The organism is Micromonospora sp. NBC_00898 (assembly GCF_045207895.1).
In the GTDB taxonomy this organism is placed as follows: Bacteria; Actinomycetota; Actinomycetes; order Mycobacteriales; family Micromonosporaceae; genus Micromonospora.
The window spans coordinates 3638392-3751721 of record NZ_CP108775.1 but is presented as its reverse complement, the minus strand read 5'-3'; the positions used below and the strand labels follow the sequence as shown (position 1 = coordinate 3751721).

104 protein-coding genes and 13 pseudogenes (2 of these 117 only partly in view) are annotated in these 113330 nt (G+C 69.0%); 58 read left to right on the top strand and 59 right to left on the bottom strand.

The window, feature by feature from the left end; genetic code table 11:
* Both OG799_RS18300 and OG799_RS18295 read left to right on the top strand, forming a co-directional pair.
* Window positions 1-154 carry the end of a serine protease gene (locus OG799_RS18300; protein ID WP_406036405.1) on the top strand. Its footprint begins 632 nt before the window's first position, so only the last 154 of its 786 coding nucleotides appear in the window; its start codon lies beyond the left edge, outside the window; its stop codon occupies window positions 152-154.
* Between the two features lie 145 nt (window positions 155-299).
* Window positions 300-1421, top strand: a complete 1122-nt coding sequence (locus OG799_RS18295) for an ISAs1 family transposase (RefSeq protein WP_406036404.1) — start codon at window positions 300-302, stop codon at window positions 1419-1421.
* An 878-nt stretch (window positions 1422-2299) separates the two neighbouring features.
* Here OG799_RS18295 and OG799_RS18290 read toward each other — a convergent pair.
* From OG799_RS18290 to OG799_RS18280, 3 genes and pseudogenes are all read right to left on the bottom strand, one after another.
* Window positions 2300-2455 carry a hypothetical protein gene (locus OG799_RS18290; RefSeq protein ID WP_406036403.1) on the bottom strand — a complete coding sequence of 52 codons (156 nt, stop codon included), beginning with the start codon at window positions 2453-2455 and terminating at the stop codon, window positions 2300-2302.
* A gap of 360 nt (window positions 2456-2815) precedes the next feature.
* Window positions 2816-3397, bottom strand: coding sequence for a DUF4396 domain-containing protein (locus OG799_RS18285; protein ID WP_406046321.1), 582 nt, complete (start codon window positions 3395-3397; stop codon window positions 2816-2818).
* A 1076-nt stretch (window positions 3398-4473) separates the two neighbouring features.
* A pseudogene (locus OG799_RS18280) lies at window positions 4474-4668 on the bottom strand (glycoside hydrolase family 15 protein); the annotation flags it as partial.
* 851 nt (window positions 4669-5519) lie between these two features.
* Between OG799_RS18280 and OG799_RS18275 the strand changes: the two are divergent.
* Window positions 5520-6767, top strand: coding sequence for an epoxide hydrolase family protein (locus tag OG799_RS18275; RefSeq protein WP_406036402.1), 1248 nt, complete (start codon window positions 5520-5522; stop codon window positions 6765-6767).
* Between the two features lie 682 nt (window positions 6768-7449).
* A complete protein-coding gene (locus OG799_RS18270; RefSeq protein ID WP_406036401.1) occupies window positions 7450-7707 on the top strand; it encodes a hypothetical protein in 258 nt (85 codons plus the stop codon).
* Between the two features lie 100 nt (window positions 7708-7807).
* On the opposite strand, the gene OG799_RS18265 is transcribed toward OG799_RS18270, so the two are convergent.
* The 3 genes from OG799_RS18265 to OG799_RS18255 all read right to left on the bottom strand — a co-directional run bounded on the left by OG799_RS18265 (window position 7808) and on the right by OG799_RS18255 (window position 10943).
* A complete protein-coding gene (locus OG799_RS18265; RefSeq protein ID WP_406036400.1) occupies window positions 7808-9187 on the bottom strand; it encodes an MFS transporter in 1380 nt (459 codons plus the stop codon).
* Between the two features lie 47 nt (window positions 9188-9234).
* Window positions 9235-10422, bottom strand: a complete 1188-nt coding sequence (locus OG799_RS18260) for an MFS transporter (protein ID WP_406036399.1) — start codon at window positions 10420-10422, stop codon at window positions 9235-9237.
* Window positions 10423-10502: 80 nt separating this feature from the next.
* Entirely contained in the window at window positions 10503-10943 is a 441-nt protein-coding gene (locus tag OG799_RS18255) for an Rrf2 family transcriptional regulator (RefSeq protein WP_406036398.1), read from the bottom strand.
* 380 nt (window positions 10944-11323) lie between these two features.
* Here OG799_RS18255 and OG799_RS18250 point away from each other — a divergent pair, with 380 nt between their 5' ends.
* A complete protein-coding gene (locus OG799_RS18250) occupies window positions 11324-11719 on the top strand; it encodes a VOC family protein (protein WP_406036397.1) in 396 nt (131 codons plus the stop codon).
* A 203-nt stretch (window positions 11720-11922) separates the two neighbouring features.
* Entirely contained in the window at window positions 11923-12372 is a 450-nt protein-coding gene (locus OG799_RS18245; RefSeq protein ID WP_406036396.1) for a hypothetical protein, read from the top strand.
* A gap of 488 nt (window positions 12373-12860) precedes the next feature.
* On the opposite strand, the gene OG799_RS18240 is transcribed toward OG799_RS18245, so the two are convergent.
* From OG799_RS18240 to OG799_RS18225, 4 genes are all read right to left on the bottom strand, one after another.
* On the bottom strand, window positions 12861-15176 hold the full coding sequence (locus OG799_RS18240) for an MMPL family transporter (RefSeq protein WP_406036395.1): 2316 nt from the start codon (window positions 15174-15176) through the stop codon (window positions 12861-12863).
* A 118-nt stretch (window positions 15177-15294) separates the two neighbouring features.
* On the bottom strand, window positions 15295-15564 hold the full coding sequence (locus OG799_RS18235; protein WP_406036394.1) for a hypothetical protein: 270 nt from the start codon (window positions 15562-15564) through the stop codon (window positions 15295-15297).
* On the bottom strand, window positions 15561-15914 hold the full coding sequence (locus OG799_RS18230) for an ArsR/SmtB family transcription factor (RefSeq protein WP_406036393.1): 354 nt from the start codon (window positions 15912-15914) through the stop codon (window positions 15561-15563). The genes OG799_RS18235 and OG799_RS18230 overlap by 4 nt, the downstream gene beginning before the upstream one ends.
* A gap of 538 nt (window positions 15915-16452) precedes the next feature.
* Window positions 16453-17736, bottom strand: a complete 1284-nt coding sequence (locus OG799_RS18225) for an MFS transporter (protein WP_406046320.1) — start codon at window positions 17734-17736, stop codon at window positions 16453-16455.
* A 346-nt stretch (window positions 17737-18082) separates the two neighbouring features.
* Here OG799_RS18225 and OG799_RS18220 point away from each other — a divergent pair, with 346 nt between their 5' ends.
* Entirely contained in the window at window positions 18083-18814 is a 732-nt protein-coding gene (locus tag OG799_RS18220; RefSeq protein WP_406036392.1) for a phosphotransferase, read from the top strand.
* Between the two features lie 173 nt (window positions 18815-18987).
* Window positions 18988-19539, top strand: coding sequence for a YciI family protein (locus tag OG799_RS18215; RefSeq protein ID WP_406046319.1), 552 nt, complete (start codon window positions 18988-18990; stop codon window positions 19537-19539).
* Between the two features lie 221 nt (window positions 19540-19760).
* Here OG799_RS18215 and OG799_RS18210 read toward each other — a convergent pair whose 3' ends face one another.
* Entirely contained in the window at window positions 19761-20330 is a 570-nt protein-coding gene (locus OG799_RS18210) for a hypothetical protein (protein WP_406036391.1), read from the bottom strand.
* 151 nt (window positions 20331-20481) lie between these two features.
* Window positions 20482-21300, bottom strand: coding sequence for a transglutaminase domain-containing protein (locus OG799_RS18205; protein WP_406036390.1), 819 nt, complete (start codon window positions 21298-21300; stop codon window positions 20482-20484).
* A 207-nt stretch (window positions 21301-21507) separates the two neighbouring features.
* On the opposite strand from OG799_RS18205, the gene OG799_RS18200 reads away from it, so the two are divergent.
* The gene (locus OG799_RS18200; RefSeq protein ID WP_406036389.1) at window positions 21508-21768 is read left to right on the top strand and encodes a hypothetical protein; all 261 of its coding nucleotides are present in this window, start codon (window positions 21508-21510) and stop codon (window positions 21766-21768) included.
* An 89-nt stretch (window positions 21769-21857) separates the two neighbouring features.
* Here the strand turns inward: OG799_RS18200 and OG799_RS18195 are convergent, their stop codons facing one another.
* From OG799_RS18195 to OG799_RS18185, 3 genes are all read right to left on the bottom strand, one after another.
* Window positions 21858-22370, bottom strand: coding sequence for a polyketide cyclase (locus tag OG799_RS18195; protein ID WP_406036388.1), 513 nt, complete (start codon window positions 22368-22370; stop codon window positions 21858-21860).
* Between the two features lie 251 nt (window positions 22371-22621).
* Complete coding sequence (locus tag OG799_RS18190) at window positions 22622-22996, bottom strand: pyridoxamine 5'-phosphate oxidase (protein WP_406036387.1); 375 nt, start codon at window positions 22994-22996, stop codon at window positions 22622-22624.
* A gap of 33 nt (window positions 22997-23029) precedes the next feature.
* Window positions 23030-24217 carry an MFS transporter gene (locus OG799_RS18185; RefSeq protein WP_406036386.1) on the bottom strand — a complete coding sequence of 396 codons (1188 nt, stop codon included), beginning with the start codon at window positions 24215-24217 and terminating at the stop codon, window positions 23030-23032.
* 104 nt (window positions 24218-24321) lie between these two features.
* Here OG799_RS18185 and OG799_RS18180 point away from each other — a divergent pair, with 104 nt between their 5' ends.
* Window positions 24322-24813, top strand: a complete 492-nt coding sequence (locus tag OG799_RS18180; RefSeq protein WP_406036385.1) for an Lrp/AsnC family transcriptional regulator — start codon at window positions 24322-24324, stop codon at window positions 24811-24813.
* 260 nt (window positions 24814-25073) lie between these two features.
* On the opposite strand, the gene OG799_RS18175 is transcribed toward OG799_RS18180, so the two are convergent.
* Window positions 25074-25520, bottom strand: a complete 447-nt coding sequence (locus OG799_RS18175; protein WP_406036384.1) for a GNAT family N-acetyltransferase — start codon at window positions 25518-25520, stop codon at window positions 25074-25076.
* A 206-nt stretch (window positions 25521-25726) separates the two neighbouring features.
* Between OG799_RS18175 and OG799_RS18170 the strand changes: the two genes are divergently transcribed.
* The gene (locus OG799_RS18170; RefSeq protein WP_406036383.1) at window positions 25727-26260 is read left to right on the top strand and encodes an HAD domain-containing protein; all 534 of its coding nucleotides are present in this window, start codon (window positions 25727-25729) and stop codon (window positions 26258-26260) included.
* Between the two features lie 123 nt (window positions 26261-26383).
* Here the strand turns inward: OG799_RS18170 and OG799_RS18165 are convergent, their stop codons facing one another.
* Window positions 26384-27508 carry an FAD-dependent oxidoreductase gene (locus OG799_RS18165; protein WP_406036382.1) on the bottom strand — a complete coding sequence of 375 codons (1125 nt, stop codon included), beginning with the start codon at window positions 27506-27508 and terminating at the stop codon, window positions 26384-26386.
* 30 nt (window positions 27509-27538) lie between these two features.
* On the opposite strand from OG799_RS18165, the gene OG799_RS18160 reads away from it, so the two are divergent.
* Together OG799_RS18160 and OG799_RS18155 are read left to right on the top strand one after the other, a co-directional pair.
* Window positions 27539-28264, top strand: a complete 726-nt coding sequence (locus OG799_RS18160) for a TetR/AcrR family transcriptional regulator (RefSeq protein ID WP_406036381.1) — start codon at window positions 27539-27541, stop codon at window positions 28262-28264.
* Between the two features lie 259 nt (window positions 28265-28523).
* Entirely contained in the window at window positions 28524-29105 is a 582-nt protein-coding gene (locus OG799_RS18155; RefSeq protein WP_406036380.1) for a GNAT family N-acetyltransferase, read from the top strand.
* Here the strand turns inward: OG799_RS18155 and OG799_RS18150 are convergent.
* Entirely contained in the window at window positions 29059-30024 is a 966-nt protein-coding gene (locus OG799_RS18150) for a DUF5134 domain-containing protein (RefSeq protein WP_406036379.1), read from the bottom strand. The two genes, OG799_RS18155 and OG799_RS18150, sit on opposite strands and share 47 nt — an antisense overlap.
* A gap of 12 nt (window positions 30025-30036) precedes the next feature.
* On the bottom strand, window positions 30037-30471 hold the full coding sequence (locus OG799_RS18145; protein ID WP_406036378.1) for a DUF899 family protein: 435 nt from the start codon (window positions 30469-30471) through the stop codon (window positions 30037-30039).
* Between the two features lie 118 nt (window positions 30472-30589).
* On the opposite strand from OG799_RS18145, the gene OG799_RS18140 reads away from it, so the two are divergent.
* Complete coding sequence (locus OG799_RS18140) at window positions 30590-31048, top strand: VOC family protein (protein WP_406036377.1); 459 nt, start codon at window positions 30590-30592, stop codon at window positions 31046-31048.
* 471 nt (window positions 31049-31519) lie between these two features.
* Here the strand turns inward: OG799_RS18140 and OG799_RS18135 are convergent, their stop codons facing one another.
* Complete coding sequence (locus tag OG799_RS18135) at window positions 31520-33310, bottom strand: reverse transcriptase domain-containing protein (protein ID WP_406036376.1); 1791 nt, start codon at window positions 33308-33310, stop codon at window positions 31520-31522.
* A gap of 259 nt (window positions 33311-33569) precedes the next feature.
* Between OG799_RS18135 and OG799_RS18130 the strand changes: the two genes are divergently transcribed.
* Window positions 33570-34691, top strand: a complete 1122-nt coding sequence (locus OG799_RS18130; RefSeq protein ID WP_406036375.1) for an ISAs1 family transposase — start codon at window positions 33570-33572, stop codon at window positions 34689-34691.
* 581 nt (window positions 34692-35272) lie between these two features.
* Here the strand turns inward: OG799_RS18130 and OG799_RS18125 are convergent.
* From OG799_RS18125 to OG799_RS18105, 5 genes and pseudogenes are all read right to left on the bottom strand, one after another.
* Window positions 35273-35455, bottom strand: coding sequence for a hypothetical protein (locus OG799_RS18125; RefSeq protein WP_406036374.1), 183 nt, complete (start codon window positions 35453-35455; stop codon window positions 35273-35275).
* A gap of 213 nt (window positions 35456-35668) precedes the next feature.
* Entirely contained in the window at window positions 35669-35977 is a 309-nt protein-coding gene (locus tag OG799_RS18120; protein ID WP_406036373.1) for a transposase, read from the bottom strand.
* A 385-nt stretch (window positions 35978-36362) separates the two neighbouring features.
* Window positions 36363-36746: pseudogene (locus OG799_RS18115) on the bottom strand (transposase); the annotation flags it as partial.
* Between the two features lie 306 nt (window positions 36747-37052).
* A pseudogene (locus OG799_RS18110) lies at window positions 37053-38051 on the bottom strand (transposase); the annotation flags it as partial.
* Window positions 38052-38113: 62 nt separating this feature from the next.
* Window positions 38114-39295, bottom strand: coding sequence for a low temperature requirement protein A (locus OG799_RS18105; protein ID WP_406036372.1), 1182 nt, complete (start codon window positions 39293-39295; stop codon window positions 38114-38116).
* Between the two features lie 398 nt (window positions 39296-39693).
* Between OG799_RS18105 and OG799_RS18100 the strand changes: the two genes are divergently transcribed.
* Window positions 39694-41130: an NF041680 family putative transposase gene (locus tag OG799_RS18100; RefSeq protein ID WP_406036371.1), complete on the top strand. Its 1437-nt coding sequence runs from the start codon at window positions 39694-39696 to the stop codon at window positions 41128-41130.
* Between the two features lie 330 nt (window positions 41131-41460).
* Here OG799_RS18100 and OG799_RS18095 read toward each other — a convergent pair whose 3' ends face one another.
* Both OG799_RS18095 and msrA read right to left on the bottom strand, forming a co-directional pair.
* On the bottom strand, window positions 41461-41760 hold the full coding sequence (locus OG799_RS18095; RefSeq protein WP_406036370.1) for a hypothetical protein: 300 nt from the start codon (window positions 41758-41760) through the stop codon (window positions 41461-41463).
* Window positions 41761-41875: 115 nt separating this feature from the next.
* A pseudogene (gene msrA / locus OG799_RS18090) lies at window positions 41876-42349 on the bottom strand (peptide-methionine (S)-S-oxide reductase MsrA); the annotation flags it as partial.
* 36 nt (window positions 42350-42385) lie between these two features.
* Here msrA and OG799_RS18085 point away from each other — a divergent pair.
* Both OG799_RS18085 and OG799_RS18080 read left to right on the top strand, forming a co-directional pair.
* A complete protein-coding gene (locus tag OG799_RS18085) occupies window positions 42386-43129 on the top strand; it encodes an SDR family NAD(P)-dependent oxidoreductase (RefSeq protein ID WP_406036369.1) in 744 nt (247 codons plus the stop codon).
* 218 nt (window positions 43130-43347) lie between these two features.
* Window positions 43348-44265, top strand: a complete 918-nt coding sequence (locus OG799_RS18080; protein WP_406036368.1) for an NADP-dependent oxidoreductase — start codon at window positions 43348-43350, stop codon at window positions 44263-44265.
* Between the two features lie 102 nt (window positions 44266-44367).
* Here the strand turns inward: OG799_RS18080 and OG799_RS18075 are convergent, their stop codons facing one another.
* Both OG799_RS18075 and OG799_RS18070 read right to left on the bottom strand, forming a co-directional pair.
* A complete protein-coding gene (locus OG799_RS18075; protein ID WP_406046318.1) occupies window positions 44368-44583 on the bottom strand; it encodes a hypothetical protein in 216 nt (71 codons plus the stop codon).
* A gap of 103 nt (window positions 44584-44686) precedes the next feature.
* Window positions 44687-44872: pseudogene (locus OG799_RS18070) on the bottom strand (class I tRNA ligase family protein); the annotation flags it as partial.
* A gap of 354 nt (window positions 44873-45226) precedes the next feature.
* Here OG799_RS18070 and OG799_RS18065 point away from each other — a divergent pair.
* Window positions 45227-46279: an integrase core domain-containing protein gene (locus OG799_RS18065; RefSeq protein WP_406036367.1), complete on the top strand. Its 1053-nt coding sequence runs from the start codon at window positions 45227-45229 to the stop codon at window positions 46277-46279.
* Between the two features lie 499 nt (window positions 46280-46778).
* Here OG799_RS18065 and OG799_RS18060 read toward each other — a convergent pair whose 3' ends face one another.
* The 3 genes from OG799_RS18060 to OG799_RS18050 all read right to left on the bottom strand — a co-directional run bounded on the left by OG799_RS18060 (window position 46779) and on the right by OG799_RS18050 (window position 50099).
* Entirely contained in the window at window positions 46779-48221 is a 1443-nt protein-coding gene (locus OG799_RS18060; RefSeq protein ID WP_406036366.1) for an aldehyde dehydrogenase family protein, read from the bottom strand.
* Window positions 48222-48371: 150 nt separating this feature from the next.
* Window positions 48372-49178: an alpha/beta fold hydrolase gene (locus tag OG799_RS18055; protein WP_406036365.1), complete on the bottom strand. Its 807-nt coding sequence runs from the start codon at window positions 49176-49178 to the stop codon at window positions 48372-48374.
* A 111-nt stretch (window positions 49179-49289) separates the two neighbouring features.
* On the bottom strand, window positions 49290-50099 hold the full coding sequence (locus OG799_RS18050) for an alpha/beta fold hydrolase (RefSeq protein ID WP_406036364.1): 810 nt from the start codon (window positions 50097-50099) through the stop codon (window positions 49290-49292).
* A gap of 418 nt (window positions 50100-50517) precedes the next feature.
* Here OG799_RS18050 and OG799_RS18045 point away from each other — a divergent pair, with 418 nt between their 5' ends.
* Window positions 50518-53595 carry a BTAD domain-containing putative transcriptional regulator gene (locus tag OG799_RS18045; protein WP_406036363.1) on the top strand — a complete coding sequence of 1026 codons (3078 nt, stop codon included), beginning with the start codon at window positions 50518-50520 and terminating at the stop codon, window positions 53593-53595.
* On the opposite strand, the gene OG799_RS18040 is transcribed toward OG799_RS18045, so the two are convergent.
* Window positions 53568-54701: a zinc-binding dehydrogenase gene (locus OG799_RS18040; protein WP_406036362.1), complete on the bottom strand. Its 1134-nt coding sequence runs from the start codon at window positions 54699-54701 to the stop codon at window positions 53568-53570. The two genes, OG799_RS18045 and OG799_RS18040, sit on opposite strands and share 28 nt — an antisense overlap.
* Window positions 54702-56100: 1399 nt before the next feature.
* Window positions 56101-56364 (bottom strand): hypothetical protein, encoded by a 264-nt coding sequence (locus tag OG799_RS18035; protein ID WP_406036361.1) that lies wholly within the window; start codon window positions 56362-56364, stop codon window positions 56101-56103.
* A 92-nt stretch (window positions 56365-56456) separates the two neighbouring features.
* Here OG799_RS18035 and OG799_RS18030 point away from each other — a divergent pair, with 92 nt between their 5' ends.
* Window positions 56457-57365: a septum formation family protein gene (locus tag OG799_RS18030; protein ID WP_406036360.1), complete on the top strand. Its 909-nt coding sequence runs from the start codon at window positions 56457-56459 to the stop codon at window positions 57363-57365.
* A gap of 189 nt (window positions 57366-57554) precedes the next feature.
* Here OG799_RS18030 and OG799_RS18025 read toward each other — a convergent pair whose 3' ends face one another.
* Window positions 57555-57737, bottom strand: coding sequence for a hypothetical protein (locus OG799_RS18025; RefSeq protein ID WP_406036359.1), 183 nt, complete (start codon window positions 57735-57737; stop codon window positions 57555-57557).
* Between the two features lie 198 nt (window positions 57738-57935).
* Between OG799_RS18025 and OG799_RS18020 the strand changes: the two genes are divergently transcribed.
* Window positions 57936-58508, top strand: a complete 573-nt coding sequence (locus OG799_RS18020) for a DUF4240 domain-containing protein (protein ID WP_406036358.1) — start codon at window positions 57936-57938, stop codon at window positions 58506-58508.
* A gap of 258 nt (window positions 58509-58766) precedes the next feature.
* Window positions 58767-59744 carry a HEAT repeat domain-containing protein gene (locus OG799_RS18015; RefSeq protein WP_406036357.1) on the top strand — a complete coding sequence of 326 codons (978 nt, stop codon included), beginning with the start codon at window positions 58767-58769 and terminating at the stop codon, window positions 59742-59744.
* A 150-nt stretch (window positions 59745-59894) separates the two neighbouring features.
* Here OG799_RS18015 and OG799_RS18010 read toward each other — a convergent pair whose 3' ends face one another.
* Both OG799_RS18010 and OG799_RS18005 read right to left on the bottom strand, forming a co-directional pair.
* A complete protein-coding gene (locus tag OG799_RS18010) occupies window positions 59895-60806 on the bottom strand; it encodes a 2-hydroxyacid dehydrogenase (protein WP_406036356.1) in 912 nt (303 codons plus the stop codon).
* A complete protein-coding gene (locus OG799_RS18005; RefSeq protein ID WP_406036355.1) occupies window positions 60803-60928 on the bottom strand; it encodes a hypothetical protein in 126 nt (41 codons plus the stop codon). Before OG799_RS18005 ends, OG799_RS18010 begins: the two co-directional genes overlap by 4 nt.
* 197 nt (window positions 60929-61125) lie before the next feature.
* On the opposite strand from OG799_RS18005, the gene OG799_RS18000 reads away from it, so the two are divergent.
* Entirely contained in the window at window positions 61126-61557 is a 432-nt protein-coding gene (locus OG799_RS18000; protein WP_307849118.1) for a nuclear transport factor 2 family protein, read from the top strand.
* Between the two features lie 500 nt (window positions 61558-62057).
* Here the strand turns inward: OG799_RS18000 and OG799_RS17995 are convergent, their stop codons facing one another.
* From OG799_RS17995 to OG799_RS17985, 3 genes are all read right to left on the bottom strand, one after another.
* Complete coding sequence (locus OG799_RS17995) at window positions 62058-62561, bottom strand: DinB family protein (RefSeq protein WP_406036354.1); 504 nt, start codon at window positions 62559-62561, stop codon at window positions 62058-62060.
* A 68-nt stretch (window positions 62562-62629) separates the two neighbouring features.
* Window positions 62630-63229 carry a DUF5134 domain-containing protein gene (locus tag OG799_RS17990; RefSeq protein WP_406036353.1) on the bottom strand — a complete coding sequence of 200 codons (600 nt, stop codon included), beginning with the start codon at window positions 63227-63229 and terminating at the stop codon, window positions 62630-62632.
* Window positions 63230-63272: 43 nt separating this feature from the next.
* On the bottom strand, window positions 63273-64031 hold the full coding sequence (locus OG799_RS17985; RefSeq protein WP_406036352.1) for a DUF899 family protein: 759 nt from the start codon (window positions 64029-64031) through the stop codon (window positions 63273-63275).
* Between the two features lie 129 nt (window positions 64032-64160).
* On the opposite strand from OG799_RS17985, the gene OG799_RS17980 reads away from it, so the two are divergent.
* On the top strand, window positions 64161-64904 hold the full coding sequence (locus tag OG799_RS17980; RefSeq protein ID WP_406036351.1) for a winged helix-turn-helix transcriptional regulator: 744 nt from the start codon (window positions 64161-64163) through the stop codon (window positions 64902-64904).
* 463 nt (window positions 64905-65367) lie between these two features.
* Here the strand turns inward: OG799_RS17980 and OG799_RS17975 are convergent, their stop codons facing one another.
* The 3 genes from OG799_RS17975 to OG799_RS17965 form a co-directional block, all read right to left on the bottom strand.
* Window positions 65368-66228, bottom strand: coding sequence for a HoxN/HupN/NixA family nickel/cobalt transporter (locus tag OG799_RS17975; protein WP_406036350.1), 861 nt, complete (start codon window positions 66226-66228; stop codon window positions 65368-65370).
* A gap of 231 nt (window positions 66229-66459) precedes the next feature.
* Window positions 66460-67506 (bottom strand): DUF4331 family protein, encoded by a 1047-nt coding sequence (locus tag OG799_RS17970; protein WP_406036349.1) that lies wholly within the window; start codon window positions 67504-67506, stop codon window positions 66460-66462.
* 149 nt (window positions 67507-67655) lie between these two features.
* Complete coding sequence (locus OG799_RS17965; RefSeq protein ID WP_406036348.1) at window positions 67656-68627, bottom strand: alpha/beta hydrolase; 972 nt, start codon at window positions 68625-68627, stop codon at window positions 67656-67658.
* Between the two features lie 478 nt (window positions 68628-69105).
* Between OG799_RS17965 and OG799_RS17960 the strand changes: the two genes are divergently transcribed.
* A complete protein-coding gene (locus tag OG799_RS17960) occupies window positions 69106-69765 on the top strand; it encodes a response regulator (RefSeq protein WP_406046317.1) in 660 nt (219 codons plus the stop codon).
* On the opposite strand, the gene OG799_RS17955 is transcribed toward OG799_RS17960, so the two are convergent.
* Entirely contained in the window at window positions 69755-69880 is a 126-nt protein-coding gene (locus OG799_RS17955) for a hypothetical protein (RefSeq protein ID WP_406036347.1), read from the bottom strand. The two genes, OG799_RS17960 and OG799_RS17955, sit on opposite strands and share 11 nt — an antisense overlap.
* 21 nt (window positions 69881-69901) lie before the next feature.
* On the opposite strand from OG799_RS17955, the gene OG799_RS17950 reads away from it, so the two are divergent.
* Window positions 69902-70459, top strand: coding sequence for a response regulator (locus OG799_RS17950; RefSeq protein ID WP_406036346.1), 558 nt, complete (start codon window positions 69902-69904; stop codon window positions 70457-70459).
* 85 nt (window positions 70460-70544) lie between these two features.
* Here the strand turns inward: OG799_RS17950 and OG799_RS17945 are convergent, their stop codons facing one another.
* From OG799_RS17945 to OG799_RS17910, 8 genes are all read right to left on the bottom strand, one after another.
* The gene (locus OG799_RS17945) at window positions 70545-70901 is read right to left on the bottom strand and encodes a response regulator (RefSeq protein ID WP_406036345.1); all 357 of its coding nucleotides are present in this window, start codon (window positions 70899-70901) and stop codon (window positions 70545-70547) included.
* Window positions 70902-70962: 61 nt separating this feature from the next.
* Window positions 70963-71646 (bottom strand): sensor histidine kinase, encoded by a 684-nt coding sequence (locus OG799_RS17940; RefSeq protein WP_406036344.1) that lies wholly within the window; start codon window positions 71644-71646, stop codon window positions 70963-70965.
* Between the two features lie 57 nt (window positions 71647-71703).
* Window positions 71704-73146, bottom strand: coding sequence for a CHASE3 domain-containing protein (locus OG799_RS17935; protein ID WP_406036343.1), 1443 nt, complete (start codon window positions 73144-73146; stop codon window positions 71704-71706).
* Window positions 73147-73789: 643 nt separating this feature from the next.
* The gene (locus OG799_RS17930) at window positions 73790-74728 is read right to left on the bottom strand and encodes a LysR substrate-binding domain-containing protein (RefSeq protein ID WP_406036338.1); all 939 of its coding nucleotides are present in this window, start codon (window positions 74726-74728) and stop codon (window positions 73790-73792) included.
* 205 nt (window positions 74729-74933) lie between these two features.
* A complete protein-coding gene (locus OG799_RS17925) occupies window positions 74934-75848 on the bottom strand; it encodes an IS110 family transposase (protein WP_406036342.1) in 915 nt (304 codons plus the stop codon).
* Window positions 75849-76588: 740 nt separating this feature from the next.
* The gene (locus OG799_RS17920) at window positions 76589-76756 is read right to left on the bottom strand and encodes a hypothetical protein (protein ID WP_406036341.1); all 168 of its coding nucleotides are present in this window, start codon (window positions 76754-76756) and stop codon (window positions 76589-76591) included.
* A gap of 299 nt (window positions 76757-77055) precedes the next feature.
* On the bottom strand, window positions 77056-78081 hold the full coding sequence (locus OG799_RS17915) for a DUF4331 family protein (protein WP_406036340.1): 1026 nt from the start codon (window positions 78079-78081) through the stop codon (window positions 77056-77058).
* Window positions 78082-78746: 665 nt separating this feature from the next.
* On the bottom strand, window positions 78747-79286 hold the full coding sequence (locus OG799_RS17910) for a Dps family protein (protein ID WP_406036339.1): 540 nt from the start codon (window positions 79284-79286) through the stop codon (window positions 78747-78749).
* Window positions 79287-79516: 230 nt separating this feature from the next.
* On the opposite strand from OG799_RS17910, the gene OG799_RS17905 reads away from it, so the two are divergent.
* The 7 genes from OG799_RS17905 (at window position 79517) to OG799_RS17875 (ending at window position 84967) form a co-directional block, all read left to right on the top strand.
* A complete protein-coding gene (locus OG799_RS17905) occupies window positions 79517-80455 on the top strand; it encodes a LysR substrate-binding domain-containing protein (RefSeq protein ID WP_406036338.1) in 939 nt (312 codons plus the stop codon).
* Window positions 80456-80661: 206 nt separating this feature from the next.
* Window positions 80662-80904, top strand: coding sequence for a hypothetical protein (locus OG799_RS17900; protein WP_406036337.1), 243 nt, complete (start codon window positions 80662-80664; stop codon window positions 80902-80904).
* 46 nt (window positions 80905-80950) lie between these two features.
* Window positions 80951-81247 carry a transposase gene (locus tag OG799_RS17895; protein ID WP_357115009.1) on the top strand — a complete coding sequence of 99 codons (297 nt, stop codon included), beginning with the start codon at window positions 80951-80953 and terminating at the stop codon, window positions 81245-81247.
* A complete protein-coding gene (locus OG799_RS17890; protein WP_406036336.1) occupies window positions 81244-82134 on the top strand; it encodes an IS3 family transposase in 891 nt (296 codons plus the stop codon). The genes OG799_RS17895 and OG799_RS17890 overlap by 4 nt, the downstream gene beginning before the upstream one ends.
* 231 nt (window positions 82135-82365) lie before the next feature.
* Window positions 82366-83808 carry a CHASE3 domain-containing protein gene (locus OG799_RS17885; protein WP_406036343.1) on the top strand — a complete coding sequence of 481 codons (1443 nt, stop codon included), beginning with the start codon at window positions 82366-82368 and terminating at the stop codon, window positions 83806-83808.
* A gap of 57 nt (window positions 83809-83865) precedes the next feature.
* Entirely contained in the window at window positions 83866-84549 is a 684-nt protein-coding gene (locus OG799_RS17880; RefSeq protein ID WP_406036344.1) for a sensor histidine kinase, read from the top strand.
* Between the two features lie 61 nt (window positions 84550-84610).
* The gene (locus OG799_RS17875) at window positions 84611-84967 is read left to right on the top strand and encodes a response regulator (protein ID WP_406036345.1); all 357 of its coding nucleotides are present in this window, start codon (window positions 84611-84613) and stop codon (window positions 84965-84967) included.
* On the opposite strand, the pseudogene OG799_RS17870 reads toward OG799_RS17875, so the two are convergent.
* Window positions 84957-85603 (bottom strand): annotated as a pseudogene (locus tag OG799_RS17870) (response regulator). The gene OG799_RS17875 and the pseudogene OG799_RS17870 sit on opposite strands and share 11 nt — an antisense overlap.
* 486 nt (window positions 85604-86089) lie before the next feature.
* Here OG799_RS17870 and OG799_RS17865 point away from each other — a divergent pair.
* The 7 genes from OG799_RS17865 (at window position 86090) to OG799_RS17835 (ending at window position 92409) form a co-directional block, all read left to right on the top strand.
* Complete coding sequence (locus tag OG799_RS17865; protein ID WP_406046155.1) at window positions 86090-87061, top strand: alpha/beta hydrolase; 972 nt, start codon at window positions 86090-86092, stop codon at window positions 87059-87061.
* A gap of 142 nt (window positions 87062-87203) precedes the next feature.
* On the top strand, window positions 87204-88250 hold the full coding sequence (locus OG799_RS17860) for a DUF4331 family protein (protein WP_406046154.1): 1047 nt from the start codon (window positions 87204-87206) through the stop codon (window positions 88248-88250).
* Window positions 88251-88381: 131 nt separating this feature from the next.
* Window positions 88382-89515, top strand: a complete 1134-nt coding sequence (locus OG799_RS17855) for a HoxN/HupN/NixA family nickel/cobalt transporter (RefSeq protein ID WP_406046153.1) — start codon at window positions 88382-88384, stop codon at window positions 89513-89515.
* Between the two features lie 1047 nt (window positions 89516-90562).
* Window positions 90563-91303, top strand: a complete 741-nt coding sequence (locus OG799_RS17850; protein WP_406046152.1) for an MBL fold metallo-hydrolase — start codon at window positions 90563-90565, stop codon at window positions 91301-91303.
* A gap of 303 nt (window positions 91304-91606) precedes the next feature.
* Window positions 91607-91798: a hypothetical protein gene (locus OG799_RS17845; protein WP_406046151.1), complete on the top strand. Its 192-nt coding sequence runs from the start codon at window positions 91607-91609 to the stop codon at window positions 91796-91798.
* Entirely contained in the window at window positions 91795-92181 is a 387-nt protein-coding gene (locus tag OG799_RS17840) for a hypothetical protein (protein ID WP_406046150.1), read from the top strand. Before OG799_RS17845 ends, OG799_RS17840 begins: the two co-directional genes overlap by 4 nt.
* 51 nt (window positions 92182-92232) lie before the next feature.
* Window positions 92233-92409, top strand: coding sequence for a hypothetical protein (locus OG799_RS17835; RefSeq protein ID WP_406046149.1), 177 nt, complete (start codon window positions 92233-92235; stop codon window positions 92407-92409).
* Window positions 92410-92743: 334 nt separating this feature from the next.
* On the opposite strand, the gene OG799_RS17830 is transcribed toward OG799_RS17835, so the two are convergent.
* The 4 genes and pseudogenes from OG799_RS17830 to OG799_RS17815 all read right to left on the bottom strand — a co-directional run bounded on the left by OG799_RS17830 (window position 92744) and on the right by OG799_RS17815 (window position 95853).
* A complete protein-coding gene (locus OG799_RS17830) occupies window positions 92744-93193 on the bottom strand; it encodes an iron chaperone (RefSeq protein WP_406046148.1) in 450 nt (149 codons plus the stop codon).
* A 305-nt stretch (window positions 93194-93498) separates the two neighbouring features.
* Window positions 93499-93651, bottom strand: a pseudogene (locus tag OG799_RS17825) (aminoglycoside phosphotransferase); the annotation flags it as partial.
* 847 nt (window positions 93652-94498) lie between these two features.
* Window positions 94499-95623: an SPFH domain-containing protein gene (locus OG799_RS17820; RefSeq protein ID WP_406046147.1), complete on the bottom strand. Its 1125-nt coding sequence runs from the start codon at window positions 95621-95623 to the stop codon at window positions 94499-94501.
* A gap of 32 nt (window positions 95624-95655) precedes the next feature.
* Complete coding sequence (locus OG799_RS17815) at window positions 95656-95853, bottom strand: hypothetical protein (RefSeq protein WP_406046146.1); 198 nt, start codon at window positions 95851-95853, stop codon at window positions 95656-95658.
* Window positions 95854-96244: 391 nt separating this feature from the next.
* Here OG799_RS17815 and OG799_RS17810 point away from each other — a divergent pair.
* Window positions 96245-96616: pseudogene (locus OG799_RS17810) on the top strand (IS6 family transposase); the annotation flags it as partial.
* 29 nt (window positions 96617-96645) lie between these two features.
* On the opposite strand, the gene OG799_RS17805 reads toward OG799_RS17810, so the two are convergent.
* Window positions 96646-98757 (bottom strand): potassium transporter Kup, encoded by a 2112-nt coding sequence (locus OG799_RS17805; RefSeq protein WP_406046145.1) that lies wholly within the window; start codon window positions 98755-98757, stop codon window positions 96646-96648.
* Window positions 98758-99321: 564 nt separating this feature from the next.
* On the opposite strand from OG799_RS17805, the pseudogene OG799_RS17800 reads away from it, so the two are divergent.
* The 5 genes and pseudogenes from OG799_RS17800 to OG799_RS17780 all read left to right on the top strand — a co-directional run.
* Window positions 99322-99627 (top strand): annotated as a pseudogene (locus tag OG799_RS17800) (IS3 family transposase); the annotation flags it as partial.
* A gap of 107 nt (window positions 99628-99734) precedes the next feature.
* A complete protein-coding gene (locus OG799_RS17795; RefSeq protein WP_406046316.1) occupies window positions 99735-100022 on the top strand; it encodes a DDE-type integrase/transposase/recombinase in 288 nt (95 codons plus the stop codon).
* Entirely contained in the window at window positions 99982-100230 is a 249-nt protein-coding gene (locus OG799_RS17790; RefSeq protein ID WP_406046315.1) for an integrase core domain-containing protein, read from the top strand. Before OG799_RS17795 ends, OG799_RS17790 begins: the two co-directional genes overlap by 41 nt.
* Before the next feature lie 46 nt (window positions 100231-100276).
* Window positions 100277-100990, top strand: a pseudogene (locus OG799_RS17785) (XRE family transcriptional regulator); the annotation flags it as partial.
* A 74-nt stretch (window positions 100991-101064) separates the two neighbouring features.
* Window positions 101065-101424: pseudogene (locus OG799_RS17780) on the top strand (hypothetical protein); the annotation flags it as partial.
* Between the two features lie 51 nt (window positions 101425-101475).
* On the opposite strand, the pseudogene OG799_RS17775 reads toward OG799_RS17780, so the two are convergent.
* A pseudogene (locus tag OG799_RS17775) lies at window positions 101476-101967 on the bottom strand (IS6 family transposase); the annotation flags it as partial.
* A gap of 81 nt (window positions 101968-102048) precedes the next feature.
* Here OG799_RS17775 and OG799_RS17770 point away from each other — a divergent pair.
* The 11 genes and pseudogenes from OG799_RS17770 to OG799_RS17720 all read left to right on the top strand — a co-directional run.
* Complete coding sequence (locus tag OG799_RS17770; RefSeq protein ID WP_406046144.1) at window positions 102049-103089, top strand: LacI family DNA-binding transcriptional regulator; 1041 nt, start codon at window positions 102049-102051, stop codon at window positions 103087-103089.
* Window positions 103090-103397: 308 nt separating this feature from the next.
* Window positions 103398-103508, top strand: a pseudogene (locus OG799_RS17765) (LacI family DNA-binding transcriptional regulator); the annotation flags it as partial.
* A gap of 6 nt (window positions 103509-103514) precedes the next feature.
* Window positions 103515-104417 carry a substrate-binding domain-containing protein gene (locus tag OG799_RS17760; RefSeq protein ID WP_406046314.1) on the top strand — a complete coding sequence of 301 codons (903 nt, stop codon included), beginning with the start codon at window positions 103515-103517 and terminating at the stop codon, window positions 104415-104417.
* On the top strand, window positions 104414-105418 hold the full coding sequence (locus OG799_RS17755) for a Gfo/Idh/MocA family protein (protein WP_406046143.1): 1005 nt from the start codon (window positions 104414-104416) through the stop codon (window positions 105416-105418). The genes OG799_RS17760 and OG799_RS17755 overlap by 4 nt, the downstream gene beginning before the upstream one ends.
* A 33-nt stretch (window positions 105419-105451) precedes the next feature.
* Window positions 105452-107101 (top strand): acyl CoA:acetate/3-ketoacid CoA transferase, encoded by a 1650-nt coding sequence (locus tag OG799_RS17750; RefSeq protein ID WP_406046142.1) that lies wholly within the window; start codon window positions 105452-105454, stop codon window positions 107099-107101.
* Window positions 107098-107886, top strand: coding sequence for an enoyl-CoA hydratase/isomerase family protein (locus OG799_RS17745; RefSeq protein WP_406046141.1), 789 nt, complete (start codon window positions 107098-107100; stop codon window positions 107884-107886). The genes OG799_RS17750 and OG799_RS17745 overlap by 4 nt, the downstream gene beginning before the upstream one ends.
* A 9-nt stretch (window positions 107887-107895) precedes the next feature.
* Window positions 107896-109410: an aldehyde dehydrogenase family protein gene (locus tag OG799_RS17740; RefSeq protein WP_406046140.1), complete on the top strand. Its 1515-nt coding sequence runs from the start codon at window positions 107896-107898 to the stop codon at window positions 109408-109410.
* A complete protein-coding gene (locus tag OG799_RS17735; RefSeq protein WP_406046139.1) occupies window positions 109407-110585 on the top strand; it encodes a glycoside hydrolase family 88 protein in 1179 nt (392 codons plus the stop codon). The genes OG799_RS17740 and OG799_RS17735 overlap by 4 nt, the downstream gene beginning before the upstream one ends.
* A 120-nt stretch (window positions 110586-110705) precedes the next feature.
* Window positions 110706-111959: an ABC transporter substrate-binding protein gene (locus OG799_RS17730; RefSeq protein WP_406046138.1), complete on the top strand. Its 1254-nt coding sequence runs from the start codon at window positions 110706-110708 to the stop codon at window positions 111957-111959.
* Between the two features lie 181 nt (window positions 111960-112140).
* On the top strand, window positions 112141-113061 hold the full coding sequence (locus tag OG799_RS17725; protein ID WP_406046137.1) for a carbohydrate ABC transporter permease: 921 nt from the start codon (window positions 112141-112143) through the stop codon (window positions 113059-113061).
* Window positions 113058-113330, top strand: partial view of a carbohydrate ABC transporter permease gene (locus tag OG799_RS17720; protein WP_406046136.1) — the start only. 621 nt of this gene lie beyond the right edge of the window; the window shows 273 of its 894 coding nt (coding positions 1-273); the start codon lies at window positions 113058-113060; its stop codon lies beyond the right edge, outside the window. The genes OG799_RS17725 and OG799_RS17720 overlap by 4 nt, the downstream gene beginning before the upstream one ends.

The following is a 113330-nucleotide window of genomic DNA, read 5'->3' as shown; positions in this document are numbered from 1 at the left end:
GCCCCGGCTGTTCCTTCCGGAAAAGCACACGCCGTTGTGGAAGATGCTGGTCGCGCAGCAGACGGTGGCGGAAAAGCTGCCGTATCGGGCCAGGGGCAAAGCAAAGTCAGGTGATCATGTGGACGTGCTGCTCAGCGGCGGTTTCGCTGTCTGAGGCCGGTTCAAGACGCGGCCTTCCTAAGTGGATGATGAAGGTTCTCTACGCCAGCATCGTCTGCAAAGAAAGGCCGCTCGTGGCAGTCTCCCATGCCTTGACCGCTTGCGTCACTGACAGCGGCGCTGACATCGACGTTTCCGACGTGACCGCGTTGTACGAGGTGTTCTCCCAGGTCAGCGACCCACGCAAGCCTCGGGGAGTGCGTCACGGGCTGCCGGCGGCGTTGACCATGTTGGCGTTGGCGGTGCTCTGCGGAGCCCGTAACTTCCGCCAGGCCGCCGACCGGGTCGCCGAGCTGCCCGCGCTGCTGCTGGCCGCCGCGGGCGCCCGCGTGGACCCCCGCCACGGCCGGCGGATACCGCCCAGTCGGGACACCCTGCGCCGTGTGGCCGAGACGATCGACGCCGCCGCCACCGACCGCCTGCTGTGTCAGTGGATCGCCACCCGCATCCCACCCACCGACGGCGGGCGGCCTGGCCTGGCCTTGGACGGCAAGACCGTACGGGCCTCCCACGACGGCGACCCCGCCAACAACGTGAGACTGTTCTCCGCGATGCGCCACGACACCGCCGTCGTGATCGCTCAACTCCGGGTGCCCGACGACACCACCGAGGTCACCCAGGTCCAAGCGTTGCTGGACCCGGTCGAGATCGCCGGCGCGGTGATCACCGCCGACGCCGCGCACCCCTCGACCGACACCGCCACCTACCTGCACCACCGCGGCGCCGGTTACGTGTTCACCGTCAAGGGCAACAGACCCGCCCTCCTCGCGGCGATCTGGCAGCGCCTACCCGCCGCGACCAGCGACAGCGCCGCCCACACTCACCGCGAACACCGCTCGGGACTCATCATCGAGCGTCGGATCTGGACCGCCGACGCCGCCGGCATCGAGTTCCCCGCCGCCGCGCAGGTCTTCCGGATCCGCCGCGACACCTACGACCTGACCGGCCAACGCCTGCACAAGGACATCGTCCACGGGATCACCAACCTGGACGCCCAGGCCACCACAGCCGCAGAAATCGCCGACTACACCCGCCGACACTGGGGCATCGAAAACAAGATCCACTGGGTCCGGGACGTCCTCTTCGCCGAAGACCACCGCCATGCCTGGCTCGGTGCCGCCGCCCACACCATGGCCCTGTTCCGCAACCTCGCCATCGGACTGATCCGCCTCGCCGGCCACTCCAAGATCAAACAGGTCCTGGAGCGACTCCACGGCAACAAACTGCTGATCCTGCCACTACTCGCCGCATCCCGAACATGATCAACTGACTTTGCTTTACCTCTGCCCTCGGGGGTTTGCCTTGGCGGATCGATGGAAGGACCCGGATCACCTCGGCCAGCAGCGCGCCGATCCAGCCGACCAGCATTGTCGAAAGCAATCCGTGGAGCATGGAACCTCCAAGCGCTGGCGGACCGAGAAGCTGTAGCATACGACTTAGTCGATACGTGGGGGGTCCGCGATGCGGTGGCACTGTCCCTGCAGCTCGGTCGCGGTACTCGCCCGAACGTCGACGGGAGATCGCACTGACGGACGACTCATCGGGCATCTCTGCACGACGCGACTCGAGCCAGAAGCCCGGCCAGGGCGACCGGTGTGCACACGGGTCATCGATGTTTCGGTTTGTAGAAACCCCGTCCGACCGCCGCTGCGCACATCATGACCGCGTCTGCACCTGGTGCGGTGTGGGGGTGGGTGAGGTGCGTCGGCTACGTCGAGTTGCTTCCAAACTGTTCGTCGGGCTGCTCCGGGGTCCTTTCACGGGCGGTTGAGCAGCGAGCTGCTTCCCGGCCGCTGAAACCTACTGATTAAGATTGCCGGAAACACCGTTAGCGGGATAGTCCGCCGAGCGCAGGGCAGCGGTCCCGACCGAACCCGGCCATTCATCTCATCGTTCGAGAGCGGTAGAAGCTTGCTGACGTGTGGTTGTCTGTATGCATGCTTGATTTCGTCGGCAACAACGACGCACTGCAATGGCAGGTCGGTCCGGCACTGCAGTGGGTGGGCCGAGCTGGGAAGCTGCTGGTATTCGTTGCCGGCTTGGTGATTCTGCTCGATCTCCTTGAGTCGAAGATCGCCAACTGGAAGACAAGGGCCGAAGGGCGACGCGCCAAGGCTAATACTCCAGCCGGGGATCGTGATCAGGGCTCGATGAGGGCTTGTCGGGTGTAGTGGCTGGTCTCGGCTCGGGCTTGGTGACGGCGCCGGCGGATGGACCAGAGCAGTAGGTCGCAGCGGCGGCGGGTGGGTTCGATGATCAGGATGTTGAACAGGTGGCGTAGCTCGTTGACGGTCATGTAAAGGACTCCGGTGCTTGATCAGCCCGGTGGTCCTAGGGTTGCATGAGCATCCCGGTTGGTCCGGTGGGTGGCGTCGAGTAACGCTCTGAGGGTTTGGCCTCGTTCCGCTGATTGCCACTGCTGGCCTGGCCACGGATGCCCCGGATGAGGGAAGTGGGCCGGCCCTGTCGAGGTCGGGTCCGGTTGCAGCACATGAGTGGGAGCCGTTGTCAGGACGCTCTGCCTCCTTGGGACCGTGGCGGTGAAGGGCGCCTGCTTGCTCGGGCCGCCGGAGTCGGTGGTGACCGGTGAGCAGGGGGTAGGGGGTAGGGGGTAGGGCATGGTGCATCGACGCCAACGGTGTCGGCGCGTTGCTACTTACTGAGGCGTGCCCCGCGGTTCCACTTTGACGCCGCGATGGATCAGCCACGAGGTTGCCGGCCAAGCGGCAAAGAAGCCGATGATCAACCCGATCTGGACAATGAGCCAAAACACCGGATTGTTAGGCTTCGGGGCCTCCGGGAAACCAAGATGATGCACCAGCGCCAGCCAAATAAGTAGGGCGAACTCGAAGACGGACACGGTCAGCAGGTCGGCTCTCACAAAGGTCCTTATTGCAGTCCACACTCTTCGGTCACCTTTGTGAGCCTCAGCAGAATAGCGGAATACGACGCCTACAAACACTGCGCCTACATAGTCGCCGATGTATTCGTGCCACAACGTGTGGCCACCTGTCTCGATGCCAACGCCGAAGATAGTCACCGTAGCAATAATGGTACCTAGGGTGCAGTGGGTACTACAGTGACAGGTTGCGATTACAACAGCAGCCCGCCGCGACCTCTTGGGCGGGTTGCCGTGCCGCTCCCTCCACCGGGGAGACTGGGGTTTACCCCACTTATTGTAAGCCGCGATGGCTGCTGGGCCGAAATAGAGGGCGGTGACCGGCCAGATTAACTCCATGACCTTAACTGGCTGACGATATCCATGAACCAAGTCGTCAACAACGACAACGACGGCACTGACTAACCCCACAAAGAGTGTGGCCCACGAGAGCATCAATAGCCATGTTGGCTGCATGATCATCTCCTTTCACTCCACGCACCCGATGAAATGCCGGTGGCGGCGGATGTGACAAGCTCGGGCCACCATGTGAGGAAAGCGACCCAAGGTACCCGCCCAAGTGTTTCAGGTACCATCCGATTGTTAGCGAAAAACGGCGTGCCTGCACTCGTGATTGCTAGATGAACGCAACCTGGCATACCGTGGCAGCCCCTCTTCGTTCACGGAAGATCGCGAGCCGCCACAATTTCCAAGATCGAAACGGTGTCAACGTAGCTGTGCTACCCGCTTGCCAACAACGAAGTACAGCAACCGCCGCGACCGAGCCGGACGATGAGCCATCGCTGCACTGCTTCTCGCCTCACACAAGATCGTATGCGGCCGCACTGCCGATGGTCCTGAGGTTGAGGCGAGCCGGGGACCGGCGGCGTGCCAGATCCGGGCCAGGTCGATAGGTGATCTCGGGGGATTGGCGGGGACTGGCGGGGAAAGTGGTGGACTCGCCGCCGGTCAGCGCCGGGCCAGGTCAGGCAAGTTCGAGAGATCCCCTGTCAGTGTGGGGGTCAGGGGTTCGAGTGCCCTCCGCTCTACCAGAAATAGGATCTGGTCGTGGCGTTGGCGATGACCAGGCTGGTCTTGATTGGGCCGCCTGGTGCGGAGACGGCTGACTTAAACCGCGGTTGCCCCGCCAGGGTTTTGCCTACCTCCTATGAGCGAGATGTCGCACCGGCGGCCACCGCTTCGAACCTCTGTAGCTTTCGCGAAGGATTCAGTGCCAGAGCGCCCGTCTCGGCGTCCTGCCCACCGTTCCTCCGCGTGGTTGGGTCCGCTGGCCGCGCCGAAACACTACCGGAGTGTCGATCACGTTCCATGTAGATCCACGAAGCGCTTCCTGGTCTGGGCGCCGCGCCAGCCGGTGAAGCCCTCCGATCCCCGGATGCCGCTCACCTGAACGTCAGAGGCGTAATCCGGAGGGGTCACGTGGTGTTGGTGAGCCGCCAGGCGGCGTCGATCAGGCCGATGTGCGAGAACGCCTGGGGGAAGTTGCCCAGCTGCTCGCCGGTCCGCGGGTCGATTTGCTCGGCGAGGGGTCCCAGGTCACTGGCCCGTCCGGCGAGCTCTTCGAACATCGCGATGGCCCGTTCACGCTCGCCGGCCAAGGCCAGGCACTGACGCCGGAGTCGCGGCGACGGCCGACTCGCTCTTTCAGATCGGCTCGATCACGCTCTATGTCGCCTGGCAGGGGAGTATGCGCAGGTCAAAGCGGTAAGGAGTCACTGGATGGCCCGGCCTTGCATGTGGGTGCAGATTGGGAGCAGCTTGGCGAAGTGGTCACCGCGTCCGAAGTGCTCACCGAGGTCGGGCAGGGGCCAGCGCTTTGACCTGCGGTGATGTGGGCGAGCGCATCGTCGTGACCTCCCAGGGAACACCGAAGTGGTCAGGGTTCGCTGCTCCCCGCCTGGCTGGTGCCGGCTGTCGTCTTGGGGCCCGCTACACCAGTCAAGAGGGTTTTGCCGCATCGACGCATGGCTCTGGGCCCTGCCGTGCTGGCGTCGGTGTGGGTCCCGGGAGTTGAGACTCGAATCCCACCGGCAGTCCTCTGACCAGGGCTTCCTGCTCGGTGACCTCTTCGGCGGACCCGAAGTCGTCATCCTGGCCCGTTCTCTGTCGGTCGGTGGGCCGGCGGCTGGTCTGGGCGCTGCACCCCGGAGCCTTCGGCTGCGTCATCCACCCCGTCTGGGGATTACCGTGCCGCCGTGTCATGGGCTCATGACTCGCGCGGGCCTGGCCCGTCCCGGAAGGCCGTGCGGGATTGCTCGTATGGCTCCGGACACGGGAAAGGCGTCCTACGCTCTGGGCAGATGGGGCCGCGTGCCCCTGCCGACCCGGCACAAGTTCGGGCAGCGCCTTCTCCAAAGTGCCCCTCGGGAGGCAGGCGCCGGGGCATGCCATTTGTCTGCGGTAGGCGGGCGGAGACCACCCGCTCGACCTCAAATGCGTTCAAAGCAGAAGGGAGGCCTGCGTGGCCGTCAAGACGGAAGCGCGAACGGGCGCCGCAGAAGTGCGGCCATTCAAGATCGAGGTCCCCGAGGCGGACCTCGAGGACCTGCGCGCGCGCATCAAAGCCACGCGCTGGCCGAACAAAGAGACCGTCAAGGATGACTCGCAGGGCGTGCAGCTCGCGCTCATGCAGGACCTCGCTCGCTACTGGGCGACCGACTACGACTGGCGCAAGTGCGAGGCGCGGCTGAAGGCCCTCCCCAACTTCGTCACCGAGATCGACGGTCTGGAAATCCACTTCATCCACGTTCGTTCGAAGCACGAGGACGCGCTCCCGATCGTCGTCTGCCACGGCTGGCCCGGGTCGATCATCGAGCAGCTGAAGATCATCGGCCCGCTCACGGATCCGACGGCGCACGGCGCGAGCGCGTCGGATGCCTTCCACGTCGTGATCCCGTCGATGCCCGGATACGGGTTCTCCGGCCAGCCGACCACGACCGGCTGGGATCCCGTGCACATCGGGAAGGCCTACGTCGAGCTCATGAAGCGGCTCGGGTACACACGGTTCGTGGCGCAGGGCGGCGACTGGGGCGCGATCGTCGTCGACGCGATGGCCGGCGGCCGCGCCGACCCGGCGGCCGCCGAGCCGGCGCCACCGGAGCTGATCGGCATCCACACCAACATGCCCGGCGCGGTTCCGCCGGAGCTCTTCCTCGCGTCCTTTGCCGGCAGCCCGGCACCGGACGGTCTCTCCGACGAGGAGCGGGACACGTACCAGCAGCTGCTCAGGTTCTTTGGGACGCACGTGGCGTACGGGCTGATCATGGGGACGCGCCCGCAGACGCTCTACGGCCTGGCGGACTCACCCATCGATCTCGCCGCGTTCATGCTCGACCACGGCGACGGGAGCGGCCAGCCCGGCATCGTTCAGCAGGTCCTCGAGGGCCGTCTGCAGAAGCCGAGCGACCTCACGCGCGACGACATCCTGGACAACATCACGCTCTTCTGGCTGACCAACAGCGGGGTGTCCTCGGCGCGGCTGTACTGGGAGAACAAGCTCCCCTTCTTCGCTGCCAAGGGCGTGACGATCCCGGTCGGCGTGAGCATCTTCGCCGACGAGATCTACCGGGTTCCACGCAGCTGGGCGGAGCGGGCGTACCCCAACCTCGTCCACTACAACCGGCACGACAGGGGCGGGCACTTCGCGTCCTGGGAGCAGCCGCAGCTGCTCTCGGAAGACATCCGCGCGACGTTCCGATCGCTGCGCTAGCTAAGCGCCATCCCGTATGCCGTCGACCGCCCTGCTGGGGAGCGGGCTGCCGCCCGGCCCGCCACGTCAAGCGGACCTTGACACAGGTTCGGACGCTGGCGGGTCGGGCGGTGGTCTGCTCGGCTTGCCCTGGTCGATGGCAGGCGGGATTGCCTACCGCAACCACCACGGACCGTGACCCGCCGACGGAGCCCCGGCCATCCTGGAGCCGGAGCGCCCCCGCCGGAGGCGCATTAACCGCAACCCCGCGACCACCGTCAGCTCGCCGACGCGGCCGGCGTGCGCTCCCCTACGCCACGCGGACTCGTGGCCGCGCGGCCCGGCCGGCTGCCGGCCCACCCTTCACCCGTCAACGGTCCGTCGTTCTGCTGCGGCCCGCCCGGGCCCCCGCTGTCCGCGCCAGCAGCCGGGCGTCATGCGTGACGGCCGCAGAGCGCCAGCGGCAGCGGCCGGCGCGCGCCCAGGCGGCGGCGCGTGCGGCCCGTCAAGGGCCGCCTTGAAGACGTACACAGAAACTTTGCACAACATCGCCGGCAGTCCGCCGGCAGGCCGGCTGTCCTGCGCCGGTTGATGGTTGACACCGCGACCTCGGATGATGCTTTACATGACCGCGACGCCCGCGCGACTCGCGGCAGAAGCGGGCGTCTCATGAGTGCTCGGGTCGTTCGTGGATACTCGATCCGTGGCACGAAGTCGACGACGTACCGGCGACGAAGTGCGTCGAGCTGCTGTCAGCGGTGTGGCGGCATACCTCGCGGACGAGGACGCCGACGTCTACAACATCACGGACGCTGCGGTCCACGAGGACGGCTTGGCTCTTGCGCTGAACCTCACCGCCCTCGCGGCGAGGGCAATCACTGCTCTGGCTGCGGCAACCGGCCGTGCGCCCATAGAGGTGCTGCGGTCGATGGAGCCCGACGGACGGGATCTGCGCAAGTAATTTGTAGTCGACGCGTTCACTGCGGCAGATGAGGGTGCCTCCGCCGCCAATCCCGGCCCTAAATCGAGCTCGCGCTTGACACGATCGCGGATGAGCTTGATCAACCGAAACGTCTGTGGGCACTGGCGCCTGCGGGTACGGGCTGCACCGCCGACCGGGTCAGGAGCACGCCCACTCCCGCGGTCAGTAGGCTCAGCCCGGTGCCCAGGCCCCACGCCAGCCGGAAGTGGTTGACCGAACCGGCATCCACCCGCGTGCCCAGGATCGTCACGAGCAATGACACGCCGACCGTTGAGGAGATCTGCCGCAGCGAATTGACCAGCGCGGAGCCCGTGGTCGCGCGGGTGTCGGGCAGCGACTGCACCCCGGCCGCGACGAGGGTACCCAGGGCCAGGCCTACCCCGCTACCGGTCAGCACGATGCTGGGCAGCAGGTCACGAAGGTAGTCGGGGGTGGCCGAAACCAGGACCGTACGCCAGAGCAGACCGGCCGCGTACAGCACGCCCCCGGCCGCGACCAGTGGACCATGGCCGAAGCGCCGGGCCGCCCGCGCCGTCGCAACGGCCACGATAGGCACCAGCGCCGGGCCGGGTACCAGGGCGAGGCCGGTGCGCAGCGCGCTCCATCGCCATACGTCTTGGCACCAGAGCACGTTGGACAGCAGCACGATGGCGAACGCCGAGCCGAAGATGAACGTTCCGGCGCCGGCCACCCCGAACCGGGGCACCCGCAGCAGATGCAGTTCAAGCAGCGGAGTGTGGTGGCGCGCCGAGCGCCATCCGAACCACACCGCCGTCACGAGGGCCACGGCGAGTAGGGCGAACGTACGCGTGGATGACCATCCCCAGGTCGGTGCCTGCACCAGCGCACCGCACAGCGCCGCGGCGGCGGCCGTGATCAGCACCGCACCCCACGGGTCGGGCAGCCGGCCGGCCTCGCGCGCAACTTGCTTCGGCAGCGCGACAAGGCCGGCGGCCAGGGTGAGCACGCCGATCGGCAGGTTCACCACGAAGACCCAGCGCCAGTCCACCTGTACCAGCAGCCCACCAAGCACCGGGCCGGCCGCCGCGGCAAGCCCACCGACCGCCGCCCAGCCGCGGGTGGCCTGGGTGCGCCGCTCGGCCGGTACCAAGGCCAGCAGCAGTGCCAGCGAAGTCGGCAGCTGGGCAGCGGCGCCGATGGCCTGCATCACCCGGGCCAGCACCAGCACCCACAGCGTCGGAGCCAGCGCGCATCCGATCGAGGCGAGCGTGAACATCACCACGCCGGCCAGGAACACCGGCCGCTTGCCGATCCGGTCGCCGAGCCGGCCGATCACCACCAGCAGGGCGGCGAGCGTGATGGCGTACGCGTTGAGCACCCAGGACAGGTCGCCGAGCGTGGCCGGGTGCCCTGGGCGGGAAAAGCTGGCGCCCATCGCGGGCAGAGCCACGTTCACGATCCAGAGGTCAAGGTTGGTCATGAACACCGCGAGCACCACGACGACGGCCGCGACACGAGAGCGGTTTGATTTTCCAACTGCCGAGGTCATGCCGTACCCGCCTCGGCCGCCGCGCGGTCCCGCTCCGGCCGCGCGCCGCGGGCGGACCTGATCGGCACCGCGGTGGCAAGCAGCGCGGCGGCCAGGAACCCGGCGCCCACCGAGGCGAGCCAGCCGGCGCCCAGCACGCTGATGACCGCCGCGCCGATCAGCCCGGAGGCGGACACCGCGAGGTAGACCGCCGAGGAGTTGAGCCCGATGAGTATCGGTGCCGCGGCCGGTGCGGTGGACACCAACCGGTGCTGCTGGGCGACCAGCAGGCCCCAACCGGATAGGCCCCAGACCACCAGGGCGGCCAGCGCGCCCGGCAGCGTGCCGGAGGTCCAGCGCAGCGTGGCGAAGTCCACCAGCGCCACGACAAGCGCGACCGGGATCACCCGGTGGCTGCCCAACCGGTCTACCAGGTGCCCGGCGCCCAGGTTGCCGGCCGTCGCGGCCAGCCCCCACACGAGCAGCAGGGTGGCCAGGGTGCGGCCGTTGCCGCCGGTGGCGCCGTGGAAGACCAACGCGATGTAGCTGTACACGGTGAACAGGCCGGCGTACCCGAGCAGCGTGGTGGCCAGGGTCGCGGACACCCGCGGGTTGCGGACCGGGGCGAGCCGGGCGCGCAGCCCGACCGCGGGCGGGGTCGGCACCGGTGGCAGCAGGGTGGCCACCCCGGCGGCGGCCAGCAGGCCGAGCGCCGCCACGCCCAGCATGGTGACACGCCAGCTAGTCAGCGCGGCCAAGGCGGTACCCAGCGGCGCGCCGAGCGCTGTGGCGGCGGTCAGCCCGGCCAGCACCACGGCCAGTGCTCGGCCGCGCTGCGCGGCCGGGACTAGGCCGGCGGCCACGCCGCCGGAGACCGGGACGATCATCGCGCCGCCCAGTCCGGCGACCGCGCGGGCGGCGAGGACCGCCGGATACGCCGGCAGCAGCGCGGAGCCGACGGTACCGGCGATGAACACCGCCAGCCCGACCAACAGCACGGTCCGCCGGGGCCAGTGCGCGGTAGCGGCCGCCATCACCGGGGAGAGCAGGGCGTAGGCCAGCGCGTACGCGGTGATCAGCTGCCCGGCCGCCGCGGTGCCCACGTGCAGGGAGGCGGACACGTCGGGCAGCACGCCGGCGATGACGAAGCTGTCGGTACCCACCGCGAAGGCGGCGAGGGAGAGCACGAGCAGGCGGCGGTACATGGCCTTCCTTCATCTTTATCGCAACTGATGTGGTTACGTCTGTGGGCATGGTGCGGGCATGGGTAGCGGGTGGTGCGGGGTCAGGAGGCGGCGTGCTGCCGCAGCGTGTCGGCGAGCAGGTCCTTGATGGTGGTACCGGCCAACTGCCGCGTGAGTGCGTCCTCGGCGGCCCGGTACAGCGGGGCCAGGGCCGGGCGGATGCCGTGGCCGACCGGGCAGTTCGGGTTGGGCTCGCCGTGGTGCATCGGGAACAGCGGCTGGTCGGCCATGGCGTGATACACCTGGGCCAGGGTGATCTCCGCGGCCGGGCGGGCCAGCCGCCAGCCGGCACCGGAACCGCGCTGCGAATTCACCAGCCCCGCCTCACGCAGCGGTCCGAGCACCCGGCGCAGGAACACCGGGTTGGTGTTCACACTGCCCGCGATCTGTTCCGAGGTGACCAGGTCCCGGCCTCGCCGGGCGACCAGCGCCATCCAGGTCAACACGTGCAGTGCGATCGTGTACCGACTGTTGCCAGTCATGCCACCACCTTCCGTCGTAATCAAAATAGTTACGACCAGCCTGCGCGAGAAGCGGCTGTGTCACAGATCATGGCGGGCTGGGCGTCAGCCATCTCCCCTGATGGCGCCAGATGGGCGCCATCCCGGCGTGACTGGTCCGCGGATGCGACTGAGCCCTCGGTCGCCTGGGAGACGCTGAACAGTCACGGGTCCGACGGGGCCACTATTTGCGGGATCAGAGGCACTACTCTCGGCAGTTCCGGATGCCGTAGCCACGCAGACCGCCGGCACGGACGGTGACGAGCCGACCAGCGACCGGCGCGCCTTGACAGCGGCATGAGCGTGCGCTCGCGTCGCGTATAGAGTTCGCCCGTCTGCGTTCGCCTTGCGATGATCCAGTGGTGACCCCCTACGTGTCCCACACCACCGTGGATTGTGCCGATGCCTACGCCTTGTCACGTTGGTGGCAAGCCGTTCTCGACTACAGCGAGGACCCGGACGATCCGAACGAGCCCGGCCACGAGGAATGCATGATCTACTCCCGTGACGGGCGGCACCGCCTGCTCTTCATCGAGGTACCGGAGAAAAAACAGGTCAAGAACAGGATCCATCTCGACTTGCGTCCTGTCGAAGGCACGCGCGACGCGGAACTGGCGCGGCTGACCGAACTCGGTGCGGCTATCGTGGCTGACCGCCGCAACGCCGACGGAACGGGGTGGGTTGTGCTTGCCGATCCGGAAGGCAACGAGTTCTGCATTCTTCGGAGCGACGCCGAGATCGCTGGCGGGCGGCCATGACGGCGTTGGGCTCGCCCACGCAGCCGGTTGCTACGTCCGCCCATCGGCGCCCGGACGGCATCCTGACCAACTCGACGTGACGTTACAGTGCTCCGATCGCGGCAAATCCGTACATCCGATTTCGGGATTCTTGGCCCGTCCGGTTCGGAACGGGTCCTGGCCACTCGGCCCAGCCCGTGCCGGGTACCGGTAGCGTCCACGGAGTGGAGTTGCGCGATGCGCTGCGACGCCGGCCGGTTACGCCCGAGCGGCGAGTCGCGATCGTGGAGGCGATACTGCAGATCGAGGAGCTCGTCGACCGCGGTGAGGACGCCACTACCGCGATCGAGACGCTCAACGAGACGACCGATCACACCTTCGGGCTCGACGACTTCAACTATCACTGCGGAGCGCCCGACCGTGAACAGCTGGTCGAGTGGGCGTGTGGGCCGCCGCCGGTCCGACTGCCCGACGTCACCCGAGACGAGCTGGTCGAGATCGTGCGTCGCATCCTCGCCGGCCCGACCGACGACTGGTACATCGCGGCGTTCGAGCGCAACACCGTGATGCCGCGCGCGAGCGGCCTCATCTTCTACCCGCCGCCCGAGTTGCGGGACGCGACGGCGGAGGAGATCGTTGACGCCGCGCTGGCCTACCGCCCGATCGCCCTGTGACGCAGCCGGCGGACCCGTACTTGGCAGCCAGCGACGCGTCCGAATCCAAGATAGATCGGGTGCGCGCTCATCGGCACGACCGAGCGATCAGCGGCAGTGAGCGGACACGGGAATGGCTTTCAACATGCCGGACGGCACAGCACCCACGCCGCCTACTCCTCGGCACCGGCCGACGTGTCCTCGATCTGACGTTGGTCCACACCAGGAGCATGGCGTCCCAGCTTCTTGGTCTTGAACAGCGAAGCGGCTGCACCCCCGACCGCGCCGGCTGCACCGGTGATCGCTCCGCCCACACCTGGTTTAAGCCGGCGCCCGAACCGAGGTCTGGACCAGTCCGACATGATTCTCTAGGGAGCTGGTTGTGGCTGGCGATGCGATTGACGACGCGTTGGTTTCGGGTGTTTTACGATCAGTACCAGATATAGCCGCTTGGCGTTAGGAAAGCGCGTCCGATAGATCCTGCTGAGCTTCTCGGACGCGCTCTACCCCTACCGCGACAGGTGTGGTCGAGCTGTCGGAACGGGTGCCGCTGGTTGTGCTCCGGGCAGCCAGCGCAGCCAGTCCGGTAGCGCCCACGCACGTGCGCCCAGCAGCGCCATCGCTGCCGGAAGCAGTACGCCCCGTACGACGGTGGCGTCGATGAGGACCCCGACGGCCATCCCGACACCGAGCATCTTGTATTCGATAGCGCTGAGGGTGACGAAGATGCTGAACACCCCGGTCATGATGACGGCGGCGCTGGTCACGACACCGGCGCTGCTGGCGATGCCGCCGACGATCGCCTCACGGCTGTCCGCGCCGCTCGTCCACCGCTCGCGGATCCGGCTGAGGATGAAGATGTGGTAGTCCATGCTCAGGCCGAACAGCAGCACGAACATGAACAGCGGCAGCCAACTGACCACCCCGCCATAGGAGCGGAAACCGAGCACGGAGCCCAGGTGGCCGTCCTGGAAGACCCAGGTCAGCACCCCGTAGGCAGCGCCGACCGAGAGCAGGTTCAGCAGGATCGACACGATCGGGATGGCCAGGGAGCGGAAGGTCATGACGAGCAGGACGAACCCCAGGACGAGGACGAAGGCGAAGACGGTCGGAGAACGACTGGTCACGGTGTTGACGAAGTCGTACGCGAACGCCGTCCTGCCGGCGACCGCATAGTCCACGCCGGGCACCTGGCCGATGGTGGCGGGCAACACCTGGTTGCGTAGCGTTTCCAGTGCGCGGTTGGACGTCGCGTCGGTGCCCGAGCCGGCCAGCGGCACCCGCAGCACCAGGGCCCGATCGACGGGCACCACCGCGACCGGTTCGGCGAGCACACCGCCGCTGCCGGCGACTCGATTACGCAGGTCGTCGATCGCCTGCCGTACGGCGGGACCGTCGACCTGGCCACCCCGGTCGTTCCAAATCACCACATGAGCCGGGATGGCCGCTCCCGGGAACGCCTCCTGCATCCATACCGCAGCGTCGACGGTGGGCACACTGCGCGGCAGGCTGTTGGTCGGCGCGGCGTCCTGCAGTCGCATCCCGAGCGCGGGCAATGCGGCCAACGCGAGCGCCAGGGTCGTCAACCCACCCCACAGGAGCGGCCGGCGGACCACGGCGGCGGCCACTCCCGTCCAGAGACGGGACCGCGCCGCCGAGGTCCGGCGACGGCTCAGCCACGGGATGCGCCCGGCGTCCACCCGCTCGCCTAGCAGGGCAAGTATCGCGGGCAGGACGGTGACCGAACCGATCATGGCCAACCCGACCACCAGGACCGTACCGACCGCCAGCCCGCGGAAGTTGTCCAAGCCGGTGAGCACCAGCCCGGTCAGGCACAGCATCACGGTCAGGCCCGAGACGATCACGACGTGGCCCGAGGTACGCGCACTGGCCCGCAGCGCCGTGGCGACATCGCGTCCGGCGGCCCGTTCCTCCCGGAATCGCCGCAGGTAGAACAGCGAGTAGTCGATTCCGACCGCGACACCGATCAACAGCACCAGGGACGAGGTCGCACTGTTGATCGGCACCCAGTGCCCGATCGTGTCCAGCAGTCCGAACGTGCCCCCGACGGTGGTGAGGGCGAGCAGTAGCGGGATCCCGGCGGCGATCAGCGAACCGAACACGATCAGCAGGATCACCACGGTCAGCGGAAAGGAGGAGAACTCGGCCCGCTTGAAGTCGTCCTTGACGCCCTGGTCGACCGCGAGCGAGAGGCTCTCGTCCCCGGCCTCGGCGAGCCGCACGTCCGGATGGCCGGCGGCCAGCGCGTCCACGACCTTGGCCGCGGCGTAGTAGTGGTCGCGTACGTGCCCGTCCGACAGCAACTGGAAGGTGACGAGGCCCGAGCGGGCGTCCGCCGATATGAGCTGCTCGCCGCCCGCCTCGAACGGCGAGCGTACGTCGGTGACCCTGCCCGTCCGGCGCAGCGTGGCCACCAGTTCGGCCACCACCGCGCGTACCCGCGCATCGTCGACCAGTCGTGGCCCGCCCGGCTCGCGGGCCTGGACGAGTACGCTCTCGCGCAACGGCTCGTAGCTCCCCTGCATGCGCAGTGCGACCTGGGCACGGCCCGCGCCGCCCGGATCGGTGGAATGCGCGTCCTCGCCTGTCACCAGCGCGCTGGACAGGACTGCCACCACGACCAGGGCGAACCAGCCGGTGATTGCCAACGCGCGGTGTCGCGTTGACCAGCCGGCGGCGCGTTCGATCAGCGATCCTCGACCACGGGACGCCGGATCGCCCGGCGAGAGATCTCCCGCACCCGGCGCGGGCGGCCGGGTGGTGTCGGGTGGGTCATCCTCGATCGACTTGCCAACACGCAGCATGAACTGCTGTCCTTTCCCCGAAGGAGTGTTCCGGTGAGAACTCGCCCATGCGGGCGAGATGGTGCTTCTTCCCCACCTGGGCCGCCGAGTTGGCGCTCGGCGGTCCAGGGTCTGATCGCTACTCGACGGTCCGCAGGACGTGCTCCATCGAATCCATCCGGGACTCGATCGCGGCGAGGCGGCCGGCCACCTCGGTCAGCTGGTGCTCGATGCCCTGCTGGGTCTGCACCGCCGTCTCGGAGAGCTTCCGGAACTCGCCCTCGTGCGCCAGCACCGCTCTGGCCCGAAAAGTCCGGGCGACCTGCACGATGATCGTCGTAACCACCGCGATGACCAGGGCGAAGAGGCCGATGGCCCCGATAACCTCCGTCCAGTCCTGCCCGCTCATGACAGCGCTTCCTTCCGTGTTTCCCGCTCGTCGGTGTCCGGGACCGTGAGCGTCCGCTCCGCGGTCTCGACGAGTTGTGGCGTCAGCCGCACCTCGAACTCGTTCACCTCGTAGAACTTCATTGCCTTCCCGTCCTCTGAAACCTCGAGGTGCGCCGATACCAGACCGGCCGCCTCCAACTTCCGCAGGTGGACCTGCAACAGCGCCCGGCTGATGCCCACCTCGCGGGCCAACTGGCTCACGTAGTTCCGCTTGCGTACGAGTGCGGCGAGGACCCGCAGCCGATGCGGATTGCCCAGTGTCGCCAGCAGTCGCACCAACTCGTCCCCGGTCGGCGCAGGGGTACTCACATCACGACCTCCCACATGCAAGAAAAAGTTAGCACGTGCTTGTAGATCGCGGCAAGTGATGAACGCGCTAGTCGGGTCCGGTACCAACTCCGGACTCCGCCCGAAAGTCGTGCAGATTGTGCCGCGCGGATCCGCTGCTGGGCTGACGGCTGGGCGAGACGCCGCCCGACGGCGTTGTCGGTCTACGCCGAGCCGGTATCCGACAAGCTCCGTCACTGCCGGTGGAGGTCGCGAGACGGCTCGCTTGGAACGCGGGCGACCTTCGTGGCCGCCCGTGCGGCGAATCTGCCGCGATCGACACCTGGTGTTCGATATGCGGCCGCTTCTTGCAGCCGTCGTTCCGCCATACACGCCGCAGCGTGAACCCGGCTATTGCTTCTCGTCCCCCTCGGACCGGTAACGCCAGCAGCTCACTCCGCCTTGATCAGATGCCCGGATCTGCCGCGATCCGCGCGCTGTGGAGCGTGACCATCCAGCAGCAGCCCTCGGAGTGTCCGGACATGCCGAGAAGCGGACGCCTGGACCGTGCACGAGGGCGTCATGGCGGGTTCGACTCTGGACCACTACGAGCACTACCCGCGACAGCCGCGCGGTTGAGGGAGGTTTCACTGCGGTCCGTTACAGGGCCTTCCGTCACGGCGGAGCGGATTACGAGTGGACCACGACGTCCCATCGCCCACACGATGAGCGCGAAGCAACAGAGCGCCGTTCCCGTGATCGTGACCGCTGTCCAGCCGCCCGCGGACCAGAGCGTGGCCGCGGCGGCGGAGCCGATAGCAGCGCCGATGAAGTTGCCGGTGGCCAGCGCCGTGTTGAGCCGGCTGCGTGCCTCGTGGGAGAGGGCGAACAGCCGCGCCCGGCTGAGGAGGGCCTGCGTCTGGAGGGCGACATCGATCATGATGATGGCGACGATGACAAGTACGACGGACCGGCCGGCGAATGCGGCGACGACGAAGGCGCTGAGGGCCAGTACCCAGGCAGCGCCGGTGGCCGGGAGCGACCAACCGCGGTCGTGCAGACGACCGCCGTGCAGGCCGGAAAGGACACCAGCGAGGCCAGCTAACCCGAACAACCCGATCACCGCTACCGGGTACCGGAACGGTGGGCCGCTGAGCAGGAACGTCAGCGCCGTCCAGAACAGCGAGAACGTGGCGAACCCTGTGGCGGCCAGGACCAGCGTCCATCGGGCTGCCGGCTCGCGCATGACCACCGCGCCGACCGAGGCGATGAGCTGAGGGTACGGCATGCGCGTCCGCGGTGCCAGCGGTGGAATCGCGCGGTAGAGCAGAACCGCGAGCAGGACGGCGACGACCGCGGCGAGGACGAAAACCGTACGCCACCCTGCGGCGCCGGCGACGAACCCGCTGATCGTGCGTGAGGCCAGGATACCGGTGAGGGTCCCGGACCCGACAACGCCGACGATCCGACCGCGTTGGGCGTCGCCGGCAAGGTCCCCGGCGAGCGGTGTGAGGACCTGCCCGGAAATCGTCGTCACACCGAGCACGCCGAGTGCGAGAAGGAGTACGCCGATCGACGGTGCCAGCGCGCACAGCAGCAGTGCGGCGGCCGAGGCCAGCAGCATCACCGGGACGAACCGGCGGCGGTCGAGGACGTCACCGAGCGGTACGAGCAGCAGCACGCCGACGGCGTACCCGACCTGCGCAGCGGTGACGAGCCAGCCGGCCGTCGCGGTCGTGGTGGTTAGGTCGCCAGCGATGAAGCCAAGCAGCGGCTGTGTCCAGTACAGGTTGCTGATGGCCGCTCCCGCCGCCACCGCGAACAGGAATGTCAGCCGGCGGCTCAGACCCGACGGCAGTGCCATGCGGAGTGCTGTCATCCGGTCACGCTACGTCGGGGGACCAAGGCGCGGCGGGCCAGCGAGGGCTTGAGCTTGGTAGGGGCACCCGCGTCCGCAGGGATGTCAGATTTCTCGGCACCGTGCAGGCGTGCCCGGACATGTAGACACGCCGGGCGACGACATCGCACACCGGTGGGGTCGCGGTTGTGGCTCGTCGCGTTTGGCGGCCAGCGGAGACGCCGTCGCCTCGGCGTGATCGGGTGCGCACATCTGCCGCTGGTCCATCGCTACCCCCGCGTCACGGGATTCCGGGAGCCAGCGTTCGATCATGCCAGAACATCGATGTCGGAAGACCCGTAAGGTGTGGCGAATGGGGTGGGAGGCACTCGGGCAGTGGGGTGAGGACGTCGCTCGCATCGAGCCGCTCGCTGGCGGAGTCGCCAACGACGTGTGGAGCGTGCGCGTCAGCGGGCACCTCGCGGTCGGCCGTCTTGGCGGCAGGAGCGACGCTGATCTCGCGTGGGAGACCGAGCTTCTCCGACACCTCGACCGTGAAGGTCTGACCGTGCCGGTGCCGATCTCGACCATGGACGGCCGGCTGTTCGCCGATGGTCTGGTGGTGATGACCTACCTGGAAGGCGGACCGCCCGAGACGCAGGCCGACTGGCGTCGCGTGGCCGGCGCGCTCCGCGAGCTGCATCGGTTGACGCAGGGCTGGCCGCAGCGCCCAGGTTGGCGATCGTCGACCGACCTCCTGCACGCCGAGACCGGGACGAAGATCGACCTCGGTGCGATGCCCCTTGAGGGCGTTGCTCGATGCCGGGCAGCGTGGGCGCGGTTCGCCGGACGTCAGACATGCGTCGTGCACGGCGACCCTAACCCTGGCAACGTCCGCATGACCGCGAATCAGGTCGCGCTGATCGACTGGGACGAGGCGCACGTCGACGTGCCCGACCTCGACTTGGTGCTGCCCGACAACGCCGCAGGACTCGACGACGGTGCGTACGACATCGCCGCGCAAGCGTCGGCCGCGTGGGAGGCCGCTGTCTGCTGGGACGACGAGTACGCAGTCAAGCGGCTCGCCGAAGTCCGAGCGGTCTGAGAACGCGTTCGAGTAGTGGACCTAATGGCGGTCGAGTGAGCACATCTGCCGCGGATCGTGAGCGCCGACCACCTCGGGATCAATCAGACATATTGCGACCTTGCCCGGACCGTGACACGGGCGGGTGGTATCCGTCCGCGTCGGTGTCTGGCATGGAGGTCAGACTTCGGGGCATGGAGTTCTTCTGCTACCACCGCGACCGGCTCGGCTCGGTGGCGCTGCGCGACGAGCTGCTGGAAGAGCATTGGTCCTACATGGACCGTTACTCGAGGGAAATGATCGCTCGCGGCCCGACCCTTGCCGTCGACGGCGACACGCCCACCGGCAGCGTGCACATCGTCGACCTGCCCGATCCCGCGGCCGCGCGCGTGTTCGCTTTCGACGAGCCCAACTATCAGGCCGGCGTGTACCGGGACGTGCTGCTGCGCCGGTGGCGCAACACGCTGGGCCGCACCATGTGGGACTTCCCCGGAGGCCGGACCGGTGGTAACCGGTACCTGGTGCTCGGCCTCGGCGCGGGGCAGGCCGCCGACCTCGCGGTGCCGCCCGACCTGGACGAGCTGATCGCGTACGGGCCGCTGCTGTCCGACGACGGCGCCACCTGGCTGGGTACGGCGGCGCTTGTCCGGGCGCCGGATCCGGACAAGGCGCGCGCCGTGCTGACCGAGGACCGGTACGCCGACATCGAGGTGCACAACTGGCAGTTTGGCGGGCGGCCGTCATGACCCGAGTCTGGCCGTGGACTTGGTCCAGCGTGTCGACAGGCGTGCATGCGGCAGGCGGGGGCTGCTCGGTGTTGTCTGGCTTCGTCGATGCTTGTCAGCTTCCCCGGGGCCAAGATCGAACGTCCGGATCTGCCGCGATCCGCGCGCTACGCGGCGTCACGAAGTGCTGACTCGGCCGGCATACGCAGATGCCGATGTGAGTGCGCCCTTGGACGTGAGTGTTAGCCACAGCGCTCGTTGACGAACGAGTCGCGTGACACCACCTTGGAACGCTTATGGTCGATCGGGGCTAGCACCTGGCCTGCTCCGATCTTCGGCAGGTCATCGGTGGTGAAGGTGACCGCTGGTGCCCTCGCACCTTCAGGGCCACTGGCTGACGAGTCGAGGGTGTAATGGTGTCCAGGATCGATCGATGTCAACGGTTCAACCTTGAAGCTGTCGAGGCCGGTGCCGATGACCTCCTCCTCACTGGAGGTGATCTCCCAGCCGGGTCGCACCGTGCCAAGCAGCTCCACCTCGACGTCCTGAACCCGCCCCGGCAGCGTGACCGTGACGGACCACCGGTGCAAGGCACCGTCCACCGTGTCGTCATTGAGAAACAGATCGACGCTAACTGTTGATCGTTCGCAGACGACGATGACTGCCGTCGGCCGCCCAGCAATCATGGCCAAGGCCGCATATTGCATCGGATCCGGACCGAGGTAACAGGCGCCCAGCGAAATCCATGCCATGACCGCAGCTGCTGCCACCGCGACCGACCGCCTCATAGTGGAATCCTCGGTGATCGCCATTACGTTCCGATCACAGGCCGGCGTCAATGCGCTCACCGCGTCAGGAGCTACGACGCCTGGGGCAGTCGATATTCGCTCATGCCGCTGGTCGCGCGGTCGTGCCGAGATCAGTGCACCGTGACGGCAATGCAAGAGGAAGCTGCCCGAGGCATCAGCCCAGGAGCGCGGTAGGAACTGCCAGGTCCTCCGAGGCGTAGAGGTCTGCGATGGCTCCGGGATCGTCGGTGGCGCAGACGGCGGCGATTGCGTCGATGAGTTCGTCGTAGTCGGGGCCGGTCTTGCCCTTGTAGGAGGCCTCCATGCGTCCCCACTCGTCCCATGGCAGCATCTCGACCTTGTTTAGCGCAGCGAGATCCTTGATCGCGTTTCCCCGGATCTCGGCCGGCCCCCAGTTTTCGGTGCCGTACACGCCGAAGTGCGTGGCATCGATGTCGCCGTCCCGGAAAGCCCTCCACGCCTCGCCGCCGGTGAGGAACTCGCCACCGGCGAGGTCTTCGGGATTCGCCACGAGGGAGCCGCCCAGAATCTCGGAGTCGATCCGCACCCAGCGGCCGTCGTGCCGGTACTCGGTGATCCAGTGGTCCACACCCTGCCCGGGTTGGAAATACGTGGCGAAGCCGCAGCGGGCCCGGGCCGCGATTCCGCGGTAGCGCAGCAGGGCACAGCTGAGCACGGCGAAGTGGCGGCATGTGCCGATCACCCGCCGGTCGGGGTCGCGTGCGACGGTCAGCCGGGCCGGGTCGAGGGCGAGTAGGGCGCCGATCAGGCGGTCGACGTGACGGAGCTGGTTCTCCGCGAACCGCTCGTCGGGGACGCCAAGGCCCTTCGCGTCCGTCGGCTGGATGACGAGGTCGTGAACAAGGCGGCAGACCTCGACGGCCCCGCTCGGAAGATTCTCCAGCGCCGGCTCGTGGATCGTGTCGATCCTCGTCAGTGGACCTGCCCCGGCGTAATCGATCGTCCCCGTCATGCCGGCCATCGTAGGCACCGCCTCCGAGAGCTGTCGGCCCCTGACCACTGCGATAGCCGCACGGCGTACGTGAGATGGAAGCCACACCAAACTGCGGCCAGCCATCGCCGTACGCGCATCTGCCGCTGGCCGTGCGATCGTACCGAATTGAGTGCGGCACCAGCGGCATCACGTCTCGTTCGCGCACCCAGACGAGTCGGTCGTTTAGTGCCAGCGGGCCAGCGAACACCGCCCAGATCACAACTCCGTGGAGCAGTCATCGACTTCGCCGGCGGCTCCCACCACGCCAACCCCTGGGCCGCCGACCTCTACCGGCGGGCCCGGGCTCGGGGCCACGACCACCCCCACGCGCCCCGAATCCTCGCCTGCGCCTGGCTGCACGTGATCTGGCGCTGCTGGCAAGACGGCGTCCCCTACGACCCCACCCGCCACCGCGCTCTGCAGGCCGTCCTCGCCGCCACCACTTGACACAGGGCTACTCATGCCGCAATCCGCGCGCTACGCAGTTGCGGCAAGTCGGCGCCGTCAGCGCACTGACATGCCGATGAGGCTGATCCTCAATCCTTGGCCGTGCCCTGGTGGTGGCGCTCGGCGAGTTGCTTCAGGTTCAGTAGCTGACGTCGAGCCATGACCAGGTCGCCGACGGACAGCCCGAGGGCGGCCCAGCGGGTGGTCTGCATGACGACCTTGAGCAGCAAGCGCGTGCCGTGCTCCTGGGGCACGAGAACGTAGGACATGAAGGCGCCCATGATGGTGCCCGTCAGCTGTTGCCCCGGGTCGACCGAGACGATCCTGCCCAGCTCCCGCCCGCCAGCAGTAGTGAATCTCTCTCCGACTTGCGGCTCGGGAAGGCCTACCAGCTCTCGAGGTGAACGGCGGCCAAGGTTGTCGATCCAGTCATAGGAGTATGGCGCAAGCCTCACTTGTGCAACCCACGGCCACACCACTTCGGCAGACGCCTCGACGCGCACACCCCGCCACGCCTGCAGCGCGGGTGAGGCGACGAAGTCGTCGCACGGATAGCAGCGCAATTTCTCGCTGTCGGTCACGCCCCACCGGTCACCGATCATGCATCCATCCTCCACGAACGCCCGGCATCCGGATCTGCCGCGATCCGCGCGGCACGCAGCGTGACGGCTGGAGCTGCCGCTCGCCATCCGGAACTGCCGATGAGCGGGCGTCGGAGCGTCCGTTGGGGTGGCTGCAACCCCACAGTCGGTGCCGGTTGGGGAGCAGGGTCAGGTACGGGTCCGGCGTTGGTGGCCCCGTCCGGGATGCCACGACTCGATCACGAGGTGGTCCGCGGGGGTACCAACATAGGTCAGCACGACTTCGGTGATGTTGAGTTTAAAGAACCCGGCGCCTTGGTGAGGGTTGTCGGCTGGTGGGTCGACCTGTGCGGCGGTGCCGGCGAGTTTCGCGTCTCCCGGCCATCCGTCCGCATCGTCCCCGGGCGGTTCGACGGTCGGGTTGTGTACGGCGATGCGAGGGTCGCGGCGCAGGTCGAGCAGCTCCAGCCGCCCATCATCCCGAGGGTCACCTCCCCGTCGTCGAACTGCAGTTCCGAGGCGCTGATGCGGGGTGAACCGTCCTTGCGCAGGGTCGCGATGGTCTTGTTCGTACCCATCGCGAACCTGGCGCGGACGCGCGCCGCGCAGTCCGGGGCATCCTTCTCGATCTCCTGCCAGTTCGTCACGACGTCATCCTCCTGGTTGCTGGTGATGCTCGACTATTTCCGGTTGAGAAGCGCGACCGCTGGTAGCGCCACGAGTGAGCCCGCCAGCCCGGCGAGTAGCGTGTACCCGCCGGTGGACAGGACGGCGGTGGAAGCCAGGCTTGCTGTGGCCGCGACTGCCCACACTGCCGCGTCGACGGCGCCTTCCACCTGCGCCCGCTCCGCCGCTGGTAGGCCGCTGGCCAGCCTGCCGCTGCCGCCGATGAAGCAGAGATTCCAGCCGTAGCCCAGCAGGAACAACGCCGCGACATGCAGAAGAGCCTGGCTGTGCGGCGTGGTCGCGGCCAGCGCGGTCGCGATCGCGAGGGTGAGCAGTCCGGCGAACATGACGGGTCGGGAGCCGACCCGATCGAGCAGCCATCCCGTCAGCGGTGACAGTGCGAACATGCCCAGCGTGTGTGCGGACAGGGCCATACCGACTGCGCCCAGCTCCTGGTGGTGTAGGTGCATGTCCAGCGGCGCCGCGGTCATGACCGCGACCATGACCACCTGTCCGGTGGCCATGACGGCGAACGCCGACCGGGCCGTCGGGGTCCGTACCAGGTCGCGCAGAGGGACGCGCGACTGCACCGGCTCCGGCTGGCGAACCGGTAGCGCGAACAGCGCGGTGGCGGCGAGCGCGCTCGCCAGCGACGCGAACAGGAACGGGCCGGATAGTGCAACCCAGCCCAGGTGACTTGCGGTGACGCTCACCGGCGCGAGTAGCAATGGCCCGCCAACCGCACCGACGGCGCCGGCCCAAACCATGGTGCCGATCGCGGATCCCCGCCGCTGTACGGGGTAGAGGTCGGCGGCGGCGTAGCGCGACAGCAGCGCACCGGCGTTGCCGAGCCCGAGCAGCAGCATCCCGATGCTCAAAATGGTGATGTCGCTGCCGGCAACGGCGGGGATCGCGAGTGCTCCGCCCACCGTCGCCGCCGCATACCCCAGCGCGAGGCTGGCCCGCCAGCCCCAGCGGTTTGTCGCCCGGGTCAAGACAATGGCGCCGATTCCGGTACCGACGATGCCTGCCGTGTTCGGAACGCCGCCCCAGACGGCACCGAGCCGATCCGCGGCGACGATCGTGCTCACCGGGCTGGCGGCTGCCATGGCGGCGTTCATCAGGGCGGCTGTGGCGAAGAGCGTGGCCGTGGCGCGCCCACGCGTTGTCATTCGAGCATGCGGCGGCGAGGTGATGAGCATGCGCCTACGTTAGGAAGGTCCGCCGTTCAGCTACATGGGCCATGCACACTGATCAGGTGCGATTGGCTGTTGATTGCAAGGCAAAACCGCGGAACGCTTGCCGTATGAGCAGACTGCTGGATCAGACGGACTGGCGCATCATTGCCGAGCTGCAGCGCGACGGACGGCTGTCCTACAACCAGCTCGGGCGCCTCGTGAACATGTCATCGCCCGCGGTCGCCGAGCGGGTGCGCCGGCTCGAAGAAGCCGGGGTGATCGCCGGCTACCAGGCCCGGATCGACCCGGCCCGGGCTGGCCTCCCGCTGACCGCGTTCGTTCAACTGCGGTGCGCGCTCGGCCGCTGCCTACTCAAGACCACGGGCGCCGATGACTTTCCTGAGGTCGTGGAGGTGCACAAGTTGAGCGGCAACTCCTGCACCATGCTGAAGGTACGCGTGGCGTCGATGCCGCACCTGGAAGGTCTACTCGAACGCCTCGGCGAGCACGGCGAGATGAACTCCCACATCGTCCTGTCAACCCAGTACGACGGTCGGCCCGTACAGCCGCCGCCAGCCGAGGCCCGCACCACCACGCACTCTCCCGGCTGGGTCCGGTAAGCGACCGCCCCTCTCAACGCACGACTCCGCGAGCCGATCTACCGGAACGCTCACGGCGCCAACGCTCAGCCCCCGGCCCGCAAGCCTCCCGGTGCCCCTCACGGGTCACCCACCGGATAGAGCGCCACGTACACACTCAATCACGTCTGCCGGGTGTCCACTCCTGCCGGTCCGCGAGTCATTCACCAACTTCGATGTCCATCGAACATCCGGTCATGGCCGCAGAGCGCGCGGTCGTGCCGATGAGTGTGCATCTCCGGTCAGTTGCCTTGGGTGCTGAACACCTGGTCGACGCCGTTGTCGTCGTCATACTGATGGACAAAGCCGAGCCGTTCGTACAGTCGGCGCGCCGCGCTGCCCCGATCGATGGCGAGCCGGAAGGGTCTGGCGTCGCGATGGGCGTCCATGACCTGACGGAGGACCTGATCGCCGATGCCGCGACCCTGCACCGACGGATGAAGGTAGAAGTGCTCTATCCATTGCGCATCGCGCTCAGGCCGGACGGCGATGACACCGACCGGCTGGCCATCGATCTCGATCACGTCGGTGTTCGCCGGGATGAACGTATCCAGGAACCGTTGCCGAGCCCAGTCCTGATCCCAGATTCCCAACCGCTCGAGATCCGGGCGCATGGTTAGTGCCTTGAGGTCGGCGAGCCACTGTCCATCCTCTGCCGTTGCAGGACGGAGCGTCCAAAACTGCAGCATGATCGGCAGTATCCCACAGCCGGTCAGTGCCGGCCCGCGTCCGCTACCGCCGCTCCAGGCTCTAACGCACGCTCATGCCGCCGACCGAGCGCCGGCGCTTGGCCGTCCCATGACCGTCTGCAATCGCCCTACGGCTGCACGCGTGCGGTAGCTGTGTGCGGAGACCGACTCCCGGAGGGCGCCCGGATCAGCGATACGGTTCGGGAGTGCTTCCCAGCGTCGCTCAACAACCGCTGATATTTCTCGACGTAGACGGCGTGCTCATCCCGTTCAGAGGCCGGCCGGCGAGAAGGGATCGCCCTTCGACCGGGGTCGAGGCGAACGCAGAGGCACCCGACGGCTGGGGCAATCCTCTCCTGGATCGGCTTGACCCCGATGACGGACGGCGCCTGCTGGCCCTGGGATGCCGGTTGGTCTGGGCCACGACATGGATGGCGGAGGCAAACGAGATCCTCTCGCCACGGCTGGGCCTTCCGGCGCTCCCAGTGGTGGAATGGCCGGACTCCGATGAGGAACCAGAGCACGGTCTGCACTGGAAGACGGTGTTCCTCATTCGGTGGGCGGCAGGCCGCCCATTCGTCTGGCTTGATGATGAGATAACCGACGCTGACCGGCGATGGGTGGCCGCGCACCACCCGAGGCCGGCGCTGCTGCACCGTGTCGACCCATATGCGGGACTGACCGATGCAGCATTCTCGGCGGTGCATCAGTGGCTCGGGCTACGTAACGACGGCGCTTGATCAGCTGCACGCTCATGCCGCGATCCGCGCGCCCGATCAGCGTCCGGTCGTGCCGATGAGATGACATCCGATCTTCCAGGGCAGGAGCGTCTACTAGGGCGAGGCCGGCTGCGTCGCGTGTTGTCAATCTGCGGGTGCCGGCTCGGTGGGCCGCGGCGTGAAGAAGCGGATGATGTCGTCGGCTGCGGTGGGGGACAGCATCATTGCCTGGACTCGTGCGGACATTTCGGCGATCGGGTGGGTTCTGATGAACATCGCCTCCTCGTACGTCCGGATCGCCGAGTCGGGGTCGGCGGGGTTGGTGGCGAGTTCGGCGGCGAGTTCGGCGGCGTCGAGCATGGCTTGGTTGGCGCCCTCGCCGACCGGCGGCATGAGGTGCGCGGCGTCACCGATGAGGGTGATGCCCGGCTGGTGGGCCCAGCGTGTACCGGTGGGCATCGCCTCGATCCTGCGTGGGGTCGGCGGACTGTCGCCGGCTTCGATGAGTGCGGTGAGGCTGGGGTTCCAGCCATCGAACATGTCCAGCAGAGCGCGCTTGCTGCGGTAGGTGTCTATGTGGCGATCGTCCGCGCGTAGGGAGATCCCGACTCGGATGCTGCCGCCGCCGAGGCGTTGTGCTGCCAGGATCTGGTTCACGCCGATGCACCAGAGGTTTCCGGGGCCGACCAGATCGGCGAGATCCGGGTGGCGCCGGTCGGCGTCGCTGATGCTGAGCTCGGCCAAGGTGGCCACGGAGGACAGTGTCGCGTCGGTCAGCAGCGACCGGACGACCGAGCGTGCGCCGTCCGCGCCGATGAGGACGTCGCAGTCGGCGCTATGGCCGCCATCGAACGTCAGCCCGAAGCCTCCGTCGGGTCGTGGCGTCGCCGCGACGAGCCGGTGCTGCCACATAACAGTGTCGGCGGGGAGTGAATCGAGCAGAAGATCACGCAGTGCGCTGCGGTCGATCTCGGGGCGTCCGGAGAATGAGCCGGGTTGTGGCTTGTGGTGCACGAGGGTGCGTCCGGCCGGGTCGAGGATGCGATGTTCCTCGCCCTCCGGCCGTGCCTCGGACCGGAATCGGCCGGCGAGGCCCGCATCGGCCAGGGCCTGTTGCCCGGACTCCGGGTGCAGGTCGAGCGATCCGCCCTGTGATCGCGCGGATCGGCTTGCCTCGCGTTCGTACACCACCGCGCCGATGCCGTGCCGGTGCAGGATTCGGGCCAGCGTCAGGCCGCCGAGGCCACCGCCGGCGATCGCAATTCGCATCATCATCTCCGTTACCGTACGCTGTAACTTATGGATACGCCGTACGGTAGCGCACTGCTGCCCGTCTGGGAACGGCCCGAGCCTCAGCCGCGGGCGGCGCCGGTGCCGCTGAGCCGCGCGAAGATCGCCGCCACGGCGGTCCGGCTCGCCGACGCACACGGCCTCGACGGGCTATCGGTGCGCAAGATCGCCAAAGAGCTCGGTGTCGGTCCGATGCGGCTCTACGACTACGTGATCAGCAGATCCGAACTGCTTGATCTGATGGTCGACGCCGTGTATGCCCAGATCGCCGAGGCCGGCCAGCACTCCGAGTGGCGCGCCACGGTACTGGTCATCGTTCACCGGACCCGCGATGCCGCTCTTGATCATGAGTGGTTCGCCGACCTGCTCGGCGGAAGGCCACACTTAGGACCTCACGCGCTCGCCGTGGGCGAATCGACCGCGGCGGCGCTCAGCCAGGCCCCTGGCGTGCGCGGTATCGACGATCTCCAGCGGGCCTTGGGCGCCCTCAACGCGTTCATCGTCGGAGCGCTCCGCAGGGAGATCACCGAGCGACGCACCGCCCGTTTAACCGGCACCGACGTGTCCGCTTGGCAGGCCGCCCTCGGGCCCTACCTGACACGCATGCTCGAAACAGGCCGCTACCCCACCGTCGCCCGGCTCGTCATCGACGGCGCCCACCTCAACGCCGAGGAAACCTTCCACCACAACCTGATCACCATCCTGGACGGCATCACCAGCCATCCCCACACGTGACCTACTACTCGCAGGCCAGTACCGGCTGAACACCGATACACCTCGATCAGACATCCGGATCTGCCGCACCCCGAAGAAGGTGGCGGCGGCGGCGCGTGTCTAGCTGAGTGCCTGGGAAGCCAGCGCCTCTTGGTTAGCGAACGCAATGAGGACACGCGAGTCTGACAGAGTTGCCTGCTTCCTCAGGACGGCGTTTGCGCCGCGCGCTCCTAGGGCATGGCCTATGCCGCCGCCCGGCCGCCCCTCATGACAAGGCAATATGGCGCGTATGTCCTTGCCCACCCCCACGCTGCACACCGCTCGCCTGCTACTGCGCCCCGTGACCAGCGCAGACGCAGACGCCCTCTTCGCGATGCACAACAGCGCCTACGTGCTGCGCTACTGGGACGCGCCGCCCTGGAGCGAACGAGCGCGCGCCGAACGCTTCATCACGGCTTGCCAGCAAATGGCGGACGAAGGCAGCGGGGCGCGGCTGGCCATCGACCGTGTTTCCGACAGGGCATTTATCGGCTGGTGCAGTCTGACCCGATGGAACCCCGACTATCGCAGCGCGTCGATGGGCTACTGCCTCGACGATGCGGCATGGGGCCACGGCTACGCGACGGAGGCCGCGCGCGCCGTGCTGCAGTGGGCATTCGACACGCTGGACCTGAATCGAGTCCAGGCCGAGACCGATACGCGCAACACGGCATCTGCTCGCGTCCTGGAAAAGCTCGGATTCGTGCGTGAAGGGACGTTGCGGGAAGACTGCGTCGTGAACGGCGAGGTGTCGGACTCGTGGGTGTACGGGCTGATCAGGCGGCAGTGGCGCCCGTCGTCCGGGTCGGATCCTGGCCGCTGAATGCTTTTCGCCAGCGAGAGAGCGCCCAGCCTCTTGACAAGCGGACGTCGGCCGCGGGCTTCACGGTTGACGGCCTGTGGAGCGTGGCAGGCGAGGGACCTTCAGCCCAGAATGGGGCCGGGCGCACCGCGCCGGGATCGTCGACTCCGGGACGTCGACCGCTTCCGGCGCAGAACTTCCGCATCTGCCGCTGTCCGCGCGTTGGTAGCGCGTGGCGCCGTGCACTGTCATGCCGAAGAGCGGATGTCCGATCTTGGCAAGTTCCCTTGTCTACGCCATCGCCAGTAGGGCGATGCCCATACCCGCGCTCATCACGCCGTGGCGGCCGGCGGTCCAGCCCGGATCGAGAACCGGGCCGGACCGCCGACCGTAGCGCCGACCAGTCCAGCGGACGCGCCACCGCGTCCGTCGTTGTCGCCGCGGACAGAGCAGCGAGGTGCACCCCGCGGCCCACCCACCAGAATGCGGCGAGCACCAGGCTGCCTCCGAGCAGCGCACTGACCCATCCGGCACACCCGACCTGCGCATGACGCATCCCGGCCATGTCCATGCCGCCGTGACCGCCGGGTGAGGCGTGCCCGTGTATCGAGGCGCCCATCCACACCATGGTTCCCGTCGCGGTGGCGAAGAACGCCGGAACCGCACGACGTCGCGACGTCCGCGCCGCCTGCACCAGGAACCACCCCGTAGACATCATGAAAACGACAATCCAGACGGCTGCCGGTACCGCCGCGCCCCACGGCCAGATCATCGCGATCATCGATAGGCCCATGGCCGAGTGCAGTATCTCGGAGAGTCGATGCTCCGCCACCAGGGAAGGCCACGCAGGGGATGGGCGCAGGCGTTGGAGCAGGTGAGAGATGGAGGCCCCGCCGAAGGCCACCGTCAGCAGCCATCGGAGGGGATCACTATCGGTCATCGCAGGGGCGGTTCATGACTCAGCCGGCGTCGAACCGCAGTGGCAGTGGTGCTCGCTGTCGGCGTGCCCGGTGGTGCCAAGGTCGTCGTCACGGCCGGCGGCGAGGCGTGACCATTGCGATGTGGGTCGGCCGTCGAGGCGGAACTGGTCGCCGTCGGTCCGGAAACGCTGGGGCCAGCCTTCCGGCGAGTTCTCCCAGTCTTCTTGGCGGCCGTAGACGGTCATGTCTAGCAGCCCGTACGAGGGTGCCATCGCCTCGCAGCCGCGCCCGGTGGTCCAGTAGGTCTCGAACACACGGTCGCCCTGGCGTAGGTAGCACGCCTTCATGCCGAACGCGCGCCCGGCGACGAGCGGGTCGAGCGACTGCGCGGGCACGGAGTACCAGGGCGCCTGCCAGCCCATGAAGTCGCGGTAGCGCGACGACTCCTCGAACGGCAGCGCGGACATCCGCAAATGTCCCCGTTCTCAGGTGCGGGCTAACCGCCGAGGATACGGTGTCGGTGCGCAGAGTATGCGCCGTTCCGACCGTGGGAAGGGTTAGCTCATGACAGAACGTGCGCCCTACATGGACTACGCCAACCTGCCGAATCCCACCGAGGGCTTCGTGGTGACCATGTCCATCACCGTTCGCAGCATCGCGCGGTCACGGGACTTCTACTCGCGCGTCCTTGGCGGCACCGTGGTCCTGGAGGAGAACCCGTGCGTCGTCAAGCTGGCCAACTCGTGGATCCTCATGAACCCCGGCGGTCCGCCCACGCCGGACAAGCCAGGCATCACGGTGGCTAACTACGAGCCCGGCGACACGACCTCGATCTTCCTGAACCTGCGGGTCGCTGACATCCAGGCCTGCTATGAGGAATGGAAGTCGGAGGGCGCGGAGTTCCTCACGCCGCCGATCGACCGCGAGGCGGAGATCCGCTGCTACATGCGCGACCCGGACGGCTACATGATCGAAGTCGGCCAGGCCACCGGCATCCAGCACGGCGTTTTCGCCAAAAAGCGCCCGGAGGACCTCCCAGGGTGAGCAACCGGCTGAGCCCTCTTCACGCTCAGCAGGAAGCTGTGCAGGTAGGACGTGTCGCTGGCCAGGCCGCGCAACGGGACGGGGCGGGACCACGCATCAGGTGGGACGCGAGTGTCAGCAGGTCCCGGGACACGCCAGCGCCAGACGGCGCCAGACGGCATCCCGTTGCCGAATTCCGCTCTATCAGATCAAGGCGGCCCACAAAGCGGGCCGCGCCGGCCCGGCCCCGGCCTGCTGGCGACCTCCGGCCGGCATCGGCCGGGCCGGCCGGCCACGCTTGGGACGACCAGGACCCTGAAGACCTGTTGAGTCGGCCTGGGGCGCGGTGCCGATGTTGCCACTGGTCCGTTTCCCCAGGCCGCTCGCCGAGTGAAGTAGGCCGCCGGCGAGGTGCCCGTGGTGTGGGTCCTTTTCCGTCGGCCCCTTCCCGAACCGTGCTGGACGATTTCTCGTCACACGGCTCTCCAGTGGTCAGTTCCGGGTGGGTGCGGTTGTCCTTCCGGCGTGGATGTCCTCGTGGCAGGCCCGGCAGATAACGAGGGTTTTGCGGCGCCGTTTGGCCATGAGGTGCACCCATGCTGGCTTGTCGGGTCGGTCGTGACGGTTGAGGTCGGCGAGTTTGCGGACGTGGTGAACCTCGATGTTCGTCCGGGATTTGCAGATCTCGCAGCAGCCGGCGAGGAGCCGGTGGATCAGTTCGTTTCGCTTCGTGCTGGCCATGATCGGTGACAGGTCGGTGAGGACGGCTGTGCGTTGGCGTTTGAGCGGGATCCCGCCGAAGCGGGCGACCAGTGGTTTCCTGCCCCGGTCCCGATCGACGGTGACCTGGAAACAGGTCCGTTTTCCGTCGGTGGTGTCGATGACCGTCTTGTACTTGCGGGCCATCTTGGTGACGGTGGACTTGTGTTTACCTGCGAGGGTTTTGAGCATCGAGGTCTCCATGACCCAACGCAGGCGCTCCAGGCGGAACACGTCCTGGGCGAGGAGGTAGTACTGGACCAGCCCCCGGTACTCGGCCTGATACTTCGCGACGATGGTGAAGTCCTGGTCGTGAAGCAGCGAACCGCGTTGAGCCGGTTTACCTTCGCGCATATAGTTCACGCACTTCTGCCTGATGACGTCCCTGGGCACGAACAACCCGATCGCGGCGTTGACGGAGCGTTGACCGCGACGGTCGAGCTTGTTGTCGGCTCGTTGGGTTCGGATTTCGTAACCGAGAAACCGCGCCGGCTGGCTGGCGGCGTGGGTGATCAACGTTTTGGACTGGGACAGTTCCAGCTTCATATCCTCGCGCAGGAACGTCGCGATCCGTGACTTGATCTGCTCGGCTTCGTGCCTGGGCCCGGCGAATCCCAGCAGCCAATCGTCGGCATAGCGCACATACCGCAGGCGCCGATAGCCGGGATCGTTCGGGTCCTGGCTGGGCAGGGTCCGGCGTTGACGCCGAAGCGCCTTCACCGCAGCCCGGTCACCATGCCGTCTGGCCTTCGCGATCGCGTGATCGACAACCTGATATTCGGTGTTGCGCCGTCGAAGACGGCCTCGGTTGTACTCAGGCAGCAAAGACTGCTCGACGAACCGGTCCAACCGGTCCAGGTAAATGTTGGACAAGACCGGGGATGCGACGCCACCTTGCGGCGCACCGCTGAGCGTGGCATGCCACCGCCAATCCTCCAGGTACCCGGCCGTGAGCATGTTGGACACCAGCCGCAGAAACCGTCCATCGTGGATCTTTTCCGCCAGGATCGACGCCATGATCGTGTGATCAAGTGACCCGAAACAGTCAGAGATGTCTCCCTCGATGAACCAATGCGTTCCCTTCCAGACCGACACCACCTCATCCAACGCGGTGTGGCAGCCGCGGCCCGGACGGAACCCGTGGGAGCGGTCGGAGAACCGGACGTCGTAGTACGCCTCCAACAGCAGACGCACCACTTCGGCGACCAGCTTGTCCGACCAGGTAGGCAAACCCAGCGGGCGTAGCTTCCCGTTCTTCTTTGGGGTGAACACGCGCTTGACCGGCCGCCACCGGTAGCGTTCACGACGCAGCACGTCGATGATCGCCCCGATTTTGGCTTGGGACATACCGTCCACGGTCTCCGACGTGGCCCCGGGCGTCATCGACCCCTTGTTGGCGTAGATGCGTCCGTAGGCCAGCAGGAACAACTGCGGGTTGAACAACTGTCGATACAGTCTTTCCAGCGGCAGGCCGCGCCTACCGCGTTCCCGGATGACGTTCAGCACCGTTGCGGCGCTCTGCATTACGCATACCTCGCTTCGCTGAACATCGTGATCACCTGTGTCCCTTCGCCAGGGGCAAAGCAAAGTCAGGTGATCATGTGGACGTGCTGCTCAGCGGCGGTTTCGCTGTCTGAGGCCGGTTCATAGACGCGGCCTTCCTAAGTGGATGATGAAGGTTCTCTACGCCAGCATCGTCTGCAAAGAAAGGCCGCTCGTGGCAGTCTCCCATGCCTTGACCGCTTGCGTCACTGACAGCGGCGCTGACATCGACGTTTCCGACGTGACCGCGTTGTACGAGGTGTTCTCCCAGGTCAGCGACCCACGCAAGCCTCGGGGAGTGCGTCACGGGCTGCCGGCGGCGTTGACCATGTTGGCGTTGGCGGTGCTCTGCGGAGCCCGCAACTTCCGCCAGGCCGCCGACCGGGTCGCCGAGCTGCCCGCGCTGCTGCTGGCCGCCGCGGGCGCCCGCGTGGACCCCCGCCACGGCCGGCGGATACCGCCCAGTCGGGACACCCTGCGCCGTGTGGCCGAGACGATCGACGCCGCCGCCACCGACCGCCTGCTGTGTCAGTGGATCGCCACCCGCATCCCACCCACCGACGGCGGGCGGCCTGGCCTGGCCTTGGACGGCAAGACCGTACGGGCCTCCCACGACGGCGACCCCGCCAACAACGTGAGACTGTTCTCCGCGATGCGCCACGACACCGCCGTCGTGATCGCTCAACTCCGGGTGCCCGACGACACCACCGAGGTCACCCAGGTCCAAGCGTTGCTGGACCCGGTCGAGATCGCCGGCGCGGTGATCACCGCCGACGCCGCGCACCCCTCGACCGACACCGCCACCTACCTGCACCACCGCGGCGCCGGTTACGTGTTCACCGTCAAGGGCAACAGACCCGCCCTCCTCGCGGCGATCTGGCAGCGCCTACCCGCCGCGACCAGCGACAGCGCCGCCCACACTCACCGCAAACACCGCTCGGGACTCATCATCGAGCGTCGGATCTGGACCGCCGACGCCGCCGGCATCGAGTTCCCCGCCGCCGCGCAGGTCTTCCGGATCCGCCGCGACACCTACGACCTGACCGGCCAACGCCTGCACAAGGACATCGTCCACGGGATCACCAACCTGGACGCCCAGGCCACCACAGCCGCAGAAATCGCCGACTACACCCGCCGACACTGGGGCATCGAAAACAAGATCCACTGGGTCCGGGACGTCCTCTTCGCCGAAGACCACCACCATGCCTGGCTCGGTGCCGCCGCCCACACCATGGCCCTGTTCCGCAACCTCGCCATCGGACTGATCCGCCTCGCCGGCCACTCCAAGATCAAACAGGTCCTGGAGCGACTCCACGGCAACAAACTGCTGATCCTGCCACTACTCGCCGCATCCCGAACATGATCAACTGACTTTGCTTTACCTCTGGTCCCTTCGCCCTGCGGTCCGGCTTTCCCGGCCTCCCTGGCAGGTCGTTACTCCTGCGACTACTACGGACACTCCGTCGCCATAGGACTCGCGTCCCGTAGGCGATCCCGTGGTACGTCTTCGTCGTACGTATCTAGCGCGACGTAGGCCGCCCACTCATCCCCTTACCCGCCCTCGTTGGGCGGTGCCCGACGCCGTGGAGTTGCACCAGCCTCACGGGTTCATGCCGGCGCACGGCGTGGCATCGGTTTCAGGCGTCGTTTCCGATGGATGCGCACTTTCATCACTGGGGATTGGGCTTCAAGCAATCCAGCCTTGGCCATATCGCACGGGTCCCGCGACGCCACGCCCCTGACGCCTGGGCACGCCCGTCGCTTTCCTGACATGCTCTTGTTCCCTTCACCTTTCGGATCCAGGTAAGCCATCAGACCCAGGAACAGTTCTCCAAGTTCCTCCCAACTGAGCTGGGGATACAACGAAGCGCCTCACGGCGCACACCCGCCGTGCGACTCTCGCCGCAACGGGCTCTCCACGGATTCTACCGCCGGGCGGGGTTGTCAGGTCGCTGCCCAGGGTTTGGGGATCTTGTTGCCTCGGTAGTGGTAGCGGGTGACCGCGACCTTGCCGAGATCGAACAGGGTTATCCCGTCCGCCGTGATCGGCCGCCATGTCCCGTCGGGTCTGGCCAGCCATCGGCGGACGTCCTTCCAGCTCCACCGGTGCAGGGTTTTCAGCCCCAACGGTCACCCTCGGCGAACCGTAGGCGCCACCGGAGTCGGCGTGGACCGCCTGGATCTGCTCCGCGAGAGCGTCCTCGGCGGCAGCGCGTTGCTGCCGGGCCGGCTCACTGGCGGTCCATCGGTAGAACCCGGACCGGGACACGGCCAGGACCCGGCACAGCCGCTTGACGCCCCAGGTGGCGCGGTGGGTGGAGATGAACCGGAAGCGGCTGGTCACCGATCCATCTCCTTCGCGAGATACGCGGCTGCCTTCCGCAGGATCTCCTTCTCCTGCCGCAGCTCAGCGACCTCACGCCGCAGCCGGGCGATCTCGGCGTCCTTGTCCGCCACCGACAGCCCATCGCCCGCTGACACCGCACCGGCCGCCCCGGTCTGTCGATCTTGCTTGCGGACCCAGTTCCGCAGCGTCTCGTGACTCATCCCAAGCTCACGAGCGACCTGGTTAATCGGCCGGCCCGACGAACGGACCAGGTCGACCGCGTCGCGCCGAAACTCTTCCGTGTACTTCGATGGACGCCCCAACGGGGACACCCCTTCCTCTGGACCAACGTCCAGTCTCAGGGTGTCCACATCCCAGGGGGGAAGCCCAAAGCGACAGTCGACGGAGTTTCACCCATCAACTGAAGCCGCGGTGTAACCCATCAAGCGGAGTCGAACAGCCGGCTGCCGGCGATGTCGGGTCTCAGGACCTGCGTGACAGAACAGTCTCAAGACATGGGTGACACTTCCGGCTAGGAACGTGCTGAATTTCGGTGTTCCTCGGGGTATGCCCTGCGTGGATGCTTGGTCGGGTTGCCAGCGGCTGGAAAGCGGTCGGGTCGAGGTGGTGACGTTGTCGGGGGTCTGGGCGTTGGTGGACTGGTGGATGAGGTCGTGCTGGTGTCTTTCGGCTCTGGTGTTAGCCGGTTCAGCAGGTGGTCAGGGCCCATCCGTTGGTGTAGTGCAGGCCGCGGTTGATCAGGTTGCGGAGGTTGAGCGCTGCGGTGCGTCGTTTGAGCCAGGCGTTGTTGGGTTCCACGCCGCGGTAGCGCAGTTTCAGCCGGCGTCCGCCGCGGCTGGCGACCTGCGCGATGACCCGTTCGATGTTGGGCCGGTGCCGGCGGTACCGCTCCCGCAGGGTCGGGTCGGTTGTCCAGTCCCGGCGGGCTTGGCGCAGCAGGGCGTCGTGTTCGTGCAGCACGATCTTGCGGCCGGTCTTGGATTTGGTGCACCGGTCCCGCAGCGGGCAGGTACGGCACAGCGCGCCGAAGGCGGCGGTGCGGGTGGTCGGGCTGATCGGCCGGGTGTGCCCGGCCGGGCAGGTGACCGTCTGGCCGTCCTCGTCCACGGCGAAGTCGTCGATGGTGAACCCGCCGGCGACCGGGGACTGCACCGGCTTGGGTTTGATGATCGCGGTGTGGCCGGCCTGGCCGAGGGCATCGCGTAGGTCCCCGGTGCCGTAGGCGGAATCGCCGTACCATTCCCGGCCGGGCACGTCCTCGGCGTCACTGTGCTCCGCGCCGCTGGCGGTGTGGGTGCCGACTGCACTGGTGGTGTTGGGTCCGCCGTCGCCGTCGCCGTCGCCGTCGCCGTCGCCGTCGCCGTCGCTGGTGGCGAGGTCGTTGGCGAGGAACCGGGCCGCCACGGCCGGATCGGAGTTGTCGCTACCGGCGGCTTTGGTCAACTGCTCGTCGGTGACGATGCCGGTATCCGGGTCGGCGGCCACGTGGGCGCGGTAGCCGTCGCGGCGAGCCTCAGGCGATTTGCGGGTGTGCCGGGCCTCGGGGTCCACGGTGGAGACGATCCGGTCCTCGGCCACCTTACGGGCGATGCGCCACCGCCCGTCGGTGCCGTCGGAGCCCTCGGCCGGTTCCACGTCTTGGCCGGCCACCAACGCCAGCAGCGCGAGGGCCTGCGCGGCCGGCTCGTCCAGCGTCGCCCCGGCCAGCGCGCCGAGCAGGGCGGTGGCGTCGTTGACCAGCGCCGAAACGAGGGCGTCCTTGGCCGTCGGGTCGTCCCAGTCGATGTCCGGCTTACCCGGCCGGGTGTAGTCATGCCCGGTACACGCCGCCGCGACCTGCTCCGCGGCGCCGGGCACCACCCGGGCCACCCGGCGGATCTGGCTGATCAACTGGGTGATGGTGTCCTGGGTAGCCACCGCGTCGGCCAGGATCGTGGAATCCACCGCCCGGCGACGCCGTCCCCGCAGCACCCCGGTCGCCTCGACCACCTGCCGGACCGCGTCAGTGATCCGGTGTGGGCGATCCGAACGGGCCAGCCGGCGCCGCCAGTACGTCAACGTCGAGGGGTGGAACCCCTTGTCGTCCAACGCCAACCCGCAGGCCACCTTCCACCGCAGGTCACACCGGGCGGCCTCGGCGGTCTCCGCATCCGAGTAGTCCAACAGCGTCTGCAACGTCAGGATCGACGCCGCCACCGGCGCCGGGATCGACGGGCGGCCCTTGGCCGACGGGAACAGATCCGCGAACAACTCGTCCGGGAACACCCGACCCCGATGCTCGGCCAGGAACGCATACGTACTGCCCGCCGGCACCAGATGCCCCACCAGGGCCGCCGCGTCCAGCAACTCCCGGTCAGCACGCTCCACACCCTGCACGCAAAGATTATCTCACATCAATACAAACAGGTACAGAAGCCACGCCATAACTCAGCGCGTTCCTAGCCGGGTGGTGACGGCGGCTCGGGCGGGCGTCTGCGGGCGCGGGCTGCGTCGGATATGGCGATCCCGGTCAGGACGAGGGCAGCAGCGGCGGCGACCACGACTGGCGGCAGGGGGAGCATCGCCGGTGTCAGGGCGGCCAGCGCAAGGACGCCGATCGGTCGGGACCGGGACACGCGGCCGAATACCGCGTGCTCGAAGCGGGCGCGCCCGGCCAGGTACAGCGCGGGTCCGCCGAGGATGACGGCGATCCAGGCCGGTGGGGTGTGCCCGAGTGGATGGGCGATGACAAGTTCGTCGCCGACGGCGGCAACGACCACGCCGGCCACCATCACCAGGTGGGCGTATGACGCCGATCGGGCGAGGCGGACCGGGTCGGCAGACACGGCAATCGCTTCCGCCAGGACTTGCCCAGCGCGGTAGATGTAGATCCGCCACAGCAGCACGGTGGTCGCGATCGACACTGCGAACGCGGCGGCCCCGTCCGGCGCGAAGCCGCTGCTGCTCAGCGCCAGTCCGGTAACCACGATCAGCTCGCCGAGCGCGATGATGAAGAACTGCCGGTAGCGCTCGGCCAGGTGCTCGCCCGAGATCACAAGGTCTTGGCTGGGCGTTCGGCCCGCCCCCGGGGTGGGGAAGCCGATTCTGCCTGCCGTGTGGTCAAGGACCACCGCGAGTGCCCACAACGCGCCACGCGCCGTACCGGGCATGAGCGCCCCCGCGATCCACGGCAGCGCCGACAGGCCGTACCAGAACAGCCCGCGCACGCCGGTGCGCTGCAGCTCGTGGCCACGCAGAACGGCCACGAGGACGAGCCCGCGGCCGAGCTGGACGGCGACGTAGGCGCCCGCGAAGATCAGGCCCGTGTCGCCGAATGCCTCGGGCACCGCGGCCGCCATCACCAGGCTGCCGACCATGGTCGCGATGACCAGCGCCTGGATTACCGGTCGTTGCGGGTCCGTCCGGTCGGTTAGCCACGCGGTGCTGGACCAGACCCACCACATGGCCCCCAACAGCACCAGCGTCCGGAAGGCGCCGCTCCACCCGAGATCCTCGGCCAAGCCGCGCGAGAGCTGAGCGAGCGCGAGGACAAACACCAGGTCGAAGAAGAGTTCCAGGAACGTAGCCCGCTGTGGATCCCCGGCTTTCCGCACCAGCTCGGCCGCCCTGCTCGTCGTCATCGGATCGCCCGTTCTGCCAGCTCTGCTCCAGGTTTGGGGGCATTCTGACATACGGCAGCGGCGGTGACCGCGGACGTGCTGCCGTGGACCGGATCGAGCGACCCGCGTTACACGGACGGGCGACGGTCGAGGCCGATGAGTTCCTTCCATCCGTCGCCGCGGGTTCGGATTAGCTCGTCGACCTTGGCCAAGCGTCGGCCGGTGCTACAGAGGGCGGAGTGTCACCCAGGTCCTGATACCGATATGTCACGCAGGTCCTGAGCTTGGCGTTTAACCTGCCGGCCCGATTAGCTGCGGGTTTGACTCGGGATCGATCTGTGCACTGTGGACAGCGGGCGGCCTTGGCGTGATCATGGATGTTGCTGAAGACATCAATGATCGACACCAAGGCCGTGAGGATGAGTGTGCTGGATGACGCTGCCCGCGTCGAGGCTTTAGCGGTGCTGTCCACGTTCCGGACCGAGTTCTACCGCTGTCTGACCGCCCGCGCTGACGTCCTGTTCGAGGTGACTGACGCGCTGCTGTGCACGGACGGGCCGGTCAGGTCGCTGGTTGATCTGGTGCTGGCGCCCGAGCACCGCCGCGGTCACGGCGGCATGTACGACGGGTTGAACTGCGGACGCGTCGACGTGGCGCGGCTGCGCCGCGCCGTGGCGGGCCTGCCGGTGCCGCGGGCCGCCGACGGGCGGATCGTTCTCGCTGTCGACGTCAGTCCGTGGCTGCGCTCCGACGCCCAGACCAGCCCGGACCGGCTGTTCTGCCACGTCTACGGCCGCGGCAAGGGCCAGTCGCAGCTGATCCCGGGCTGGCCGTACTCATTCGTCGCGGCCCTCGAAGCCGGCCGGACCTCGTGGACGGCGATCCTCGACGCCGTCCGGCTCGGACCGGCCGACGACGCGGCCGCCGTCACCGCCGGGCAGCTACGCGCCGTCGTGCAACGCCTCATCGCGGCCGGCCACCACACGCCGGGCGATCGGCGGATCCTGATCGTGTGCGACGCCGGCTACGACGTCCCCCGCCTGGCGTTCCTCCTCGCCGACCTGCCCGTGGACCTGCTCGGGCGGCTGCGCTCGGACCGGGTGATGGCACTGCCACCGCCCCCACGGCTACCCGGGACGACCGGCCGGCCACCCAAACACGGCCCCGAACTGGCCCTCGCCGACCCTGACACCTGGCCGGCGCCGCACACCGTCACCACCACGCAGACCGCCCGCTACGGCACCGCCACCGCGACCGCCTGGGACCGGGTCCACCCACGGCTGACCCGCCGCACCTGCTGGCTCGACCACCAGGGCGACCTACCGATCATCGAAGGCACCCTGATCCGGCTGCAGGTCGACCACCTGCCAGGCGATCGCCACCCGAAACCGGTCTGGCTGTGGACCTCCATCACCGCGGCCACCGCCGCGGACGTGGACCGCAGTTGGCAGTCCTACCTGCGCAGATTCGACCTCGAACACACCTTCCGGCTGCTCAAACAGACGCTGGGCTGGACCCGGCCCAAGATCCGCACACCCGAGACGGCTGACCGGTGGACCTGGCTGGTCATCGCCTGCCACACCCAGCTACGCCTCGCCCGCGGTCTCGCCGAAGATCTCCGCCGGCCCTGGGAGCGACCCGCCGACCCGGACCGGCTCACCCCAGCCCGGGTCCGCCGCGGGTTTCGCCACATCCACCCGAAGACCACCCACCCCGCCAGCGCGCCGAAACCCGGCAAGGCCGGACCCGGACGCCCCCGAGGATCGAAGAACCGGCAACCCGCGCCCAGCTACGACGTCGGGAAGACCGTGAAACGCGCCCTGTCCATCACCGAACGACGAAAGCAGACGGGTTAAACGCCAAGCTGAGACCGGACAGCTAGCTGCTGGCTAGCTGCCGGCCAGGTGGTTAGAACTTGCTGTACGTCTTCAAGCTGCGCTGAACGGGCCGCAGGCCCCGCCTGGGCGCGCCGGCCGCTGCCGCTCGTCAGCCGTCACGACTGACGCCCGGCGGATGCGCAAGGTTGCCGTTGGCGAGGTCGACCGCACTGGCCACCGGACCCGCCGCATCAAGGGCGAGTCGGTCCCCATCGGCTCCGCTTGGGCCACCCTTGCTGGCACCGCCATGGGGACGCCCAAGACCTGCCGTGGCTCGGTGCCCACCCACTCACGACCGCCTACAACGGCTCACGGCCGCTCACACGGCGACCCTGGGCACTCGAGCGGCGTGTGGTAGGGAGAGCGACGCCTCGGCACACCGACGCTCGCAGGTGGGTAGCGCACGACGAAACGGTACGCCCAGGTGGTGAAGCGGCTCTCGCCACGGAACGTCGCCAGCTTGGCGAGGATCGCCACCATCGCGTCGGACGCTGCCTGGTGGGCGACGTCGGTCAACGCGGGCCCGGTCACCGGGGAGCGCGTCGCGCGCCGGCCCACCTCCCGCAACGCCACGCGCACCAGCATCCCGTGCAGCCGATCGAATGCCACGTCTCGCGGCACCGGTCTCGGAGAGAGCCCGCACCCATCCGGCTGACTCCTCGTCCAGGCCGACCACCTCGGCCCCGGGCCGGCGCGCGGACCCGGGGTCCGCGCGCCGGAGGTGTCAGACGGTCGCCCGCTTCGGGACCTTCCACCCGGGGCGGGGGAAGTGGCAGGTGTAACCGTTGGGGTAGGTCTGCAGGTAGTTCTGGTGCTCGGGCTGAGGTTCCCAGAAGTCGCCTGCCGGGGTGACCTCGGTGACGACCTTACCGGGCCACAGGCCTGAGGCATCGACGTCGGCGATCGTGTCCTCGGCGACCCGCTTCTGCTCGTCGCTGGTGTAGAAGATCGCCGAGCGGTAGCTGGTGCCGATGTCGTTGCCCAGGCGGTTCTTCGTCGAGGAGTCGTGGATCTGGAAGAAGAACTCAAGCAGCGCGCGGAAGTCGGTCTTATCGGGGTCGTAGACGACCTCCATGGACTCCGCGTGGGTGCCGTGCTTGCGGTAGGTGGCGTTCGGGACGTCGCCGCCGCTGTAGCCGGCGCGCGTGGACACGACGCCGGGCTGGTGGCGGAACAGCGATTCGGTGGGGAAGGAACAACTGTCATGAGTGAGAGTTTCGAGGGCCGTAAGGTCGTGGTCGTCGGCGGCAGCAGCGGCATGGGCCTCGCCACGGCCCACCAAGTCGTCGCCGGGGGCGGCACCGCCGTGATCACGGGCCGAGACCAGGACAAGGTCGGGTCCGCGGTCGAAGCCTTGTCGCAGAACGGAAAGGCATGGGGCATCACAGCCGAGCTGACCGACCGCGACCAGGTGCCCGAGGTCCGAAAGCAGCTCGCCGCCGAGCACGCCGACGCGACCCTGCTCGTCAACGCCGCGGGTTTCTTCATCCCGAAGGCGTTCAGCGAGTACGATGAAGCCTTCTACGACTCGTACAACGAACTGAACCGCGCGCTGTTCTTCATAACGCAGACCGTCGTCGCGGGCATGGTCGCCGGGGGTCAGGGCGGCGCCATCGTCAACATCGGCTCGATGTGGGCGCACCAGGGCATCGCGGCGACGCCGCACTCCGGCTACTCCGTGCAGAAGGGCGGCCTGCACTCGTTCACTAAGGCGCTCGCGATCGAGCTGGCGCCGCACAGCATCCGGGTCAACGCGGTCGCGCCCGCGGTCGTGAAGACACCCCTGTACCTGCGCTTCGTCCCGGCGGACAAGCTCGATGAGACCGTCGGCAGCTTCGACAGCTTCCACCCGCTGGGGCGTGTCGGCAGCCCGGAGGACATCGCGAACGCGGTGTCGTTCCTGCTGTCGGACAAGTCGAGCTGGATGACCGGCGCCATCGTCGACGTCGACGGCGGCATCATGGCCGGCCGCAACTGACCCTCGAAACGTAACGCCGGGATCGCGCCGGTGGGGCCTCGACCCCGGCGCCGTCTTACCGACGACTTCGCTATCGCGCTCGTTCCTCGACACCCTCGCGCCACAACCGCTACCGATCAGCGTGGTAAGACGCCGAGGCCTGGCGCCGCTAATGCTGGTGAAACGAAATTTGCTCCTCGTGACCGTGCAAACGAGGACTGGATACAAGGAGGTACCGGATGAAGGCGATTGTGGTGACGGACGAGGCCGCGGGAACGGCCGGGATGACGCTGATGGAGCGGCCTGAGCCGGAACCGGCGCTGAACGACGTCGTCGTTCAGGTTCATGCGTCGGGATTCGTCCCGACTGAGATGGCGTGGCCCTCGACCTGGACCGATCGCCTCGGCCGCGACCGGACGCCGTCGATCCCTGGGCACGAGCTGGCCGGAGTGGTCACCGCTCTCGGCTATGGCACGACGGGACTGTCTGTGGGACAGCGGGTGTTCGGCCTCACGGACTGGACTCGCGACGGCACCCTGGCGGAGTATGTGGCAGTCGAGGCACGCAACCTCGCGCCGCTGCCCGCCGACGTCGACTTCACGGTGGGCGCGAGCCTGCCGATCTCGGGTTTGACCGCGTGGCAGGGACTGTTCGAGCACGGCCGCCTTCAGGCGGGGCAGAGCGTCCTCGTGCACGGCGCGGCCGGCGCAGTCGGTTCGATGGTGACGCAGCTCGCACGTGAGTTCGGCGCCTACGTCATCGGCACCGGACGGGCTGCCGACCGTCAGAAGGCGCTCGACTTCGGCGCGCAGGAGTTCGTCGACCTCGAGAACGACGTCCTCGAAGACGTCGGCGGAGTCGATCTGGTTTTCGATGTCATCGGCGGCGACATCGGGAAGCGGTCCGCAGGCCTGATTCGAGCCGGAGGAACGCTGGTGTCCGTCGTCGGGCCGCCCGAGGCGCGGCCCGCGGACGGCCTGGCGGTCGACTTCGTCGTCGTGTCCGATCGCGCCCAACTAGGTGAGATCGTCCGGCGGGTGCGGGACGGACGACTGCGGACGAACATCGGCAACGTCGCGACCCTCGACGACGCCGTCGCCGCCTTCAATCCGACCGAGCGGATCACCGGGAAGACGATCATCCGCGTTCGTCCGTAAGGACTCGGGGACAGCGAGCGGTCCTGCCCTCCTTGTGGATCAGCGTCAACGGCGTGGCCAGGTCGGGCGACTCGTACCGGAAGACGTCATCGGACTGGTCCGCTACCTGGGTGGGCACCCGGCGTAACCAGCTCCCGGCAGCCCGGAGGACATCACGAACGCGGTGTCGTTCCTGCTGTCGGACAAGTCGAGCTGGATGACCGGCGCCATCGCCGACGTCGAGCCGTACTCGGGCAGCGAGCGCACGTTGAAATACACATCGCCGCCGCTGGCGTACGCGTGGCCTCGGTCGATCAGCCGCTGGATCAGCTCGATCATCTGCGTGATGTGCCCGGTGGCGAGCGGCTCCACGGTCGGCGAGAAGCAGACCGAGCACGTCGTAAGCCCGCTCCATCTGGTGGATCACCCGCTGGCCGACCTGCCACCACGGGACGCCCTCCTCGGCGGCACGGACGATGATCTTGTCGTCGACGTCGGCGATGTTGCGCGCGAATACGACGTCGTACCCGGACCGCTCGAGCCACCGCCACAGCACGTCAAAGATCACCTTGCTGCGCGCATGCCCGATGTGCGGTGGCGCGTAGACGGTGTCGCCACACAGGTACACCGTCACCTTGGGCGAGTTGATCGGCTCGAAGCCGCGCACGCTGCGGGTTCCGGTGTCGTACAGGCGAAGACTCACGCGCGCAGGGGTAACGGGCTCAGGCGGTGAGGCCCGGGCCGCTCTCGGTGTCGCCGAGCCTGCCGGGCCTGCTGATTACGCGCCCACGACGTGCCGTACGACGTGTCCTCGCACGCCCGCGCCGCCGGACCGGGGGCGAGCGGCCGGAACGTCGATTGCATAGGCCGTGCCCGCCGTCCACACCTCGGGGATGGTGTTGGGCTCGTAAATTCGGTTCGGTGGCTGTGACGTGCGGCTTTGTGCGAGGTCGGCCCAATCAGGGCGGCGACGATCCAAGGTATGGCAGCCTCGCTGGTGTACCTGCTCCTGCGTCAGATCCTGCAGATGCTGACCCAGCTCGCCCGGGCCGGCGGCGCGAAGGACGTCGAACTCCTGGTCTTACGGCATCAGGTGGCGGTGCTGCGCCGGCAGGTGCACCGACCCGATCTCCAGCCCGCGGACCGGGTGGTGCTGGCGGCGTTGTCGCGGCTGCTGCCTCGGCAACACTCGGCGGCGTTCTTCGTCACCCCGGCGACCCTGCTGCGCTGGCATCGACAGCTGATCGCACGAGATTGGACCTACCCACACGCGCGACCCGGCCGGCCACCCACCGACCGCGAGATCCGGGAGCTGGTCCTGCGCCTGGCCGCGGAGAACCTGACCTGGGGGCATCGCCGGGTGCAGGGTGAGCTCGCTCGTCTGGGCTACCCGCTCGCGGCCAGCACGGTATGGAAGATCCTGCACCAGGCCGGCGTCGACCCGGCACCCCGCCGGACGGGACCGACCTGGAAGCAGTTCCTGACCGCTCAGGCGCACACCATCTTGGCCTGCGACTTCTTCACCGTCGACACCGTGCTCCTGAAACGGATCTACGTACTGTTCTTCATCGAGCTCGCCACGCGGCACGTCCACGTCGTCGGTGTCACCGCACACCCGACCGGCACCTGGGTCACTCAGCAAGCACGGAACCTGCTCATGAGCCTCGACCAGCGCGCCGACGGGCTCCGGTTCCTGCTCCGCGATCGCGACACGAAGTTCACCGCCGCCTTCGACACGGTCTTCACCGCAGCGGGCATCGACGTGATTCGAATACCGCCACAAGCGCCGAGGGCGAACGCCTACGCGAAACGGTGGGTCGGCACGGTACGGCGCGAGTGCACTGACCGGATGCTCCTCGTCGGCGAACGGCACCTGTCGAGCGTCCTGACCGAGTACAACGGCCACCGGCCACACCGATCACTCGGCCAGCGACCACCGAACCCGCCACCGCAGGTCGTTGACCTCAGCAGTGCTTGCGTCCAACGACGCCCGATCCTGGGCGGATTGATCAACGAATACTCGCAGGCAGCGTAGCCCGAATCTGATTTACGAGCCCGACAGGTTGTGCTCCCGGTCCGACGGCGTCGCGGGCTGGCCCATCAGGGCCGGGAACAGCGACCCGATGAGGATGGCGAGGTTGGCGCCGGTTTCCCGCGCGACCTGCCAGCAGTTCAACAGGTCCGGGGCACTGCGCAGGGCGAGGCGGCTACCGGTGGCGAGGCTTGCGCCACCTTGTAACCGATCGCGAGATGGAACATGTGCAGGTCGACGAGCACGTGTCCGCACGCCCGAAGCCCTTGTCGACTAGCAGGTACGAGCCACCCAGATAGAGCTGAAGGGACGTGGTGATCGCGAGCCTCGACCGGCCAGTCCTCCCCGACGCTAGCAGGTGTGAATCGGCACGTTCGATCGGCGAGTCCAGCGGAGGCGGCGTGGCTTCGTCGCACCACCGCGTCCGGGCACGGCTCATTCACCAGCCGGACCGCAGCCTCGCTGCCGCCGTCTACGGTTCCACCGCCGGAGCCTGATTGAATCAGAGCGGGAGGCCGGTCAGGACCAGCACCCGCTCGTATGTGTAGTCCTCCATCGCGTACCGCACGCCTTCCCGGCCGACGCCGGATTCCTTGACCCCGCCGTACGGCATCTGGTCCGCGCGGTAGCTTGGCACGTCGCCGATCACCACGCCCCCGACCTCCAGCTCCCGATGTGCGCGGAACGCCACCTGCAGATCCCGGGTGAAGACGCCGGCCTGTAGCCCGTAGCGGGAATCGTTGACCCGGGCGAACGCAGCGTCCACGCCGTCGACCGCCTCGATCACCAGGACCGGACCGAAGACCTCCTCGCAGGAGACCTTGGCGTCGGCCGGCACGTCGACGAGCACGGTGGGCGTGACCGTCGCGCCCTGTCGGGCCCCGCCGGTTAGCACCCTTGCGCCCGACGCCGCGGCCTCCTCGACCCAGCTCTGCACCCGCGTCGCGGCGGCCTCGTCGATGAGCGGGCCGACATCGGTCGTCTCGTCCCAGGGGTCGCCCGTGCGCTGCGCCTCGACGGCGGTGACGATGCGTTCGGCGAGCGTGTCGGCGACCGACCGGTCGACGATGACCCGCTGCACCGAGATGCAGGACTGGCCGGCCTGGTAGTTGGCGAAGGTGGCAATGCGGGTCGCCGCGAAGTCGAGGTCGGCCTCGCTCGACCAGTCGGGGCAGACGATCGCGGCGGCGTTGCCTCCGAGTTCGAGGGTCACGTGCTTGTGCGGCACGGACTCCCGGATGCTCCAGCCGACCGGGCCGGAGCCGGTGAACGAGACCACCGGCAAGCGCGGGTCGGCCACCAGCGCCGCGGTCTCCTCGTTGAGCAGGGGCAGCACGGACCACATGCCGGCCGGCAGGTCGCACTCGGCGAGCAGTTCGCCGAGCAGTAGCGCGGAGAGCGGGGTCTTCGGCGCCGGCTTGATGATGACCGGCGCGCCGACCGCGATCGCCGGGGCGACCTTGTGTGCCACCAGGTTGAGCGGGAAGTTGAACGGCGCGATCGCCAGCACCGGGCCGCGGGGGAAGCGCCGGGTGAGCGCGACGCGGCCGGCGGCGGCCCGATCCGTGTCCAGCCGTTGCAACTCACCCGACCAGCGCCGCGCCTCCTCGGCCGCCCATCGGAACGTGGAGACGGCCCGGGCCACCTCGCCGCGTGCCCACTTCACCGGCTTGCCGTTCTCGGCCGTGATCAGCCGCGCGACCTCGTCGCTGCGCTCGGCGAGGCGACGCGCGACGTGAGCCAACGCCTCGGCCCGGGCGAACGCGGGCAGCGTCGCGGCCTCGGCTGCGACCGCCTCCGCGGCCGCCACTGCCGACTCGACCAGCCCGTGCGTCGGGACCGCGACCGACGCCACCAGCCGCCCATCGTACGGGTGCCGCACCTCGAAGCTCCGCTCACCGGTGGCCGGCCGGCCGGCCACCCAGAACTCACGTACGTCGCTCATCGCCTCGCCATTTCTTGCCTTCAGGACTGTCGGGTGCCCAGCCGGATACGCGTGAACCAGGTGCGGAGATCCCGCCATCCCGATGTCCGCGACCATCGCGCCGGTCAGGACGGCAGGAACCGTCCTGACCGACGGCAATCGCGACGCTCGTTACGGTTGGGTGGTCTCTTCGATGAACTTGCCGAGCTCGGCATTCCACTCATCGCGGTCTTCGATGAATGCGACGTGACCGCTGTTTTCGAAGTAGGTCAGGCGGGCGCCGGGAACCTTTGCCGCTACTTCCTCCGACCAGCGAGGGTCCCAGATCTGGTCGTGGCGACCGGCGAAGACGCCGACCGGCACGGTGATCTTTGACAGGTCCGCCCGTAGGTCCTCGGCGATGAGGGCTTCGAAGCTGGTGACGCCGACGAATGCGGGCACCTTCCAGCCGATCTGGATGAACCAGTCCCGGGTCGCGGCGAGGTCGGTGCGGTGGAAGTTGTTGCCGTACAGGCCGGCGATGGTTTCGGTGCGGGCAGTGCGCACCGCGTCGATGAGACCCTGGACTTGGTCTTCCGGCGTGCCGTAGGGCGCGTCCGGCGCGGCGTAGAAGCGCGGTCCGCTGCCGGTGATGACCAGGCGGGTGACGGGGTCACCGACGGTGAGGGCGTACTTCAGTCCGATGTGTCCGCCCATCGACCAGCCGACCAGCGTGACGTCCTCGAGGTCGAGGCCGGTCATCAGTGCCTGCAGGTCGCGGCAGAACATGGCGTAGTCGTAGCGACCCCAAGGCTTGTCCGAATCGCCGTGACCGCGCAGGTCGACGGTAATGCACCGGTAACGGTCGGCGAGGTCGAGAACCTGCAGGTCCCAGGCGTCGCCGCTGCCGCCCCAGCCGTGCACGAAGACGATGGGTCGGCCGCTGCCGCGGTCCTGGTAGGCGATGTTGACACCGGGTTCGACTTCGAAGAAGGGCATGGCGCAGTCTCCTAAACGGCGAGGGTTCATGAGCCAGGTGGCGACCTGGAACTTCGCGCTGGAATCCCAGACCATCTGCAGGTGGTTGACGCTGGACGTTAAGGGCGGCGGTTACACCGCTGTTACGGCGGCGTGGAAGTCGTCGATGATCGCGGTCAGGTCGTCGGGTTCTTCGAACCAGCACAGGTGTCCGGCGCCGGGCAGTGTGACGAGCTGTGCGTGGGGGATGGCGGCGGCCAGTGGGCGGGCGTTGGCGTAGGGCACCACACGATCGGCGGTGCCGTGGATGACCAGCGTGGGCACGGCGACGTCGCGGGCGCGCACCCCAGTGGCGAGGTAGGCCGCGCACGCGTCGTACTGGGCCTGCCAGGACTCCGTCGGTGTCGGGTGGGCCAGGCGCGCTCGCAGGATCTCCTCGAACTGGTCGGCATGCCTGACGGTCCAGTCCGGCCGAAACGACAGCGGCATCGTGCGGCGGGCGAACTCGGCCGGGTCGTCGGCCGCCGCGGAGGCTGCCCACCGCCGCTGGGTCTCCTCCGGCACGCCGTGACTCGTCGGGCCGCCCGCGCTGGTGGCCATCAGGACCAGGGACCGGACCAGGTGGGGGTGGCGCAGGGCGACGGTGAGCGCGATGTAGCCGCCCATCGAGTAACCGATCAGATGTACGGGGGCGCCGATCTGAGCGATCACCGACGCGGCGTCCTCGGCGAGCAGCCGGATGCTGTAGGGGCCGGCGGGCTTGTCGGATCGGCCGCTGCCACGGTTGTCGAAGGTGACGAACCGGTTCCGGCGTGCTAGCCGGTCGCGCAGCGGTGCCCCCGCCCAGGTGGCGTATCCCAGGCCGTGGATGAGGACGGCGGTGGGCCCCTGGCCGCATGTCTCGACATGTATGCCTATGCCGTCGGCGGTGAACGTCCGCATGACGGTGACCGGATCGGTCGGCTGGGCCGGTGGCATTGATGGTGCTCCCCTCGAGCGGCTGCGGTCGGGGCACCGTAGAAACCGCCGGTTACCGGCCCGTTACCGCGAGAAGGGGCAGGTCACGGGCGGTAGAGGCGAGCGTTGTAACAAGGGGGTAACAGCGTTCGTGAGGATCGTCGAGTCAGGCCAGGCGTCTGGCAGGCTGGCCTGCCAGGCGTGCCGACGGCACGCGCTCTGACCTGGGCGAGGGCACCACGAAAGGCCGGAGACGGCGATGACGTCCGAACGAGAGGCATCCGCAGCGGCGCCCGGTGAGACGACACTCGACCGGCTGCGGCTGACCGTGCCCCGCTCGCCGGGCCCGGAGGTCGCGCGTCCGCGGCTGGACCGTCTTATCGACTATGCCCTCACCCACCCGGTGGTGGTGGTGCAGGCCGACGCGGGCTACGGCAAGACCGCCTTCGCCCGCCGCGTGGCGCAGTTGAGGCCGACGGCGTGGTACAGCCTCACCTCCGGTGACCGGGACCTGTTCGTGCTGCTGACGCACCTGGCCGCCGCCCTCGACACCGTCGCACCCGGCCTGCTGTCGCGACTGGCAGCGCAGTGGCAGGCGCCCGGCGGCGTCGCGGCTCGCTGGCCGGCGCTGGTCGACGCGCTCGCCGACGCGGCCGATGAGCTGCTCACCGGCGATGCGGTCTGCGTCCTGGACGACTATCACCTCATTGACGGCACCTCGGCGGCCGATGCCCTGGCTCGCTTCATCGACCGCCTGCCGGCACATCTGCACCTGCTGATCACCAGCCAGGTGCGCCCGACCCTGCCCGGGTTGAGCCGCTGGCATGCGCACGGCTGGGTCACCACGGTCGACCGCCGCGAATTGATCTTCCGTCCCGACGAGGTGCGTGACTACTACCAGTACCGTCACCGGCTTCCGCTGGCCGACGAGCAGGCGGCCCTGCTGGCCGAGTACACCGAGGGTTGGCCGATCGCCATGCACCTGGCCGCGCGGGTGCTGCACGAGTCCTGCAACGATTCGAGCGTCCCGCTGGCGCAGCGCCTGCACGAGCTGCCGGCAGGCTGGGAAGAGATCCACAGCTACCTGCGTGAGCATGTGCTCGACCGACACAGTCGCGCTACCCGCAATTTCCTGCTGGCCACCGCCGTGGTCGACCGTTTCGACCGGGATCTCTGCGCCGCGCTCCTCGACACTGACGCCGGCGCCCAACTCGACCAGGTGGCGCAGTGGGGGTTGTACTGCGTCGCCGACGGCAGCGGCGGCTACCGCTACCAGCACTGGTTCCGCGAATTCCTCCTGCGACAGGCCGATCCCGACGCGACCGTCGAGTACCACCGCCGGGCGGGCGCCCACTTCCGGCAGCGCGGCGAGGCACAGGCCGCGGCGCGGCACGCCCTCGCCGCCGGTGCGCACGACGACGCGGCCGCAGACCTCGCGACCCTGGGCGACGGTTTGATCTACACCGGCCGCTATCAGACTCTGCTGGAGCTGTCCGACCGGCTTCCGCCAGGGGCGCGTTCTCGGCACCCGCGGCTACTGGTGGCCCGCAGCGACGCGCTGCGCTACACCAGTCGCTACCACACCGCCCTGACCGAAGCGCAGCGCGCAGCGGAGGCCGCCGCAGGCATCGGTGACCTGTTCGACGCCCATGTCGCCGAAGCCCTGGTACACCTGGACACCGTCGCGCCGAGCGCGGCCAACGCTCCGCTGCGCGCCGCCGGGCGGTTACTGCCCCACGTCGACGAGGACCGCCGGCGACGCTGGCACGCCCTCGCGGTCGAAAACCAGATCAACGAAGGCCGCCTGGACCGGGCCGCCTTCCACCGCAGCCGCCTCGCCGGCCACCTGCCGGGCCATGCCAGCATCCGGCTGGCGGTGCGCCGCGGTGACCTGGACGACACGCTGACGCTGTTGGACCGCGAGCCGCAACCGCCGGCCGAGCGGGTGCCGCGCTCGCACCGCGAAGACGACGCGCTGCGGGCCTGGGTGTACGCCCTGATGGGGCAGGCCGAGCAGGCGCAGGTGCACGCCCGTCTGGGAATCACCGCCGGCCGCGACCTGGCTTCACCGATCGTCGAATGTGTCTGCCTCGGAAGGCTCGGGCACGCGCAGTTGTGCGGGCCGCAGGCCGATACGGACACGGCGATCGGCAGCTTCACCGAGGCGTTGCACATCGCCGAACGTATCGAAGTCGCCAGGTTCCGCGCCGAGTCGCTGATCGGGTTGTGCTTCGCGCATGGCCGGGCGGGTGACTTTGCACCAGTCTGGCGGCACGGTTGTGAAGCGCTGGAGATCCTGCAGCACGCCGGTGACCGCTACCTGACCGCCTTCGCCCGCCTCGCCATCGGGGCCGGGGCCGAACTTGTCGCTCACCCCGACGCCGCCTCCTGGCTGAAGCAGGCCGTGCGGGAGGCGGCCGCCTGCGGCGACCGTTACATCACCACCACCGCGCGGCTGTGGCTGGCCCGCCACCATCTGCGCCGCGGTGATCGTGCCGCCTTCGCCGGCGCCGCGACGGCGGCATTGACCACCATGCGGGAACACGGAATGCAGTTCCTCCTCCTAGCCGCACCCTGGACCGGCATCCCGTCCACCGCCGACCGTCTGACGATCGCCCGGGCCGCCGCAGCCCTGCCCGAGGTCGGGGAATATGCCGGATACCTCGCGGCGCAGTTGGATGGCGTGCGGCCGGAGCCGGTTGCGCCGCCGCCCGCGACGGCCGGTCTGAGCATCCGCACGCTCGGCCGGTTCGCGGTCTTGCGCGATGGCCGCGACCTGGACGCCGCCGGTTGGGGCAGGCGCAAGGCCCGGGAGCTGCTGTGGCTGCTGTGCAGCCGGGACAGCAGGTCGATCGCCCGGGAAGAGGCGGTGGAGTTGCTGTGGCCCGGCCAGAATCTCGAACCCGGCGCCGTGCGCTTCCGCGTCGCGCTGCACGCGTTGCAGGAGGCCCTCGAACCCGACCGCCCAGCGCGGGCTGCCACCCGATTCGTGCATGCCACCGGCGAGCGCATCGTCCTCGACGACGCGGTCCGCGTTGACGCCGACGAGTTCCGCCGGCTCGCCGGACAACTGCGCCGCGAAGCCGACCCGGCGCACGCGGCTGCCCTCGCCGACCAGGCCCTGCACCTGTATCAGGGGCCGTTCCTGACCGACGCTCCGTACGCCGACTGGGCCGCACCTACCCGCGGCGAACTCGCCGGGATCTTCGCCGACCTCGTGCTGCGCGCGGCCACCCTGCACGCCGGCGTCGGGCAGGCGGCGCAGGCCATCCCGCTGTTGCGGCGGCTGCTGACCGACGACCCTTATCACGAGCAGGCATGGAGGCTGCTCGCCGCGGCCTATCTGGCCGAGGGGCGGCCGGCCGCCGCGCGCGAGGCCTACCAGGAATGCGCCGGCCGACTCTGGGACGATCTACGCGTACGGCCGGGATGGCAGCTGCATGACCTGGCCGCTCACACCCCAGCCGGCAGGAGCACCTGACGCGCGACCGCTCCCCCCGCCAGCCGGTCCAAAGCCTCGTTGACATCCCCCAACGCGAACACCGACCCGGCAAGGGCATCCACCGGCAGCATTCCCGCGCGGTACAGCTCGATGTAGCGCGGCACGTCACGACGCGGCACCGACGAGCCCATGTAGGAACCGAGCAACCGGCGCTCCTCAGCGACCAGACTCAACGCCGGCAACGACATGCGTGCCTCCGCACGCGGCAGACCGATACCAACCGTGGTACCGCCGCGGCGGGTCGCCGCATAGGCGGTGGCGAGCGCGTCAGGATGTCCAGCGGCTTCGAACGAGTAGTCGGTGCCACCACCGGACAGGTCGCGCACAGCGGTGACCATGTCGTCGACGGCGGCCAGTGCATGTGAGGCACCGAGTGAACGTGCCAGATCAAGCTTCGCGGTATCCAGATCGACCGCGATGATCGGATGACAGCCGGCGACCCGCGCGCCCATCACCGCAGCCAATCCGACCCCACCTAGTCCCACGACCAGCGCCGAGGAGCCAGGACGTGCGGCGGCGGTATTGAGCACTGCGCCTACCCCGGTCAGCAGCGCACAGCCGAACAGGCACGCCCGCGACATCGGCAGCTCCGCAGGTATGCGTACCAGCGACTCCTGCGCGCACACCGTGTATTCGGCGAACGCGGACACCCCCAGATGCTGGTGAACAGGCTCACCGCCCGGGCGCACGAAGACCCGCCGACCCGACAGCAGCGTGCCAGCCGTGTTGGCCGCCGCGCCGCGCTCGCACAATGCCGGCCGTCCCGACTGGCAGGGCACGCAGGCCCCGCACACCGGCACGAACGTGAACACGACATGGTCGTCAACTGCCACGTCCGTAACCCCGGCGCCGACCTCGACCACCACTCCTGCTGCCTCATGGCCGAGCACCATCGGCACCGGCCGCGGCCGTACGCCATCGACCACCGACAGGTCCGAGTGGCACAGTCCGGCCGACGCCACTTTCACCAGCACCTCACCGGGACCCGGTGGTAGCAAAGTCAAACCCTCCACCCGCAGCGGTCGGCTATGCGCATACGGCGCGGAAGCTGCTGTCGAGGTAAGGACAGCGGCGGCGACTTCCATGATCACTCCTCGTGGCTGGAACTGAAGTCGACCTTGACCAGCAGCCGTTACGGCGTCGTTACAGCGTCAGACGGGACGGCGAGCTGCCGCTGGACGACCATCAGCCATTGATTGAAGACCCTGCTGGCTCCCCGCATCCTCAGCCGCTGGGGGCAGCCTCCGCCACGGCCGGCCCGCCTCGCAACGGCTGCGGGCCTGCTGGCGGCCCTGTTCGAGGCCAAGCGGGTCAAGGCGCTGGACGACCCGGAGCTGCTCGCGACCTACCGGACCCTGATCGCGGAGTGTGGCGTGTCGATGAGACCTACGCCGAGGTCCAATGGGTGCGAACCGAGCCAGCAGCCCGTCGGATGGCGGACACAGTCTGGAGGGCGACAGCGCATGGGGTGGGCCGGTCGAGGCTGGAGGTGTCGGCACGTGGGAGGTGTGCGGTGGACCAGCTCATTCGGTTACGGCGGGAGCAGGTGCGGCAGTACGCGGCCGCCTCGCAGCGACTTGAAGAGTACAGCGACGCCCGAGCGGCCAACTTGGAAAGCAAGAGGCCGGGCGACCGGTGGTGGGCATGCAGGAGCAGCTCGAGGCCCGGGCCGGCTGCTGCTGGGCCTGTTCTGGGGAGCGGATTGGGAGCAACGGAGTGCACTGAACGGCACTGAACTGCACCCAACGGCGGTCAACTGCACCCAACGGCACCCGCCTCCACCTCCGGTTCTACGTTTGCCCTGCTCAGAGACGGTGCAGCGTCCCGTTTCACACCGAAGAGGTCGCTGGTTCGATCCCAGTATCGCCCACTGTAAATGTTTGCAGGTAGGAAGCCCGTCGCCGGAGTTGCCGGTAACGGGCTTCTTTGCTTGTGCCCCTTACCTTGGGAGCAGTTTGGGAGCAGCCGCGCTGGTGGCCGCAGACCGTCGCTGGCGGAGCCTCCGCCTGACAAAGATCGAGGTTAGTCGACTTCCCGCGGCAGGCGCTGCCGCCAACGACCGGGCCGCAGCCCCTGCCGTTCGTCGACGCGCTGCACCGGCACCGTTGATGTGGTCAGCGGCGTCCCGAACCCCCGCCACCCTGGTCAAGACCCCCAACGCCCGGGCCAAACCGATCGTGGAACGTGACTCATCCGCGGGACGCGCTGAACGTTGGTCGCACGTGCCGGCGACACACCGTGCTGCGGTGGGAGTTCGAGTCGGAGCCGGAGGCCCTGCGCATGGGCGATCGCCTGCTGCGCGCCGACACCACCGGACCGTGGCGGCGAACAGGGTCGCGCAGCGGAGGAACTGCGAAGCGAAGGCGGTGGCCTGTCGTTCCAGCAGCTGGCTGCCCGGTTCGGCCCTGTCCTCCAGCCTGGCCGGCCGGGCCCGCAAGTGGACCCGCGAGGATCTGAAACGCTGGTGGGCCGGCAACCGGCGCGTCACGGTGCCTGGGTGCCGGCCGGGTTGGGCTCGGGGATGCGGAGCCTTTCCAGCGCATGGCGCGCGAGTTCCCCGACAGCGGGGAGATGCGATGTGCAGGCCCGGAAGGTGCGCTGGATCTGGTGTGGTAGGCGGTGCTCCTCGGCGATGGTGATGGCAGCCTCGAGCGCCGCTTCGGCTTGGGATTTATCGGCGCGGGCCAAAAGCACTTCGCCGGTGGTGACGTGGAGGATCGCCTGCTGCGTCGGGCGGCGGGCAGGCACGTCCCCTAGCCGGGCGATGTCACACGACGGACGGGGACCCTGGCGATGCCTCCGGGTGGCATATGCTGCGCCGGCACGACGGGGAGGGTGACATGCGACGGTGGCGGGTACGGGTGGCGGTGGCCGCCCTGGCCGGGACGGTGACGGCGATGGCGGGGTGCGGGGCGCCGGCCGGGTTGGACGGCGACCTGACCGACGACTGGCGGCCCGCCGCGGCGGCCGTGCAGTTCACCCCGAAGGTGGGCGACTGCCACGTGATCGCCGACCCGTCGAGTTACCTGACCAGCTACCAGCCGGTCGACTGCACGCGGCAGCACCTGCTGGAGACCTTTTACCTGGGCACCTTCACCGGCGCGGTAGCCGAACGGGAAACCCCGCCGCCGGTGGGTTCGGCGGTGCTGCGACCAGCGTTCGCCGAATGCGACGCGAAGGCGACCGCGTTCGTCGGTGGCGACTGGCGGGGCGCTCGCCTGACGGTGCAGGTCGCGCCCCCGTCCCCGGGCGGGTGGCAGGGTGGCAGTCGCTGGTTCCGGTGCGACATTTTCGAGCTGGACACGGCCGACGGCGGCTCCGCGCAACGGCATCCGGACGACCACCCCGTGCAGCACACCGGCAGCCTGCGGGACGCGCTGAAGGGCCCGTCACCGCTGGCCCTCGGGTGCCTGAACGAGGACCGGTACGGCGCCTTCGAGCAGACCGGCTGCGCCCGGCCGCACACGTTCGAGTACGTCGGCTCGTGGACGGCGCCCGACACCCCGTACGCGGACGCGGGCCGCGACGAGGACGGCGTGCACGCGAAGTGCCGGGCCCTCGTGGCCCGGTACGCGAAGGTCCCGGTCGACGGCGTGCTGCGCTACCGGACGGGCACCTCGTACCTGGTGCCGGCCGCGGAGGCGTGGGCGCGCGGTGACCGGGGGATCCGCTGCTTCTACTGGTCGGGGGGTCCGAAGGTGACCCACTCGATCAAGGGCGGTGGCACGAAGGCGCTGCCAGTCCGCTGAACGCGGTGCGCCGGCGGAGGCGGGCGGGGCAATCGGGTGAGCCGGGCCGGTCTGGCCGTCCACCATCGACCGGTGCCCCATCATCGCGCTCGGTCGCAGCGGCCTGCCGTCCGGCGTGGGGGTGTTTCGCGCTCGAATCCTCAGCACCGGCACCTGAGCCTGCACGGACCCCTTGCCGCAGATGCTTCTTTAGCTGAGGTCATAGCAGCGCGTCGGCACCAGCCACAGCTGCGACGACGTGTCGTCCTCCGGCGAGAGCCCCTCGACGTCCCAGCCGGATGCTTCCCGCCGAAGCCGTTCCAGGAAAGCGACCTCTCCCTCGTTACGACCGACCTCGTCCGGGAACCATCGAACGCCAACTGCCTCAACCACCGCTCGATCATGCCGCCCAGCGGCCTAACCTGCACCTTCCCCCTGCGCTTGGGGCGTTCCACCGAACATCCGGTCTATGCCGCCGACCGCGCGCTACGCCACGTTACCGACTCCAGGCCTACGGCGCCCGATGCGCAGCGGTTCAGGTTCGCCGTGGTCGTTGGCGTCCGGCTGCGGGTGATCGTGCACAATGCCGCCGTGGACGAGAACGAGTTCTGGACCATCGTCGAGGAAGCGCGCGCGGGGCTGGGTGACGACCGCGACAACGGCGAGGCGCTCGCCGAGGCTCTGGTCCAGCGGCTGGTGGCGGGGCCGGCGGACATCATCGCGGGTTTCGGCCGTCGACTGGATCGGCTGCACGATGCCTTGTACCGGTGGGATGTCTGGGCCGCGGCGTACCTCATCGGCGGCGGCTGCTCCGACGACAGCTTCATGGACTTCCGGGCCGGCGTCATCGCGTTAGGCCGGGAATGGTACGAGCGGGTGCTCGCCTCGCCGGACGCGCTCGCCGACCACCCGGTGATCCGCCGGGCCGCCGCCGAGGAAGACGACGAAGCGGTGTTCGCCGAGGCAATGCTCTACGCGGATGGCAAGGCCATGGAGCAACTCACCGGCGACGAGCACGCCTACGACAACATCCTCGACGAGGCCGGCCAGGACCCCGGTCGGGACCCGTTCGCCGACCCGGCCGGTGAGGATTTCGATTTCGACGACGACGCCGAGATGCACCGCCGCCTTCCCCGGCTCGCCGCCCTGTATCTGCCGGCGTGACCGCGACCGAGGTGGCAGCGCGCCGCCCGGGACCGTGAGACGCCCCGCACGCGCCGAACTGTTGATCGCCACATGATCCAGTGCGCGGACATGCCACTGACAGCTGCGTCCGAGACGACCGGATCTGCCGAGATGAGTGTGTCGGACATCGGGATCGGCGCGGCGACGACGAGGGTACGCTGGCCCCCGCCCATGCGCGCATTGGACCGGCGGGAAACAGGTCCCGGGTCTGCGCCTCACCTCGGGTAGGAGGTCCAGGTGACACTGGCCGACCTGTTCCGGTACGCAGACGGCACGCTGGATGGTGATCCGTGGCCGCTCGTGCGGGAGTTGGCCGTGAGCGGTGACCGCTCGGCGGCAGCGTCCGTGCAGGCCGCGCTGGAACGCTACGCGCGCGAGCGCAACTGGTACGGCCGGGACCTGATGGCGCACGTCTTGGCCGGACTGTCCGGGGCCGAAGTGTTCCCGCTGCTCCTGCGGGTCTTCGCTGGCGCGCTGCGCAGCGAGGACGACGATGACGGGGAACGGCTGGGCATGGCGTTGAGCGCTGTCATGCGAGCCGATCCGGCCGGCTGCCGGGCCGCCATCCTCCCGGTGCTCGCCGGCGATGATCCCAACTTGCGCAGAGCCGCGCTGTGGGCGCTGCGCGATGTGTTCGAGTCGTCCGACATGGGGACGCTGCGCGAGGCGCTGGCCGATCCCAATCCGGCAATCCGGCGCACCGCCCTCAACTCACTGCCGAGCGTGAACAACAACCCACAGGCATGTGAGCTTGTCGTCACGGCCTTGCAGGATCTGGACGCCTGGGTCCGGTGCGATGCCGTGCTCCTGCTGGCCTGGTCCGCCCCGCCGGCGGTCGTGGATCATCTGGTTTCGCTGACCTCCGATCCCGTCTGGTACGTCCGTTCGGTGCTGGGCGAGGCGATCGGCCGCAGGGCCGCGAACTCCGACCGCGCTCCGGCCGCAGCCGCCGCCCTGCGCGAGCTGCTCGCCGACTCCGAGTCGTCGGTGCGGGCCGGGGCGGTCCGCGGCCTTGGCATGCTGGGCGTGTCGCTCGACGCACTGCAGTCCAGGACGGACGACCCAGACTGGTGGGTACGCGCCGCAGTCGCGGATGTCCTCGCCGTCAATCTGCGACGCTGGCCGCCCGCACGTCCGCTGCTAGCCCAACTGACCGGCGACGCAAATGCGACCGTGCGGGAAACCGCAAAGAAGGCACTCCACGCCTCCGAATAACGCCCGGCCAGAACTACTGACAGAGCCATCCGGACGCAGTCCACGGCGGCCAACCCGGCACGCGCTCATGCCGCACAACGTGCGCCGATGCTGGCACGCCTGTTCTGGCGCCCGGAAGCACCGGAGTTGGCCCGCCGGTGGGACTGAAAGTTACGGCCCGATAACGACGTTCACGAGCGGCTCGTCCGCTGCGTACCGCCGGACCTGGTCGACCAGCAGTCGGCGGGCCCGGGGTGCCAACGCGGCGGTCAGGCCGCCGACGTGCGGGCTGATCAGGACGTTCGGCGCGGACCACAGCGGGTGGTCGGCGGGCAGCGGCTCGGGTTCGGTGACGTCCAGGGCAGCGTGCAGCCGGCCGGCGTCGAGTTCGGCGAGCAGCGCGTCGGTGTCCACCACCCGCCCCCGTGACACGTTCACCAGCAGGGCGCCGTCGGCCATCCTAGCGAGGAAATCCTTGTTCACCAGGCCCTCGGTCTCCGGGGTCAGCGGGGTGGCCAGGATAACAACATCCGCTTGCGGCAACATTTCCGCAATTTCGGAAACCGGCCGTACGCCGGGGCGGGCGCTCCGTGCCACCCGGCTGATTTCCACCTCGAACCCAGCGAGCCGGCGCTCGATCGCGGCGCCGATCGAGCCGTACCCGACGATCAGTACCCGGGCGTCAGCCAGCCCGGTCGACCAGCCCGAGTCCCAGCGGCCCTCGCCGCCCGCCCGGACGAAGTCCGGCAGCCGACGCCGGGCGGCAAGGGTGAGCGCCACGGCCAGCTCGGCGGTGGCCGCGTCGTGCACGCCCCGGCCGTTGGCCAGGATCAGGCCGGGCCGCAGGAACGGCAGGACGTGGTCGTAGCCGGCGGTCACGGTCTGCACCACTTTGAGCCGGGGCATCCAGGCGATCGGCTCGCAGAGGCGCGGATCAATAATCCCGTACGGAACCGCATAAAACTCGACGTCGTCCAGGTTCTCGGGCATGGGCTGAGTGCCGTCGTACAGCGCGACGTCAAGATCGCCAAGCTCGGCCACTGCGTCGGGGTGAGAGATCAGGTAGCGCACGGCGACAATCATGCCTGTTGGGTACTGCTCAGGACGGTGGTGGTGTCGTCGAGAGCCTCCTGCACCTGCCCGAGCAGCTCCAGTAGCGGGCCAGCGGTGTCGGCGAGCCGACGCCCGTTCGAACGCCCTCTCATAGCCGCGATCCGCGCGTGGCGGAGCGTGACGGCGGCCGCTACCGCTCGGCATCCTGATCTGCCGATGTCAGTGCACTTGACCATGCGGGTGAGACTGCTTTCAGGGCAGCTACATCGAGGCGGGGATCGGTAAGGTGCGTTCTATGGACTTCCGACCTGGTCGAGACGGTGATGACGGCCCCCGTAGCCCACGTGAAGTGTTTCTCCGGCTGGTAAACGGCGTCTGCGAAGGTCCGTACGAGGACTTAGCCGGCCTGTATGCCGAACAGACCCACGTCACGCATCCGTTCCACCCGCTCAACCCGCCGCCGCTGCGCAGCCGTAGCGAACTGCATGAGCACTTCACCGCCCCGCCCCCGGTCGCCCGAACGCTGAACCGGAAGCCGATCGACATCACCATCCACGAAACCGCGGATCCGGAGGTAATTGTCGCCGAGTTCGCCTACCAAGGGCAGGTCGGCGAGACAGGAGAGGAATTCACCGTCCCCTGCGTCTTCGTCATGCGTATCCGCGATGGGCTCATCGTCGAGTCCCGCGATTACATCGATCCGATCGCCAGCGCGCGGGCTTGGGGTCAGCTCGACAGCCTCCTGACCACGCTGCGCCCGCCGGCCGACGCCGACCGTTAAGCGCTTCACCAATTCAGACTCGAACTCGTTGCTGGTAGTCGCAGGGAATGTCTGCTGGGTCGCGGCGGGATCAGACGACGGCGGAGACCTTGAGCGAGATCAATGCTGTGATTGAACTGCGGCCGTCGCCGACGCGACGTCCTCTCATGCCGCTGATCGCGCGTCTTGATCGGCGTCGAGGATCGGCATGCCCCAGCGATAGGCGGCACGCCAGTTACGCACCGTGACAGCCGAGCCCGGAGAGAGCCGGCCAACTGTCACCCTTCAAGTGAAGTCGATGTGTAACGGATCAAGTGGAGCCCGGCATCGCCGGCAGCCGGTGTGTCCTCCGTCGACTGATGCCCGACACTCGTCCGCCAACTGATCTGCGACACCTCCGCGCGCTGATCGCGGCAGATCCGGTTGGCCGTCACAGTGGTCGCCAGGTCTGACATGGGGGATCGGATTGGCGCAACCAGGGTGGCCGCACGGGAGTCGACGCACGGAGCCAGGGCTACTGGTTAGGTGTTCACCAGCCACTGTTGCCCGTCGATGAGCTCGCGAACCGCGTCGAGGTGTCCGGCGTGGCAGGCGGTCTCGGTGATCACATGGAGCAGGACATCCCGAAGATTGTGCAGGCGCCATTCACCCTCGGGAAAGGGCCACCAGGCCAAGTCGGCATCGGCAGATGAGGCGGCGATGACGGCATCCGCCAAGGAAGCCTCATGGCGATAGCAGTCAAGGACATCGCCGGCGGGTAGTCCCGGGGCTACCTGCCATGGGCTGTCTTGGCTGCCGACCATGTCGATGACCTCCGGGTCGCCGGCCACAACAGCGCGGAACCACAAACGCTCCACCGACAGCGCGAGGTGCTGCACCATCCCCAGGCAGCTCCACCCCGAGGGCAGCACGGGGCGCCGCAGCGCCTCATCGCTCAGCCCTTCCACGGCACCCAGCACGTGGTTTCGCTGCCTCTGGAGGCACTGCATCAACGCGGTGATCTCGGCGTCGACTGCCACCGTCATTTCTAAACCTTCCTGTTGATCTCAACCGAAGTTCACCCGGCGACGAGCATCCCGCCTGGCGCCCATCGTTACGCCATCGCGAGCAGGGCGATGCCCATACCCGCGCTCATCACGCCGTGGCACAGTGCCGACCAGTCCAGCGGACACCCCGCCGCGTCCGTCGTCGCCGTGGACAGTCCACCGATGCGCATCCCGCGGCCAACCCACCAGAATCCGGCGAGTACCAGGTACCCCCCGAGCAGCGCACTGGCCCATCCGGCACACCCGACCGGCGCATGAGCCATCTCGGCCATGTCCATACCACTGTGACCGACGGCGGAGGCGTGCCCCGGTGTCGAGGCACCCATCCACACCATCGTCCCTGTCGCGGTGGCGAAGAACACCGGAAGGGCACGACCGCGCGGCGTCCACACCGCCCGCACCGCGAACCACCCCGCCGACATCATGAAAATGACAATCCGGGCCGCTGCCGGGACCGCCGCGCCCCACGGCCAGATCATCGCGATCATCGATAGGCCCATGACCAGGTGCAACATCTCGGAGAGTCGATGCTCCGCCACCGGAGAGAGCCACGCAGCGGGTGGGCGCAGGCACCGGAGCACGTGAAAGGCGGCCACCCCTCCGAACGCCACTGTCAGCAGCCATCGGAGGGGGGCAATGCCGATCATCGGCCCCACGAACGGTGGCGGGGCCTCGGGCAGACGCCGAACCTCAGTGGCAGCACTGGTGCGCGCTGCCGGCGGGCTCGGTGGCGCCCAGGTCGTCGTCACGGCCGGCGGCGAGGCGCGACCACTGGGAGGTTGGCCGCCCGTCGAGGCGGAACTGGTCGCCGTCGGTCCGGAAGCGCTGCGGCCAGCCTTCCGGCGAGTCCTCCCAGTGCTCCTGGCGACCGTAGACGGTCATGTCGAGCAGGCCGTACGACGGCGCCATCGCTTCGACGCCCCGCCCGGTGGTCCAGTAGGTCTCGAACACGCGGTCGCCCTGGCGCAGGTAGCACGCCTTCATCCCGAACGCGCGGCCGGCGACGAGGGAGTCGAGCGACTCCCCGGGCACCGAGTACCAGGGCGCGTCCCAGCCCATGAAGTCGCGGTAGCGCGACGTCTCCTCGAACGGCCCCTGGCAGAAGACCGCGAACGTGACGTCGCGCGAGTGCAGGTAGGACAGCTCGAGCACCTGGCCGGTGAAGAACGTGCAGCCCTCGCACTGGTCGGCGGCCGGCCTGCCCGTGTGCCACATGTGGTACGACGCGAACAGCTGGGTCCTGCCCTCGAAGGCGTCGAGCAGGGGGACCGGGCCGTCGGCGCCGACCAGGGGGGTGGTCGGGTCGACCTCGACCATCGGCAGCCGCCGGCGGGCCGCGGCGATGGCGTCGCCCTCGCGGGTGTGCGCCTTCTCGCGGAGCCGGAGCTCGTCGAGTTGCTTCTGCCAGGTCTCGCGGTCGGTGATCGGGGGCGCCGGTGGCGTGGTCATGGGTTCCTCCTCGTGACGGGAAGCTATGAGGCTAATAGTGGCTGCTAGGATCAAGCAAGTACGATTCTTGGACTCACCAGTGTGACGAACGGGCGGCGCGGTTCCGGACAAGGCGTAGGGAGGTTTTCGGTGCCGACTCAGCGGGGTTATCGGCAGGCGTGCGGTGTGGCGCGTGGCCTCGACATCGTGGGTGAGCGGTGGTCGCTGCTCGTGGTGCGCGAGCTGCTGCTGGGGCCGAAGCGGTTCACCGACCTGCAGCAGGCGCTCCCGACCGCCAGCCCGAACGCGCTGTCCGACCGGCTGCGCGAGCTGGCCGACGCGGGCGTCGTACGCCGTCGGCAGCTGCCTCCGCCAGGGAATGTGCGGGTCTACGAGTTGACGGCGTGGGGTCGCGGCCTCGAGCCGATCGTGGTCGCGCTGGGCACCTGGGCGCTGGCCGCCCCGCCGACCGCGGAACAGCTCTTCGTGAGCGCGGACAGCGCCATGCTGACCATCCGCACCTACTTCGTGCCGACGGAGCGGCCCGAGGCGAAGCTCCGGATCGAACTACGCGACCACGGTCCTGCCGGAGTGTTCGGCCTTCGCCTCACGTCGGCCGGCGCCGAGGTCACCCACGAGCCGCCCGACGAGCCGGACGCCGTCCTGATCACCACGACGGATGCCCTCCTCGCCGCCTTCGGCAGCGACGACCTCGCCGCGCTCGTAGCGGCCGGCGCCGTCATCGGTGATCCCGAGGTCGTACGCCGTCTCGTCGCGGGCACGCGCGTCCCGGCATCCACAGATCAGCACAGAAACGGCACCTCCGGCCAAGGAGGCCCGGGCGGATCGCCGCCAGAGGTTGCTCGAAAAGCGACGCAATGTCGCACCAGATAGGTTTCGCCCTGTTTGGTCGACGCTCCGGCCCGGCGTCGGCCAAGGTCACGTGTACGCATCTGGCACCCCTCTGTGTCATCCATGAAGGAGCGGGGCCGGTCAAGGCTGGGGTTTTGACCTGCTGACGTTGATTTTTCCGGTTCCGGCAATGGGTTTCGGGCAGGCGTGTGTGCGGTGCCGGGGTCAACGGCTGGGCCGTAGGCCCACCCCGCAGGGGCTTGGCCTTGACGCCGGCGCCGTGCGCGCCATGCTGGTGATGCCGGAAGGCGTTGTGGGTGGTCGCGTCACCAGTTCCGACCGATGTCGGAGGGGCAGGCCGAGGGGTTCGGCTGCCGGTCATCCATTCGCCCCGCGCGGGTTCCGGGGGCATGGTGGTGTGCGACCGTGACCGGACGGGGTCAATCAAGCGGGCGGCCTCGCCGTCGGCCGACGGGGGTCAGACACAGAACGACCTCGCGTCCGGTCACGTCCGAACCTGCTCACGCCGCCGCCCGGGCTGGTGCGAGGGCACGGATGTGCCCGTCGCGCAGGCCGTAGTAGACGAGGGTGAGCAGCTTGCGGGCCACCGCGACGGCCAGCCATATGCGAAGTTCATGAAGCACCCGTCGATGGTGTCGAGCAGGCTCATGCCGGCGGCGAACAGGACCGGCAACGTGAGAATGGCGTACCACGGCAGGCTGGAGGCCGCGGCGCCGCCGGCGAGTACGAGGAGGGACACCTCGGTGGCGGTGTCGAAGCCGAGGCCGAACAGCAGGCCGATCGGGTACATGTGCCACGACTTGGTGACCGCGCGGGTGGCGCTGGTGAGGATGCGGTTGAGGAACCCGCGGTTGTTGAGCTGCTCCTCCAGCTCGGCCTCATCGAAGTGTCCATGGCGCATACGGCGGAACACCCGCACGATGCCGGCGAGGACGACGAGGTTGATGATCCCGATCAGGTAGAGGAACACACCGGAGACTGTGGTGCCGATGAGGCTGGTGGCCTGTTGCAGGGCTGAGGAGTCGTCGGCCACCTCGCCGGCCAGGGCCTTCACGCCGAGGGACAACAGGAAGCACAGGCCGAACACCACGCTTGAGTGCCCCAGGGAGAACCAGAAGCCGACGGAGACTGGTCTCTTCCCCTCGGCCATCAGTTTGCGGGTGGTGTTGTCGATCGCCGCGATGTGGTCCGCGTCGAAGGCGTGCCGCATACCGAGCGTGTAGGCCGTCAGCCCCAGACCGACGCCGAAGACACCTGTGGCGCTGACCTGGTACCGCGCCGGCGCGACCACGAGAAGCAGCACCCCCCACCCGACGAGGTGCAGCGCGGCGATGAAGACTCCCATGCCCATCAGGCCGGCTCGGCCGCGGCGGTCGAGCGCGCGCCCTGTCGTCTGGGGGCGTCTGCCACCCCGATTGCTGCCATTTGCCGTTCCTCCCTTGTTCCGGTAGCTGTGCGAGTGGTTGCCACGTCCGTCCGGGCCGGCACGCCTCGACGCGCCGCCCGCCCCGGCAGGGCGTGGCGGCGCGTCATCGGCACTCGGTTGTCGATCTCCGTCCGGCGGGACGGCCCGACGTCAGTCGACCGGCGGGACGTAGGGGAAGTGGTTGGTGGGCTTGCGGGTGATGGAGTCCTTGGTCAGGCCGATGGTGAAGGCGGTGTTGGTGGCGAGGGAGAACATGACGTCGGGGGCGTTGTCGGTCAGGGAGCGGCCGTTGAACCCGTTGAACCCGTACACCGCCGGGGCGCCGATGGCGTAGGACAGAACGTCAGGCAAGAGCCTGGCGGCAACCGCGGCGCCGTACGCCTGCGGGTCTTCCGCGGTGCCGTAGGCGGCGACGACCCCGGCGACCGCGTCGGCCACGACCTTGCCGTAGTTCGTGGTGTCGTCGACCGGGCGGGTGAGGTTGAGCTGGTCGCCCAGCTCCTCGTTGTACTGGGTGAGCAGCGGGTGGATCATGGGGTGTCCGGCGCGGTTGACCTGGCGCCAGCCGCCGGCGTCGGTGGCGAGGTTGGTCACCGCCCACACGTCGATCTGCTTGTCGGGGCCGGCGGAGGCGAGCAGCTGGTCGTCCGGGACCTCCAGGACGATGGCGTGCACGGTGTGTCCGGCGAACAGGTTGGTCGCCTGCGCCGGGGTCCACCCGGACAGGTCGGCCTGGGTGCCGTCGGTCAGGGCGTGGCCGATGGCGTGCAGGACGTCGGGTTCGATCCAGAACGGGTCGCCCGCCGTGCCGACCCAGAGCCGCAGGCCGTCCGTGGTTTCGACGGACCCGCCGGTGCTGCCCTCGGCGAGCAGGGTGCCCCGCGTGTGCGGATCCCCGGCGTCCGTGCCGGTGAGTCGGTACAGGCGCAGGTTCTGGTTGCCGGCCGGGTCGAGCGCGCCGAAGGTGAGCCGGTAGCTGAGGTCCTCGACGGCGTCGCCGTTGGTATCGATCTTGAACTCGTACTGGGCCTCGTGGTGGAAGCCGGCCGGGACCTCGTGGCCGGTCACCTGGGTCGCGATCGAGTGGTTGACGTTCATTACGAAGACGGTGCCCCGCTCGCCGCGGAACAGGTACAGGTCGCTGATGTCCAGCCGGACGTCCTTACGCGCGGCGGGCGAGTCGAGGTGATGCGACATCGGAATCAAACTCCTCTGGGTTAGATGTGTCGTGCGGTACCGCCGGTCGCGGGTCATCACGGCCGGTGCGAGCGGCGGCTGGTGGTCGGGTTGTTCTGGGATGGCCGGTCGGTCGTCCGCCAGGGGTGTGCCGAGGGCCGGGGGGTTGGTCAGGCGGCGCCGTAGAGCGCGGCGCGGAGTACGCCGATCGCCTGGGTGATCGCCGCCTCGGCGGCGTGCGTCCCATGCAGGGCGTTGAGCATCACGAAGTCATGGATGATGCCCTGGTAGCGCACGGCGGTCACCGGAACGCCGGCTTCGCGGAGCTTGTTCGCGTACGCCTCGCCCGCGTCCCGCAGCACGTCGGCTTCACCCGTGATCACCAGCGCCGGGGGCAGGTCCCGGAGCTGCTCGACGGTCGCCCGTAGCGGCGACGCGGTGATCTGCGCCCGCTCGGCCGGGTCGGTCGTGTACTGGTCCCAGAACCACTGCATCGCGTCACGGCGCAAGAAGTAGCCGGTCGCGAACTGCTGATACGAGCCGGTGTCGAAGGCGGCGTCCGTGACCGGGTAGAAGAGCACCTGCTGGGCCAGCGTCACACCGCCCCGCTCCTTCGCCATCAGGGTGAGCGCAGCCGCCATGTTCCCGCCGACGCTGTCCCCGGCCACCGCGATCCGGCCGGCGTCCAGGTCGTGCGCGGCGCCGTGCGCGGCGACCCACGTCGCCACCGCGTAAATCTCCTCGATGGCGACCGGGTAGCGCGCCTCCGGCGAGAGGCTGTAGTTCGGGAAGACCACGGCGGCGCCGGTGCCGACGGCGAGTTCCCGAACGAGCCGGTCATGGGTGTGGGCGTTGCCGAACACCCAACCCGCGCCGTGAACGTAGATGATCACCGGCAGCGGGCCGGTGGCGCCGGCCGGGCGCAGGATTCGCACCGAAACCGACCCGTTCGGTCCGCCCGGCACGGTCAGGTCCTCGATGTCGGCCTTCGGCTTGCTGATCTCGCCGCTCTGTACCTCGTCGACTGTCTTGCGCCCCTCGATAGGGCCGAGGTCGAACAGGTACGGCGGGTTCGCGGTCGCGTCGGCGAACGCCTGCGCCGCCGGCTCAAGCACCACGTGCTGGTTCTTCGGCTGGTCCATGTCTCTCTCCTCGACGTCTGCCCGTACGAGCCGACGGTTGTCTCGTACCGCGGAGACCCTGTCCGGGGCCCTTGCGGCTGACCTGAAGCCTTCCGAAACGGCCGGGAAAAGGCTGTCGAGCGATCACCAGGCTTTCGCCGTTGTTTGCCCGACGGCGCGTCTGGGGCTAACCCAACGGCGGGCATCCCGCCGGTGCCGGCCGCCTGCGCCGGCCGGAGAGGGCCGCCGCGGCGGCTAGGATTGCGACCGGTACTCGGTTCCGGTCGACCGGCACGAGCGCCGACATGGCAGGAGCTCACCCCAGCGGGCAATTCCTCCTGTTGTATGTCATCTCGCAAGCCGGTATCCCAACGGCCTTCGCGGGTCTGGAATCGAATCAGAGAGGGCCGTGGTGTACGCCGGCACGCGCCGCACCCGCCGGAATGGGCGGGCTGTGGGTGGCCGTCGCCGTGCCCGGCTCCGGGAGGCTGGAGAGCAGATGAGCAGCACACTTCGCGTCGTTGTCGGTGAGGACCAGCCGATCGTCCGGGAAGGCGTCATGTCGATGCTGGCCCGCGTGGGCATCGAGGTTGTCGCGTCGGTCGCCGACGCCGACGAGCTGGTCCGTGTCACGGCCGACCTGCGGCCGGACGTGGTGATCACGGACATCCAGATGCCGCCGAACCTCGCCGACGACGGCCTGCGGGCAGCGCTGCGGATCAGGGCCGCCCAGCCGCAGGTCGGCGTGATCGTGCTGTCTCAGTTCCTCGACCCCGGCTACGCCCTGGACCTCGTCGGCGACGATCCGTCCGGACTGGGCTACCTGCTCAAGGAGAAGATCGCCAGCCCCGAGATGCTGAGCGACGCGGTGCAGCGGGTCGTGGCGGGCGGTTCGGCGCTCGATCCGGACGTCATCGCCACTCTCATCGGTCGCAGACGCACCGGCGATCCGCTAGGCGTGCTCACGCCCAAGGAGCGCGAGGTCCTGTCCCTCATGGCCGAGGGCCATTCGAACGCGGGGATCGCCGCGAAACTGTTCGTCACGGTGCCCGCCGTCGAGCGGCACATCACCGGGATCTTCCAGAAGCTCAACCTGCAGCAGGCGGATTCGACCCAGCATCGGCGGGTGCTGGCGGTGCTGACGTTCCTCAGGAACTGAGGAGAGCGCGGAGGTCGGCGTCGAACAACTGGTCCTTCGGGACGAACGACCGGACGCCCGCGCCGGTCAACGCCTCGGCCGACCGCGCCGACGGGTCGGTCGAGGTCAGCACCACGTTGGGCGGCCGGATGTCGGAATGGAGCGCCCGCGCGACGGCGGGGCGCCGTTCAGCACGCTGACCGACAGGTTCCTCTCCCGCCCCTTCCAGCCGGGCATCGAGGTCGTGGCGTCTGCTGGCGACGCCGACGAGCTGGTCCGGGTCGCGGCCGACCAACGGCCGGACGTCGTGGTCGCCGACATTCGGATGCCGCCGGACCTGGCCGACGACGGGCTGCGGGCGGCGCTGCGGATCGGGGCCGCCCAGCCGACGGTCGGGGTGATCGTGCTGTCGCAGTTTCTCGACGCCGGCTACGCGCTCGAACTCGTCGGTGCCGACCCGTCCGGGGTTGGCTACCTGCTCAAGGAGAAGATCGCCAGTCCCGAGATGCTGAGCGACGCCGTGCAGCGGGTGGTGGCCGGCGGTTCGGCGCTCGACCCGGACGTGATCGCCAGCCTCGTCGGCCGCAAGCGGACCGGCGACCCGCTGGGTGGGCTGACGCCCAAGGAGCGGGAAGTGCTCTCCCTCATGGCCGAGGGTCACTCGAACGCGGGGATCGCCGCCAAGCTGTTCGTCACGGTCCCTGCCGTCGATTAGCACGTCACCGGGATCTTCCAGAAGCTCGACCTGCGGCAGGCGGACTCCGGCCAGCGCCGGCGGGTGCTGGCGGTGCTGGCGTACCTCAGGAGCTGAACAGGGCCCGCAGGTCGGCGTCGAACAGCCGGTCCTTCGGGACGAACGAGCGTACGCCGGCCGCGGCCAGCTCCTCGTCGGGCCAGGGCGACGAGTCGGTGGAGGTCAGCACCACGCGCGGTGCCCGGGCGTCCTGTCGGAGGGTACGGGCGACGGCCAGTCCGTTCTGGTCGGGCAGGTTCAGGTCGAGCAGGACACCGTCGGGGCTGTGCCGGCGTACCGCCTCGATCCCGGAGGCGCCGTCGACCGCTTCGGCGACGACCTGTAGGCCGCGGACCGCGAGCAGGGTCGCCGCGATGCGGCGGAATCCGGGATCGTCGTCGACGACCACCACGGTGACGGACATGGGTACAGCATCGCGCGGGGAAGCTGCCGGGGTCCATGGGGCCAACCCCACGAAACCGGGTTCAGCCCGGCACGGGTATCCGCGCTCGGACCACCGTTCCGCCGTCGGGCGGTGACGAGATCATGAGTTCGCCGTCGAACGCGGCCACCCGGTCGGCCAGGCCGACCAGCCCGGATCCCGGCGTGTCGGGACCGACACCGCCGATGCCGTCGTCCGCGACGATCACCTCGAGGTCGTTCAGCAGGGCGAGCGTGATCTCGATCCGGGAGGCGCCGGAATGCTTCACGGCGTTGGTCAGCGCCTCAGAGATCAGGAAATAGAGGTTCGACTCCAACGCGGCGGGCAGGCGCCGGTCGAGGCCCCCGGAGACCACGGCCGGCACCGGGCAGTGGGCCGCCAAGGCGTCGACGGCGGCGATCAGGCCTCGGGAGGTCAGCACCGACGGGTGGATACCGGCGGCGAGCTGGCGCAGCTCGTCGATGGCGGCCTGCGCCTCGTCGATGGACTGATCGATGAGCGGCAGCGCGTCCGGACTGGTGGTGGCGACCTGCTCCCGTACCAGACGCAGGCCGATCAACAGGGTGATCAGCCGTTGCTGGGCGCCGTCGTGCAGGTCCCGTGATGTCTGCCGGTGCACCGCGGCGACGTTCTCGACCAGGCGCCGTTGCGCCGCCCGGGACTCCGACGCGCGGATCTCGGCCGCGTCGCGTTCCCGCGCCGCCCGCTCGATCTCCCGGTCGTTCACGCCCGTGCGTTCACCGCTGGACGCCGGGTCAACGGCCGTTTACGGGCGCTGGGCGCTTCAGGCCGGTATCGGGATCTGCGCCAGGATTGAGGTGCCGCCGCCCGGGGGCGACTCGATGGTCAACGTGCCCTCGAAGGCGGCCACGCGGTCCGCCAGCCCGGTCAGACCACTCCCGGCCGTGGTCTCGCCCACGCCGCCGATACCGTCGTCAACGACTCGGATCCGCAGGATCTCCCCGAGTTCAAGGGAGATGTCGATCCGCGACGCCTGGGCGTGCTTGACCGCGTTCGTCACGGCCTCGGCCACAACGAAATACGCGTTCGATTCAACGGCAGAGGGAATCCTCTGGTCACACTTGCTGTCGACGACAGCGGGTATCGGGCACCGGTACGCCAGGTCTTTCACCGCCGCCACCAGCCCCTTCACCGTCAGCACGGGCGGGTAGATCCCGAATGCGAGTTCCCTCAGCTCGTCGATCGCCGCCTGCGCGTCGGCGATGGACTGGTCCAGCAGCTCGGTCGCGGACGATTCCGCATCGGAGATCAGCTCCCGTGCGAGCCGGAGCCCGATCATCAGGCTGACGAGCCGTTGCTGCGCCCCGTCGTGCAGGTCCCGAGCCGTGCGCCGGTGTACCGCCTCGACGCTCTCCATGATGCGCTTGCGGGTGTTCTGCAAGGAGGCCGCCATGGTGTTGAAGGACGTACCCAGCGCGCCGATCTCCGCCACGTTGCTGGGGGTGATCCGCACCCCGAGGTCACCGTCCGCGAGCCGTCCCGCTGCGGCGGCCGCCGCGCGCACCGGCCGCACGACGGCGCGGTGCTGGAGCACCGTGAAAGCGGCCACCAGCGCAGTCGATGCCGCCAGCCCCACACCTGCCGCGATCACCGCCCGCCGCCCGTTGGCTCCTGCGGTGTCTTCGCGCGCCGCGAGCTTGGCGCGTTCGTCCGCCGTGTACCGGCCGAACTGGGCCCGCAAGGCATCGACGCGCCGCTTCCCCTCGGCCGTCGTCGCCAGACCGGATGCGGCGGGATCACCCCGCCGGACTGCCTCGACCAGCGGAATCGAGTAGTCCTTGATCAGGGAGTCGACGCCCTGCGTGATCTGTCCGGCAGTGCGGCGCTGTTCGGGCGAGGTAGCGGTCTCGGTGAACCGCCGGGCCTCCGCAGGGAACTGCTCCCGCGCAGCCTGCCACGGCTGGAGGAACTCCTCGCGCTTGGTGAGCACGAAGCCGCGCTGCCCCGTCTCGAGGTCGAGGACCAGCTGTTCCATGCTGCCGGCTTCGACGAGGGCCGTCCGGGAAGCCTGTCTCGCCGATGCGGACCTGTTCGCGTCAGCGATCGCCCACAGCAGGACGGCAAACGCGACGCCTATCAACAAGGCAAGCAGGCCGCTCGCCGCAATCGTGAGGTTCGTCAGCCCCAGTCGCGAACCCACATACCCCGGCCGTGCCCTCATGATCCGCCTCTCGATGGAAAGCGCCGGAGCGGATTGGCGGGCCACGGCGGAACTGGAGCCACACGCCGCGCCGAAGGCACGTGCGCTGACCCGTCCGGAAGGCGCGGCGTGTACCAGCCGGACGCGGAGCGAGTCCGCGGGCGCGGCCAGCGCAAGGAGCATTCGAGGAGAGACGGATCGTAGGTGACGACCGCCCGTTTGTCGTGCTGGGGACTAGGTCCTCTACTGGGTCCTCTGCTGGAGTATCCAGCCGCAGTTGCGGCGGGATTGGTGTAGTGGATGCGCCCGTCTGGGGCCACGACCCAGATGGCCTGCGGCACGCCATAGTTGGGGAACTGCAGACGGATGACGGGCGTGGGGAAGTTGATCAGTGCGCCGCCCCGACGCAGCCCGCGCGCGGCCTGCTGGGAGACGACGAAGGTCCCGCGGATGTTGGCGGGGTGGGCGTCGAGGATGCCGGGGTGCGGCGTCTCGATGGTCATGCGACGGACGCACTCTTCCCGCGTCCTGTGGCGTGATCGCTCATGTCGCTTCCTCGGATCCCATTCACGTCTCTCCCGGCCGACCAACCTGCCCGCATCCGTCGGGCCGTTCCTCGTCACGGACCGGGACACGGCGTCGCTCGCATCATCCGGCCCCGACAGTCCCGGCGTCCAAGACGAGATGCCGACGAGGTGATAGGCGAGGCCTATCGGACCGGCTTTCCGTGGCCCGCATCCACTTCCGGGTTGAACAACACGTCCAGCCGCAGGGTCGCCGCCACGGCCGCGAACGCCCGGCCCAGCACGGAGCCCGGCTCGGCGGCGGCCGTCACCAGGCCGACGTCGGAGGAGGCGGGCGCGCCGGTCACCGAAATCACCCGCAGACCGGCGGGCAGCCGGAAGATGTAGTTCCACGGTTGTGGCACCAGGCTCGCCCACCGGTCGGTGCCGACGTGGGCGTACAGGGCGTCGACCGAGTCCGTCTCGATCTGCGGCGCGACGCTGAGGCCCTCGGCGGCCAGGGCATCGTCGACCGCCTGCCTGCCGCGTATCCTCGGCTTCAGCAGGCACAGCGGCAGCAGGGTGACCTCCTGCCAGCTCAACTTTTCAGTGTTCGGGGGCAGGAGGTCGTCGGAGGCGACCAGCACCATCCGCTCCCGGTACAGCGGGAGGACGGTCAGCTCGGTCGTGTCCAGTTCGCTGAGGTAGACGACGCCGGCGTCGAGTTCGAAGCGGCGCAGGCGCTCCACGATCTCGGCGGTGGGCAGGCCACCGTCGAGCCGCACCCGGGCCAGCGGGTGGGTGGCGCAGAAGGGTTCGACCAGCAGGGCGACAGTGGTGGTGGCGGCCGGGATGAGGCCGAGCCGCAACTGCCCGGCCAGCCCCGACTTCAGCGCGGTTACCTCCTGCTTGAGCGCGTCATGATCGGCCAGAATCCGCCGCGCCCACAACACCAGACGCTCACCTTCGGGCGTCAGCCCCTGGAACGCCCGGCCGCGCCGCACCAGCGGCACATCCAGCTCGCGTTCCAGCTTCCGGATGGCCTCCGACAGCGCCGGCTGCGACACGTAGCAGGCAGCCGCGGCCCGCGCGAAGTGCTGCTCGCGCGCGAGCGCGACGAAGTACTCGAGTTGACGGAACAACATGACCACACAGTGCCAGCGCCTGCTCGTTCGCGAGGGGTAAGCCGACCGTTCGGGGACCGCCCGTGGGGTTGACCCCAGGCGCGCCGTGGGGTGGACGGCGACGAAATCATGGAGGTCGCTCGACAGCCTTCCCCCGGGTCGTGCCGGAAGGCTTGAGCTCAGCCGCGACGGCTTCGGACCGACTGTCGGCGCCGTCCTCCACCCGCTAACCACGCGTGAGAAGTTTGCGGGCGGCGGCGACCTTGCCGATGTTCGCGCCGCGGTTGCCGCCGATACGCGCCCGGGTGGCGGCGATCTGTTTGGTGATCCGCCCGCGCCGGATCTTGGTGTCGGACTCACGGTGGCGTGGGGTCAGCCCGGCCCAGGAGCACAACTGCTCAGGGCGGGTGAAGCGGTGCACATCACCGATCTCGGCGACGAACAGCGCGGCCAGGATCGGGCCGACACCGTCGATGGCCTGCACCGCGACATAGCCGGGGTGAGTGGCCAGGCGGGCGCTGGTCATCTTGGCGTACAGGTCGATCTCGAACCCGAACGCGTCGATCAACCGCCGCAGCGAAGCGATCCGCCCCGCATAGACATCCGGCAGGCGCAGCTCGGCGAGCAGCTGCTGCCCGGCAACGCCGAACAGGTCGCTCATCGGCACGCTCACACCGCATTTGGCCAGGACCCCGTGCACCCCGGCCTTCAACCCTGACCGCGCCGCGACCAGTTTGGCGCGGTGACGCACCAGCTCGCGTAGCTCGCGGGTGGCCGGTGGCGCGATCCACGCCTCAGGCAACCGGCCCATCCGCAGCAGATCCGCAAGGTCAGAGGCGTCACGCACGTCGTTCTTGACCCGCCGGTGGGCGAACCCCTTCACACCGAGCGGGTGCGCCAGGTGCACCTGCGCACCGGCCTCGGCGAGCACGTCAGCGGCCCAGTACCAGCCGTACGTTGCCTCCAACACCACCTGCGGGGACTCACCCCAGCCGGCCACCTGCTCGGCCAGGGCGAACCGGTCGTTGTCGATGCGCGTGACACCTAACCGGTCACCGGCCTCGGTCTGCTGCACGATGACCGTGCGCCGCCGGTGCAGATCGATACCCACCACCTGCCGGCCGTCGTAGTCTGTGTTCACAGGGGCCTCCAACGTCGTGACGGACGTGAACACCTCCGAGTGAACGCCCAACGGCACGCCCAGAGCGAGATTCACGAGGAGCGGAGGCCCCGCCCCTTCATCGCATCAGAGCCGGTGCAGCGTCCTGCTTCACAACTGCACCCAACGGCAGCGAACAGCAGTCAACGGCAGTCTATGTCACCTGGTAGGGGAGTATCTGCAGGTCAGGGCGGTAAGGAGTGCCAGGTTGCCCGGACCTTGCATGTGGGTGCAGATTGGGTGCAGCTTGGCGAAGTGGTCACCACGTCCGAAGTGCTCACCGAGGCCGGGCAGAGCAGAGCGCTCTGACCTGCGACGATGCGGGCGAGCGAGCCGGCGTGACCTCCCAGAGAAGACCGAAGTGGTCAACCGGCGGCGCCACGGGTTGTACTAACCCGGCGACCTACTTCGGGGGCCTCGGCGCCTCAGCCGTCGCGGGCGTTCGGTCGGCGCGCATCTCTGCGATCTGCAATCGGGTGTCGGGGCTCGTCTCATGAACTGATACCCCGATCTCACTGGCAACGCTCTGACCAGGGGTTTCCTGTTCGGTGACCTTTTCGGCAGCTCAGAAGTGGTCAGGCTGCGGTGCTTCGTGCCTGGGTGCTGCCGACGGTCGGGCACTCCTTCGGACGGCACCCGCAAGGTTGCCGGGCGGGGGCCGGGTTCGACGGCCACTCCTGAATTCAGGACGGGTGCTGGTGTCTGGCCGAGAGGCGGTGTCGTCAGTTGCCGGGTAGGACGTACCACCAGCCGCCGCCGAGGTGCTGTCCGAGGGTGACCCGGGCGGGCTCGCCGAAGAGGTCGATGAGTAGGTCCGGGCGGGGTGTGGCGTCGAGGTAGACGTATCCGCCGGCGTCGTCCGGGACACCGACCCATTGGGGCAGGAACACGACCGGCTTGCCGTCTTGGCTGCCGACGACCGCCGCGCGGCCGTTGGTGGGTTGGCTGGCGAAGGCAGCGAGGCATCTCGAGGTTGAGGCCAGCCGTTGAGCGCCGATTGGTGCCGCAGTTCAACGCTGTTCAGCGCACCCGGCTGCCTCCCAATGGGCTCCCCTGTCCCTACCCGACGGCCAGGCCGTGGACCACCTTGCGCAGCCGCTTGGCGACCGCTGGGGGCCAGCGCGGCGAGCGGCTGCCCGGGACCGAGGCGGGCCGGTCCGGGTCAGGGCCGCCCGGGTCTGGCGGTACTTCACCGCCCGATGGGCACCACGTACGGGAAGGAGTCGGCGCGGGCGTCCTTCGTTGTGTCCGGGGTGAGGCCGGAGGTCATGCCGGTGTTGAGCACCAGGGAGAACATCACCTCGGGCGCGTTGTCGGCCCTGGTGCGGCCGTTGCGCGCGGCGAAGCCGTAGTTCGCTGGGGTGCCGACCTCGTATGACAGCACGTCCGGGTAGAGCGCACGGGCCACGCTCCAGCCGTACGCCTGCGGGTCCGGCGCGGTGCCGTTCGCGGCCACCACCTGGGCCACGGCCGTGGCGATCTCCTCCCCGTCGGCGCGCAGGTCCTCACAGGGGTGCCGGGTGTTGGCCGGGTTGCTGAAGTCGGTGTCGGTGGGCCAGAAGATCGGCCACATCATGGGGTGCCCGGCGCGGTTGATCTGCCGCCATCCGCCGGCATCGGTGGCGAGCTTGGTGGCCGCCCAGACGCCGATCCGGGTGCCCTGGCCCAGCATCGGCTCGTCGGAGACCTCGAGGACGATCGAGTCGACGGTGGTGCCGGCGAAAGTGTTCTTGGCCTTCTCCGGCTTCCAGGCGTTGCGGTCCAGCTTGGCGCCGTTTTTGAAGGCGTCGTTGACGGTGGCGAGCTGGTCGAGGTCGATGTAGAAGGGGTCGGTGATCCGCCCGGCCCAGATCCGCACGTGCTCGCCGGTCACCTCCGCGCCGGTGCGCCCCTGGGCGAGCAGGGCGCCGGTCGCCGCGTCGTCGTGGGCGTCGGCTCCGGTGAGCGCGTGCAGGGTGAGGTCCTGCCCGCCCTGGGCGTCGAACTCGCCGAAGGTGACGCGGTAGGTCAGTTCCTCCATCTCCGACCCGTTGATGTGGATCTTGAACTCGTACCGGGCCTCGTGGTGGAAGCCGGGCTTGATGTCCGCCTTCGTCACCGAGCTGTTGACGTCCATCACGAACACGGTGCCGCGTTCGCCGTCGAAGACAAACAGGTCGTCGAGGTAGAGCTGGCCGGTCTGGGCGGCGAGCGGGGTGTCGAGGTGGTGCGACATGGGCTGGCTCCCGAGGTTGCGCTGATGCAGGACCGGGCCTAGGCTAGCCGGGCGAAAAGTCCACAAGAGGCCAATTCGGCGACATTACGCCGATCGGGCCGCCGTACCGGGTGCTCAACGGCCCGATCCGGCGCGCGCGTTAGAGATTGCGACTTGGCTCTCCGCTTGCTCCCCGTCGAGCAGGTACCGCGGCTCCCGCGCTTTAGCAGAAGGTCGCCGGGCTCAGACCAGCACCAGCACCAGCACCAGCACCAGCACCAGCATGATGGGACGCCAGAACGCCGTTACACCAGTTCGACATGGCGACGGCCGAGTTCATCGACCGGGTGCCAGGTACGGCTCTCCGGCCGCCCCTTCCGTGCTGCGCCTCAGTGGTCAGGGTGATCGTCGAAGGGACTGGTGTCGCATTGCGGCGCCGTGGAGGCGTCCCTGATCCCCGAAGGAGCGAGCGCCCGAAGGTGCCGCAGCAGCGGGGCCGCCTCAGGTGGGCAGGGCGCCCCCGCCGCTTCGGCTCGTAGCCGGTCGACGCTGACGGGACGTCGACGCGTGGCGCTGGGGAGCGCCAGGCAACCCGATGCCGCCGCCCAGGGCGGTCGCATGCGACCTCCCCGATGGCGAGGTGCCGCAGCTGGGCCGACGGTGTGCCAGCTGGGTTGGGCCGCGCGTCAGGCGACGTCATCCGGTGAGGTGCCCACCGCCCCGGTTTCCGCAGCGAGCATCCACGCCTGCTTCTCCAGCGTGCCGATTACGGCGTGGAGTAGGTCCGCCGAGGACGGGTCTTCGGCGTCGACCTGGTCGTGGACGGCCCGTGCCGTAGAGGCGGCCGTACGCAGCCGGACGGCGACCGCCGCAGCGGCCGTCGCGGTGCTCAGCTCGCCAGCCGGCAGGGCCGGGAGGCTCGTCGTGGAGGCGACGGTGTCGGAGCGGCCGTCCGGGGTGGATCCCAGCGCGCGCATCCGCTCGGCAAGCGTGTCGGCGGCCTCGCGGGCGGCGTCGACCACCTCGTCCAGCAGCAGGTGCAGGCCGCGGAAGTTCGGCCCCACGACGTTCCAGTGTGCCTGCTTGGCGACCAGATGCAGCTCGATCAGGTCGACGAGGACCGCCTGCAGGTTCGCGGCCAAGCGCGGCGAGCCGGTGAAGCCGGTCGCCCCGGCCGCCAGGGTGCGGCCCCCCGTATGCGTGGATGTGGGTGTCGTGATGGTCATCGCAGATCAGTCCCATCGTGGTTAGCGGGTGGAGGACGGCGCCGACAGTCGGTCCGAAGCCGTCGCGGCTGAGCTCAAGCCTTCCGGCACGACCCGGGGGAAGGCTGTCGAGCGACCTCCATGATTTCGTCGCCGTCCACCCCACGGCGCGCCTGGGGTCAACCCCACGGGCGGTCCCCGAACGGTCGGCTTACCCCTCGCGAACGAGCAGGCGCTGGCACTGTGTGGTCATGTTGTTCCGTCAACTCGAGTACTTCGTCGCGCTCGCGCGCGAGCAGCACTTCGCGCGGGCCGCGGCTGCCTGCTACGTGTCGCAGCCGGCGCTGTCGGAGGCCATCCGGAAGCTGGAACGCGAGCTGGATGTGCCGCTGGTGCGGCGCGGCCGGGCGTTCCAGGGGCTGACGCCCGAAGGTGAGCGTCTGGTGTTGTGGGCGCGGCGGATTCTGGCCGATCATGACGCGCTCAAGCAGGAGGTAACCGCGCTGAAGTCGGGGCTGGCCGGGCAGTTGCGGCTCGGCCTCATCCCGGCCGCCACCACCACTGTCGCCCTGCTGGTCGAACCCTTCTGCGCCACCCACCCGCTGGCCCGGGTGCGGCTCGACGGTGGCCTGCCCACCGCCGAGATCGTGGAGCGCCTGCGCCGCTTCGAACTCGACGCCGGCGTCGTCTACCTCAGCGAACTGGACACGACCGAGCTGACCGTCCTCCCGCTGTACCGGGAGCGGATGGTGCTGGTCGCCTCCGACGACCTCCTGCCCCCGAACACTGAAAAGTTGAGCTGGCAGGAGGTCACCCTGCTGCCGCTGTGCCTGCTGAAGCCGAGGATACGCGGCAGGCAGGCGGTCGACGATGCCCTGGCCGCCGAGGGCCTCAGCGTCGCGCCGCAGATCGAGACGGACTCGGTCGACGCCCTGTACGCCCACGTCGGCACCGACCGGTGGGCGAGCCTGGTGCCACAACCGTGGAACTACATCTTCCGGCTGCCCGCCGGTCTGCGGGTGATTTCGGTGACCGGCGCGCCCGCCTCCTCCGACGTCGGCCTGGTGACGGCCGCCGCCGAGCCGGGCTCCGTGCTGGGCCGGGCGTTCGCGGCCGTGGCGGCGACCCTGCGGCTGGACGTGTTGTTCAACCCGGAAGTGGATGCGGGCCACGGAAAGCCGGTCCGATAGGCCTCGCCTATCACCTCGTCGGCATCTCGTCTTGGACGCCGGGACTGTCGGGGCCGGATGATGCGAGCGACGCCGTGTCCCGGTCCGTGACGAGGAACGGCCCGACGGATGCGGGCAGGTTGGTCGGCCGGGAGAGACGTGAATGGGATCCGAGGAAGCGACATGAGCGATCACGCCACAGGACGCGGGAAGAGTGCGTCCGTCGCATGACCATCGAGACGCCGCACCCCGGCATCCTCGACGCCCACCCCGCCAACATCCGCGGGACCTTCGTCGTCTCCCAGCAGGCCGCGCGCGGGCTGCGTCGGGGCGGCGCACTGATCAACTTCCCCACGCCCGTCATCCGTCTGCAGTTCCCCAACTATGGCGTGCCGCAGGCCATCTGGGTCGTGGCCCCAGACGGGCGCATCCACTACACCAATCCCGCCGCAACTGCGGCTGGATACTGAGGTTCCCCCGATAGCGTGGAGGCCGGACCTAAGGGGATAGATGGTCATGGCTGAGACGAGGCGGCGGTTCGACCGGGAGTTCCGTGAGGGCGCCGTGCGGATCGTGCGGGAGACGGGCAAGCCGATCGCGCAGGTCGCTCGGGACCTGGGGATCAACGACGGCACCTTGGCCAACTGGGTGGCGCAGGACCGGCGGGCTCGGGGTGAGGCCGCCGCCGGCGGTCTCGGTGAGGACGAACGCGCCGAGCTGGCTCGGCTGCGCAAGGAGAACGCCGAGCTGGCGATGGAGCGCGATGTGCTCAAGCGATCCGTGGTCCTGTGGGTCAAGGAGGCGACGAAGTGACTGTGGCCGGGTTCGTCGCCGCTCAGAGGACCGAGCACGCCGTGCCGCACGCGGTGACCTGCCGGGCGCTGGGGCTGAGTGAGTCGTGGTTCTACAAGTGGCGTGACCGGCAACCCACCACGCGGCAGACCCGCCGCGACGCCCTCGATGAGGCGATCCGGGCCTGCTTCGACGCCTCCGGCGGCACCTACGGCTCTCCCCGGGTGACCCAGGATCTGCACGCCGACGGGTGGCAGGTGTCGGTCAACACCGTCGCGGCGCGGATGGCCGCCCTCGGCCTGGCCGGACGCACCCGAAGGCGCCGACGCAGCCTCACCAAGCAGGGCAAACGCCCGGTGGCGCCGGACCGGGTGCGGCGGCAGTTCACCGCCGTCGCGCCGGACGTGTTGTGGTGCGGCGACATCACCGAGGTCGTCACCGACGAGGGCAAGCTCTACCTGGCCACGGTGATCGACCTGTACTCGAGGCGGCTGCTCGGCTACGCGATGAGCGCGCATCACGACGCCGACCTGACCCAGGCGACCCTGGGCATGGCCGCCGCGACCCGCGGCGGCACCGTCGACGGAGTGATCTTCCACAGCGACCGCGGCAGCGAGTACACCGCCGCCGACTACGCCAAGGCCTGCCGCCGCCTCGGTGTCCTACAGTCGATGGGCCGGGTCGGCTGCGCCCTGGACAACGCCGCCGCCGAAGCGTTCAACTCCACCATCAAGGTCGAGTACATCCACCGGCAACGGTTCCGCACCCGATCCGAGGCCCGACTCAAGATCGCCACCTGGATCGTCGACTTCTACAACGTCCGCAGACGTCACAGCGCCTGCGACGGCATGTCACCCGTCGACTACGAACACTTCATCGCCGAAGCCCGCCGGGCTCAGGCAGCTTAAACAACCCTCCACGCTTCCAGGGGATTGACAATACTCCAGCAGAGGACCCAGTAGAGGACCTAGTCCCCAGCACGACAAACGGGCGGTCGTCACCTACGATCCGTCTCTCCTCGAATGCTCCTTGCGCTGGCCGCGCCCGCGGACTCGCTCCGCGTCCGGCTGGTACACGCCGCGCCTTCCGGACGGGTCAGCGCACGTGCCTTCGGCGCGGCGTGTGGCTCCAGTTCCGCCGTGGCCCGCCAATCCGCTCCGGCGCTTTCCATCGAGAGGCGGATCATGAGGGCACGGCCGGGGTATGTGGGTTCGCGACTGGGGCTGACGAACCTCACGATTGCGGCGAGCGGCCTGCTTGCCTTGTTGATAGGCGTCGCGTTTGCCGTCCTGCTGTGGGCGATCGCTGACGCGAACAGGTCCGCATCGGCGAGACAGGCTTCCCGGACGGCCCTCGTCGAAGCCGGCAGCATGGAACAGCTGGTCCTCGACCTCGAGACGGGGCAGCGCGGCTTCGTGCTCACCAAGCGCGAGGAGTTCCTCCAGCCGTGGCAGGCTGCGCGGGAGCAGTTCCCTGCGGAGGCCCGGCGGTTCACCGAGACCGCTACCTCGCCCGAACAGCGCCGCACTGCCGGACAGATCACGCAGGGCGTCGACTCCCTGATCAAGGACTACTCGATTCCGCTGGTCGAGGCAGTCCGGCGGGGTGATCCCGCCGCATCCGGTCTGGCGACGACGGCCGAGGGGAAGCGGCGCGTCGATGCCTTGCGGGCCCAGTTCGGCCGGTACACGGCGGACGAACGCGCCAAGCTCGCGGCGCGCGAAGACACCGCAGGAGCCAACGGGCGGCGGGCGGTGATCGCGGCAGGTGTGGGGCTGGCGGCATCGACTGCGCTGGTGGCCGCTTTCACGGTGCTCCAGCACCGCGCCGTCGTGCGGCCGGTGCGCGCGGCGGCCGCCGCAGCGGGACGGCTCGCGGACGGTGACCTCGGGGTGCGGATCACCCCCAGCAACGTGGCGGAGATCGGCGCGCTGGGTACGTCCTTCAACACCATGGCGGCCTCCTTGCAGAACACCCGCAAGCGCATCATGGAGAGCGTCGAGGCGGTACACCGGCGCACGGCTCGGGACCTGCACGACGGGGCGCAGCAACGGCTCGTCAGCCTGATGATCGGGCTCCGGCTCGCACGGGAGCTGATCTCCGATGCGGAATCGTCCGCGACCGAGCTGCTGGACCAGTCCATCGCCGACGCGCAGGCGGCGATCGACGAGCTGAGGGAACTCGCATTCGGGATCTACCCGCCCGTGCTGACGGTGAAGGGGCTGGTGGCGGCGGTGAAAGACCTGGCGTACCGGTGCCCGATACCCGCTGTCGTCGACAGCAAGTGTGACCAGAGGATTCCCTCTGCCGTTGAATCGAACGCGTATTTCGTTGTGGCCGAGGCCGTGACGAACGCGGTCAAGCACGCCCAGGCGTCGCGGATCGACATCTCCCTTGAACTCGGGGAGATCCTGCGGATCCGAGTCGTTGACGACGGTATCGGCGGCGTGGGCGAGACCACGGCCGGGAGTGGTCTGACCGGGCTGGCGGACCGCGTGGCCGCCTTCGAGGGCACGTTGACCATCGAGTCGCCCCCGGGCGGCGGCACCTCAATCCTGGCGCAGATCCCGATACCGGCCTGAAGCGCCCAGCGCCCGTAAACGGCCGTTGACCCGGCGTCCAGCGGTGAACGCACGGGCGTGAACGACCGGGAGATCGAGCGGGCGGCGCGGGAACGCGACGCGGCCGAGATCCGCGCGTCGGAGTCCCGGGCGGCGCAACGGCGCCTGGTCGAGAACGTCGCCGCGGTGCACCGGCAGACATCACGGGACCTGCACGACGGCGCCCAGCAACGGCTGATCACCCTGTTGATCGGCCTGCGTCTGGTACGGGAGCAGGTCGCCACCACCAGTCCGGACGCGCTGCCGCTCATCGATCAGTCCATCGACGAGGCGCAGGCCGCCATCGACGAGCTGCGCCAGCTCGCCGCCGGTATCCACCCGTCGGTGCTGACCTCCCGAGGCCTGATCGCCGCCGTCGACGCCTTGGCGGCCCACTGCCCGGTGCCGGCCGTGGTCTCCGGGGGCCTCGACCGGCGCCTGCCCGCCGCGTTGGAGTCGAACCTCTATTTCCTGATCTCTGAGGCGCTGACCAACGCCGTGAAGCATTCCGGCGCCTCCCGGATCGAGATCACGCTCGCCCTGCTGAACGACCTCGAGGTGATCGTCGCGGACGACGGCATCGGCGGTGTCGGTCCCGACACGCCGGGATCCGGGCTGGTCGGCCTGGCCGACCGGGTGGCCGCGTTCGACGGCGAACTCATGATCTCGTCACCGCCCGACGGCGGAACGGTGGTCCGAGCGCGGATACCCGTGCCGGGCTGAACCCGGTTTCGTGGGGTTGGCCCCATGGACCCCGGCAGCTTCCCCGCGCGATGCTGTACCCATGTCCGTCACCGTGGTGGTCGTCGACGACGATCCCGGATTCCGCCGCATCGCGGCGACCCTGCTCGCGGTCCGCGGCCTACAGGTCGTCGCCGAAGCGGTCGACGGCGCCTCCGGGATCGAGGCGGTACGCCGGCACAGCCCCGACGGTGTCCTGCTCGACCTGAACCTGCCCGACCAGAACGGACTGGCCGTCGCCCGTACCCTCCGACAGGACGCCCGGGCACCGCGCGTGGTGCTGACCTCCACCGACTCGTCGCCCTGGCCCGACGAGGAGCTGGCCGCGGCCGGCGTACGCTCGTTCGTCCCGAAGGACCGGCTGTTCGACGCCGACCTGCGGGCCCTGTTCAGCTCCTGAGGTACGCCAGCACCGCCAGCACCCGCCGGCGCTGGCCGGAGTCCGCCTGCCGCAGGTCGAGCTTCTGGAAGATCCCGGTGACGTGCTAATCGACGGCAGGGACCGTGACGAACAGCTTGGCGGCGATCCCCGCGTTCGAGTGACCCTCGGCCATGAGGGAGAGCACTTCCCGCTCCTTGGGCGTCAGCCCACCCAGCGGGTCGCCGGTCCGCTTGCGGCCGACGAGGCTGGCGATCACGTCCGGGTCGAGCGCCGAACCGCCGGCCACCACCCGCTGCACGGCGTCGCTCAGCATCTCGGGACTGGCGATCTTCTCCTTGAGCAGGTAGCCAACCCCGGACGGGTCGGCACCGACGAGTTCGAGCGCGTAGCCGGCGTCGAGAAACTGCGACAGCACGATCACCCCGACCGTCGGCTGGGCGGCCCCGATCCGCAGCGCCGCCCGCAGCCCGTCGTCGGCCAGGTCCGGCGGCATCCGAATGTCGGCGACCACGACGTCCGGCCGTTGGTCGGCCGCGACCCGGACCAGCTCGTCGGCGTCGCCAGCAGACGCCACGACCTCGATGCCACGTGAGCCAGCATCGACACGACGCCTTCCCGGACGATCGCTTGGTCCTCACCGACGACGGCGCGCAGGGGGGGTGCTCATCGACTCTCCACTCTCCCCGGACGGGGTCCGGCCCTCCGGCCCCCGTACCGGGCGGAGTACAGCACGTGCCGGCGTACGCCAGGCGCGTTCCGAGATAGACCGAAGGCCGCCGGGGCACCGGCATTCGGGATGACAAACAGGACGAAGTGCCCGCTCCGTCGGCTGCTGCGGAGGTCGCGCCGGCGTGCCGGGCGATCCGCGTCCGAGAGCCGTTCGCAATCCTAGCCAGCGTTGCGCCGGCCATGTCCGGCCGGCTGGTCCGGCCACCCGTACCGGTGCGACGGCCCGGGCGTCGGGTTAACCCCACGGTGCGACGTCGGGCAAACAGCGGCACAGCTTGGTGAGCGCTCTACAGCCTCTCCTCTCTCGTCTCGGAAGACTTCTGGTCAGCCGCAGGGGCCGCCGGAATGCGGGCCGGCCGCGGTGCCGAGACAACCGATGGCCCGGTTCGGGCCGACATCGAGGAGAGAGACATGGACCAGCCGAAGAACCAGCCCGTGGTGCTCGAACCCGCGGCGCAGGCGTTCGCCGACGCGACCGCGAACCCGCCGTACCTGTTCGACCTCGGTCCGGTCGAGGGACGCAAGACGGTCGACGAGGTGCAGAGCGGCGGCATCGACAAGCCGAAGGCCGACATCGAGGAGATCACCGTGCCGGGCGGGCCGAACGGCCCGGTCTCCGTACGGATCGTACGCCCCGTCGGCGTCACCGACGCGCTGCCGGTGATCATCTACATCCACGGGGCCGGCTGGGTGTTCGGCAACGCCCACACCCACGACCGGCTCGTCCGAGAACTCGCCGTCGGCGCGCGGGCCGCCGTGGTCTTCCCGAACTACAGCCTCTCCCCGGAGGCGCGCTACCCGGTCGCCATCGAGGAGAACTACGCGGTCGCCACCTGGGTCGCCGACCACGGCGCCGAGCACGGCCTGGACAGCCGGCGGATCGCCGTCGCCGGTGACAGCGTCGGCGGCAACATGGCTGCCGCGCTCACCCTGATGGCGAAGGAACGGGGTGGGGTGGACCTGGTCCAGCAGGTGCTCTTCTACCCGGTCACGGACGCTGCCTTCGACACCGGCTCGTACCACCGGTTCGCCACCGGCTACTTCCTCCGCCGCGACAGCATGCAGTGGTTCTGGGACCAGTACACCACCGACCCGGCGCAGCGGGCGGAGATCACCGCGTCGCCGCTGCGGGCGACCGTCGAGCAGTTGCGCGGCCTGCCGCCCGCGCTGGTGATCACCGGCGAGGGCGACGTGCTACGGGACGAGGGCGAGGCGTACGCGAACAAGCTCCGGCAGGCCGGCGTCCCGGTGACCGCGGTGCGCTACCAGGGCATCATCCACGACTTCGTGATGCTCAACGCTTTGCGCGAGACGCACGCCGCCGAGGCGGCGATCAGCCAGGCGATCGGGGTGCTGCGCAGCGCCCTCGGCACCGCCGCCTGACCCACCCCGCCCGGTCCCGTCAGGACCCGGCCGCCAGCAGGAACACCCGAAACCACCCTTCTGCCGCTCGCGCCGGCCGTGACGGACGCGGCCGGGCGACCGGCGGCACCCCACAAAAAAGACCAGGAGAAGGAGAAGAACGATGTCGCACCACCTCGACTCGCCCGCCGCCGGCAAGGACGTCCGCCTGGACATCAGCGACCTGTACCTGTTCCGCGGCGAGACCGGCACCGTGTTCGTGATGAACGTCAACCACTCCATCGCCACCGAGGTCACCGGGCACCAGGTGCCCGCGGGCTTCCACCCCGAGGCGCGGTACGAGTTCAAGATCGACGTCAACGGCGACGCCGTTGAGGAGTTCGGCTACCGGCTCACCTTCGGCGAACTCGACGAGGCCGGCAACCAGACGCTGCAGCTGCGGCGGCTGGCCGGCGCCGAGGCGGCCGACCCGTACGCCCAGGGCACCCTGATCGCCGAGGGCGTCACCGGACGGCCCGTGCAGACCGCTGACGGCCTGCGACTGTGGGTCGGCAAGGCGGGCGACCCGTTCTGGATCGAACCCGACGTCCTGCACGCCATCGGCCACGCCCTCACCGACGGCACCCGCGCCGACCTGTCCGGGTGGAACCCGGCGCGGGCCACGAACCTGTTCGCCGGCCACACCGTGTACGGCATCGTCCTGGAGGTCCCGGACGACCAGCTGCTGACAGCGGCCGGCCCCGACAAGCGGATCGACGTCTGGGCGTTGACCACCTTGGCCACCGACGCCGGCGGCTGGCGCCAGGTCAACCGCGCTGGGCACCCGATGATCCACCCGCTGCTCACCCAGTACGACGAGGAGCTGGGCGACCGGCTCAATGCCACCCGCCCCGTGGACGACCGCGCCAACTACGGCACCATCGTCGCCGACGCGGTCGCCGACGTGGTCAGCGCGTACGGCTCCGCGGAGGACCCGCAGGCATACGGCCGGGTCGTCGCCGCGAAGCTCCTCCCCGATGTGCTGCCCTACACCATCGGCACCCCGGCGGTGTACGGCTTCAACGGGCTCAACGGCCGGTCGCTGACCGACAACGCTCCGGACGTCATGTTCTCCCTGGCCACCAACACCGCCTTCACCATCGGCCTGACGAAGGACTCCGTCACGTCGAAGCCGACCCTGGCCTTCCCCTACCTGCCCGAGGCCGTCTGACCGTGGTGACACCCGGGTGGACGGCCGTCCACCCGGGTGCCGGGCCCGCGCCGTCCGCACCGCTCGAGGCGGACGGCGCGGGCGGGCGGGGTGAGCGGCAGCAGGACGTCGACGACAGGAGGAGTGGCGACATGACAGCAATCGGAGCGGCCGACACGGCGAAAAGGGCGCGGAGCGCTCTCGACCGCGGCGGCCGGGTCAGTCTCATCGGCATGGGGGCCCTCATCGTGGCGCTGCACCTGATCGGGTGGGGGGTGCTGCTCCTCGTCGTCGTGCCGGCCCACTACAGGGTCGGCACCACGGGCGTCTTCGGCGTCGGTCTCGGGCTGACCGCGTACACCCTTGGGATGCGGCACGCGTTCGACGCCGATCACATCGCCGCTATCGACAACACCACCCGCAAACTGATGGCCGAGGGAAGGAGATCGCTCAGCCTCGGCTTCTGGTTCTCCCTGGGGCACTCGAGCGTGGTGTTCGGCCTGTGCCTGCTGCTCTCGCTCGGCATGAAGGCACTGGCCGGCCAGGTCACGGACGGCTCGTCCGCCCTGCAACGGGCCACCGGCCTCATCGGCACCACCGTCTCGGGGGGGTTCCTCTACCTGATCGGGATCATCAACCTGGTCGTCCTCGCCGGCATCGTGCGGGTCTTCCGCCGGATGCGGCACGGCGGGTTCGACGAGGCTGAGCTGGAGGAGCAGCTCAGCAACCGGGGCTTCCTGAACCGCATCCTGGCCCGGGCCACCCGCGCGGTCAGCCGTTCCTGGCAGATGTACCCGATCGGCCTGCTGTTCGGCCTCGGCTTCGACACCGCCACCGAGGTGTCGCTGCTCGTGCTCGCCGGCGGCGCCGCCGCCTTCAGCCTGCCCTGGTACGCCATTCTCACGTTGCCGGTCCTGTTCGCCGCCGGCATGAGCCTGCTCGACACCATCGACGGATGCTTCATGAACTTCGCCTATGGCTGGGCGTTCGCCAAGCCCGTCCGCAAGGTGTACTACAACCTGGTGATCACCGCGCTGTCGGTCGCCGTAGCCCTCGTCATCGGCACCGTCGAGCTGGTGTCGATCCTGACCGACCGGCTCGGCATCCGTCGCGGGCCGCTCGCCGCGATCGGCGGCGTCGACCTGAACCAGGCCGGCTTCGTCATCGTCGGTCTCTTCGTCCTCGCCTGGGTCGTCGCTCTGGCGGTGTGGCGCCTCGCCCGTGTCGAACAGCGGTGGGAACGCCCGCGGCTGCGCGTCCCGGAGCCAACCGCCGACACGGTGTGACTACGCTCCATGCCAGCCCCTCAGGCGGTGCGCAGGCGGGGAACCCTCGCCCGGTACCGCTCTATCGTGTCGAATTGGACGCTCCCCGCCTGACGCACCCTCGGGTCAACGTGCGCGACCTCGACGAGGCGACCGCGTGGTACGAGCGGCTGCTCCGGTGTGCCGGCCGAGGGGGCACTCGCCGCCGGACGTGCCGACGTACGAGCACTTCACCCTCGGACCGGCGCAATTCGCGCTCGGTCGATACGACCTCGTACCGGCGGTCGGCGCCCAGTTCACCGGTCAGCACCATCCGGAGCCGGGTCAATGGACCGGTGACAGGGCATTCGCTTTTCAAGATCACGTAGGCGGCGGGAGGCGCACTCGGCCGTGAGGACGGCTGGCTGCAGGGGTCACGCTCGCTGTCGTACGCGGAGGCGCGTGCGAACTTTGGGGCGGCGTGCGCCGGGGGCAATTGGGAGTGGCGGGCGAGAGCGTTACCGTGGCCGGTGTCCCGAAGGTGCGTTCAGCCATTGCTCCGCCCGGCGGCGTTTGTCGTCGTCGCCTGACTCTCTCGCTGCCGTCAGCAGGCGTAGCCGCAGCTCTGCTGGGACTTTGGCGACATCCCTCGCCTGGTGTTTGCGGGTCTTCCACCAGGAGGTGACAGCAGTACGGCGTATCTCGATGCAGTGTCGGCGTGTGCTCGGTAGCCGGCCGGTGGACCACATCTCCAGGGCGGCGCACGAGGTTCACCCCGCCCCGGAACAGAATCTTGATCGAGAACCGGCCTGAGGGTCGCTCCGAGTTCCGTGACCGAGCGGGAGAAAATGACCAGCCGGCGCACCCCTGTGCCGCCGGCGATCTCGGGGGTGTGGTCGCTGCCGCCGCAGCAGCCCGACTTTTCGCACCCGCGGGGTCGGTCAGGGCGGGGAAGTCACCGAACACGTTGAGCACGTCGCCGCCGTTGCGCAGCGTGTTGATCAGGGCGGTGTTGTCGGCGGCTCGCTTTCATCGGCCTTACCACCGTCGCCAGGTGCGCCGGCACGGATGCCAGTAGGGTCGGTAGCCATGCAGCTGACGGTTCTGGGCGGGGGCGGTGCCTGGCCCACGCCGGAGCGTGGCTGCAGCGGCTATCTGATCGACCAGTCCGGCTTTCGGCTACTTTTGGATCCCGGTTTCGCCACCGTGCCGCAGCTGCTTAAGAACGGTCCCGCCCGCAGTGTTGACGCCGTGTTCGTGAGCCATGGACATGCCGATCACTGCGCAGACCTCAACCCGCTGCTTCGAGCCCGGCATCTGAGCGAGGATCCAGCGCCGGCGCTCCCAGTCTTCGCGCCGGCAGGTGCGGCCGCCGCGGTGCTCAGTCTGGACGGGCAGATGCTCGTCGAGGACTACGTTCTGCACGAGTTCACGGCGGGCGACCGCTTCACGGTGGGTCCCTTTCAGCTGGTGACCCGAGCTTTGTCGCATTTCGTGCCCAACGTTGGAGTACGGCTCGTCGTCGGTGACGTCGATCTTGCCTATACCGGTGACGGCGGAGCGGACCCGGAGGTGGCCGAATTGGCGGCCGGCGCAGCGCTGCTGCTGGCAGAGGCGACCTATGTTGACCACGTCCCGGAGGACTCCTGTGGTCAGCTCGCCTGCGCTCGCCAGGCCGGTGAGCATGCCGCTGCTGCTCAGGTCGGGCAGCTCGTGCTGACCCACCTGTGGCCAGACACCGACCCCGACTCTGCTGTGGAGGCCGCACGCCAGGCGTTCACAGGTCCCATCTCTGTCGCCGTGCCCGGACTGGTGATCGACCTTCCCTGAGCCCGCTCACAGCTCAGGAACGACAGTGGATCGTTTCGCCAACCGAGGGCGGCTCCGACGTCCAGGCCCGCCACCAGGGGTGTCAACGGACCGGGACCGGCGAGCCGAGTTCGCCCGGATGCGGGTCATGGATTGACAAGCGGCCACGCCAGATCGCGGTTTCCCGACTCCCTTCTCGGACGGCGTGACCGGCTTGCACACCATCGCGGTGACCGTCGGCTGAGCACAGGAATTCTGCAAGAAAACTTCCACCGGCGTGCTGGAGCCTGGCGGCATCAGCACCACTACGGGAAGGTACGTCCGATGATGAAGTCCAAGATCCTGCGGGTGCTCGCGGTGCTCGCGCTCGGCGCGGGGTTCGCCGTCGCCCAGCCGCAGGCCGCCCTCGCGGCCGGCTGTTCGGGCTACGGGTCCTGGTCCTGCTGGACAACGCCCATGACGTCGCCCAGGCCCGCCCGATGCTCCCCGGCGGCGCCGGCACCGTCGTGGTGGTGACCAGCCGCAGCCGGCTCACCGGACTGGTCGCGACCAGCGGCGCCCAGCCGGTGCCCCTCGACGTGTTCAGCGACGCGGAGAGCCGGCAGTTCCTGCACCGCCGCATCGACGACGGCCGGGCGGACGCCGAACCCACCGCGGTCGCCCAGATCACCGCGCAGTGCGGCAGGCTGCCGCTGGCCCTGGCCATGGTGGCCGCGCGGGCCGTGCAGGGCCCGGCGTTCCCGCTGGCCGCACTGACCGAGGACCTGGCCCGCCCCGGCAGCCGGCTCGACATGCTGGGCGGGGACGACGTCGCGAGCGACCTGCGGTCGGTGTTCGCCCAGTCGTACGCCGCCCTCGACCCCGCCGCGGCCCGGCTGTTCACCCTGCTCGGGGCATAGCCCGAACCGGAGGTCACGCTGGCGACCGCAGCCAGCCTGACCGGCGCGCCGGTGGCGGACACCCGCCGGACGCTGGCCCGGCTCGGCGAGTCGCACCTGGTGGTGGAACGGTCGGCCGGGCGCTACGTCCTGCACGATCTCCTACTGGAATACGCCGGCGAGCTCGACCTCGACCACGCCGGCGTCGAAGACATGAACGCCAGGTCGGCTGCTTCACGCCTGGTGTGACCGAAAAGTAACCCAACCTGCAGCCCGGTGATCGACGAGACGCTGCGGCGGCGGCAGAGCTCGCAATCGGCCGTATGTTCAGCGCCGCAGGTGAGGCCGTAGCGGGACTCAACACCGCCAAAGTACAACGCGTAAACGGCGGCACCTCTAGCAGGTCCGCCGTCCTCATCAGTCGTCGGAACTGCTCGCCGTTGTTGTGTCCGAATTCCAGCTCAGGTTGCGGCTGTTGCGCCCGGTTGTGATGTAGCCATTTGGCTTGGACGAGCATGCCGAAGCACTCGCCGCTGTCGTCGGCCCACCACCAAAGCCAGTCCGCTCCGACCGCGTTCTCCGGTCAGGAGACCGCAGCCTTCACCAGCTCGACGACCTTCTTCTCTACCACGGGGCTCCACTTCTGGAGCGCGTACGACACCGGCCACAGGTCCCCGTCGTCGAGGTTGGCCGCGTCCTGGAAGCCCAGGGTCGAGTACCGGTAGTTGAACTTGCCTGAGTCCTGGAAGAAGACGACGATCTTACCGTCCGCGTTCGCGTAGGCGGGCATCCCGTACCAGGTTTTTGGCGACAGCTCCGGGGCGGCAGCGGTCACCGTCACGTGCACGCGCTCGGCGAGCGCACGATCTTCCGGCGCCATCTCCGCGATCCTGTCGAGGACCGCCTGCAGCCCGTCGGCCTTCTTGGCGCCCTTCTTGCCCTCGGCCCGCAGCTCGGCGGCGCGCTCCTTCATCGCGGCACGCTCCTCAGGGCTGAAGCCATCGGACCCGGTCTTGGCATTCTTCGCGGACACTCTCGGGCTCCCTCTCGCCGTTCAAGGCTCGGCGTGATGCCGACTACCTGGGAGAAGGCTAGGCCCGACGACACCCTGGCGCTTCTCGATTCCTGATCGGATCGGAGGCCCAGACGAGGCGTTGAGTAGCGTGCTGTTCACTGAGGGATCGTTCGGATCTGCCGCCGCTCGCGGGCGTTCGGCGCCGCCCTGCCGTGGCCGATGAGCGGACGTTCTAGCGGGATGTCCGAGCGCCACGGAGGTCGTCGCTTGAAGGTGGCTTTTCAGCCGATGAGACGCCAGGCAGGTCGCGGAAGCAGGATGCGTCAGGCTGCGGCGAGGGCCTTGATGATGTTCCACTCGGCCAAGTCCAGCATCCACTGCCGGTCCGGGAAGTCGGTGCCTGCGATGCGCAGTGGCCCCTCAATCTGCCAGCGGGTGTGGATGTCCTGGTAGCGGAGCGGGTCGACGGCGGCCGGGTCATCGAGGAGTTCGACCAGTAGGGCACCGTTCGGGAGTCGGCGCGCCTGGGCAGCGATCTCGGGTAGCGGCGCCGGTGGCAGGTGGCGATCGGGGCCCAGGTAGGTCCACCAGCCGAGCTCAGCCGGCCAACCACCGGCCGGGTGGTAGTGGTCGTGGATGCCGAGATTCCACACCTGCTCGCACGACCACTCGTCGAGGCCTCGGCCGGCGTCGGCGTTCAGGCGCTCGGCGGTGTCAAGCCACAAGCCAGTCAGGCGAGCATGCAGCTCACGGAAGGTGTCGGCCTCGGGCACGGGGCGGCGGTAACAGAAGGCGGCGTCCAACGCCCAGACGAGCGTCCCGTCTTGCCAGTTCACGAAGAGGTCGACGTTGCCGGTCCTCCAGAGCTGGCCATGCTCCGTGCCCGTCGCCGTGGCGCTGAGCGCCGCCTGTGGGTCCTCGACGGTCCGCAGGTCGGCGTCTGGGTTGGTGAAAAGGTTGATCAGCCCATCGGGGCGTTGCGGGCGCAGGTCCCGGTCGGCTGCCAGGGCGTGCAGCTCGCGAAGAGCCGGCTCTGCCGCCGCAGGCACCCGCAGCTCCCAGATTCAGTCCGACCCCACGACGGCATGATGCCGATCTGCTTCGGACCGCGGCGAGCCGACCAAAGAGCGCGCGGCCAGGGCCATCACGCCGGGCACACGAGGCTCAGCATCCAACGGCATCCACAATTTGCCGCGACCCGCGCGGACGGCGTTCGGCGCCCGGGCCGACCAGCAGGCCGGGAACGAGGCTGATTGGCAGGGACGTGGCTGGCGCCGGCGGGGCCGACCGACACGTGGCCGGCCGGTCCCCGCGTACCGGTGATCAGTTGGTGGTGACCGGCGTGCCGTTCACCGCGGGCCGCTCCACGGTCGGTCCGGCGGCCGGCGCGATCCCGGTGCGGACGGCGTCCAGCAGCGCCATGCCCTGACCGGCCAGCGACGCGACGACACTGCTGAGCCCCTCGGCGCCGTTGAGCACGGTGACGTTGGCGCCCTGCAGGCCGGCGGCTGCCGCGCGCAGCATGTCGGGCAGCTGCTCGATGACCCGCTGGTCCAGGGCGATCCGGTCCTGCGCGGCGGCCGCCTCGGCGGAGAGCCGGGTGGCGTCGGCCTGCGCCTGGGCCAGCGTGCGGATCCGCTCGGCCTCGGCCTGGGCGGGACGGATCACTTCGGCGATCAATTCGGCCTGCCGCAGCTCGGCGTTGCGCTCGGCGACCAGGGCGCGCTCGACCAGCACCTCCTGCTGGGCCCGGGCCGCGGCCAGCGGACCGGCCTGGGCCGCCGTCTGCTGCGCCTGGTCGATCTCGGCCTGGTACTGGGCCCGGGCGATCGCGGTCTGCCGGGCGTACTCGGCCTGGTGCCGCACGCTCTCCTGCTGCGCCATGGCGCTGGCCTGGTCCGCGGCGGCCTGCGCGACCTTGGCGTCCTGGTCGACCTTGGCCTGGTGCGGCGCGGCGAGCGCGCGGATGTAGCCGACGCCCTTGTCGTCGATGCTGCTGATCTGCAGCGAGTCGACGGCCAGGCCGATCCGGGCCATCTCGGTCTTGCTGGCGTCCACGATGGCGTCCGCGAGGGTCTGCTGCTCGCGAATGATCGACTCGACGGTCATGCTGCCGATGATGCTGCGCAGGTGACCGCTGAAGATCCGCCCGACCAGGGTGGGCATCTGGCTCTGGTCGCCCTGGAAGCGCCGGGCGGCGGCGGCGATGGACTCGTGGTCGTCAGCGACCTTGAACGCGATGACGGCCTGCACGGTCAGCGTGATGCCCTGCTTGGTGTAGCAGTCCTCGACGACCTCGGCCTCCTGCATGGCCAGCGTGAGCCGGGTGGCCTTGGAGAAGACCGGCACCACGAAGACGCCGTGACCCGTGACGATCTTGAAGGGCAGCGCATCCGCTCCCCGCTGCTTGCGTCCGCTGATGAGCAACGCCTCGTTCGGGGCGGGCACGCGGTATCCGAACACTGGGGTGACCCTTCTGTCTACCGGGAGCTGCCGCTCCCGGCCACGGTGGGCCATGGCTCGACGTCGATCTGGCGCGCGCCACGGTCGTTGATGATCAGTACCTCGGCGCCGGTCGGGACCGGCGTCGATGCGTACGCGAGGTAATAGTGCGCGATGCCGTCTACCACGACCCGGACCTCCCCCGGGCGATCACCGCCGCGCAGCGCGTGCACCACGCGCCCGATCCTGCCGACCAGCAACCGACCGTCCACCATGCTCCCCGCGACCGGGCGCCGACCGCTGTCCGCGCCGGCCGCGGGTCATTCTCCGCCCCGACCGGGCGTCGGGGAAAGGGTGCCCGCGCCGCTCACCCCTCGGGCGCGACGACCGGCCGCCCGCGGAATGCCCTCCCAGACCTACCACCGTCGGCGCCGTCAGCAACGCCTCGGACGGCTCACACCCATCGAGCTTGGGACAATCAACAGGCAAGCACCTGCGGCCTGAACCACTCAACCCCGCGAGTCAACCAAACCCGGGGCAGTCCCACAAGACTCACAGTTGCGTTGAGCGTTGGCATGATCGAGGCCGGCTTGAGCAGTGAAGTCCTTGACCCGCTCTCGCCCGTGGCTGCCTCCGAAGTCGGCGTTCGCCGGGTTCCGGTTCCCGCCGGAGGTGATCGTGGTCGCGGTGCGCTGGTACCTTCGCTACAACCTGTCCTACCGGGACGTTGAAGAACTGCTGGTCGAACGCGGCATCGAGGTCGACTACGTCTCCGTCTACCGGTGGGTGCAGCGGTTCACCCCGCTGCCGGCCGACGCCGCCCGATTCAGCCGGCACTGACCAGGCGACAGGTGGCACGTCGATGAGACCTACGTCAAGGTCAACGGAATCTGGCACTACGTCTACCGGGCGGTCGACCAGCATGGGCAGGTCATCGACGTGCTGGTCTCGGCCCGCCGCGACGCTGGCGCGGCCCGGCGGTTCTTCCGACGGGCGCTGTCGACGTGGCGCGGCTGATGGGGCCGGGTTCAGACGGGGACTTCGGCGCTGAGGACGATGGTGCGCTCCTCGGGCAGGTGAAGAAACTCGACTTGACTGGCAGCGTTGTGGGCGAGGCCGATGAACAGGCGTTTACGCCAGATGGCCATCCCGGGGTGACGGGTGCACCGGAGTGTGATCCGCGAGACGAAGTAGGAGACCTCGTCGACGCCGATCCCTTTGCCGAGGGGGTGGGTGGCGGCGCGGCGCAGGACCTCGGGGAAGTCGGTGGGGTCCTGGAATCCGAAGACGGCGGTGATGTGGATGATGCCGTCGTTCGGGTCGCCGAGATCGTCGATGGTCAGTCGCTGCTCCCATGGAATGTGCGGGACGTTCGCGGTACGACCGGAAATGATCACAATCCGCTCGTGCCGGACGTGGTTGTGCGCGACGTTCGCGCGCAGCGCCAGCGGCGTCGTCTCCTTGTTCGGGTGGGGAAACACCGCCGTGCCCGGCACCCACGGGATGTTCACGGCGTGCAGGTTGTCGATGAACTCCGGTAGTGGGCCTTCCAGTTCGATCCGTCGCGGGGTGACCAGCTCAGCTCCACGCCGCCAGGTCACCAGGATCGTGAACACGATGATCGCGATGAGCAGGGTCAGCCAGCCACCGTGGCTGACCTTGGCCAGGTTCGCGGTGAAGAAGATCAGCTCGATGCTGCCGAAGACGACCCCGAACAGCACCACCCGCCGGGTGGACCATCCCCACAGGGCGTGCGCGACGACCAGGAACAGGGTCGTGGTGATCAGGAATGTGCCGGTGACCGCCACCCCGTAAGCGGCGGCAAGTTTCGTGGATGAGCCGAACGCGAACACCACCAGCAGGACTGCGGCGAACAGGCTCCAGTTCACCCCGGGCGCGTAGATCTGCCCGTACTCGCGGCGGGAGGTCTGCCGGATGCGCAGGTGCGGCAGGAAGCCCAGCCGCATGGCCTCCCGGGACACCGAGAACGCGCCGGAGATCACCGCCTGGGACGCGATCACCGTGGCCACGGTGGCCAGGACGACCATCGGCAGCTGTGCCCAGTCCGGCACCAGCAGGAAGAACGGATTATCCCGGCTGTCCGGTGCCCGTAGGATCAACGCGCCCTGACCGAGGTAGTTGAGGGTCAACGCGGGAAACACGATCGCGAACCAGGCCCGGCGGATCGGGGCGCGGCCGAAGTGCCCCATGTCGGCGTAGAGCGCTTCGGCGCCGGTGATCGCCAGTACCACGGCGCCCATCGCGATGAACGCGATGACCGGGTGGTCCACGAAGAACAGGGCCGCATAGGTGGGGGACAGCCCGGCCAGGACGCTCGGGTGACGTATCACCTCGGCCGCGCCGGCGACGCCCAGACTGGCGAACCAGAGCAGCATGATCGGCCCGAAGACGGCCCCGACCCGTCCGGTGCCCCATCGCTGGATGCCGAACAGCAGGGTGAGGATCACCGCGGACGCCGGCAGCACCACCACCGCCCACGCCGGGGAGATGACCTCGAGACCCTCCACCGCCGACAACACCGAGATCGCCGGGGTGATCACACTGTCGCCGTAGAACAGGGCAGCGCCGAGCGCCCCGAGCGCCAGCACAGTGGCGCGCCTTTCGCTGGCCTTGACCAGCGCACTCCGGGCGAGGGCGGCCAGGGCCATCACCCCGCCCTCGCCCTCGTTGTCGGCACGCAGGATGAAGATGACGTATTTGACCGACACGATCAGGATGATCGACCAGAACACCAACGAGATCACGCCGAACACGTCGGGAGCGTCCGGTGTCAGGCTGCGGTCGAGGGTGAAGACTGTCTTCAGCGCATACAGCGGGCTGGTGCCGATATCGCCGTACACCACCCCCAACGCACCCAGCAGCAGTCCCAAGCCCGCCGTCGGGCGACCCGCCAGCGAGGTCTGAGACGCCGTCCCACCATCCTCGGTTGGCCCCTCGCCGCCTACCGCAGACTGCTCGCTGTTCGCACGCCCCGCCACCCCACAGGCATACCAACCCGCACGCCGCTCCTGCTCTGAACTCCGAACTTTGGTCATGCCAGCTTTGAAGGGCAGAGCGCGATGGGTCAGGCAACGTGCCGGATGAGGACGGGTGTCCTGCTCTGGCACGCGGTCGTCCATCCGCTCTATCGACTGGCGGCGTCCGAACGGCGGGCAGGCACGGCGAGCGCTCCGAGGTTGCCGGGCATTGGGATGGTGCGGCTCGCTTGGATGCGTGCCAGATCCGTGCCAGGTCGATAGGTCGCGGCAGGGGATTGACGGGGACCGACGGGGAGAACGGGCGCCTGACCGCAAGTCACGCCCGGCGCAGGCCAGGACGATATGGGCCTGCCCCGCTTTGACGGACATCCGAGATCGGGAGCCAGCGGGCTCCGGAAGGATGTCCAGCATCATCGAGAGCATGGGTAGGAAACGGCCTCGGCCTCGCCGGTCGTTTCACGGCACAGTTCAAGGCCGAGATCGTCGAGCTGTGCCAGCGGGGTGACCGCACGATCGGTCAGGTCGCGAAGGACTTCGACCTGACCGACTGCCGTGCGGGAGTGGATCAAGCAAACCGAGCTCGACGCGGGCGGCCGGTCGGACGGTTTGACCAGCGATGAGCGGGCCGAGCTGGCGCAACTGCGGCGTGAGAACCGGCGGCTGCGTGAGGACGTCGAGATCTTGAAGACGGCTTTCTTCGCGTTCATGCCAGGAGACCCGGTGAACGTGTATCCGTTCATCGAGGCGGAGCAGGCCGGCCGGCGCAGCGTGAAGCGTGCGTGCGAGCTGATGCAGGTCTCCCGGTCCGCCTGTTACCAGCACACCCGCGACCGGCAGTCGACGCGCACGCGTGTCGACGTGCAGCTGACCGAGCAGATCAGCGCGGTGCACGCGGCGTCGAAGGGCACCTACGGGACGCCGCGGGTGCACGCCGAGTTGGCTGCGGCCGGGCATCGGCATGGCCGTAAACGCATCGCGAGGCTGATGCGCACCGCCGGCCTGGCCGGCAGATGCCCGCGCCGGTGGCGGACCACGACCATCCCGGATCCGGCCGCCGAGGCGCGCCCGGACCTCATCCAGCGTGACTTTGCCACGAACCCGGCACAGGTCGATACCAGGTGGTGCGGCGAGGCGTCTACATCAACACGTGGGAGGGGTGGCTGTACCTGGCCACCGTCATCGATCTGGCCTCCCGCCGGGTCGTCGGCTGGGCGGTGGCCGATCACCTACGCACCGGCCGGGTCGACGCCGCCCTCACCGACGCCCTCGTCCGCCGCCGGCCCACCTCGGGCCTGGTCTTTCGTTCCGATCGCGGCTGGTCAATACACCAGCGCCCAGCACGCCCGTCTCGCCGCCCGCCACGGCGTGCGGCTATCGGTGGGTCGGCGCGGGCAGTGCTGGGATAACGCGGTCGCCGAGTCGTTCTTCGCCACCATCAAGACTGAACTGCTACACCGGCAGGCCTGGCCCACCCGCGAAGCCGCCCCCCAGGCGATATTCGAGTACGTGGAAGGCTGGTACGACACCCGCCGTCGGCACTCCAGCCTCGGCTACCTCAGCCCCGCCGTCTACGAGACCACCAGCCTCAGCCCGGTGCTCGCCAAGGTAGCGTGAGATCACCACATCGACCCTGTCCGTCGAAACGGGTCAAGCCCAGGGCCGGCTCGCCGCAGCCTGGCGCGCCCGTCATCAGGCGTCAGACCATCGAACCTTGCTCGGCGCTCTGCTACCGGACCCGGTCCGGGACGCTCAGCGTGCCGCGCTGACGTATGAGGGTGACGAGCGTCGTCAGGCTCAGGCGCCGCTCGCCGAAGCGCTCGGCCTGGCCCAGATGTTCCTTGCCTACCAACCTGCCGCCGAGTTGCTGTGGCGCGTGGCTGACCGCGCGATGGTGGCGGCGCAGGAGTCGGGAGATCCGGAGGCGTTGGCCTGCGCGGGATGGTTCCTGTGCCAGGTTCACCGGGACGCCGGGGACTGGGACACCGGTATGGCGGTGACGCTCGACGTGGTCTCGGCGCTCAAACCCCGAACGACCGACGCGAACCCGAACCTGCTCGCTCTCTGGGGCGCCCTGAACTTTGAAGCTGCCTATACCGCCGCTCGGGCCGGTGAGGAGGGCCGCGCCTGGCGGTACTGGGACCGTGCGAACCGGGTGGCGCAGCGACTGCCGGAGACCTTCTACCAGCCGCAGACTTCGTTCTCGCGGGCCATCATGGGCCCCCACGCCGTGACCGTCGCCGTCGAGCTTCAGAAGTCCGGTGAGGCGGTGCGACAGGCCAATCGCCTTAACCCGGCGGCGATCCCATCGAAGCCGCGACGTGCCCGGCACCTGATCGAGGTTGCCCGCGGCCACTACGGCAAGGGCGGTGTGGATTGGCCTGGTCGCCGCGTCCCTCTCAACTCGGGGGCGAGACAGCGTGCCCCTGTGACTGACGAGGGAGATCCGGTGCGCCGCCTCTCGTACGAGGAGTACCTGCTCGCCGCCGCCATGACCCTCGCGCGGCGGCATCGGCCGGTCTGGTGCTGGAGGCGATGGCGGCGGGTCTGCCGCTGCGGAGCCGACCTGCCGTGTCATGCCCGGCACCGGATCCCGATCAACCGAGGCCGCTGGCCGGGGGAGCGAGAGCACCGAACGACCGCCAGGAGCAGACGATCCTCGCGGTGCACGTCCGAGGACTCGACGGCATGTGCGCTGGTCGCCGCGCGTGGTGGTCGCGGCTGGCTCCGTACCCGTGCTGGCAGGTGAACTGGGCGACCAGCCGGCAGGCCCGAACGGTCACCGCGCGCTTCCTTCGAGGCCAAAAGTGACCACCCACGGCCCAGTCATGCCGATCGACACCGGACCCCGCATGGACGGCTTCATCTCGGATGGGCTCGTCGGCCACCTCGTTTGGGCTGACTATCGAGCCCGAGGTCGTAGTGTCCGCGGCGGATCACTTGTGCGGTCTGGTCGGTCCGGAGCCCGCGCATCGGGCGTAACCGGTGCTTGAGCTGGCTGTGATCGGCCTCGATCGGATTGTTCGCGTGCCCCTCGACGTGGTGCCAGGCCGAGGGGATCAGGTCGTCGAGCACGGCGGGGTAGACCGGGGCGGCGTCGGTGACGACCTCGCTGGGCGTCACCTTCAGCATCCGCAGCGCCCGCTGGAAGAACCGCCGGGCCGCGGCGGCATCACGGCGGGACGAGACGAGCACGTCGATGACCTGCCCGTGCTGGTCGACCGCCCGGTAGACGTACCGCCAGTCCCCGTTGATCTTCACGTAGTCTCGTCGACGAACCAACGGTCACCCGGGGAGTGGCGAGCGAACCCGGGTGGCGTCGGCCAGCAACGGGGTGAACCGTTGCACCCACCGAACGTTCCAGTAGGCTGACCGGGCGGCAGGCCTTTAGGGTCTTTGAACGACAGGGTCCGGTGGCCGAGCGGGGGACAGGTCATGAGGCGACCGACGATCAACGATGTGGCCGCCGACTGCGGCGTGTCGAAGGCGACCGTGTCCCTGGTGCTGCGGGACAGCCCCCAGATCGGGAAGGCGACCAAACAGCGGGTACGCGAGTCGATGGCGCGCCTGGGGTACGTGTACAACCGCCGGGCCGCCGACATGCGCACCGACAGGTCGCGCACCCTGGGGCTCGTCGCCACCGATGTGCGCAATCCGTACTTCGCCGAGCTGATGATGGCCATCGAGGAGGCGGCGTCCAAGGCGGGGTACACCCTGCTGCAGGGGTTCAGCCGGGATGAGGCGCCGCGGCAGCGCCAGCTCCTGGAGGCCATGGTCGAGCACCGCATCGACGGGCTCGTCCTGCTGCCGGCGCACGGCTCTCGACCCGAGGACCTGCTCGAGACCCTGGGAGCCGCTAGCCTTCCGCACGTTCTGATCACCCGCTCGATCCGGGGCTACGAGTCCGACTACGTCGGCGCGGACAATGTCCGGTCGGGCCAGCTCGTCGGCGAGCATCTGAGCTCCCTCGGCGTCTCCACCGTGGCGTTCCTGGGTGGGGCCAAGGGGTCCTCCTCGCGAAACGACCGCGTCAAGGGCCTGCGGTCGGGGCTGCGCCGCGGGGGCGTGACGCTGCCGCCGGAGCTGTCGTTGTCCGCCACGCGGGGGGAAGGTGGCGCTTCGGTGCTGGACGGGCTGCTCGCACGGGGGAAGTGCCCGGACGCGATCGTCGCGTACAACGACATGTACGCCTTCGGCATCCTGAACGGCCTGCGCAGCCGAGGCATCATCCCCGGCCGCGACGTGGCCGTGAGCAGCTTTGACGACGTCCCTGACGCCGTCCACCAGGAGCCGCCCTTGACCAGTGCGGCAGGCCATCCCGAGCTAGTGGGCGCGGAGGCGACACGGCTTCTGCTGGAGCGCTTCGAGGATCATGACCGTTTGCCGCAGACGGTGCTCATCGATGCCGAGCTGCCCCTCCGCACGTCGACGACGGCATGGGCAGCTCGGCCCGTGGCGCGGCGACCGACTGAGTGATCGGGCCTGGCTCGCGTCGCCGGGATGCCCGCCTGAACGACGTCTTTCTCGTGCACCCACCCCCGGCGTCTGCGGAGCTGATGCCTGACTACCCGAGGTGAGACGACTCGGGCTGCCCGTCTCTGCACGACGTGAGCGGCGCCTGACCGTCTGAGCGGCGGGCGGGGGGCGCGGCGGTAGCAGAAATCGGCCAACAGGTTATTGACAACGGGGGTGTCCCTCGTCACTCTTACTGGAACGTTCTACTAGAACGTTTTAGTGGCCCCGCCGGGAGGAGGGAACCGTTGAAGCGCCCCACGATAAACGACGTGGCTGCGGCGAGCGGCGTCTCCCGGGCGACTGTCTCCCTGGTCCTGCGCGACAGCTCGCAGATCAGCTCGCCGACCAAGGAGCGGGTCCGGGCCGCGATGGCCAGGCTCGGGTACGTGTACAACCGGCGGGCCGCCGACATGCGTAACCGGAAGTCACGGACGCTGGGCCTGGTCGTGACGACCGTACGCAATCCGTACTTTGCCGAGCTCACCATGTCGATCGAGCAGGAGGCCCACCAGGCCGGCTACACCCTGCTTCAGGGCTACAGCCTCGACGAGGTCGCCCGTCAGCGCAGGCTGCTGGAGAGCATGTCCGAGCACCGCATCGACGGCCTGATGCTCATCCCGGCCAGCGGCAGCCCGACCGAGGACATCCATGAAACCGTGGCGGCCGCCGGCATTCCGCACGTCCTCATCGCCCGCTCCATCCCCGGCCATGAGGCCGACTATGTGGGCCCCGACAACATCCGGTCCGGCGAGCTCGTCGGCCGCCACCTGGCCACGCTGAAGGTGGCCTCCGTCGCGTTCCTGGGCGGCCCGCCCGTCTCCACTGCCCGCAGCGAGCGGCTGGACGGCCTGACGTCAGGTCTGCGGGCGGGGGGCGGCGAGGTGTCCTACGACGTGGCCGCCTCGGCGGCCGGCGGACAGGGAGGCTCCGAGCTCGTCTCCGCGCTGCTGTCGGCCGGCGCCGTCCCGGACGCGATCGTCGCCTACAACGACATGTACGCCTTCGGCATCCTCAACGGCCTGCGCGCCCACGGCGTGGAACCCGGGCGCGGCATCGCCGTAGCGAGCTTCGACGACGTACCCGACGCTGCCGCCCAGGAGCCGGCCCTGACCAGCGTCGCTGGTTTCCCCGAGCAGGTCGGGGCAAGGGCGGCCCGCCTGCTGCTGGCTCGGCTGCAAGACCCGGCCCGGGCGTCGCGGCGCGTTCTCGTCACCCCGCGGCTGGTGGTGCGCGAGTCGACCACGTTGTGGACAGCTTCCGTCTCCGAAGCGGAAAGGAACGCCTCATGACCTCCTCAATCCTGCGCTGGGCCCTGATTGGTGCGAGTGACATCGCCGCCACCCGGATGGTGCCGGCGATGCGCGCCCTGGGTCACCGCGTCGTAGGTGTCGCCAGCAACTCGGCCGAGCGCGCCGCCGCCTACGCCGCCGCCAACGACCTTCCGTACGCGACCACCGACGTCGACGCCCTCGTTGGTCGGGACGACATCGACGCGGTGTACGTCTCGAGCACCAACGAGCAGCATCGCCGGCACGTCGAGGCCGTGGTGCGGGCCGGCAAGCACATCCTGTGCGAGAAGCCGCTGGCCACCTCCATGGAGGACGCCACCGCCATGGTCGATGCGGCGGCCCGCGCCGGTGTCCTGCTGGCGGTCAACCACCACCTCCCCGGGGCCGACACGCACCGCGAGATCCGCCGCCTGGTCCGCTCGGGCGCGGTGGGCCGGCCGCTGGCGGTGCGCGTGTTCCACGCCGTGGCGCTGCCGCCGCGGCTGCAGGGGTGGCGACTGGGCGGGGGCCCCGGCGCCGGCGTGATCCTCGACATCACCTGCCACGACGCGTCCGTGGTGAACCCGCTGCTGGATGGCGTGGCCATCGACGCCGTCGCCATGTCCGCGCAGCAGGGCCCGTGGGGCGCGCAGAGCGAGGACGCGGTGGTGGCAGCCATCCGCTTCGCCGACGACGTGCTGGTGCAGACCCACGACGCGTTCACGGTCCCCTTCGCACCCACCGGCCTGGAAGTGCACGGAGAGGAGGGGAGCATCGTCGCCACCGACGTGATGACCCAGGACCCGATCGGCCGGATCACCCTGCGCGACCGGGCCGGAACCCGCGATATCGAGCTGGGCGATCGGCGCGACCTGTACCAGATCTTGCTGGACGCGTTCGCCGCAGCCGTGCGCGGCGAGGGCGTGCCGACCGCCACCGGACAGGACGGCCTGGCCGCGCTCGCGGTCGCCCATGCCGTGCTCCGGTCCACCCGAACGGGGCAGCGTGAAGCCGTCCGCTGACCGCCGCTCCCGATAGCCCCTTGAGGAAATTCGATGCGTGAAGTCCCCGTAGTCACCGCCCGCGCCGCGGCCGCCCTGATCCCGGACGGCGCCACCGTGACCGTCTCCTCTTCGTCGGCCCTGGGCTGCCCCGACACCGTCCTGCACGGAATCGGCGAGCGGTTCGCCGAGGAGGGCGCGCCGGCCGGCCTGACCACGGTCCATCCCATCGCCGCCGGCGACATGTACGGGGTGGCCGGCATCGACCACATCGCCCGTCCGGGCCTGCTGTCCCGGGTCATCGCCGGCTCCTACCCCAGCGGCCCGTCCTCGCAGCAGCCGCCCCGCGTCTGGCAGATGATCGAGCGCGACGAGGTCGAGGCGTACAACCTGCCCTCGGGCGTCATCTTTCAGATGCACCGGGCCGGCGCGGCCGGGCAGCCCGGGGTGCTCACCCACGTCGGGCTGGAGACGTTCGTCGACCCGCGTCAGGACGGCGGGCGGATGAACCAGCGCACCGTGGCCGACCTGGTCGAGCTGATGAACTTCCGCGGCCAGAACTGGCTGTTCTTCCCCTCGGTCCGCCCCGACGTGGCCATCATCCGAGCCACCACCGCCGACCCGCAGGGCAACCTGACCTTCGAGGAGGAGGGCTCCGCCCTCGGCGCCCTCGACCAGGCGTACGCGGCGCACAACAACGGCGGCATCGTCATCGCCCAGGTCAAGAAGCTGGCCCCGGCCGCCACCCAGGATCCGCACCTGGTCCGGGTCCCCGGCATCCTGGTGGACGCGATCGTTGTCGACGAGAACCAGTGGCAGACCACGCAGACCCCCTACGACCCGGCGATCAGCGGCCAGGTCCGGCGCTCGCTCGACGTGATCGAGCCGGCCCCGTGGGGCCTGGAAAAGGTGATCGCCCGCCGGGCGGCCCTGGAACTGCACCAGCACGACATCGTCAACCTCGGCTTCGGCATCTCAGCGCTGGTGCCGCGGATCCTGGTAGAGGAGCGCCTGGCCGAGGAGGTCACCTGGGTCATCGAACAGGGCGCTGTCGGCGGCGTGCCGCTCACCGGTTTCGCCTTCGGCTGTGCGCTGAACCCGCAGGCGCTCATGCCCAGCATCGACCAGTTCACCCTGCTGCAGGGGGCCGGGTTCCACCGGGCGATGCTCTCCTTCCTGGAAGTCGACCGCGAGGGCAACGTCAACGTCCACCACCTGCCCGGTCGACGCCACGTCACCGCCGGCGTCGGCGGATTCGCCGACATCACCTCCCGAGCGCGCGCCATCGTTTTCAGCGGTGGGTTCACCGCCGGCAAGCGCCGAATCGGGATCGACGGCGGTCGGCTGGACATCGAGCAGGACGGAGCGATCCCGAAGTTCGTGGAGAAGGTAGGCGCCGTCACCTTCTCCGGACGGCGGGCCCTCGAGCAGGGCCAGCAGGTGCTGTACGTGACCGAGCGCTGCGTGATCGAGCTGCGGCCCGAAGGCCTGACCGTCGTCGAGATCGCCCCGGGCGTCGACCTGTCCGCGGACGTGCTCGCCAGGGCCGCCTTCCCGTTGCGGGTCGCCGATGACCTGCGCCCGATGGACCGCCGGATCTTCGACCCCGCCCCCCTCGGGCTGGTCCTGAAACCAACCCAGCCCCTCAGCTCCGCCGGGAGCACGGGCGCCAACACGCTGACGGCCCAGGGAGCCAACGCATGAGCGCCGCCACCTCCACCTACGGCGAGGTCACGTTGAGCATCGACGGGCCGGTCGCCACCCTGACCCTGCGCCGCGCCGCCAAGCTCAACGCCCTCACCCCCGAGATGCTGGAGGCGCTCGGCGGCCACCTGGCCACCGTCGCCGGCAGCGACGCCCGCGTCGTGGTCTTGCGCGGCGAGGGCCCGAAGGCGTTCTGCGTCGGCGCCGACATCACCCGGTTCGAGGGTTTGACCCCGGTGCAGATGCTGGCCTGGACCGGTCTGGGCCACCAGGTCTTCGACGCGCTGGCCGCGCTGCGCCAGCCGACCGTGGCGGTCGTGCACTCCCTGGCCTTCGGCGGCGGGCTCGAGCTGGCCCTCGCCTGCGACCTGCGCGTCGCGGCCGCCACCGCCCGGCTGGGCCTGCCCGAGGTCGGCCTCGGCACCGTGCCCGGCTGGGGCGGCACCGAACGGCTGACCGAACTGGTGGGGCGGGCCCGGGCCAAGGACGTCGTGCTGGCCAGACGCACCGTCGACGGGCCCACCGCCGAGGCATGGGGCCTGGTGAACACCTGCGTCAGCGCCGAGGACCTCGATCCCGCGGTGGACGACCTGGTGAGCCGCCTGGCGGCCGGCGCTCCGGTGGCCGTGACCCTGGCCAAGCAGCTCATCGACGCCGCCGCGGACGGAGCACCCGCCCGCATCCTCGAACGTTTCGCCGGCGCGGTGACCAGCGCCACCGAGGACCTCGCCACCGGCATCGCCGGCTTCCGCACCGGTACACCGCCCCAGTTCGCCGGCCGTTAAGGACCAGGAGTGACCGTGACACTCACCGACATCGCCATCTCCGACAACCGGCTCATCCTGGACGGCCAGGAGGTCGACTCCGTCAGCGGGGAGACCTTTGAGCGCACCTCTCCGGCCCATGACGTCGTCGTCGCCCGCTACGCCAAGGGTGGCGCCGATGACGTGGCCCGGGGCGTGACCGCCGCGCGCCGCGCGTTCGACGCCGGCCCATGGCCAAGGCGGGCAGGCGTGGAGCGGTCCCGGGTGCTGCGCCGCGTCGCCGACCTCATCCGTCGCGACCGTGATCAGCTCGCCCGGATCGAGGCGCTGGAGTCCGGCAAGCCGATCACCCAGGCGTACGACGAGGTCGACGCCTCCGCCGAGCTGTGGGACTACGCGGCCACACTGGCCCGCCACTCCTACGGCGACGCCCACAACGACCTCGGCCCGGACGTGCTGGCGATGGTCGTCAACGAACCGCTCGGGGTCGTCTCGATCATCACTCCGTGGAACTTCCCGCTCCTGATCGTCAGCCAGAAGCTCCCCTTCGCCCTTGCCGTGGGCTGCACCGCGGTCGTGAAGCCGAGCGAGCTCACTCCCGGCACCACGGTTCACCTGGCCCGGCTCATCATCGAGGCCGGCGCCGACGAGGGCGTCGTCAACGTCGTCACCGGCAGCGGAGGCGTGGGCTCGGCGATGAGCGCGCACCCGGACGTGGACATGATCTCCTTCACCGGATCGACCGAGGTCGGCCGTAAGGTCGCCGCCGCCGGCGGGCAGCTGCTCAAGCGGATCGAGCTCGAACTCGGCGGCAAGAACCCGCAGATCATCTGCGCCGACTCCGACCTCGACGCCGCCGCCGACGCCGTCGTCTTCGGCGTGTACTTCAACGCCGGCGAGTGCTGCAACTCCGGCAGCAGGGTGCTGGTGCAGCGCAGCATCGCCGACGACTTCGTCGCCGAGGTCGTCAACCGGGCCCGCCGGGTCCCGGTCGGCGACCCGCTGGACCCGGCCACCAAGGTCGGCGCCATCGTCAGCGACGAGCAGCTGGCCGTCATCGAGCGGTACGTCTCCGAGGGCCGGAGCGGCGACGCGGAGCTGCTCCTGGGCGGCGACCGCCTCGCCTCCGACAACGGGCGGTTCTACCAGCCGACCGTGTTCGCCAACGTCCGGCCCGAGATGTCCATCGCCCGCGAGGAGATCTTCGGACCGGTGCTGTCGGTACTGACCTTCGAGACTCTGGACGAGGCCGTCGGCATCGCCAACTCCACGATGTACGGGCTGTCGGCCGGCATCTGGACCAGGGACATCAATGCCGCCCTGTCGGCCTCCCGGGCCCTGCGCGCCGGCACCGTCTGGGTCAACCGCTGGATGGACGGGTACCCCGAGCTCCCCTTCGGCGGCTACAACGCCAGCGGCGAAGGGCGTGAGCTTGGCCGGCAGGCGATCGGTTCCTTCACCCAGACCAAGACGATCCAGCTTCAGGTCGGCGATCGCACCACCCGGTGGGTCCCCGCGGCGCACCACCTCGGAGGCCTGTCATGACATACCGCATCCTGCCCACCGCGCTCCCGCTGGTGATCCCGTCCGGGCTGGAGGTGCCCGATGGCTACGCGGAGGGATCCAAGCGCGCCTGGAGCACCGCGGAAGACAAGGTGACCGCCCTCGTGCGCAAGCACCCGGACCGGTTCCCGCTCTACACCACCGGTGGCCACTGGCAGGTCGAGGGCGACGCGTGGACCAACTGGTGCGAGGGGTTCCTCGGTGGCCAGCTGTGGATGCTCGCCGAGCGTACCGGGCGGCCGGACCTGCGCGAGCTGGCCGAGCACTACTCGCGGCTCATCGAGGAGCGCAAGTACGACCGGACCGTCCACGACCTGGGATTCCTGTTCTGGTCGACCTGGCGGCGTTGGTATGAGGCGACCGGCTCGGAGGAACTCAACGAGACGGTGGTGCAGGCCGGGCGCACCATGTCGTTGCGTTTCAACGAAAAGGGACGCTACCTGCGCAGCTTCCTGGCGGCGGACAGCCTGTTCATCGACATCATGATGAACGTCGGGATCATCTTCTACGCCGCGCAGCAGACCGGTGACGAGGACCTGGCCCGGATCGCGTACGAGCACTGCCTCACCACCCGACGCACCCTTGTGCGCGGTGACGGCAGCGCCTCCCACGAGGGCATCTTCGACCTGGAGACCGGTGCCTTCCTGCGCCAGACCACGCAGCAGGGCTTTTCAGACGACGGTTCCTGGGCCCGCGGACAGGGCTGGGCGATGTACGGCTTCGGCACCGCCTACCGGCACACCGGCGACCGGCGCTTCCTGCGCACCGCCCAGGACTGCGCCGACTTCTACATCGAACGCACCGGGGCGGCGCTCGTACCCCCGAACGACTGGCAGGAGCGCAACCCGGTCCACCCGTTCGAAAGCTCTGCCGCCGCCATCGCCGCAGGTGGCATGTGGCAGTTGGCGGGCCTCATCGAGGACGAGACCCGGGCGCGCGGCTACGCCAACTACGCGCTGCGCATCCTGACCCGGCTGTGCGAACCCGACTTCCTCTCCTACGGAGACCCCGCATGGGAGGGCGTGCTCCAACACGGCAGCTATCACGAAGGCAAGGGCCTCGGCGTGGACGAGTCCGTGATGTGGGGCGACTACTGGTTCCTCGACGCGCTGGACGGCGTGGACCGACACCTGGCCGACCTGCGCGATCACAACTGAATGTCACGCTGCCGCACCTGTGCGGCGTGGCCGTCTCATCACACCCACCTGATGGGCAGAACCCGTCCCGTTCAAGGAGAAAGTGCTGTGAAGCGCACCCGCAATATCACGTTGGCCTTGATGGCCGGCGGACTCACTCTCGCCCTCGCCGCCTGCGGTGGCTCCAGCGCCCCCGGCGCCAGCGCCAGCGGCGGATCCGACACCAAGAACCTGGAGGTCTTCTCCTGGTGGACCTCCGGTTCTGAAAGCGCCGCGCTCAAGGCCATGTTCGACGGCTACAGCAAGGCCAACCCGGGGATCAACGTCGTCAACGGCGCGGTCGCCGGCGGTGGCGGCAGCAACGCCCAGGCCGTGCTGCAGACCCGCCTGCAGGGCGGCAACCCGCCGGACATCTGGCAGACCCACCCCGGTGCGGCCATCAAGCAGTACATCGACGGCGGCCTCGTCGGCGACGCCTCCAGCGTCTACACCAGCGAGGTGAAGGCCGCGATCCCGAAGGACCTCGTCGACGCCATCTCCGCAGACGGCAAGCAGTACGGTGTGTCGGCCGGCGCGCACCGCGGCAACGTCCTGTGGTTCAACAAGCAGGTGTTGGAAAAGGCCGGCGTGGCGGTCCCCGGCCCGAGCGGGTACGGCACCGAGGCGTTCCTCGCCGACCTGGCGAAGCTGAAGTCCGCCGGCGTCGTCCCGTTGTGCCTCGGCGGCAAGGACACCTTCGCCATCGCGGAGCTGTTCGAGAACACGCTCCTGGGCTCGCTCGGCGCCGACGCGTGGAAGCAGTTGACCACCGGCGGCGCCAAGTGGGACAGCGACAAGGTCAAGGCAGCCGCGGCCAACACCGCCAAGATGCTGCAGTACGCCGATCCAGACGCCAGCGCCCTGTCGTGGGACCAGGCCACCAAGAAGCTCGCCGCCGGCTCCTGCGCGTTCGAAAGCATGGGTGACTGGGCCTACGGCGAACTGGTCAAGGACGGGGCGCAGCCGGGGACCGCCTTCGGCTACACCAACCACCCCGGTACCGACGGCACCTTCATCGCTGTCGTGGACACCATGGTGATGGCCAAGAACGCCAAGAACCCCACGCAGGCCGAGAAGTTCCTCGAAGCGGTGGCCTCCAAGGAGGTCCAGATCGCCTTCAACAAGGAGAAGGGGTCGGTGCCGCTGCGCACGGACGTCGACGTCTCGTCGCTGTCGGCGTACCAGCAGCAGGCCGCCAAGTCCTTCGCCAGTGACGCGATCGTGCAGTCGGTCGTGCACGGCGAGGCGATGAACCCGCAGTTCGGACAGGCGCTGTTCGACGCGGTCACCCAGTTCACGCAGAGCAAGGACGTGAACGGCTTCACCCAGGCGCTCGCGAACGCCGCGCAGTCCTAGGACATGAGCTAGCCCAACAGCCGATCGGGACGGGTGGTCCCTGCCCGCAGCGGCCACCCGTCCCGACGAGGAGACGTCAATGGCAACCACAACCGCGCCAGCGCCCACGTCGGCGCCGGCCCGTACCCGGAAGGGTCGACAGCCGTCCCGGTTCTGGATCAACCACGGCTTTCAACTGGCCGTGCTGGTGCCGACGCTCGGCTTTGTCGCAATCTTCGTCTACGGATTCATCGGATACTCCATCCGGGTCTCCCTGTCCAAGTGGACGGGGCTCACGCCGGACCTCGAGGTGAAGAAGCCGGCCGGCAGCACCTACACCGACCTGCTGTCGCAGGTGCGGTTCCAGACCGACCTTCGCAACATCGTCATCTTCACCGTCCTCTTCCTGGTACTGGCGGTGGTTGTCGGGATGGTCCTGGCGCTGCTCGTGCACAACGCCCTTGCCGGCCGCCCCGCCTTCCGCAGCATCTTCCTCTTCCCGTACGCACTGTCGTTCATTGTGACCGGTGTCGTCTGGCGATGGATCTTCACTCCCTCGGCTGGCGCCAACCTGATCCTGCAGGGGTTGGGCATCCAGGCGAAGCCAAAATGGATCACCGATCCGACGGTGGTCGGTGACGTGTCGGCTTCGCTGAAGGACGTGATCCCGTTCGGCTCGGCGATCCAGACCAAGCTCGGCATCCCGCTGGCCATCATCCCGGTCGTGATCGCCGCCGCATGGCAACTGGGCGGGTTCGCGATGGCCAACTTCCTCGCTGCGCTCGCCGGCATCCCGGAGGAACTCAAGGAGGCGGCGGCCCTGGACGGTGCCAGCACCTTTCAGTACCACAGGCACATTGTGTTCCGCCTGCTCCGGCCGATGGTCGTGGTCGTGCTCATCCTGTTGACCCACGTCAGCCTGAAGTCGTTCGACCTGGTCTACGCGATGGTCGGGCAGGGGCCTGGCTTCGCCACCGACGTCCCCGGCATCTTCGTCTTCGACCAGACCTTCCGAGCGCTGCGCTACAACACCGGTGCCGCGGCGTCCGTCGTGATGCTCGTGCTCGTGAGCCTGGTGATGGTGCCTTACCTCTACCGCAGCACGAAGGGCGCGAAGCGATGACCACGACCACCAACGCCACCGCGACCGCGCCTGCTGCGCCGGTACGGCGCCGCCCCTGGCGTCCGGGGGGTCAACCCGTCACGGTGGGCCGGGTCCTGGGGCTGGTCGCCCTGGTCGCGCTGGCGGTGCTGTTCCTCGCGCCCGTGTACATCATGGTGATGGCCGGACTGAAGTCCGGCGCCCAAGCGGACGCTCCGCACATGTGGGAACTGCCCAAGAAGATCGACTTCGAGGGCCTGACCACCGCGTGGGCGGCCCTGGGGCCCAAC

Excerpts from the sequence above, each read along its gene's own strand:
- OG799_RS17995 (WP_406036354.1), bottom strand. The coding sequence starts at position 62,561 with ATGACGGTGGCAGTCGACGCCGAGATCACCGCGTTGATGCAGTGCCTC.
- OG799_RS17895 (WP_357115009.1), top strand. The coding sequence starts at position 80,951 with ATGGCTGAGACGAGGCGGCGGTTCGACCGGGAGTTCCGTGAGGGCGCC.
- OG799_RS17750 (WP_406046142.1), top strand. The coding sequence starts at position 105,452 with ATGCGTGAAGTCCCCGTAGTCACCGCCCGCGCCGCGGCCGCCCTGATC.
- OG799_RS18080 (WP_406036368.1), top strand. The coding sequence starts at position 43,348 with ATGAAGGCGATTGTGGTGACGGACGAGGCCGCGGGAACGGCCGGGATG.
- OG799_RS17915 (WP_406036340.1), bottom strand. The coding sequence starts at position 78,081 with ATGTCGCACCACCTCGACACCCCGCTCGCCGCCCAGACCGGCCAGCTC.
- OG799_RS17945 (WP_406036345.1), bottom strand. The coding sequence starts at position 70,901 with ATGTCCGTCACCGTGGTGGTCGTCGACGACGATCCCGGATTCCGCCGC.
- OG799_RS18255 (WP_406036398.1), bottom strand. The coding sequence starts at position 10,943 with ATGACTGGCAACAGTCGGTACACGATCGCACTGCACGTGTTGACCTGG.
- OG799_RS17860 (WP_406046154.1), top strand. The coding sequence starts at position 87,204 with ATGTCGCACCACCTCGACTCGCCCGCCGCCGGCAAGGACGTCCGCCTG.
- OG799_RS18175 (WP_406036384.1), bottom strand. The coding sequence starts at position 25,520 with ATGCTGCAGTTTTGGACGCTCCGTCCTGCAACGGCAGAGGATGGACAG.
- OG799_RS18155 (WP_406036380.1), top strand. The coding sequence starts at position 28,524 with ATGGCGCGTATGTCCTTGCCCACCCCCACGCTGCACACCGCTCGCCTG.
- OG799_RS18105 (WP_406036372.1), bottom strand. The coding sequence starts at position 39,295 with ATGACGACGAGCAGGGCGGCCGAGCTGGTGCGGAAAGCCGGGGATCCA.
- OG799_RS18210 (WP_406036391.1), bottom strand. The coding sequence starts at position 20,330 with ATGGCGATCACCGAGGATTCCACTATGAGGCGGTCGGTCGCGGTGGCA.
- OG799_RS18195 (WP_406036388.1), bottom strand. The coding sequence starts at position 22,370 with ATGATCGGTGACCGGTGGGGCGTGACCGACAGCGAGAAATTGCGCTGC.
- OG799_RS18185 (WP_406036386.1), bottom strand. The coding sequence starts at position 24,217 with ATGCTCATCACCTCGCCGCCGCATGCTCGAATGACAACGCGTGGGCGC.
- OG799_RS17970 (WP_406036349.1), bottom strand. The coding sequence starts at position 67,506 with ATGTCGCATCACCTCGACTCGCCCGCCGCGCGTAAGGACGTCCGGCTG.
- OG799_RS17850 (WP_406046152.1), top strand. The coding sequence starts at position 90,563 with ATGCAGCTGACGGTTCTGGGCGGGGGCGGTGCCTGGCCCACGCCGGAG.
- OG799_RS17805 (WP_406046145.1), bottom strand. The coding sequence starts at position 98,757 with ATGGACGACCGCGTGCCAGAGCAGGACACCCGTCCTCATCCGGCACGT.
- OG799_RS18205 (WP_406036390.1), bottom strand. The coding sequence starts at position 21,300 with ATGACGGGGACGATCGATTACGCCGGGGCAGGTCCACTGACGAGGATC.
- OG799_RS18160 (WP_406036381.1), top strand. The coding sequence starts at position 27,539 with ATGGATACGCCGTACGGTAGCGCACTGCTGCCCGTCTGGGAACGGCCC.
- OG799_RS18075 (WP_406046318.1), bottom strand. The coding sequence starts at position 44,583 with ATGATCGAGCTGATCCAGCGGCTGATCGACCGAGGCCACGCGTACGCC.
- OG799_RS17755 (WP_406046143.1), top strand. The coding sequence starts at position 104,414 with ATGACCTCCTCAATCCTGCGCTGGGCCCTGATTGGTGCGAGTGACATC.
- OG799_RS18150 (WP_406036379.1), bottom strand. The coding sequence starts at position 30,024 with ATGACCGATAGTGATCCCCTCCGATGGCTGCTGACGGTGGCCTTCGGC.
- OG799_RS18140 (WP_406036377.1), top strand. The coding sequence starts at position 30,590 with ATGGACTACGCCAACCTGCCGAATCCCACCGAGGGCTTCGTGGTGACC.
- OG799_RS17965 (WP_406036348.1), bottom strand. The coding sequence starts at position 68,627 with ATGGACCAGCCGAAGAACCAGCACGTGGTGCTTGAGCCGGCGGCGCAG.
- OG799_RS18145 (WP_406036378.1), bottom strand. The coding sequence starts at position 30,471 with ATGTCCGCGCTGCCGTTCGAGGAGTCGTCGCGCTACCGCGACTTCATG.
- OG799_RS18005 (WP_406036355.1), bottom strand. The coding sequence starts at position 60,928 with ATGAGAGGGCGTTCGAACGGGCGTCGGCTCGCCGACACCGCTGGCCCG.
- OG799_RS17950 (WP_406036346.1), top strand. The coding sequence starts at position 69,902 with ATGGAGCGCCCGCGCGACGGCGGGGCGCCGTTCAGCACGCTGACCGAC.
- OG799_RS17990 (WP_406036353.1), bottom strand. The coding sequence starts at position 63,229 with ATGATCGGCATTGCCCCCCTCCGATGGCTGCTGACAGTGGCGTTCGGA.
- OG799_RS17930 (WP_406036338.1), bottom strand. The coding sequence starts at position 74,728 with ATGTTGTTCCGTCAACTCGAGTACTTCGTCGCGCTCGCGCGCGAGCAG.
- OG799_RS18050 (WP_406036364.1), bottom strand. The coding sequence starts at position 50,099 with ATGCGGACGTTCACCGCCGACGGCATAGGCATACATGTCGAGACATGC.
- OG799_RS17960 (WP_406046317.1), top strand. The coding sequence starts at position 69,106 with ATGAGCAGCACACTTCGCGTCGTTGTCGGTGAGGACCAGCCGATCGTC.
- OG799_RS18290 (WP_406036403.1), bottom strand. The coding sequence starts at position 2,455 with ATGACCGTCAACGAGCTACGCCACCTGTTCAACATCCTGATCATCGAA.
- OG799_RS18040 (WP_406036362.1), bottom strand. The coding sequence starts at position 54,701 with ATGGAAGTCGCCGCCGCTGTCCTTACCTCGACAGCAGCTTCCGCGCCG.
- OG799_RS18215 (WP_406046319.1), top strand. The coding sequence starts at position 18,988 with ATGGAGTTCTTCTGCTACCACCGCGACCGGCTCGGCTCGGTGGCGCTG.
- OG799_RS18060 (WP_406036366.1), bottom strand. The coding sequence starts at position 48,221 with ATGAGCGACGTACGTGAGTTCTGGGTGGCCGGCCGGCCGGCCACCGGT.
- OG799_RS18165 (WP_406036382.1), bottom strand. The coding sequence starts at position 27,508 with ATGCGAATTGCGATCGCCGGCGGTGGCCTCGGCGGCCTGACGCTGGCC.
- OG799_RS17770 (WP_406046144.1), top strand. The coding sequence starts at position 102,049 with ATGAGGCGACCGACGATCAACGATGTGGCCGCCGACTGCGGCGTGTCG.
- OG799_RS17730 (WP_406046138.1), top strand. The coding sequence starts at position 110,706 with ATGGCCGGCGGACTCACTCTCGCCCTCGCCGCCTGCGGTGGCTCCAGC.
- OG799_RS18235 (WP_406036394.1), bottom strand. The coding sequence starts at position 15,564 with ATGAGCGGGCAGGACTGGACGGAGGTTATCGGGGCCATCGGCCTCTTC.
- OG799_RS17865 (WP_406046155.1), top strand. The coding sequence starts at position 86,090 with ATGGACCAGCCGAAGAACCAGCCCGTGGTGCTCGAACCCGCGGCGCAG.
- OG799_RS18285 (WP_406046321.1), bottom strand. The coding sequence starts at position 3,397 with ATGGAGTTAATCTGGCCGGTCACCGCCCTCTATTTCGGCCCAGCAGCC.
- OG799_RS18030 (WP_406036360.1), top strand. The coding sequence starts at position 56,457 with ATGCGACGGTGGCGGGTACGGGTGGCGGTGGCCGCCCTGGCCGGGACG.
- OG799_RS17845 (WP_406046151.1), top strand. The coding sequence starts at position 91,607 with ATGATGAAGTCCAAGATCCTGCGGGTGCTCGCGGTGCTCGCGCTCGGC.
- OG799_RS18010 (WP_406036356.1), bottom strand. The coding sequence starts at position 60,806 with ATGATTGTCGCCGTGCGCTACCTGATCTCTCACCCCGACGCAGTGGCC.
- OG799_RS18135 (WP_406036376.1), bottom strand. The coding sequence starts at position 33,310 with ATGCAGAGCGCCGCAACGGTGCTGAACGTCATCCGGGAACGCGGTAGG.
- OG799_RS17900 (WP_406036337.1), top strand. The coding sequence starts at position 80,662 with ATGACCATCGAGACGCCGCACCCCGGCATCCTCGACGCCCACCCCGCC.
- OG799_RS17985 (WP_406036352.1), bottom strand. The coding sequence starts at position 64,031 with ATGACCACGCCACCGGCGCCCCCGATCACCGACCGCGAGACCTGGCAG.
- OG799_RS17745 (WP_406046141.1), top strand. The coding sequence starts at position 107,098 with ATGAGCGCCGCCACCTCCACCTACGGCGAGGTCACGTTGAGCATCGAC.
- OG799_RS18225 (WP_406046320.1), bottom strand. The coding sequence starts at position 17,736 with ATGGCACTGCCGTCGGGTCTGAGCCGCCGGCTGACATTCCTGTTCGCG.
- OG799_RS18220 (WP_406036392.1), top strand. The coding sequence starts at position 18,083 with ATGGGGTGGGAGGCACTCGGGCAGTGGGGTGAGGACGTCGCTCGCATC.
- OG799_RS18100 (WP_406036371.1), top strand. The coding sequence starts at position 39,694 with ATGAGTGTGCTGGATGACGCTGCCCGCGTCGAGGCTTTAGCGGTGCTG.
- OG799_RS17910 (WP_406036339.1), bottom strand. The coding sequence starts at position 79,286 with ATGACCATCACGACACCCACATCCACGCATACGGGGGGCCGCACCCTG.
- OG799_RS17855 (WP_406046153.1), top strand. The coding sequence starts at position 88,382 with ATGACAGCAATCGGAGCGGCCGACACGGCGAAAAGGGCGCGGAGCGCT.
- OG799_RS18180 (WP_406036385.1), top strand. The coding sequence starts at position 24,322 with ATGAGCAGACTGCTGGATCAGACGGACTGGCGCATCATTGCCGAGCTG.
- OG799_RS18055 (WP_406036365.1), bottom strand. The coding sequence starts at position 49,178 with ATGCCCTTCTTCGAAGTCGAACCCGGTGTCAACATCGCCTACCAGGAC.
- OG799_RS18065 (WP_406036367.1), top strand. The coding sequence starts at position 45,227 with ATGGCAGCCTCGCTGGTGTACCTGCTCCTGCGTCAGATCCTGCAGATG.
- OG799_RS18260 (WP_406036399.1), bottom strand. The coding sequence starts at position 10,422 with ATGTACCGCCGCCTGCTCGTGCTCTCCCTCGCCGCCTTCGCGGTGGGT.
- OG799_RS17975 (WP_406036350.1), bottom strand. The coding sequence starts at position 66,228 with ATGGGAGTCTTCATCGCCGCGCTGCACCTCGTCGGGTGGGGGGTGCTG.
- OG799_RS18240 (WP_406036395.1), bottom strand. The coding sequence starts at position 15,176 with ATGCTGCGTGTTGGCAAGTCGATCGAGGATGACCCACCCGACACCACC.
- OG799_RS17735 (WP_406046139.1), top strand. The coding sequence starts at position 109,407 with ATGACATACCGCATCCTGCCCACCGCGCTCCCGCTGGTGATCCCGTCC.
- OG799_RS17905 (WP_406036338.1), top strand. The coding sequence starts at position 79,517 with ATGTTGTTCCGTCAACTCGAGTACTTCGTCGCGCTCGCGCGCGAGCAG.
- OG799_RS17875 (WP_406036345.1), top strand. The coding sequence starts at position 84,611 with ATGTCCGTCACCGTGGTGGTCGTCGACGACGATCCCGGATTCCGCCGC.